Genomic DNA, 115343 nt, shown 5'->3' with positions numbered 1-115343 from the left:
GCGACTGAATCAACTAAAAAGAAAGCGACAGCATTTACTCTCAATATCGATGAGCAAGATATTGCTTGGTTAGCGATTGATGTACCAAACGAGAAAATGAACACGCTGCAAGCGGCTTTTGCTGAAGAAATGAAAGCCATCTTCGAGCAACTCAAAGAAAAGCAAAGCCGAGTTAAGGGCCTAATCGTTCATTCTCTTAAGCCAGATAACTTTATCGCTGGTGCTGATGTAAGAATGCTTGATGCGTGTAAAACGGCTGACGAAGCACAGTCTCTGGCTCGCCAAGGGCAGGAGATGTTCCAAACGCTTTCTGAACTACCGTACCCAGTAGTCGCAGCGATTCACGGCCCATGTTTAGGTGGTGGTTTAGAGCTTGCACTGGCGTGTGATTACCGTGTATGTACCGATTCAGATAAGACTCGCGTTGGTCTGCCAGAAGTACAGTTAGGTCTGTTACCAGGCTCTGGCGGTACACAGCGTCTACCTCGCCTTATTGGTTTGCTGCCATCTCTTGACCTAATCCTTACGGGTAAGCAACTGCGCGCTAAGAAAGCGAAATCGCTCGGTGTTGTCGATGCTTGTGTGCCTGAAACTATCCTGCTTGAAGTCGCTAAAAGCTTTGTTGAAAAGAATACGGGCAGTAAAAAAGGTAAGCGCCTTGCGTCGAAAAGCCAAGCGTCGACCAAAGAAAAGCTGATTTCACGTAACGGCCTTGGTCGTAAAGTGATTTTTGAACAAGCTTCTAAGAAGACCAATCAGAAAACACGCGGCAATTACCCAGCAGCGGATGCGATTTTAGACGTGATTCGTTATGGCCTTGAGAACGGCTTTGATAAAGGTCTTCAGTATGAAGCGAAGCGTTTCTCAGAACTGGTTATGACTTCAGAGTCTAAAGCCCTTCGTTCGATTTTCTTTGCAACCACGGAAATGAAAAAAGAACACGGCGCAGACGCAGAACCCAAAGCGGTTAAGCGTGTTGGTGTGCTAGGCGGTGGTCTTATGGGCGCAGGCATCAGCCATGTCAGTGTTGCTAAGGCGAAAGTGCCTGTACGCATTAAAGACGTATCAAATGAAGGTGTACTGAACGCGCTTAACTACAACTTCAAGTTGTTCGATAAGCAGCGTAAGCGTCGCATTCTGAGCCGAGCGGGCCTTGAAAGTAAGATGCTTCAACTGTCTGGTGGTATCGATTTTACGAGCTTGAATCACACCGATGTGGTGATTGAAGCGGTATTTGAAGACCTCGACCTTAAGCAGTCAATGGTTGCGGACATCGAAGCCAATGCCAAGCCAGAGACTATTTTCGCGACGAATACGTCTTCATTGCCGATCCATAAGATTGCGGAGAAGGCGCAGCGACCAGAAAACGTGGTCGGTCTTCACTACTTCAGCCCAGCCGAAAAAATGCCGCTAGTAGAAGTTATCCCTCATGAAACTACGTCAGAAGAGACGATTTCTACGGTTGTTGCATTAGCGAAGAAGCAAGGTAAAACGCCGATTGTTGTGAAAGACACGGCTGGTTTTTATGTGAACCGTATTCTTGCTCCGTACATGAACGAAGCAGCGCATTTACTGCTAGCGAACGAGCCGATTGAAAAGCTCGACAGCACGTTATTGGACTTCGGTTTCCCGGTTGGTCCTATCACTTTATTAGATGAGGTGGGTGTTGATATCGGTGCGAAGATCATTCCGATTTTAGTGAATGAGCTTGGCGATCGTTTCCAAGGTCCTGATGTGTTCGATATTCTTTTGAATGACAATCGTAAAGGCCGCAAGAGTGGTAAAGGTTTCTACACTTACAAAGGCAAGAAGAAGGAAGTGGATAAGTCAGTTTACAAGCTGCTTAAGCTGCAACCAGATCCTAAGTTGAGCGATAACGATATCGCGATGCGCTGTGTGTTACCTATGCTAAACGAAGCGGTTCGTTGTCTAGACGACGGCATTATCCGCAGCCCTCGTGATGGTGATATCGGTGCGATTTTCGGTATCGGTTTCCCGCCATTCCTAGGTGGTCCGTTCCGTTATATGGATCAAATCGGCATTAAGTCACTGGTTGAGATGATGAACGATTTCGCTAAGAAGTACGGTGATCGTTTCGCGCCATGTGATGGCCTACTGACACGTGCTGGATTGGGTGAGTCTTTCTACAAGTAACTCTCTAACTCATTGATTAAGAAGCCCGTATCAAGCAATTGATGCGGGCTTTTCTGTTTTATGAACGAGTGTGAAAGGAATGAGATTCCCGACTCAGTCGTTCCTCCTTCTCGGGAATGAGGATTGAGAGATAAAAAGTAAGTTATTGCGTTGATTAGAAAGGTGGTCAAACACACGTCAATCAAAACTACCGTCATCTCCTAAAGCGACGAAGGAGCGTAATAGGAGATCTGCTTTTGGGCTGCATCCAATAAAAAAGGTTGATGCTTTCACATCAACCTTATGATTTTCATTCCAGCTTTATCAGCCTAGCTCAGTATCTTTCGGGCGTAACTGAAACTCATCAATAGAGCCAATTTCAACACCTGCTGACAGCTTCTCTTCCTCATTATGAGCATTACCGTGAGCATGCATAATCAGGCGATTTGCCGTGCGTGGTTTTAGCTGACTGACCACAAAACGCATCATGTCAGAGCGAGTTAACCCTTTAAGGTCTTCTAATACGCGCTCTCTTTGGTTGAACTCAACATCCTTATTGCCTATCGCAACCCATAAGCGCTGAGCACGCCCTCGCAAAGTCGTATCTGGTGTCGAAATCTGATTCCATAGGCCGCGCTTACTGCTGTGCCATTGATAGTCGTTAAGCTCTAACAGCACCATGTAAAAGGCATTGAGGAACTCATCTATCGAGGCTAACAAGTCAGCAGGGGCTGCATTCGGTGATTGCACATACAACACAATACCAGGGTGTCGGTTGAGCGGCATATTGCCAGTACCGACCATGTAACCTAGCTGCTGCTTGGTTCGTATCTCATGGAAGAAAGTGGCCGACATCAAATGGTTTGCCAATGAATACAGCGCGATATTTTTAGGTGAAATATCAGGGCATTGGTAATAAACCACAATTGCTGAATCATCTTGGTTACACACCACTTCACGTTGGAAGCTGCCGTTTTCACCGAGCATGATGAGCGGACGCAGTGATTCTTCGTAAGCCTGATCTTGAACACGCAGTGCATCTTTTAGCGTTTCAGCCATCTTGTGTGCATCGGCTTTTTTCCAGTCGCCATACACAAACATCTCAACATGAAGTTCCGCCAAGATTGCTTGAACAAAAGAGGAGAGCTCATCGACCTCTATCGTTTCTAGGGCTTCAATTAACACGGAATAAGGCGGGTTATTTGGTTGAAGTATCCCAGTCATTGCATTAAACAACTGCGAAATAGGGCGATCTTGCGACGCGTTGTTCCAGTTTCTGAGCAATTGATGCTTGATGGTTTCGAAGCGTGTTGGACTAAAGTCACGTGCTTGGAAACGTTCAAGAATCATATTGAGCAGTTGTGGCTGTTTCTCGCTAAACCCGGACAGAGTGAGCGTTACACCGCCCTGATGGGTGTACATGTTGTAGCCCATTCCGGCGATTTCAGCCTGATACGTATCTTTTTCGAGTGAGTCTAAGAACATCTCTACGCACAAGCGTGTTTTAACGATATTTCTTGGGCTAGCGACTGAGTGCGGGCTATCGATAGCAACATACACCACACCTTTTGGCACCCGGAATTGATGGTCTTGCAGATGCCATAGCTTAAAGCCATCGAGCTCTTCTAACAGTTGTGGGAACTTAGCGTCACCTTCGAGTTCAGTCGGGTCTAGATCGTAGCAAATAAATGGGTTTTTGCTTGGGAGTTCAAACTGCCAACCGGGGTTAATGCACGTAAAGCATTGAACTTGTTCAGCGCTAAAAGGTGTGACCGAGTAGGGCGTAAAGTACCACTTCGCTTCCCTGTCATACTCGAATCCCTGAGCAACAATGGTTGCCCGCATGTTGTCGACGGTTAAGTAAGGCAGCAAAGCACGCTGTAATTCGTCATCGAAATGCGACATTTTGTAATCGCCATACACCACATCTTGCTCTTGGTAGTGCTGCATGTTGATAACAAGGTGGCTGACCACATCAAGCGGTCTTGCTGGCTCTTGAAAGCGGAAAGCAGACTCTAAAACGGCGCGTTTTTCTAGGTAGCGCCACTCTTCTATGCCTTGTTGTTCGACTAACTTGATGTACTGAAATATAGCTTGGATGATGTTATCGGTTTTGGTTAAACCTTCTATGGTCAATGAGCAACTGACTGTGAAATCACGGTAGTTACTGCCACTCGCGCCACCACCCGCAGAGAGGGATGTTATCCAACCTTTCTCTTTAAGTTGCATCATCAAACTGCCTTCACCTTCGTAACCTAAAAGGTGGGCAAAGAACGACAATGGTTTAACGCCATAGTGCTCGTCCATGCTTGGCATAGGGAAGGTTAAGATCAGTTTGCGAACTTCTTTAATTGGCTCAACGCGGACTTGAACGCCGGTGCTTAACTCGCCAACAATTGGTACTTCAACCTTCTTGCCTTGTAGGTTGTGATTGGTGATCGAGCTAAAGCGATCCTCAACCCAGTTTTGCATTTCATCTAAAGATTGATTGCTAGACAATGTCAGCGTCATTAAGTCAGCAGAGTATTGTTGCTGGTGGAAAGCTAAGATCTCTTGTCGAATCGTCTCGCCGTTTCTGTCGCCCAACGTATCGATATTACCGACAGAAAACTTCGAGAATGGGTGATTGTGATTCACCAGTTCTTTGGTAACTTGGTACAAGCGTCGCGAATCGTCGTTGAGTTTCATCTTGTATTCGGAATCAACGGCTTGGCGTTCTTTATCTAATGCTTCTTCGTTGAACAGCGGAGCGGTAAAAAATTGGCTGAAGCGATCGAGTGCGGTTTCAAAGGCATTCAATTCAACATCAAAAAAGAAGCAGGTATGTTCTGTTCCTGTCCAAGCATTGTTGCTGCCGCCATGTTGGCTGATAAAACTTTGGAACTCTCCGACCTTTGGATACTTTTCAGTTCCTAAAAATAGCATATGCTCTAAGTAGTGAGCTAAACCCTCTCGGTCTGTAGGGTCATCAAAATGCCCCACATTGACGGCTAATGCGGCTGCTGCTTTTTGAGCATTTTGATCTTGAACTAACAGTACACGTAACCCGTTATTTAAGGTTATGTAGCGGTATTGATGTTCATCATTTGGGCTTAAGTGCACAGGAGCATCTCCAGAGAAGGTGGTTTTTAAATTATGTACCCGATGATTCGGCGTGCAAACCTTGTGATCATATTTTGGGATATGAAGTGCTTTTTGGTGATTTCTAAATCACTTTTATCGATTTTTATCAGTAATTTATTTTCTTTTAACAAGATTGTTAAGAAAGTCGAACTCTTTAGCAAGTGACTTGATATAATTATTTATATTGACTGCGGTTTCTCTGGATTGAGAGCCAAACCTAAGTAGCGTTTCGCTGATATATGGGATATATCGACTTTCGACATGTTACGAAGACAGGATTGAACATGAAAATATTCATTATGCGCCACGGTGAAGCAGAACATTTTGCCAACTCGGATGCAGAAAGAGCGTTGACCAAGCGCGGGAAAATGGCTTCTCTTGCCGTGGCACAAGCTGCAAATGAGCAGGGGATTAGTCAATTCGATAAAGTGCTGGTGAGCCCATATTTAAGGGCACAAGAAACGTGGTTAGAGATCTCTCAGGCGTTTTCTGGAAAGAAAGTAGAAACCTGTGATGATATTACGCCTTATGGAATGTCCGACGATGTGTTTGATTTGACCTTAGCAATGGCTGAAGTAGAAAAACTAGAGACCATTTTATTTGTTTCTCATTTACCTCTAGTTGGCTACCTAACTGCAGAGTTTGCAACAGGCATGGCGCCGCCTATGTTTCCCACTTCGGGCCTAGCGTGTATCGACTTCAACCTTGAGACACAAAAAGGTGAGTTGCTTTGGAACATCAATCCATAAGCTCGTTGAGCTCTGTTTGATGACAAAGTTGCAGACAATTAGAAAGGGCATCTCAATATGATTGGGATGCCCTTTGTTGTTTTTTGGTGAGAGAGAGTTTGTTAACCAGAATTACTTCTCAGGAACCGAAAGCAAGACTAACAGCGCGCCATTGCCGCCAAACTCTAACGGTGCTTGGTGGAAAGCCATCACGTCTGGGTGCTGTGCTAACCACAAAGGCACCTTCTGTTTAAGGATGTGTTTACCGATACCGTGTTGAACACAGGCACACGCCACGCTCTCTTTCACGCAGTGCGCAATCATCGCGCCAAGCTCACGTTTGGCTTCTTGTTGAGTCATACCATGCATATCGAGATACACGTCAGGCACGTAGACACCACGACGGAGGCGCTTGACCTCATATTTAGAGACATCATCACGCGCATAACGCGTCGGACCGTCTTCGCTAAGATGCGGAATGAACTCATCCGAGAAATAAAACTCGCTATCACTGGCTTGTCTTGCCGTTCGAGTAATTTCTTTTTGCTTGGCATTTCTTTTTGGCTGCTGGACTATGGTATCCTGTTGCAACTTTTTAACGCCCTTTACTGCATCGTTGAACAGGGCGAAATCGTCATCGAAGTCGGTGTCTTTTTTGCTCATCAGGTTATGAATTCTAATTAGAAACGTAATTAGCAGTATTGTAGCGCTTTTCGGAGACAATTTTGGATAAGATTTTTGTAGAAGAAGCGGTATCAGAACTACACACGCTTCAAGATGTGATTCGTTGGACTGTTAGCCGCTTTAACGCAGCGGGCCTATTTTATGGTCACGGCACTGATAACGCGTGGGATGAGGCAGTACAACTTATCTTACCTACTCTTTATCTGCCGATTGATGTTCCTTCGCATGTGATGAACTCTCGTCTAACGAGCAGCGAACGTCTACGTATTGTTGAGCGCGTAATCAAGCGTATTAATGATCGTACACCAACGGCTTACCTAACCAACAAAGCTTGGTTCTGTGGTCTTGAGTTCTTCGTTGATGAGCGCGTTCTTGTGCCTCGTTCTCCAATTGGTGAGCTGATCGAAGCTCAATTCCAACCTTGGTTAACTGAAGAGCCAACTCGCATCATGGATATGTGTACGGGTAGTGGTTGTATCGCTATTGCTTGTGCTCACGCATTCCCAGACGCTGAAGTAGATGCGATTGATATCTCTACTGACGCATTGCAAGTTGCAGAGCAGAACGTTCAAGATCACGGCATGGAGCAGCAAGTGTTCCCAATCCGTTCAGATCTTTTCCGTGATTTGCCAAAAGAGAAATACAACCTGATCGTATCTAACCCACCTTACGTGGACGAAGAAGATATGAACAGCCTGCCAGATGAGTTTACTCACGAGCCAGAACTTGGCCTAGCAGCGGGTACAGACGGTCTGAAATTGGTTCGTCGCATCTTAGCTAATGCACCAGACTACCTAACTGACGACGGTATTCTTATCTGTGAAGTTGGTAACTCAATGGTTCATATGATGGATCAGTACCCAGAGATTCCATTCACTTGGATTGAATTCTCTAACGGTGGTCATGGCGTATTCATGATCACTCGTGAGCAGCTTGTTGCTTGCGCTGATGAGTTCTCTATCTACAAAGACTAGGTTTCAATTATTAGGTTAGTGCCCCTATCTTAGGGCTGTAAGCTTAGAACCTGACATCTAGTAAGACGTTCGATTTGAAACGTTTTTATTTAAACGCCATGCAGCAATGCATGGCGTTTTTTATTGCCTAGATTAAAGATGTTTGCATTTATATCGAAGACGTTAAGCGCAATATTTAGTTGATTAATATGAGGGCTTATTACATATTGGTGTTTAATATTTAGTCGTTTTAGTGAGTTAAGGAGGATTCACGATGAGCTTTGATACATGGATTTATTATTTATTAGCGGTGCTAATTTTAACGGCATCACCAGGCCCAAGTTCTTTATTGTGCATGACCAAAGGTGTGCAATCTGGCTTTAAATTATCGATATTTACTGCCTTGGGGAGCTTAACTGCGATTACTGGTATTTTAACTTTATCGTTTACCGGGCTAGGGGTAATTATTGCTTCGTCTGAAGTGGTATTTAATGTCATAAAATGGACTGGTGCAGCTTATCTGATCTTCCTCGGTTGGAAGTCTCTGCGCTCTAGCCAACAAGATTATGACAAGTTATCGGATCAACAAGGCGGTGCTCAATCTGTCAAAGAAAGCGCTGCGCAGCATTACTTAAGTGGCTTTATTGTTGGCGCGAGTAACCCCAAAGCTATCTTGTTTTTTACTGCACTTTTCCCACAGTTTATTGATCCCTCAATTGCGCTATTATCACAGTTTACCGTGTTTGCTTTTACCTTCGCAGTGATGGAATTGTCTTGGTTATTGGTGTATGCCTACTTGGGGGCGAAGTCGTCAAATTGGTTGTTTGCGAAAGGTCGAGCCAAGGTCTTTAATCGTGTCACTGGAGGTGTCTTTATTGGGGCTGGCGCACTGCTTTCGACGACCAGTCGAGCATAACTTTCTGTTTTATCAGAGAGGTGAATGGTTACAGAATATTCTTGATGCTGTCATAAAAGGTTAATATTAATGTGCTTGCTGCTTTTGGCGAAAAGCCGATATATTGTAGTTACACCATCACGTTCTCAAGGAGAGACATATGCAGCATCAAGAAATGATTCAACACAGTAACTTTGGCGTAATCAGTCGTACTTGGATTTTCTCTACCCTTTCTCTAGTAGGTATTCTTGCTCTAATGTAGTCAGCTTCATGGCTCTATAGTTTTAGTTTTTATTATGAAATCACTTGTTAAAAAGTCTTCAAAGTCAGAACTCTTTCTCTTATAAATGTGGCTTTTCTCATCAGGCTAGCCACTTAACTTTTTCTTAGTCATCTTCTTCTAGCAAGCATCCCCCAGTAATTTACTCCTAGTCACCACTTTCTTCTTGTGGAATGGTTTATCACCTTACCTCTATAAACAAGCGCCATCGCACTTCTGAAGTTGTTACGAAACTGTGATAATCTTAAGTTATCTTTTATCTACAGTGTATCTCTCATGTCTGTCTGGGATTCTATTTCATTTAACAATCGATTTACTGCATTACCTCGACTGTTCTATACCCCAATTCAACCTACACCGCTCAGCAATGTCCAATGGCTCGCATGGAATCATAAGCTTGCGGATGAACTCGGTTTTTTGTCATTTGATGATGCTTCCGAGGAATTGCTTGAAACGTTATCTGGCAATGTTGAACCTGAGCAGTTTTCGCCTGTAGCAATGAAATACGCAGGCCACCAGTTTGGTTCTTATAACCCGGATTTAGGTGATGGAAGAGGGCTGTTATTAGCTCAAATTGTCGCGAAAAGTGGCGAAACGTTCGATTTACACCTTAAAGGTGCCGGTAAAACGCCCTATTCACGTATGGGCGATGGACGCGCTGTTATTCGATCAACCGTTCGTGAGTACTTATGTAGCGAAGCGATGGCAGGGCTCAATATCCCAACCACTCGCGCGTTGGCTATTATGACCAGCGACACACCGGTATATCGAGAGAAGCAAGAGTGGGGCGCATTGTTGGTGCGTGCTGCCGAATCACACATCCGTTTCGGTCACTTTGAACATCTGTTTTATACCAATCAGTTGGCTGAGCATAAGTTGCTGGCCGATAAAGTCATTGAATGGCACTTCCCTGAGTGTCTCGATGAAGAGAAACCCTACGCTGCTATGTTTAATCAGATTGTTGACCGTACCGCGGAGATGATTGCGTTGTGGCAAGCGAATGGTTTTGCTCATGGCGTGATGAACACCGATAACATGTCGATCATCGGGCAAACTTTCGATTATGGTCCGTTCGCGTTCCTTGATGAATATGACCCAAGATTGATCTGTAATCACTCGGATTACCAAGGTCGTTATGCTTTCAATCAACAGCCTAGAATTGGATTGTGGAACCTATCGGCACTGGCTCACTCACTTTCGCCGCTGGTGGATAAAGCCGATCTTGAGGCTGCACTCGAACAATACGAACCACAAATGAATGGTTATTTCAGTCAGATGATGCGTCGTAAGTTGGGGCTGCTTTCGAAACAAGAAGGTGACAGTCGTTTGTTTGAATCGTTGTTCGAGCTTATGTCGCAAAACAAAGTCGACTACCCAAGATTCTTTAGAACGCTATCGAACTTGGATACCTTGCCGCCACAGGAAGTGATTGATTTGGTTATCGACCGCGATGCAGCAAAGCTATGGATGGATAACTACTTACAACGCTGCGAATTAGAAGAAAGTTCAGTGGCAGAGCGCTGCGAAAAGATGCGCCAAGTGAACCCGAAATACATCCTCAGAAACTACCTTGCTCAACTAGCGATAGATAAAGCCGAGCGTGGTGATAGCAGTGATATTGATGCGTTAATGGTGGTGTTGGCAGACCCTTATGCGGAACACCCTGACTACGAACACCTTGCCGCGCTGCCGCCTGAGTGGGGCAAAGCCATGGAGATCAGCTGCTCCTCATAACCAACCAATAGCGGATTAAGCCCTAAAGATTCAGATAGAGGTCATTAAGTTGTGATCTTTATCTGTTCGTTCTTCTAACTTTACAAACATGTCAATAATCAAATAATCGGCCAGCCTATACACTATGTGAATAAGTTGTAAATTTAATAGGTTTGGGCGATGCCAACAAATACTCGAATTCTCGTGGTGGATGATGATCAAGAAATCCGCGAGCTGCTGGAAGAGTACCTCACAAAATCGGGTTTCGATGTCTCTTCTGTTGGAGACGGTGTTGAATTAGAAACCCACCTGCAAAGCCAAGGTTATCCAGATCTGATTCTGCTCGATGTTATGCTCCCCGGTGACGATGGTTTTACCTTGTGTCAGCGAGTTCGAAAGCAATCCAATGTGCCAATCATCATGCTGACAGCGGTATCGGATGAAACCGATCAAATTATTGGTTTAGAAATTGGTGCCGATGATTACATTGCCAAGCCATTTAGTCCGCGCCAATTAATGGCTCGTATCAAAGCGTTATTACGACGTGTTCAAGTAGTGGATGACAAGCCAAGTGATGCACTGCCAAAGCAGATTGTTTTTGGTGATTGGACGCTCGATACACTCGCGCATAGAATTTCTCACAATGAAAACTCAGATGAAATGGATTTGTCGGGCAGTGACTTTTCTTTGTTAATGCTGTTCTTGACTCGTCCTAATGAAGTTCTCGACCGTGACACCATCTCTTTCGCTACTAGAGGCCGTGAAGCGCTGCCTTTTGAACGTGGTATTGATGTGCAGCTTAGTCGCCTGAGAAGTCGGCTGGGCGACAGTGGTAAATACCCTCACTACATCAAAACTATGCGCGGTAATGGCTACATTCTTGCTGTGCCGGTTCAGTATGAACACTAAGCATGACCTACTGTTAATGAAGTAATGCTAATAAAGTATTTCCAATGAAGTATTCCGGATGAAATATCTCGTATGAACTGGATGAGTTGGTTGAAACCAAATTCGTTAGTCGCAAGAACCTTATTGTTGACGCTGTTAGCCGTGGTGATAGCTCAAGGTATCGCAACGTCGATATGGTATAGCGAATCAAAACACAAAGAGCTGGAAGGGATTCGTTCTGCTTCGTCGAGCATGGCGAACATGTTTGCTTCAACGGTGACTTTTTTCCAATCTCTACCCGTCAAATATCGTCATATCGTGCTGGATCAAATCCGCAATATGGGGGGAACGCGTTTCTTCGTTTCTTTCAATAAAGAGGCTTTGATTGTCGAACCGATCCCCGATACCCGCTTAAAAACCGCCTCGATTGAAGCGATAGAAAGTGTTTTGAGTAGCAAACTCAATAAAGTGGCGTCAGTACGGGTTGATTTTTCTCGTCCTGAACACCTTCGCTTGCTCAAAAATGACATCTATTTGAGCGATCTCCCGCGATCTTGGGCACATCATACTTTAACGTTAGAACCGCTGAATCCACCTATTCTGGTTGTACAAATCGAATTGACCAGTCACGAATGGGTATACATTGCGGCATTGTTGCCTGCTCCATATGTGAAACTCGACGATACGATTCTTGGCAGAGAGCAGGTGATCTTCTTAGTTTCCTCAACACTTATTCTTTTGGTTTTGACTTACTTGATGATTCGTCGCCAAGTACGCCCTCTTAAAAAGTTAGCAAGAGCCGCTAATGAGATGAGCATGGACATTCAGCAACCCCAACTGAAAGAAGAAGGGGCGACTGAACTGGTCACCGCAACCCGAGCCTTTAATCGCATGCAGCAACGGATTCGTCGCTATGTTGCCGACCGAGAGCACCTTTTTTCTGCGATCTCCCATGACTTAAAGACACCAATAACACGTCTAAGATTGCGTGCAGAGTTGTTGGAGAGTGAAGTAAAGAAAGACAAATTCAATAAAGATCTCGATGAGCTCGAGATGATGGTCAAAGGTGCTTTGCAAGCGGTAAGAGACACCGATCTACACGAGAATAATGCCATTATTGACCTCAATGAAATGGTGCTCTCTGTGATTGAATCTCATAACCAGTATCAGACAAAAGTTGAGTTCGAACCGGTTGTCATTGAGCCATTGGTCGCGAAACCACTGGCGATTAAGCGTGTACTGACCAACTTAATCGACAACGCAGTTAAGTATGGTTCATCTGCCGTAGTGGAAGTTAGTGGTGATGAGCTTTGGGTGGTCGTGACTATTCAAGACCGTGGCAATGGTATCCCAGAAGACAAGCTAGAGATGGTCTTTGAACCCTACTTTAGGCTTGCAACCGACGACCAAGGACACGGACTTGGCCTCGGGATCTGCCGAAATATCCTGCACGGACACGGCGGAGATCTCATTATTCGCAACTCCTCTCAAGGCGGCTTAGAAGCCAAAGTCTATATCCCCACAGGCTTAGAAGTGTAATGTAACAATTGTGTTACATAGGGCTTACCTTTTGTTTCAATCTTATCAATCAGAATAAGTAGACTCTTTATTGAACCGGACGTCGAGTCCGCTAAAACATGGAAGATAATAATGAAAATCAATAAAACCCTACTTACTCTATCTCTTCTTGCTGCCTCAACATTTTCTCAAGCTGGTGAAGTGGAAGTGCTTCACTGGTGGACTGCCGGTGGCGAAGCGAAATCCGCAGCGGTACTGAAAGAGATGATTGAAGAACAAGGCCATACTTGGAAAGATTTTGCTGTTGCTGGTGGCGGCGGTGAAAGTGCGATGACTGTTTTGAAAACTCGAGCAGTATCGGGCAATCCTCCATCTGCCGCGCAGATTAAAGGTCATGATATTCAAGAGTGGGGTGGTTTAGGTTTTCTGACGTCTCTCGATGCGACTGCGAAACAAGAACAATGGGATGAGTTACTGCCAGAGGTGGTGACTAAGGTCATGAAGTGGGATGGCGAATATGTGGCAGTTCCTGTCAACGTTCACCGTGTTAACTGGCTTTGGGCTAACCCTGTTGTTTTAGAAAAATCAGGCGTTACGGTTCCAACTACGTTAGATGAGTTTTTTGTTGCTGCAGACAAGATTAAAGCAGCTGGCTTCATTCCATTGGCTCACGGTGGTCAACCTTGGCAAGACGCAACCGTATTCGAAGCGGTGGCTCTCGATGTACTAGGCAGTGAAGATTACAACAAAGCGTTCGTTGATCTTGATATGGACGTATTATCGGGCGACAAGATGGTGGAAGTGTTCACCAAGTTCAAGAAGATGCGTGACTACATCGACAGCAACTCTCCAGGTCGTGATTGGAACGTCGCAACTTCAATGGTTATCAATGGTGAAGCAGCGATGCAAATCATGGGTGATTGGGCGAAAGGTGAATTTACTGCGGCAGGCAAAGTGCCGGGTAAAGATTACATCTGTGCACCAGCTCCAGGTACTGACGGCCAATTTACCTTCAATATCGATAGCTTTGCGTTCTTTGAGTTAAGTGACAAAGAAAACCAAAAAGCGCAGCAAGATCTAGCGAAAACCATTCTTACTAAAGACTTCCAAGAAGTCTTCAACCTTAACAAAGGTTCTATCCCTGTACGTCTAGATATGGACATGTCTAAGTTTGACCAATGTGCGTTGGACTCAATGGCAACCTTCAAAGCGAGTGCTGAATCGGGCGATCTTGTTCCGAGTATGGCTCACGGCCTAGCGACAACAAGCTACGCTCAAGGCGCTATCTATGACGTAGTGACCAACTTCTTCAATGAGAAAGATGCCGATCCGAAACAAGCGGCAGCTAAGTTAGCAAAAGCAGTGAAAGCGGCTATCTAATCTAACTTGATAAGCGACACACAACGCACGTGAGTGACGGGTTGTGTTGCTTTATCGAACCCCCAGGGTGGGTAGGCTCGTAGGGAGCCTATCTGCTCTTCACTCCCAATTCTAATATGCGTGATGCTGATGTGGTGCCGAAAGGTAAGCCATTGGCTCGATTGTGCAACAAGGATAAGTTATGGAGCATGTTTTGACTGAGTCGACTCCAAAACCCACAAGGAGCCAGCCTGCGCCCAAGCCTAGCTTTGCTGACAGGTTGCAACATTGGTTACCCAAGATTGTACTGGCGCCGACCGCGTTAGTGACCGTGGTGTGTATCTACGGCTATATATTCTGGACGGCGGCGCTGTCGTTTACGAATTCTCGATTTTTACCGAGCTTCAACTTTGTTGGTTTAGCTCAATATGAAAAGCTGATGGACAACGATCGCTGGATCACCTCAATCACCAACCTCGGTGTGTTTGGTTTTCTGTTCATGGCGATTGCTATCTTGTTGGGTGTGGGTTTGGCGGTATTGCTTGACCAGAACATCCGTCAAGAAGGCGCGATTCGTACCATTTATTTATACCCAATGGCCTTGTCATTCATCGTGACGGGTACCGCTTGGAAATGGATTCTCAATCCGGGTCTTGGCATTGAAAAACTGATGCAAGATTGGGGCTTTACCGACTTCAAATTCGATTGGTTAGTCGACTCTGAAATGTCGGTCTATACCTTGGTTATCGCGGCACTTTGGCAGTCGTCAGGCTTCGTGATGGCGATGTTCTTAGCCGGCCTTCGTGGCATTGATTCTTCAATCATCAAAGCCGCTCAAATTGATGGGGCAAGCTTACCCACTATCTATCTCAAAATCATTCTACCTTGCTTGCGCCCTGTGGTTTTCAGCGCGGTGATCATCACCTCACACATTGCGATTAAGAGTTTCGACCTTGTGACCGCGATGACAGCGGGTGGCCCAGGTTATTCATCGGATCTTCCTGCGCTATTCATGTACGCACACTCATTTACGCGTGGACAAATCGGCCTTGGTGCTGCCAGTGCCATGATGATGCTTGCTGGTATCTTAGCGATTCTCGTGCCTTATCTTTACTCTGAACTTAGGGAGAAAAAGTCATGATGAATAACATCAATTTTGCTCGAATCTTTATTTATTCAGCACTGCTTTTCTTCTGCTTGGTGTATCTAATGCCATTGTTTGTCATGGCGCTGACCTCATTCAAAACTCTGCCAGACATCAAGGCAGGTAACTTGATGAGCTTACCGAAAGAGTGGGTGTTTGATGCTTGGTATAAAGCGTGGGACACCGCCTGTACGGGCGTGAAATGTGAAGGCATCAAAGGCTACTTCTGGAACTCGTTCCAAATGGTGATTCCTGCGGTTGCGATTTCAACATTGCTCGGTGCATTCAATGGTTATGTAGTGACGAAATGGCAATTCCGAGGCTCGAATCTGTTCTTCAGCTTACTGTTGTTTGGTTGCTTCATTCCGTTCCAAGTGGTGCTACTACCAATGGCAATCATGCTCGGCAAGATGGGGCTAGCGAACACAACCATCGGCTTGGTGATTGTGCACGTTATCTACGGCATGGCGTTTACAACTCTGTTTTTCCGTAACTTCTACATCTCGATTCCGGATGAATTGATCAAAGCAGCAAAACTGGATGGTGCAGGCTTCTTTACCATTTTCTTCAAGATCTTATTACCGATCTCTACGCCTATCATCATGGTGACGGTGATCTGGCAGTTCACCGCAATCTGGAACGATTTCTTGTTCGGGGTGGTGTATTCCGGCTCAGAGACTCAGCCAATCACCGTAGCATTAAATAACTTAGTCAACACCAGCACGGGCGTTAAAGAATACAACGTTGATATGGCTGCCGCGATCATCGCCGCGCTGCCAACGCTGTTGGTGTATGTCTTCGCAGGAAAATATTTTGTTCGTGGCCTAACGGCAGGATCAGTAAAAGGATAATTACCCATGGCAACATTAGATTTAAAACAGATCCGTAAAACCTATCGCAACGCGGACAACGAAACGTTAAAGGGCATCGACATCAGTATCGATTCGGGGGAGTTCTTGATACTTGTCGGCCCTTCGGGGTGTGGAAAATCCACCCTAATGAACACCATTGCTGGGCTAGAAAATATTAGCTCGGGTGAAATCGTGATTGATGGTGTTGACGTGGCGCAGGTTGAACCTAAAGATCGCGATATCGCGATGGTATTCCAGTCGTACGCGCTTTATCCAAACATGACGGTACGCGGCAATATCGCTTTCGGTTTGAAGATCCGCAAGATGCCGCAGCAAGATATTGATGCAGAGGTAAATCGAGTGGCTGAAATGCTGCAAATCGAACAGTTGCTTGATCGTAAACCATCGCAACTTTCTGGTGGTCAGCGTCAACGTGTCGCGATGGGACGCGCTCTAGCTCGTCGTCCTAAGCTGTATCTATTTGATGAGCCGCTTTCAAACTTGGATGCCAAGTTGCGTGTTGAGATGCGTCATCAGATAAAGCGTCTGCACCAGAAGCTGAATACCACGATTGTTTATGTAACCCATGATCAGATTGAAGCTATGACACTCGCTGATCGCATCGCAGTAATGAAAGACGGTGAACTGCAGCAGTTAAGCACACCGCAAGAGATTTATACCAAGCCAAACAATATGTTCGTGGCGGGTTTTATGGGCTCACCCTCCATGAACTTCATTAAGACCATGGTGGATTTGGATGAGGAACAGAATCCGATCATCAAAGTAACTGGCACGGCGGAGCAAGAACACCACATTCGTTTGCCACAAAGTATGCGTGACCAAGACGGCAAAGAGTTGGTGATTGGGCTGCGTCCTGAGCACATTACCGAGCAGCAGGGTGACGATGTTTCTGCCTCTACAAAGCTAGACTTACAGCTAGAGGTATTGGAACCGACAGGGCCAGATACTATTGCGATGGTTAAAGTGAACGACCAAGAAGTCGCGTGTCGTTTATCGCCAGAATTTGAAGTGTCCGTTGGGCAAATGGCACCGCTTCATTTTGACTTATCAAAGGCGGTATTTTTCGATGCTCAAACCGAAGCGAGAATCGATTTCTAACTTCTAACTTCTAACTTCTAGTTGCTGAGTTAGTTTAACAATCAAAGTTCATGTCTAAATCAAAGGTAGTATCACCAACTAGTCATAAGTAATGTGATGCTGCCTTTTTCGTTGTCTATACTTGCTTTTTATTCCTTATAAAAACAGAGGGATAAACGATATATATGCTTCTACTGCAATAATATCGTGATTTAGTATCCCTTAGCTCTATAAAGCTGACGTAGAAACGCGTAGGATCACACTACTTTAGATCAAATACTAGGTTGCACTTTGGTGCATAGACAGAATAAAACATGAAACTAACAGCAAAACCAGCGGCGAATAACGCTTTACTTATTTCTATTACGACACCGGATTTTAAAGGTGACGAAGCAAAAGAGTCTCTTGCCGAACTTGCTCGCTTAGTGACAACCCTAGGGTTTAAAGTAGTCGGTACGCAATCGCAACACCACAGTTCAACACAACGACAAAACGTGTTGGGCGCAGGTAAGCTTGCAGAAATTGCACACCTCACCGGTTACCAAGGTTCGATTGAAGAAGCAGAAGATGAAGATTTTATCGATGAATCTTTTGATTTTCGCGCTAGTATCGATGAATTAGATTTTGATGATCTTCCATCTGAAGATGTGGAGTTTGGTACTGCTGACGTAGTGGTATTCGACTGTGATTTGAGCCCATCTCAACTGCGTAATGTAGAAGCGCACTTGGGTGTCGAGGTATTTGACCGTACTGGCATCATCATCGAAATCTTCAGCCGTCACGCTCGTACTCGTACTGCTCGTCTGCAAGTTGATATCGCTCGTCTAAACTACTTAGTGCCACGACTTCGTGAAACGGCTGAGGGTGATAAAGAGCGTCAAATGGGTCAGGGCGCAGGTGAAACATCACTAGAGCTAGATCGTCGTAACGTACGTGACCAAATTGCTGCGCTTAAGCGTGAGCTAGTAAGCGTACAAGATGAAATGAAGACCCGACGCACAAGGCGCGCGGAGCTTTTCACTGTTGCTTTAGTTGGCTACACCAATGCCGGTAAGTCTTCGATGATGCGTGCAATGACCGCAACCGAAGTGAGCGGTGAAGATAAGCTATTCGCGACCTTAGATACCACGGTTCGTGCACTTCAGCCGATCACTCAGCCGCGTATCTTAGTGTCAGATACCGTGGGTTTCATCAAGAAACTGCCACACGATCTGGTTGCTTCATTCCACTCAACGCTAGCAGAAGCGCATGATGCTTCACTGCTTTTGTATGTGGTTGATGCTTCTGACGTTTCGTTCCGAGCTCAGCTTGATGTCGTACACGACGTATTAGCACAAGTGGGCGTTGAAGGTAGCGAAAAACTATTAGTGCTGAATAAGTGCGATAGATTGACTGAAGAACAGCAATTAGAGCTGATCGAAGAATTCCCAGATGCGATGCTAACGTCGACTCGTGATCCGCTAGATATTACGAAGCTGCACAAGTACATCGTTGGTGTTGCTGAACAAGGCATGATCGAAGAAGAGATCACGATCCCTTATTCTGGACAAGGCATCATCGGTGAGATTCGCTCAAATATGAGTGTGGTTAAAGAAGAGTACGACTACGAACACATCAAATTAACGGTTCGTTCAAGCGCCATTGATTTAGCGCGACTGAAAAAGCGTATGCAGAAGTCTTAATCTTTTAGCTAGCTTAAGAAAAATGACCAAAAGAAAAGCGACCCGTTAAGGTCGCTTTTTTTATTCGTTGAGCTTAATTAACGCTGTATTGAAATGCCTATGCCATTCTTTGCGTCGGCTTCCAACGTGCTAGTTCTGGGTCAAGCTTGATACCTTGCGAAGTCAGCAGGTTAACACGTGCTAAGTAAGCCGCACCGTGCATCAGGTGCTTAGCAAGGTCGACCGCATTACGCTGTTGGTAATCATCTAGGTAGCTGTCTTTTGCCCATGCGTTGAATGCGCCAAGTGCCGGGCCAGCCCATACTTGGTAATCCATTTCACGACCTTGTTCACCTGTGTTTGACCAGCGGCTAGAAAGCCCTAAGTACCAACGGAAGATCAACGCCATCTTGCGCTTTGGGTTGCCTTCAGCACGTTCGATCTGTTTAGGGTCGCGCTCGTTAAAGTGCGCCACAGTTCCCGCCCAAATGTCATCCAGTGTTGAACGGAATACTTGCTTCTCTAGCTTCAGGCGTTCTTCTACTGGAATTGCCTCAATCGAGTCGTAACGTGTGTATAGCTCATATAGTTTGTTGGCACGCATTGGGAATAAAGTGCCGCGCTTAACCACCTGCAGTTTCACGCCCATTTCGAACATGTCTGCCGCCGGAGCCATAGTCACGTCAGCCATTTCGGTTGTCGAAAGCAGCTTACGAGTGTGTTCGCTCGCGCCAGCCTCAACACACGCTTGGTTGATAGAGCCGGTAACAATGTATGCCGCACCCATGTTAAACGTCGCTAGAGCAGCGTCAGGTGTGCCTACGCCACCACCACAACCGACACGTAGCGGTGTTTTGAATTGATATTGAGCTTGGATTTGCTCTTTCAGCGCAAGAATCGTTGGCAGTAGGGTAACCAGTGGACGGTTATCGGTGTGACCACCAGAATCGGCTTCTGCGGTAATGTCATCAGCCATAGGAACCAGCTGTGCCAGTTCCATCTGTTCTGCTGTGATTCGACCGTCATCAACCAAAGCTTGCAGCATTTTCACAGGAGCAGGTTGCATGAATTTACTCGCGACTTCAGTACGGCTTACCTTGGCAATAACTTTGTTGCCAATCTGGATTTCGCCTTTTGCATCACGGCTTAGACCAGCAGCACGATAGTGAACAATTTGCGGTGTTAAACCTAAGAAGGCTGAAGCCTCAACCGTTTTCACTTTGTGCTTCAAAAACAGCTCTACACTGCCGCGCTCTAGTGCAGGTTCACTTGGGCTGTGAATCAGGTTAAACGCGTAAGGGCCGTTTGGTAGCGCTGCTTGAATACGGTTGAGCGCTTGCTCAACGCGAGACGGGATTAAGCCTGCCGCGCCAAATGAACAAAGAATGCCTGCCTGACCAAGCGCAATTACAAGCTCTTCAGATGAGATGCCGTTGGCCATTGCGCCTGCGTAGTACGCGTATTTTACGCCATGACAGCGACGAAACTCTTCGTCGCCCAAGCTTTGTGTACCGAGTGCAGGAGCAAATGCGCTAACAGGTTGGCTGTTCGCTGCACTTGCTGAATCACCCGATGTAATTTCAGCTTGTTGGCTGACGCCTAAGCCTTTTTCTGGGTGGCTCACTACGTAACAAGCAAGGCTTAAGTCTTTTAAGATGGTCGACATTGCCGCGCTATCAAAATGAGTTGTGTTCTCTTCAATCTGCCAAGGCCACGGAGATAGCTTTTCGTTATTGATAGTAGTTTGAGTTGTCATAATTATTTCTTTCCTAGTTCCGTGTCAGGCTTATGCTTCTTCGATACAAATCGCGATGTCTTTCACTTCGTAAATACGCAGACCATCTTTGCTCAGGTTTGCGTCACCAACGATGGTGCGTTTGCCGTCTTCGTCTTTAACCGCTGTGATATGTACATCGAGAGACATCTGTTTGTTCAGAGGGTTAATCTGACCACGGTATTTCCATTTCACTTCAGATTGGATTTGACCGAACTTTGGATTGCGGAAGTCAGCGCCAAGATCTTTGTTTAGCGCATAGGTTTGCATCAGCTCGATGATCGCTTCGACACCTAGAGAACCTGGCATTACAGGATCTTGATGGAAGTGGAATTGGAAGAACCAATCACTTGGGTCAATCGTACGCTCAGCGTATAGGTAACCAAGACCGTCTTTACCACCATCGCTAGTGATCTGCACGGTATCGATAAAGTTCAAACGACCGCCGGCCAATTTGTAGTGCTCTTGTACTTCACCAGTAGACGAGACAGGTGCATTGAAGTAACGCGTCGTTTTGTCTAGCAGGTTGATGTTTACATCCGGCGTGCGGTTGTTATCAACGTGCCAAGGATGAGTCACCTTACCGTTGTCCAAACCCAGTTGGTCTTTCAGTGCTGCGCCTTTGAAGTAACCAAATACCGCTGTACCTTCGTAGAATGGCACGCCGTCAGTGCTCAGTTCGAAGCTAAAGCTCTGTACGATGTTTGTACCCATCATTACGGTTGAAAGCAGGCGAGAATCGTTGGTGATCGTTTTGCCACGCAAGTCGACGTTACGCAGCATTTTGCCGCTGCCGTCTAGGTTACGGAAAAACAGTTCTTCACCTGGGAAGCCTAGTGTGGTGCCCATGTAGCCAGAGATGAAGCCGTTTGGCTGCAGTGAAATCTCCATCAACACCGAGTAAGGCATCAAGGTATGGTGGCTGTTTTCATCAAAGTACCATGCATTTTCTGGCACTTCGTATTCAGCGATACACGATGAAGGTTTCTTGAAGTCGCCACGCTTACCGTCGATCTCAACGACACGAGTGGTTAACTGCAAGTCGCCACACGGAGTACGTGGTGGAATCATCCCACGGTAGATAGAGAAATCAGGGCCGAAACATTTTTCGATGTCGCCAGTCGCGAATTCGAACATGTGGTATGGCGTGAATGGAACCGTATCGGGTGTGCGGTTCGGGTAATCAGGCGTTACCGGAGCTTCAACATGTTGAAGAGGAATCACGCCTTTATTTGGCGCTGTTTCTAGGTCTTCAATTTGCGCCATCAACGGCGCATTTGCTGAAGCCTGCTGATTAATGGCGGGTGTATGGCCCAAGTTTTCGATAACAGGGGTCGCGACAGCTGTTTCTAAAGAAGGCAGGTAACGAGTACATTCGTCATCTTCTTTGATCATCACACCCAAGTTTTGGAAATCAACAATCACTTTGCCATTCAGTAAAATATCGATGTTAGCTTTCGCGTATGGGCGAGGGCTTAGACCAATCTCGGTCACTTCCATGCGGTAAGTCAGTTCTGCCGATTGTGGTAGAACTTGACCACGACAGCGTACTTGTTGAGGGGCATTTTCAAGCGGTTGGAAACGACCATTTTGAACAAGCGTGTGCATGCCAAGGTGCATCATGAAGAATTGCAGCAGTTGACCACAACCTTCTGCCATCAAAGAGCCAGCCATTACTGAGTCATCTTTGAAGTGACAAGGGAAGTACCAGTGCTCAGGCTCTAGCTGTTTGTGACCTTCAATCAGACCAAGTCCCCATGTGCCACCTTGCGGTTCAACACGGCTAACCTTTTCGATCATCATGAACTTCTCTGCGCTGAAGCACAAAGAAGGCTGGTGGCGATCAGATTGGTGAGTCGGGCCAAAACACTCTGCAATGTTTGCAGTCAGTAGGTGGCGCAGTTCTTGGTGGTTAAACTGGGTTTTAGGGCAGTGCAACATAGGGTCGAAACGTTGCTTAGTGGCAAGTTTACGAGCCTTGATTTCATCTTCAGTGTGAATCACGCCCTTGCCATCGGCTAGCTCTTCATCAGTGAAGAAGCCCGCACAGCCGTTATCCATTTTCAGGATCATCTTGTCGCCAACGAAACATTCGTACGAGAAGAAGAACAGTAGCGTGTCGCCATTGCGAGCAAAGCTGTTGATTGAGATGTCGTAACGCAGCGTATCGCCACCACGAGGCAAGTCGCCAAGGAAGGTCAGTGTACAATCAAGCAGGCGATAAACACGCTCGCCTTTGTTTTCGAAATCAATGCCTAAGTAGCTGATCAGCATTAGGTCACACTGACCAGATTCTACCGCTACAGCCCAAGGGATTTGACCATCAACAAGATACGGCGCATCAACTGGGATGTCGTACTCTGTGGTCATGGTGCTTGGCTTGTATTCGTTCACTGTCGCGTTGAGCTTGGTTACACGAGATACCAATAGGTAGTCTGTGGTTGGTAGGCGAACGCGGCGCGAGTAGCTATCGATGATCGCGTAGTCAGGGCCAAATACATTGGCGATGTCGCCTTCAGCGTATTCAACCAGATCATCGTAATCCCAGATACATGGTTTACGGATAGGTTTTACTGGTGCTGGTGTCGCAAGTGCGTTTACTGGCGCTGACTGAACCTGAGCTGGTTGAGCTTGCACAGGCTGAGTTGATGTTTCGGCTGAGCTATCTAAACCAGACGTAATTGCGTTTAACTGTGCTTTTAATAGCGCATCAGCCATCTGCATGCCTTGGGCTCGAGTGTGCAGGAATGCTTTGTGTACCTGTTGAGCTGCTTGCTGATTTTGAGCAAAAGCTTGGTTGTGTGGTGTTACAGACGGCTGTGATGCTGCATCCGTATTAGCGTCGATATTTGATACGCCATTTTTAGCGGATAGGACATGAGTCATATTGCTGTGGTTACCTGTTAGCTGACTGTGGCGAGTTGGCGCCAGAGTAGGGGATACTGATGTAGGAGTTTCGATGACTGGCTCTATCGCGTTCTGCACTAGTGCTTTCTTCTCTAACTCTTTTTGCGCAAGGGCTGCTTGAATGCTTGCTGTCGTTGGAACCGACGCCACTCTTGCTGCTTGTTTACCAGAAGCTTTCTGCTGAATCGCAGCCAAGTTAGTCACTGGAGTCTGGGCAATATGTTGATAGATATCGCGACCACCTAGAGTCACTTGCTTAACTAATTGGCGCTTAGCATCACTCGCTAATTCATTACTTAAACGAACCGATAGTGATTGAGATTCAACACCCGATTGGCTTAGTAGCAGCTGTGAACATTGTCCTTCGCTGATGTTGGCAACAATCGCGCTCTTAGAACCGATATTTGGATTCAGAGGTGCAAGGTTCAGGTTGAGCAGACCGTGTTGCAGGCTTGCCATACCAGAAGCTGCAGAGCAATGACCAACACGTTGACTTGCTTGAGTCGTCCTTGTGTCCCCTAAACTGAGAGATGAAGACTGATATGATGAAAACTGATGAGATGAAGATTCTGGTGCATGGTTAAGCTCAAGCAGAGAAACATCGTTCGAGCTCATACCGATTTGAGTCAGTAACTCATCAGAAACGGCGTTGCTGCGCTCGCTTGAACCAAAGGCCAACGCGTTGATACTGCCGTAAGCCGTGTCTTGGTTGCTCGCTACTCGGTTTTCTTCCACAAGAACAATCGCACCTGCGCCTTCACCTACATTCCAACTGCCGTCTTGCGGTTGTCCGAATTTTGGAGCAAGCGACACTGGGCTGACGCTGTTCTTCAGAATCACATTCTCTGCACTGCCACTAAGGTCAACGGCTGCAATCACGACTGCGTCCATGGATTCTTGCGACATCAAGTTTTGTGCAACATCGATACAACGAGCAACCGACTGTTCAGCGGCTGAAATCGTAAAGGCAGGGCCGTTAAAGTCCCACAATGAAGAGATACGCGAAGCCATGATGTTACCAATGAAACTGGTGTATTGGTTCAGCTTTGCTGCGTCCATCACACTGTCCATCGCGATGGTTTCTAGCGCTTGGTATTCGTCTTGAGTTAGTTCGATACCCATGTTGGTAAAGCTGTCAGCCAATTGGCTATGCAGGTTTACGCGTCCACGGAATTGGTGCATCTCAAGCTCAGTTTCCATCGCGACTAAAACCGCAACCTTTTGGCCTGCAACAAGCTTGGCATCTTTGATGGCTTCGTCCGCAACTTTCATCAGTAGCAACTGCTGAGAGATCAAACGGTCATCTTCATTTGGCGGCACTTTGAAGCGAAGGAAATCGAGATCGAATTGATCGATGTACGCGCCATTTGGAATACCGTGTAAACCAAACTGATTCAGCAGTTCTGGATGTTGGTCTAAGCCTTTCCAGCGTTTCTTAGGCAAAGCAATGAAAGCATCGTTGTTGGTTTCAATCGCAGTGCTCAGCGCATTGATACTTTGCAGAGAACCGAAGTGAGATGCGAGACCAGTAATGCTTAAATTAGACGGCTGTAGGCTTGGAGAAACCGATTCTTGAGTCTGGTTTACATGACTGGTGTCTGAATACGCTTCAAGCAGTAAGTGAGCATTACAACCACCGAAACCAAATACAGAAACACCCGCACAGCGCTCTTGGTTGCCCGCTTTACTTGGCCAAGGTTGAACCTGCGTTGGCAGAGTCTGTGATCCAAATAAACCTTCAGGCGATGATAGTGGCTTGTCCAAATTAATACTTGGCGGAAGTACACCTTCTTTCATCGCAAAGATCATCTTCATGATCCCTGGCATACCTGCCGCAGTCAGTAAGTGACCGAGGTTTGACTTCGCAGAGCCAATCAATGGCGGGTTAGAACCATTCAATCTGTCAGCAAAGAAACGCTCCATTGAGGTTAACTCAACCTTGTCACCTAATGGCGTGCCGGTTGCGTGACACTCAATCACTTCGATGCTGTCTGGTGTTAGGTTTGATGCCTCGTAAGCGCGTTCAAAGGCTTGTATTTGTCCTTTGCTGTTTGGGCTTAATACGAACTGGCCACGGCCATCGTTCGACAAGCCAATACCGCTGACGACTGCGTAGATATTGTCGCCATCACGCTCTGCATCAGCTAAGCGTTTTAGGACTAAAACACCAGCACCTTCGCCAGCAAACAAACCTTTACTGTTGCTATCAAACGGAACCGACACACCGTGGTCAGGGTAAGCGTGGAAGATGGAAAAACCCATGTTGATAAAGAATGGGTCAGCACCGGATACCGCGCCTGCCAACATCATGTCGGCTTTGCCCGTGTTCAAGTAATCACACGCTAGCTTCAATGAATACACTGAGCTTGCGCATGCCGCATCTAGGCTAAGTTGCACGTTGCCAAGACCCAATGCATCAGCCACTAATTTAGAGGCGTTATGTGCCGCAGCACCATTGATCGGGTTGAGGTCTTGAGCCGTTTCATTGGTTGGTAGCAGTGAAAACTGATCATTAGCCAATTTATCTTTAAGTGCTTTCTCGACCACTGAGTGATACATCGGCAGAAATAGGTCGTTTGAGCGTGTGGTTGGGAACGAAAGGGCACCCATGATCACGCCTGTGCGCTCTAAAACATCGGCATTTAAATCAATGCCTGCGTCGACTAACGCCTTGCGACTGGTATCCAAAGCCCATAGGAAACTCTGGTCAACACCGTTGAACGATTCTGCTGTTAAGCGGTAGCCATTGCTATCGAAATTGAAGTTTTCGATGTAGCCGCCTTTGTCACAGTAAAAGCGGTCTGATTCACCTTGAACGCCCTGATAGCTTTCAGGTTTAGCACCTAACTTTTCAGCGCTTAATGTGGTGCGAGAATCTTTTTTATTCAGCAAGTTTTGCCAAAAGTCTTTTGGCGTATCCGCTTCTGGGTATTGGTTAGCAATACCGACAATCGCGATCTTATTGCACTTCACTTGCTGCTTATTCTTGGCTTGAGCCTGATATTGAGAACTCATACTAGCTCTCCTTGATGATTCACTGCGCTGCCTTGAGGCACACCACGTAATTGCTTAGCGGCGGTGATCTGTTGTTCTAGCCCTTGAATAAGTGGCTCGACAGACAGTGGAATTTGATGAGTAATGAGCTGGCCAATACACTTGATGAGCGTGACAATATCGTCACCACCCTTGGCATTGGAAGCGATTGTGCAGTACTGGTCGGCTACGTTGTCGCTACGATTGATCTTGTCGATCAATGTGCTGGTTTGACGATCGGCACCTACTTCGACAAACAGACGAGCACCTTGCTGACGCACACTCTGGATCAACGCGGTGAAATCCAGCGTCGAACAGAAAGTATCGGCAATTGAAAGGGCGATGCTGTCGCTGTCGATATTGATTGGTGCGCCCGTCGTTAGACCTGCTGCGCTGATAAAGCGGATATGCTTTGGCAATTCGTCGAACAGTGGTTGCGTGTAAAACTTACGCACTTGGCTATGTTGGCTCAATGCTGGTGTGGTGTGCATTGCGGTAACACGATTCGCGGCAATGCCACGTTTACCCAGTTTCTTGAGTAGTGCACGACAGGTGCTTTCACAACCTGCCAGTACGCAAGTGTCACCTTGGATGATAGCGAGATAAGCACGTGGAAACTCTGGTAGCATAGCTTCAATCGCTTGTGCATCACTGCGAACCACAAAGCTATTCCATTGGATGCTTTCGTCGCCGTTCAGCTGCCAATCTTGACGCACTGCTGTGAGTTCACCAGAAATAGCCGTGGTGAAGATAGGGCTAGTTTGAGTCATCTCAATCAGCGCATGTGGGTTCTTCCAAACATTTAAGCTGGCCCACATTGAAGCTTCACCCTTGGAGTAACCCAAAGCGAAATCTGGCTGCACTTTGAACTCATCACATAGCAGTTGTGTTAACAGATAACTACTGCCCACACCGGCAATTGCCAATTCACTGAGCGACATTTCTTGCGCGTCTTCAGCATAGGTTTTGTCAGCCTGCAGCATCTCTTTCAGGTTACCTTCACGTTCTAAACGAGCAAATAACTGTGGGAAATGGTGGTGAAATTCACGCAACATACCGGGATAAACCGTGCCAACACCAGGGTAAACAAATGCAACGCCACCTTTGCTTTGAGGCTTTGGTGAGAAACAACTGCCTGCTGGAGTCTTGTATTGGCTATTGTCAGCCATTATTTTTGGCAACGCATTTTCTAGCGCTGTGATCTCTTGCAGTGCAGCATCGATTGAAGCCGCCTGAATCACGATATTCGCACCACAGTCAGCATTGTGTTGAGCGCTTTGGAAATGACTTAGGTTTGAATACATCAAGCTGGCGATAGCAAGTTCTCTGTCTGCCGAATCACTAACGCATTTAAGCTCAGCTCTTAGTGAGGCCAACTGAGAAACCAATTCAGTTTGCTCGCAGCCAGAAACCACAAACATCAAACTCTTGCTGGATAGCAATGGCTTTGGCTCGTGCAAACCGGTCGCTTGAGTCAATATCAGGCTGGTGGCTTTTGGGCTATCGTCACTGAAAGTTAACGCAGCAACACGTGCTTTGTTTGGCTCAGTGAACCAGTAATGGTTAGGTAATGAATGGCTCGGTAATGAATGGCTCGGTAATGAACGGCTCGATATCGCATTAACTATATTCAACAATTCATCAAACTGCTGCGAAGCCGATAAGTCAGAGTGTTGCTGTTGATGACTTAAATCTGAAGCGGGGCGGCGTGCAATATCCAGAGCTAGCTGAATGCTATTTCCGGTAGCTGTATCTACAAAGCTCGCCAAATTCGCGTGTGGGTGAATCTTATTCTGAGCAGCATTCAGCGCACTTAACATCAACAATGATGGTGAGTGATGATCCAAACAGAGCTTAACGACATTACCTTGATTGACTGTCTCGATGGCGTGAGCAAGTGCTTGATTAAAATTGCCATCAACCACAACAGTTATCATCTCTGGGAACGAGGGAAATAAGTCGGCAGAAAGCTCAGCCGCGTTTGCTGGCTGAGCTAAAAGAGCGATGCGCAATGGCATCGCTTTATTAGTAGGAACAGTCACTATGACAATTGCTCCTTTTCTGGGTTCTTAGTCGCTTCTTTCTTCGGCACTGCTGAGCTAGATTTTGGCAAAAATGCGTCATTTAAGCTCTTGCTGATGGTGACTTTGGCACCTTTCATTACTGCGCTTAAACGACCATCTTGGTGGTAAAGCGAGATATCAGCTTGCAGTGAACGAGTCGTGCTTTTTATCACGCTCAGTTCTAGCCAACCTTGGTCACCATTGTGCATAGGTGCGTAACAAATAAACTCACCAATTGCAGATGGTAGGCTTGCCGCACCGTATTTCAATCGAGCCCATACCAACATGGCTTGCAACAGATAATCTTCAGCAAATGGCTGGCTATCACCAAAACCTTGCTTCGGAATAAATGATCCGCAGTCGCTGTTGTCAATCTGAGGCAACTGGCATTGAGCCAATAAGCCTAAGTCGTCAAAGCGTTCGACTGAGGTAATACCTTGCAGTCTTGGTCCATGAAACAGAGTGCCGTCACTGTATAGAGCTTGTGCCGTTGTTACAGGTGTTGAAGTGCTGGCTTCAAAACGCTTTTCTGACGCTTGTTGAACATCTTCAGACACTTGCACAGAGGCAACTTGCAACTGAGCTTGATACTGTGGTCGTCCTTGGCAGCTGATTACTGCTTTTAGCTGATCTTTTGATTTAGCATCAGAGGAAAGAACCAGTTTCAGCTCTTTCACTTCATCAGTATCAAAAATCACACCCTTAAGCAGTTTGTAGTTGTGAACGCTAACGTTCACCCCTAACAGTTGCTCTGCGACTTCACGCATCCATTGGATGGCACACACTGTCGGTAACACTGGGTTACCGGCAATGCAGTGATCTTGAATGAAAGGCAATGCCTTTGGATCAAGATGACGTGTCACAGTAATGCTTGTATTCAGCGGACTCTCTGCAAGGTGCACAGACTCCGCATTAAGCTTTTTTACAGCAGCTTCCTTGTTGTCAGAACCTTGCATGCTCGTACCAACCAGCAGTTGAATGCCAGTTTCGTTCAGTAGTTGAGAACTAAATAGCTCTGCACCCGCCTGAAGAGGAATTACGTACACACCGCGCTCTGTAAACATACGTTTCAGTGCTGCGTTGACCATGCCACCGTCCCACGGTCCCCAGTTGAAGCTCATCACTTTCGCTTGAGGGTTACGAGCAGACAGCTGTAGAGCCGCTTTGTTCAGGATCTCGTTGGACATTGAGTAATCGCTTTGGCCTGTGTTTCCGTAGAAACCCGCCGCCGAAGAGAACATCGCAATCAGTTTTAGCTTGCTGCTATCAAGACCACCAAGAACCGCTTCTAGTCCGCCCACTTTGGTGCCGTAAACCATGTTCAGTTCATCAAGCGTTTTGTCTTGAATATGCTTGTCAGCCAGTACACCTGCACCGTGGATAAGACCTGTGATGCCTTCGAAGTTTGCCAGTGTTTTTGCTACTGACTCATGGTTCGATACATCTAGGCTTAGGTATTCAGCGCTCGCGCCGATCTCATTGAAAGCGGCAAGTGCTGCGTTGATTTCAAGGCTGCTCAATACAGGTTTTAGCAAGGCATCTACTTTCTTCGGCGTTGGTTTGTCACCTGTTGCTTGTAGGTGAGCGATAGCCGCTGGTTTTAGCTCTTTCTCTTGCTTACCTTGTGCCCACTGAGGTAGCTCAACTGAAGTAATATGCTTACTACGACCTGCAAGAACGAAATGAGATTTACATTGCTTAGCAAGCGTCAGTGCACATTCAAACGTCACGCCTTTAGCGCCACCAGTTACGAGAACTTTGTCGCTCTTGGTGAGTTGAGCGCCTGTGTTTTTAGTTTGTGCAGCGCCTGGTGTTGTCGCAATCAGTGTTGCACGACCAGATTCACCGTTTTCCGTATGGCTAAGGCCGATTTCAACCGTGTTGGTATCGATATCGAACAGTTCACCTGTGATAGCTTCAGCTAGGTGACGAGCATCAATAGAAGCGTCAGCATCCAATGCACGGCAGAATACGTTTGACCATTCATGGCTCAGTGTCTTAGTTAGACCAGATAGAGCCGCTTGGTTAAGTTCTGCATTCGCTAATTGCTTAGTATCTAGGTAACCAAAGCCACCATCGATTCGGCTCAGTGTGAAGAACACGCTACGACCAGAAACGGCATTCAGCTGACCATTTAGGTGCTTGGCGAATAAGAACGCTGTTGTCAGTGAAGCTCTTGAGTCTGCATTCAAGTTAACCGCTTGCTCGTTGCTTTGTTTCGTATCAACGATAGCTTGTAAATGAATGAAGCCAGCAATCACTTTGTTCGACGTTTTAAGGTCTGCTTCGATGTCGTTAATAACCGCAGTCACACCAGCATCATCGACACTGTTGAGTGTGTAGCTTGCGATTTCACTGTTTAAAGGTGACGCGGCAGAAAGAGCACTACGCACTACAGCAACTTGAATGCCGTTAGCGGTCAACTTTTCTGCTAGAACACCGGCGTTGTGACCATCATCTGTGATCACAACACAAGCGTCTTTTGAGAAACAATCGACGAGTTTATCTGCCGCTGTTAGCTTTTTTAGCGCTACCTCATTGTGTGGAGGAAGTTCCGCTGTCGCTGTTTCTGCGATAGGCGTTACTGATTCAGCTTTTGGAGTCGCTACGGGAGCAGCGGATAGCTTGCTTTGCATGTAGGTAACGATTTCACCAAGCGTACGACACTCAGCTAGGTCTTCAGGGTTTAGTTCTGGCAGCGTTGGTAGCTGGTCTTGAACTGTACCTAGAATCTCAACACGTTTGATTGAGTCGATACCAAGGTCTGCTTCCATGTCCATCGCTAGGTCGAGCATTTCTGCTGGGTAGCCAGTTTTATCGGCAACCACTTCCATCATTGTTGATTGAACATGAGCAGGGTTTAGGTCGTTGCTCGTGTTTTCTACTGCGGCCGTAGCTGCTTCTGGATCTACTGTCGCAGCTTCTGAAATAGGAGCTAACTTGCTGTTCATGTAGTCAACGATTTCGCCAAGAGTACGACACTCAGCTAGATCTTCAGGGTTCAGCTCTGGCAGTGTTGGTAGCTGGTCTTGAACCGTACCAAGGATCTCAACACGTTTGATTGAGTCGATACCAAGGTCTGCTTCCATGTCCATTGCTAGGTCTAGCATTTCTGTTGGGTAGCCCGTTTTATCCGCTACTACGCTCAGCATTGTGCTTTGAACTTGTTCTGCGTTTAAACCGTTTGATACTGCTTGTACTGGTGCAGATACTTGAGCCACTACTGGAGCAGAAGCTGGAAGCTTACTGTTCATGTAGTCAACAATTTCACCCAGAGTACGACACTCAGCGAGGTCTTCAGGGTTTAGCTCTGGAAGAGTCGGTAGCTCGTCTTGAACTGTACCTAGGATTTCAACACGCTTGATTGAGTCGATACCAAGGTCAGCTTCCATGTCCATTGCTAGGTCTAGCATTTCAGTCGGGTAGCCCGTCTTCTCTGCAACTACTTCTAACATGGTTTTCTGAACGACAGCCGGATCTAGTCCGTTGTTAGATGTCACCGGAGCAACTATTGGTGCTTGTGAAGAGACTGGAGCAGAAGCTGGAAGCTTGCTGTTCATGCTTTTAGTATTCATGTAAGCAACAATTTCGCCAAGAGTACGACACTCAGCTAAGTCTTCAGGGTTTAGCTCTGGAAGAGTAGGCAGTTCATCTTGAACCGTACCAAGAATCTCAACACGCTTGATTGAATCGATACCAAGGTCTGCTTCCATATCCATTTCTAGATCAAGCATTTCCGTTGGGTAACCGGTCTTCTCAGCAACCACTTCTAGCATGGTTTGTTGAACGACTTTCGCATCAAGACCGTTAGCTGCTTGAACAGGAGCGGTTGCGCTTGGTTGTGCTGCCACAGGCGCTGATGCTGGCATCTTGCTGTTCATGTAAGTAACGATTTCGCCAAGAGTACGACACTCAGCTAAATCTTCAGGGTTCAGCTCAGGTAGGTTTGGCATTTCGTCTTGAACGGTACCAAGAATCTCTACGCGTTTGATTGAGTCGATACCAAGGTCTGCTTCCATGTCCATTTCTAGATCAAGCATTTCCGTTGGGTAACCCGTTTTCTCAGCGACCACTTCTAGCATCACTTTTTCAGCATCGGCTGATTGTACTGCTACTGGTGCAGCTACAGGAGCTGGTTGTGCTTTAACTGGTACAGGTTGGGCTGCAACAGGCGCTGCCGCTTGAGCCGCTACTTGCGGTGCAGGAGCTGCTTTATGTACTGGAGCTTTCTGAGCTACCGCATTTTGAACAGGTGCTGCTTGTACAGAAGTCGATTGTACTTGAGCTACAGGCTGTTGAACGATAGTTGTTGGAGTCGCTTGAATCGCAGGCTGAGCATTTACAGAAGCAACGAAGGTTGGTTGTGCCGTTTGTACTGAACCTTGCGTCAGCATATTAAGTGCTGAGTTGTTGCTGTGTGCTTGCATCTCTAGGTAATGAGCGTGAGCTTTTAGCGTTTCAGCTTGGTGCTGGTGGAACATTTCCATAGAACGTTGCAGGTTCTCTGGAATTGCTACGCCTGCTGTTGCCATTTTCGCTTGCTCAGACATTAGGGTGTTGAACGTGTCACCGTATTGCTGAGGAATCGCCAAGAATTGCTGATGTACTTCTGCTGCTTGTTGTTGAGCATTGAAGAACGATTGCAGTGAAGACTCATCAACTGTTACTTGAGCTGCTGGCTGAATAGTCGTTGGTGCAGGTTGCGCCATTTGAGGCTGCTGAGCTGCTGTTGCTACTTGCACACTTGGTGCTGGAGCAACTGACGGTTGTACATTTGAAGCTTGAGGAGCAGCCACAGGTACTTCAACGATTTCTGTTTTAATCACTTCTTTTTCCACGATTTTTTCGACTTCAACTTTCACTTCAACAATCTCAGTCTTTTCGGTGACGTTGCCCGAAGCCAATGATTGATCCATTTTCTTACGAGTAGCAGGGCTGATGTAGTTGGTTGCATTCAGCTTGATGTTCATTGGTGATGCCTTCGCAGGTTCAGCAATGTCAGCTTGGTAAGGGTCAATGTTGTCTAATGAAACACCTGCCACGCACAGTTGAACCGCAGCTAAACGAAGCTGTTGGTCACTGTCGCCTTTAGGGCTTGGGTTGATACTGATTGCGTAAAGCTCTTCGTTCTTATCAGCCAATGTCTTCTCAACCAGCTTTTGAAGGATGTTCTTCGGACCGAACTCAACGAATACACGCGCACCCGCTTCATACATCGCTTCAATTTGCTCACTGAAACGAACCGATTGCAGCATGTGCTGTTTGAATGCTTTCTTAATCGCTTTAGCGTCTTTGCTGTGCAGTTTGCCCGTTGCGTTTGAGTAAAGCGGCAGCGTTGGAGCGCTGAATGAAGCTTTATCAATTGCAGCAGCAAATGGTTTTTGAGCGTGAGCAACAAGTGGAGTGTGGAAAGCGCCAGAAACAGGCAGAGCAATCGCTTTGAAGCCTTGTTCTGTTAGCGCTTGTGCTGCTTGTTGAACGGTTGCTGTTGGACCTGCAATAACCAGTTGAGTCGGGGCGTTGTAGTTAGCAATGCTCACGCCTTCAAATTGGCTGATGCAGCTTTCAACGGCTGGAAGCTTGTCTGCGTCTAGGATGACCGCAAACATAGTACCGCTGTCGCCTTGTTCAGGTGTCGCCGCCATTGCATCGCCACGAGCGAAAGCTAGCTGGTAGTAATCGTCTTGCGAGATAACACCCGATGCACATAGTGCACTTAGTTCACCAAAGCTGTGGCCTGCGACCATATCTGCTTTGAATCCAGCTTGAGTCATGATGTCGAACTGACCCATAGACACAGTACCAATCGCACTTTGCGCGTTGGCCGTGTTGGTTAGCAACGCTTCTTGAGCTTTGGTTGCTTCTGGTGTGAAGGTTGGAATTGGGAACAGAATTTGCGACAGAGCCGTTTTCTTGTGCTGACCAAATACTTGATCCGCTTGAGCAAGCTGTTGACGCATCTCAGGGTAGTGACACGTAAGCTCGCGACCCATATTTAGGTATTGCGAACCTTGACCTGCAAATAATGCAGCCACTTTACCAGCACCGTTTTCAGCAATCAGTGCTGATTCACGGTAGCTAGTACCGTTTGGCATCTGCCAATGTGTTTTGGTTTGGCTCTCAAGCATAGAAACCGCTTGAGTCAGTTGCGCTTGAAGGTCTGCTTGGTCAGTGACAACTAAACCAATACGAGCATGCTTAGCATCAACTTCGCGTAGAGCGTGTTGTTCAGCAAGCGCTTCCAGTTTGAACGCAGCGTCTGCAGCTTGAGTTGAAACCTGCTTGAGCTCATTGATCAGTGCTTGACGAGATTCTGCGCTGAATAACAGCGTTTGCGGCACTTGGCGCTGACGGTATTTGTCACCGCGAGCGTGCTCTGGTGTGTACTCTTCCAATACCACGTGGAAGTTAGTGCCACCAAAACCGAATGAGCTGATACCTGCACGGCGTGGTGTGCCGTCGACACGTTTCATCCAAGGGCGCGTTTGTGTGTTTAGGTAGAACGGCGAGTTTCCGATATCCAGTTTAGGATTCGGAGCCGATACGTTAATCGTTGGCGGCAGTACTTTGTGGTGCAGTGCTAAGGCAGCTTTGATTAAACCTGCAGTACCCGCGGTTGATTTAGTGTGACCAATTTGAGATTTCACAGAGCCTAACGCAATGTGTTGCTTCTCTTCATTGTTCTCACTGAATACCGAGTTTAAGCCACCAAATTCAGCAACATCGCCTGCTGCAGTACCTGTGCCGTGCGCTTCTAGTAGGCCAAGCGTGTGCGGTGCGAAACCTGCATCATCATAAGCACGTTTGAGTGCTTTTGCTTGTCCTTCAGGGCGAGGCGCGTAAATACTCTTGAACTTACCATCCGAAGAAGAACCGACACCTTTAATCACTGAGTAGATTCTGTCGCCGTCACGTTCAGCATCTTCAAGGCGCTTAAGAGCAACCATGCCGATGCCTTCACCAATCATCATACCTTTTGAATCGATGTCGAAAGGTTGAATGGTTTCGTTTGTAGTGAATGCTGGGGTTTTAGAGAAGCTCATGTACATGGTTGGTGAGTTATCAGTACACACACCACCAGTGATCATCATTTCACTGCGGCCTTCAACCAGCTCGCTCAGTGCCATGCGCATTGCGGCTAGAGAACCTGCACACGCAGCATCTACTACACAGTTGATGCCACCAAGGTCAAAGCGGTTAGCAATACGACCTGAAATTACGTTACCTAATGAACCAGGGAATGAGTTCTCTTCCCAGTGGATGTATTGGTCTTGGAATTTTTTGATCAGCATTTCGCTGTCTTCGTCGTTGATGCCACTGCTCTTGAAGACTTTTTTCAAAACAGGGTATTGAAGACGAGCATTCAAGCTTTGAGCGATCTTCTGACCACCGCCTACACCGAGTGTAATACCGATCTTATCGCGATCGTAACCTTCAGGAAGTTTCGCATCTTCAAGTACTTCTTTTGCCACGATCAGAGATAGCAGCTGTGACGTATCAGTCAGTTCTAGGATATTTGGCGGAAGGCCGAATTCCATAGGGTTGAAGTCAACTTCTGGGATGAAGCCACCGCGCTTACAGTAAGATTTGTCTGGCGTAGTACGATCTGAATCGTAGTAATCTTCTGGGCGCCAGTGTGTATCAGGCACTTCGGTAATTGCATCGATCTTTTCGCTGATCAAATCCCAGAATTTGTTTAGGTAGCGAGAGTTCGCAAACATGCTTGCCATACCAACGATAGCAATAGGCATGTCTTTAAGACGTTTATTAAGTCGAGTGTCGTCGACTGATTCCGGTGTATTTTTTTCGGGTTGGCTCATTATGAGTCTCCACTTGAAATCACTGAGGGCGATGTCGTGTTTTGAGGCTGCGCTTTTAATTGAATCGAAAATAAATCTGAAACAGATTTGGGCAAACGCAGCTGAAGAGTAAGGCTGCCGAAAGTTGGCCACCTGACTGAAATAGGGGGTGCGAAGTTCATTGACTTGCAGACGTTGAGAACGTGTTTCATGCGTGAAGGGGGTATTCGAATGTGAGGTTAATGTCCATTTAAATCCTGTCCAAAGTACTGCTTTATGCAAAGCAGGTATCCGCAATAAAAACGTGTGAATTTGTTTAATGGTTGAGCAGGCTACCCGAGGTGAGTGGCCGATACAATGCTCCCAGAGGCCACTATGATCTGTTCAGACCAGATGATTTTACTGAACTTTTGTTTTTTGTATTTTTAATGCAATTAACTTATTGATAATTAATGGATATGAGTAGTTTTTTAGTGTTTATGCTCTATTTTTTGACTTGGTGAGATCTATGTCATGTTTTTGTAAGTAACATTTAATGGATGACTGTTCCGTAAGGCTAAGTGTGATCTGTGTTTTAATTTGTTATTATTTGAAAAATTAGTTTTAAGTCCGCATATGAAGGGTGTTTCCTGCCCAAATTCTCTATGTTTCTCTCAAAACATAGGTGAGTTAAATTTGTTCGTTTTGATGTTTTATTGATGGCTTTATGAATAGTGATTTTTAAGAAGTGAGTGCTCAAAAGATGGAAACACCAGTCGTTGATTTGTGGCTTTGTTCTCTAAGCAATTTGGATGAAGGTACTGATCATGTGTCGTGCCTTAAACAGAAACTGACCGACGATGAAGTCGCTAAGGTTGAGCGTTATCGAATGCCTTCATCTCAGATCCAAGCGCTCTATGTTCGTAACTACTTACGAGAGGTTCTGTCGATCTACTCTGATTTGACGGCTGAAGAGTGGCGATTTGAGTATGGTGAAAAAGGCAAACCAAGCTTGATTGCAGAGCAGCAACACAAAACCGGACTGAATTTCAATATTAGCCACAGTCAAGATCATTTACTGATTGCTGTCTGCCGAACGAAAGGGCAACCACTACAGCTTGGGGTGGATATAGAACATGCAAGAAGCTCGACCAACATCGCGGCGATCATGAAGCATTACTTTTCGGAATTTGAGATTAACGATTTACTCGAGCTGGATGAGGTATCTCAAAGAGAACGTTTTTTTGATTTGTGGGCACTGAAAGAGTCGTACATCAAAGCGACAGGTAAGGGGTTGGCCACATCATTGAAAAGTTTTTCGTTCGATTTTTCCAATCTAACTCAACAAACGCTGCCAGTTCATTCGTCGGGTTTACGACCAGAGTTACATGGAGGAATCATTGTCCATAACGGTGTAGGGTTGGATGCTGCTGAAAATGACAATACTTCAACAGATTGGCAATGCAGTTTAGGAAGGCTGGATAACCAGTTTCGATTTGCCGTGACGCTTGGTGGTGCAACGCTTCCTATGCAATTAGAGATTAAGTGCTTCCCCAAATCGAAGCTACTTGGCTGAGTTTACGTTCGTTACACTAGAACCTTTAGCTTCTAATCTTGAACACGGCTCGCTCTCAGCCATTCGTAATATTGGCTAACTCGTTTCGCCAAGCATCGCTTTTAATACTTCTGCGGGTACAGGCTGAAGTTGTTTGTCTTTATCTAAACAGACCATTTCGATATCACCAATCACAGCGGGTTTGGTTGCATCTTTACGCCACACTTCTTGTCGCCATAGCGTTTTGTATTTGCCATCGAGTTCAAAAGAGGTTCGGATGTCGCAGATCTCAGCGAATTCAACACCATCTTGAAAAGTCATGTTGGCTTTATAGACCGCAAAACCTAGTCCGTGCTCGTTCCACAATTCCGCCAGTTTATCGCTACCCAAGACATGTTCGCGCGCACGCTCAAAGTATTTTAGAAAGTTAGGGTGATAAACCACACCTGAGTGATCGGTATCTTCATAGTAAATTTGTACTGGGTGATGGTAGATCTGACTCATTAGTATCAACTCTTGGTAAGTAGTGGGGCTGTAAATCTGACTAAGTTGTGCAGCACTCTACAGGATAGGTCGAAATTACTTCAAGGTATCATCGGCAATGTGGCTTTTGGTCAGACCTCATTCATTACTATTACATTGGTCAGCTTCCACCCATTTACAAATATTCTATGTGTCATTTCCCACCCATTGATTTTTGCAGCGAGTTGGTGATTGCAGCAGGCAGATATCATGAAGCCTTATGGTTAAAGGGTTGTTAATGATTTGTGTCAATGTGGCGCGCTAATTGCCTTAGTGAAAGCACGCAGTTCCCATTGAAGGGCTGTTTTGTTTACTAAGGAGAATAATAATGTTTAAGCCTCTTACCCTGCTGTCTGTCTCTGCTCTGGCGCTCACAAGTTTTAATGCTGCTGCAAACTGTGATCCAGGTGAAATCGTGATTAAATTCAGTCATGTAACCAATACGGATAAGCACCCGAAAGGCATTGCCGCTTCTTTACTGGAAGAGCGAGTAAACACGGAAATGAATGGCAAAGCTTGTATGCAAGTTTTCCCTAACTCAACACTTTACGATGATAATAAGGTACTGGAAGCCCTGTTAAATGGTGATGTTCAAATGGCGGCGCCATCGTTGTCTAAATTTGAGAAGTTCACTAAGAAATACCGCATTTTTGACCTTCCTTTCCTATTTGAAGACGTAGAAGCCGTTGACCGTTTCCAAAACTCAGAATCTGGCGAAAAACTGAAGAATGCGATGAAGCGTCGTGGCCTTCAAGGTCTAGCGTTTTGGCACAATGGCATGAAACAGATGTCAGCAAACAAACCTCTTATCAATCCTGAAGACGCGGAAGGCTTGAAATTCCGTGTTCAAGCATCAGACGTATTGGTGGCTCAGTTTGAACAACTAGGCGCTAACCCACAGAAGATGTCTTTCAAAGAAGTTTATGGTGGCCTGCAAACTAAGGTTATCGATGGTCAAGAGAACACATGGTCAAACATCTACGGTAAGAAGTTCTTTGAAGTACAAGACGGCGTAACTGAAACCAATCACGGTATCTTGGATTACCTAGTGGTAACGTCAAACGACTTCTGGAAAGACCTACCTGAAGATGTACGTACACAGCTTGGCACTATCGTTCAAGAAGTCTCTGAAACACGTAATGCAGAATCTTCAAAAGTTAACCTAGCGAACAAAAATAACATCATCGAAGCCGGTGGTGAGGTTCGTACACTTACGCCTGAACAGCGTGAAGCATGGGTAGCTGCACTTCAACCAGTATGGAAGAAGTTTGAAAAAGACATCGGTTCAGACCTTATCGATGCAGCGTTAGCTTCAAACCAATAACACCGCTAAGGGAGTGGCGTGCATTTCGCCACTCCTTATTAAAATAACTATAAGCGGAGTCAATTATGGATAATCCTCAAATGGAACAACCAAATTCTAGCGAATCAGCACTGGAAACCTCTCTTTTTTCCAAAGTCGGAAGAGTTACGGATGTGATTGAAGAGTCATTAATCGCATTTTTCCTTGGCGCAATGACGCTACTTACTTTTGCTAATGTGGTATTCAGATACGCATTCAATGGCAATATCTTGTGGGCACTAGAACTGACTGTGTTCATGTTCGCTTGGATGGTGTTAGTGGGCGCATCTTATGGCGTTAAAAAACACTTCCACATTGGCGTTGATGTGATCATTAACCTTGCCCCAGAAAAGCTGCGTAAAGTGTATGCGTTAATCGCCGTGACAAGCTGCCTAGCATTCTCAATCTTACTTCTTATCGGTTCTTGGAATTACTGGTACCCGTTCGCGACTGAGCGCGCTTGGTACGAGACCGATGATATTCCAATGCCCGAGATGCTTCAGTTTCTTGCCGACTGGCTGAATGAAGGCGAGCGATACGAGAAACTGCCACGTTTTATTCCTTATATGGCGCTGCCGATTGGTATGGCAATGCTGACGTTCCGATTCATCCAAATCGCTTATCAAGTGGCGACGGGCAAGCTTGACCGCATGATTGCAGGCCATGAAGCCGAAGAAGAGCTGGATGCATTGAAAGCTGATGTGTTAGCGGGTTCTGATGAAGACGCGACAGCGGTATTGGATTCGACTAAGCAAAACAAGGCGAACGAGTCGGGTACAAAATCTAACGGTAAGGAAGACTAATCATGGCAATGTTATTTCTATTTTTAATGGTAATTGCTTTCATGTTGGTCGGTGTACCAATTGCGATTTCCCTTGGTTTATCAAGCGTCATATTCTTGTTGATGCACTCTGATGCGTCACTAGCTTCGGTTGCACAAACGCTGTTTAATGCATTTGCAGGCCACTACACACTCTTAGCGATCCCTTTCTTTATCTTGGCCTCTAGCTTCATGTCCACTGGCGGTGTGGCGAAACGTATTATCCGTTTTGCTATCGCAATGGTCGGCTGGTTCCGCGGCGGTTTAGCGATGGCGTCGGTTGTGGCATGTATGATGTTCGCAGCGTTATCTGGATCGTCTCCAGCAACGGTAGTAGCAATCGGTAGTATTGTTATCGCTGGTATGATCAAAAACGGTTACACAAAAGAATTCGCGGCAGGGGTTATCTGTAATGCGGGTACTTTGGGTATCTTGATTCCACCGTCAATTGTTATGGTTGTTTACGCTGCGGCGACCGATGTATCGGTAGGTCGTATGTTCCTCGGTGGCGTTATTCCTGGTCTGTTGGCGGGTGTGATGTTGATGATTGCTATCTACATTGCAGCACGTATTAAGAAGATTCCTGCACAGCCGTTTGTGGGCTGGGGTGAGATGTTCGCAGCAGCAAAAGACGCAAGTTGGGGTCTGCTACTGATTGTCATCATTTTGGGTGGTATCTACGGCGGTATCTTTACGCCGACGGAAGCGGCGGCTGTTGCAGCGGTATACGCGTTCTTTATTGCCAACTTTATCTATAAAGATATGGGGCCTTTCGCTGACAAGAAGAATACAAAGCCTGCTTTGGTTAAGGTGTTCCAAACGTTTTTCCATAAAGACACCAAAGACACACTTTACGATGCAGGCAAGCTGACGATCATGCTGCTGTTTATCATTGCCAATGCTCTGATTCTTAAGCATGTACTGACCGAAGAACGCATTCCTCAAATGATCACTGAGTCTATGCTATCTGCGGGCTTGGGTCCGATCACCTTTTTGATTGTAGTAAACGTTTTACTCTTGATTGGTGGGCAGTTCATGGAGCCATCAGGCTTGCTGATCATCGTTGCTCCTTTGGTATTCCCAATTGCAATTGCGCTCGGTATCGACCCAATTCACCTAGGTATCATGATGGTGGTGAACATGGAGATAGGGATGATAACGCCGCCTGTTGGGCTCAATTTGTTTGTGACCGCCGGGGTCGCGAAGATGTCGATGATGAACGTGGTAAAAGCCGCATTGCCGTGGGTTGGGGTGATGTTCTTATTCCTGATTATCGTCACTTACGTACCTTGGGTATCAACATGGTTACCAACCACCTTGATGGGACCAGAGATCATAACCAAGTAGCTATTTGAGTCATTCACTGACATGGAATTTAATCCATAAAAAATGAGGAGGTCGCTAGACCTCCTCATCTATATTTCTGCCACGATTTGAATGAGGCTTTATCTGCTCATACAAAGCGCGTTTTGCCTCTAATTCTGGCGTGTGTAGATCGACATGATTGTCAGCATAAAAAATACCATCTATCTCGAAAGTATCGGTAATCGATGGCACTTTTGTTTTCTCACCCATAGTTATTTCCTTATTACTTTGATTGCATAACATCCTGTTATCAAAATAAGTATAGGTGATCTTGCTCCCAAATCTAATTTAGTTTTCGTTTTGTCTGTATGACTCTTTCACTAGCTGGTGTTTTTGCATCTTATCGTAGAGTGTTTTTCGGGGAAGTTGTAGTCTATCCATCGTCTCTTTGATGCTGCCATTACACTCAATAAGCGCTTGCTTTAACGTGTTTTTCTCAAAATCACAAACCAGTTCTGCTAACGACAAATGTTGGGTCGACTCCGAAGTGCTGTCTGATAAGTGAGATAGCTTGCCTAAAAGTACGAAACGCTCCGCAGTGTTACGCAATTCTCGTACATTTCCCGGCCAATCGTGGGCTAAAAGCTCGTGCAGTTCTTTCTGTGGAATTGCCGGGGCTGTTTTGCCATAACGCGCCGCAGCGACCAGTAGGAAGTGGTGGAAGAGTGCTGGGATATCTTCTTGTCGGCTTCTTAACGGCGGTAAATCTAAGGTCACAACATTGAGTCGATAATAGAGGTCTTGGCGGAAAGTGCCTTCTTCAGCGGCTTTCTTTAGGTCGACTTTAGTTGCCGCAATCACTCGAATGTCTAGAGGGACTAAACCATTAGACCCAACTCTTTCGATGACGCGTTCTTGCAAGACGCGCAACAGGCGAATTTGTGCCTGCATTGGCATGGACTCAATTTCATCTAAGAATAGAGTTCCGCCCTGAGCAAATTCAAATTTACCGACACGTTTGCTTTCTGCGCCAGTGAATGCCCCTTTCTCATGGCCATACAGTTCACTCTCAATCAGATTTTCAGGTACTGCGCCGCAGTTGACTGCGACGAAGTTTTGTTCTCGCCTGCTGCTTTGTTCATGCAGAGAGCGTGCAACTAATTCTTTGCCAGTGCCTGTTTCGCCAAATAGCAATATGTCGGCATTGGTATCGGCAACGTGAGTGATGATAGACCGCAGCTCCGTCATGGATTGCGTGTCACCAATGATCCTTGGACCAAGTGCTTGGCTGGCTTTGAGTGAACGTTTTAACTCAAGGTTCTCTAGTGTGAGCTGACGTTTTTCTATCGCTCGCTTAGTGGTTTCGATTAGGCGTTCATTAGCGAAAGGTTTTTCAATGAAGTCATAGGCGCCGTATTGGATGGCTTGAACGGCCATTGAAATATCGCCGTGACCAGTAATCATGATCACGGGGATCTCTTTGTCTTTGTGCATCACGGTGTTGAGCAGATCATGCCCGGATAGACCTGGTAGACAGATATCAGTGATGATCACGTGAGGTAAGCCGTTTTCTTGAATCGCGAGCAGAGCAGACTCCGCATCGGGAAAGAATTCGGCATCAATGTCGGCGAGCTCGAAGCTCTGTTCAATCGCCATTCTTAGATCGGATTCATCATCAATGAAATAGACGTGACACATAGTGATTCCTTTACTTCTTTGTATTCTGGTTATTGCTGAGTTTTTGTTTGCTGTTCATGTCCAACAAGGGGCAACTCTATGCTGATTCGAGCACCGCCTTGAGGGCTACTACCGGTAACGAGCTTGCCATTTATTCCGTTGATTATTTGTTGAGAAATCGATAGCCCAAGTCCAAGTCCGTTTTTCTTGGTGGTATGGAAGGGTTCAAAAAAGTTTCCGCTAGAAGGGGAGGTGAAGCCGGGGCCGTTATCATCGACATGAATTAGCAAGGTATTGGCTTGCTGATGGTCGGACTCTCTAATCTCTAACAGAATAGCTAATTGTTTGTCATCTTGTTGTTCCACCGCCTGAATCGCGTTGGTCAGCAGGTTAATGATCACCTGTTCCAGTTGAATGGCGTTGGCGAGCACGCAAGCATCAAAGGTCTCAGGGAGTTCGTTGACCTTAACTCGCTCGCTCTTGAGTTGTGGCTTCATCAGCTCTTTCGATGAATGTAAAACTGGGAGTATTTGTAAGGTGTGTAGCTCTTCCGCAGTAGATTTTTTGGCGAACGAGCGAAGCTGGTGGCTGATTTTCGCCATACGATCAGTGAGTGCCGAGATTCGCGATAGATTGTCATCGACACGATCGGTTTTTTCTTTGGCAAGAAACAATCGGCCGTTGTCGGCATAACTGCGAATCGCGGCAAGCGGGTTATTCAGTTCGTGACTGATGCTCGCTGACATCTGCCCTAGCACTGCTAGTTTGGCGGCTTGGATGAGCTCGTCTTGGGTTTGCCTCAGAACATGCTCGGTTTCGATACGGTGTTTGATCTCAACATGTAACTCCGATGTACGTTCAAGCACTTGAAATTCGAGTTTTTGCTTGGCTTCGGATTGCAGCCTGTCTATCTGTGCTCGTCTTTGTTGTCTATGGTGGTTGAGCTGCATTGTTAGATAAATAATCGCAAAGATTAGGCTCAAAACCACAAGGTAAGCAACCAAGTCCCACCAAACTAAGTGGGTTGGAGAAAATACCCGTATGGTGAGTCTTGGTTCGGCTAGGAAACGCGAAGAACTAAAGAACTGCTCTTGGACGAGTTTGTGTGGCGACTCAATACGACTGGTGGCACTGTCTAAATCGCCGGAGAAGTGCAGGCTTTCTATTTTTGTATCGAGATACTGCCTGCTTTCTTGAATTCGAGTGTGTTGTACTTCGCTTAGCGGCTGAAGGCTTTTGAACAGCCACTCAGGGTTACTCGACATAAATACAATTTGATCTTTATCGTCAGCAACAAAAAAACTCTGTTTGCCTTTCCAACTTGCTTCAATCAGCGATAAATCCATCTTTACGACAATGACGCCAATAATCTCGGCGGCATAGGAGACGGGGTAAGAATAATAATAGCCTCGCTTTCCAGAGGTTGAACCTAGCGCAAAATATTGATTTTCATTGCCAATAATCGCTTCTTGAAAGTAGGGGCGGAAAGCAAAGTTACGACGAATAAAAGAACGCGGTTGATTCCAGTTACTGGCTGCAATGGTGGTGCCGATACTGTCTAGTAGGTAGGTGTCGGATGCTTGAATCACCGAGTTTACGTGCTCTAGATAACGATTAGTGAGTTCGATTTGCGCAGAGTTACTTGGAGAGTGCAGGGCATCGACCAGCTCTTTGTCTTTTGAAAGCAGCTCGGGAATGTGCGCGAACTTATCCAATTGGCTTGAAATATGAACAGAAAAGCGGTCCAGCTTAGATTGATGATCATTTAACAAACTTTCATGGCTCGTGCTCCACACCCAATGACCGCCAAACACCATCAGTAAACTGTATGTGACCATTAACAGTATTGGGATTTTAAAAGCTTGAAACATGAAGGCTCTCCGCTGATTTCTTTGGTAAACAATCAAGCCTGTCTTCTCTCGTTTATGGTAGCAAATAGCGGTAGTTTTTGCTGAAAGCAGAGAGTGAACAGATGGATGTAGGTTAAGGGTTTGTAACGGGGATTGTTGAAAAAGTTATCGACTCTGAGGGGTAAAACAAGAGCAAGATCTCTTTTTAAGGTTTTTAGCAAAAAAAGCCCTCGATTCCCTTGAAAAAGTCGCTATTGTCCCCATTTCTGTTGTGCTAAGTGATGATTTGATCGTTTTTGTATCACTTAGTTGGACGAATTTAGAGCATTCATCATCATGCAGAGGTGAACGGCTCGACAGAGATTAAACAGATCGCTAGAATGTCGCGTCTAAAATTTCTGTCCTGAGGCTAATCGGAGATACCTTTCTTGTTTCTGAAAACAAGCTTTATTGCGTTTTAATCGACGTGTGAAGAACGAAGATATCGCTGATTAGTCTGGTGTTTGGTTGAATAATCAATTCAGACATCAATGCTCGATTTTAAATTAGGTGTTCGGATAGAGCACTACACAAGGATGCAGCCAACAACGTCTGCTTTTGAATTAAAGCTAAGTTACGGCTCATATGCTCAGATTACTGAGCCAGTTTTGAGGTTTATATAATGCAAGTTACTGTTGAAACGCTAGAAGGCCTAGAGCGCCGTCTTAATATTACTGTTCCTGCTGCTAACATCGAAGATGCAGTTACAGCTGAACTACGCAACATCGCGAAAAACCGTCGTTTCGATGGTTTCCGTAAAGGCAAAGTGCCAATGAAGATGGTTGCTAAAATGTACGGCAAAGCAGTACGTCAAGACGTGATGGGCGAAGTAATGCAACGTCACTTCATCGAAGCGATCGTTAAAGAGAAAATCAACCCAGCTGGCGCACCTACTTTCGCACCAGTTGAAAACAACGAAGGCGCTGACCTAGTATTCAACGCAACTTTTGAAGTTTACCCAGAAGTTGAGCTGAAAGGTCTAGAAAACATCACTGTTGAGAAACCAGCAGTAGAAGTTAAAGAAGCTGACGTTGAAGAGATGATCGAAACTCTACGTAAGCAACAAGCAACTTGGACTGAAGTTGAAGCTGCTGCTGACGCTGGTTCTCGTGCAACTATCGACTTCGTTGGTTCTATCGACGGTGAAGAGTTTGAAGGCGGCAAAGCTGAGAACTTCCCACTAGAGATGGGCGCTGGTCGCATGATCCCTGGCTTCGAAGACGGTATCGTTGGTAAAACAGCAGGTATGGAATTCGAAATCGACGTAAACTTCCCAGAAGATTACCACGCTGAAAACCTAAAAGGTAAAGCAGCTAAGTTCTCTATCAAGCTGAACAAAGTTGAAGCTCGTGAACTTCCAGAACTAAACGAAGAATTCGTTGCTAAGTTCGGCGCAACTGACGGCGTTGAAGGTCTTAAAGCTGAAGTTCGTAAGAACATGGAGCGTGAGCTTAAGCAAGCTGTTAAGAACCGCATCAAAGAGCAAGCTATCGACGGTCTAGTTAACGAAAACAACATCGACGTACCTTCTGCTCTAATCGATCAAGAGATCGGTGTTCTACGTCAACAAGCTGCTCAACGTTTCGGTGGCAACACTGAAGCTGCTGACCAACTTCCACGTGAGCTGTTCGAAGAGCAAGCTAAACGTCGCGTAGTTGTAGGTCTTCTTCTTGGTGAAGTAATCAAGACTGAAGAGCTAAAAGCTGACGACGAGAAAGTTAAAGCTATCATCGAAGAGATGGCTACAGCATACGAAGATCCAACAGAAGTTATTGCTTACTACGAGCAAAACGAGCAAATGATGAACAACATGCGCAATGTTGCTCTAGAAGAGCAAGCTATTGATGCAATCATCGCTAAAGCTCAAGTTTCTGATAAAGAAGTTAGCTTCAACGAGCTAATGAATCAGCAACCTGCTTAATATAGTAATATCTGACGTAGAAGGTTGACGTACGGTCAACAATTCTGCTAACAATGGTCCGTATGATTTAATCATTCGGGCCATTTATTTTAGGGACATAAGAATATGAGCTACCAAGAAAAAAATACAATGCCATCGATTATGGACGCACTAGTTCCTATGGTGGTTGAACAGACTTCCCGTGGTGAACGTTCTTACGATATTTATTCTCGTCTATTAAAAGAACGTATCATTTTCTTAACAGGTCAAGTGGAAGACCACATGGCAAATCTTGTCGTGGCTCAACTGCTTTTCTTGGAATCAGAAAACCCAGACAAAGATATCTATCTTTACATCAACTCACCTGGCGGTAGCGTAACAGCAGGCATGTCTATCTACGACACAATGCAGTTCATCAAGCCAAACGTGAGCACAGTATGTATGGGTCAAGCTTGCTCTATGGGTGCATTCTTACTAGCGGGTGGTACTCCTGGTAAGCGTCACGTGCTTCCAAACTCACGTGTAATGATTCACCAGCCACTTGGCGGCTTCCAAGGCCAAGCGTCTGATATTCAAATTCACGCGCAAGAGATCCTAACGATCAAACAAAAGCTAAACAAACTATTGGCAGAGCACACTGGTCAGCCTCTAGAAGTTGTTGAGCGCGATACAGATCGTGATAACTTCATGTCTGCTGATCAAGCAGTAGAATACGGCTTGGTGGATTCAGTTCTTAATCACCGCGGTCAATAATTGCAGGGCAATTGTTTAACGCAAAGTGATTCAAATTGATATACACTCAAGCATAGAGAGTTAAGGCTAAGAGGTTAGCGAATGACAGATAAAAGCAAAGAGGGTGGTAGCGGTAAACTGCTTTACTGCTCTTTCTGTGGCAAAAGCCAACACGAAGTTCGCAAGTTAATCGCAGGTCCTTCTGTTTACATTTGTGATGAATGTGTCGATCTTTGTAACGACATTATTCGTGAAGAAATTAAAGATGTTCTTCCTAAGAAAGAATCGGAATCGCTGCCAACGCCGCGTGAGATTCGTGAGCATCTTGACGACTATGTAATCGGTCAAGAATACGCGAAGAAAGTGCTAGCAGTTGCAGTTTATAACCACTACAAGCGTTTACGTAATGGTGATACGACAGCTGAAGGCGTAGAGCTAGGTAAGAGTAACATTCTTCTTATCGGTCCTACTGGTAGTGGTAAAACACTACTGGCTGAAACATTGGCTCGTTTCCTAGACGTTCCTTTCACAATGGCAGACGCAACAACACTAACCGAAGCGGGTTACGTGGGCGAAGATGTTGAAAACATCATCCAGAAGTTGCTTCAGAAATGTGATTACGACGTAGCGAAAGCGGAACGCGGCATTGTTTACATCGATGAAATCGACAAGATTTCTCGTAAAGCTGAAAACCCATCAATCACGCGTGACGTGTCTGGTGAAGGTGTACAGCAAGCTCTACTAAAACTTGTTGAAGGTACAGTAGCTTCAGTTCCACCTCAAGGTGGTCGTAAGCATCCACAGCAAGAGTTCTTGCAAGTGGACACGTCTAAGATCTTATTTATCTGTGGTGGTGCGTTTGCAGGCCTAGATAAAGTGATTGAACAGCGTGTAGAAACAGGTTCAGGTATCGGCTTTGGCGCAGAAGTGCGTTCAAAAGATGAAACCAAAACTATCGGTGAATTGTTCACTCAAGTAGAACCTGAAGATCTAGTGAAATATGGTCTGATTCCAGAATTCATTGGTCGTCTACCTGTGACAACAACACTGACAGAGCTTGATGAAGAAGCGCTAATCCAAATCCTATGTGAGCCAAAGAATGCACTTACAAAACAGTACGCAGCATTATTTGAGCTTGAGGATACAGAGTTAGAATTCCGTGAAGATGCTTTACGTGCCATTGCTAAGAAAGCAATGAACCGTAAAACAGGTGCTCGTGGTCTACGTTCTATCTTGGAGGGTGTTCTACTAGAAACTATGTACGAACTGCCATCTTCAACTGATGTAAGCAAGGTTGTGATTGATGAGTCGGTAATTAATGGTGAGTCAGAACCACTATTAATTTACAGCAACTCAGATAACCAAGCAGCTGTTGCAGAGTAGGTCTTTTTTAGACAAGTCACTCAAATTGAAAAAGGAGGTAAGCAATTACCTCCTTTTTTTTATTCTTCCATTGAATCCAGTCGTTTAAGCCCCATATACTGCTTTATAAGTTAAAGCGGAAGAGAGAAATATATGAACTTGGAACGTTCCGAGCGTATCGAAATCCCCGTGCTACCTCTACGTGATGTAGTGGTTTACCCACACATGGTTATTCCATTGTTTGTTGGTCGTGAAAAATCGATTACTTGCCTTGAATCGGCAATGGAAGCTAACAAACAAGTACTACTTGTAGCGCAGAAAGAAGCGGACACTGATGAGCCTTCAATTGACGACCTATTTAAAGTAGGAACTGTCGCTACCATTCTTCAGTTACTAAAGCTCCCTGATGGTACTGTTAAAGTGCTTGTCGAAGGTCAGCAGCGTGCAAAAATTCACCAATTCAAAGAAAGTGAGTTTTTCTTAGCGGACGCAGAATACGTTGTAACCTCAGAACTTGACGAAAAAGAACAAGAAGTGGTTGTTCGCAGCGCGATCAATCAATTCGAAGGCTTTATTAAGCTGAACAAAAAGATTCCACCAGAAGTTCTAACATCTCTGAACGGTATTGATGAGGCAGCTCGCCTTGCTGATACGATTGCTGCACACATGCCACTTAAACTGGTAGACAAGCAGCACGTTCTAGAAAGCTTAGATGTGACTGAACGTCTGGAATTTTTGATGGGCCAAATGGAGTCAGAAATTGACATCTTGCAAGTTGAAAAACGCATTCGTGGCCGCGTTAAGAAGCAAATGGAAAAATCTCAGCGTGAGTACTACCTGAATGAGCAAATGAAAGCGATTCAGAAAGAACTTGGCGAGATGGACGACGCTCCTGATGAATTCGAGACTCTGAAGAAGAAGATCGAAGACTCTAAGATGCCTCAAGAAGCTCGTGAAAAAACCGAGCAAGAACTGCAAAAACTGAAAATGATGTCGCCAATGTCTGCTGAAGCAACAGTAGTACGTAGCTACATTGATTGGATGGTGGGCGTTCCTTGGGCTAAGCGTTCAAAAGTGAAAAAGAATCTAGCGAAAGCGGAAGAGATCTTAAACGAAGACCACTACGGCTTAGAGCGTGTTAAAGAACGTATTCTTGAATACTTGGCAGTACAAAACCGTATCAACAAGCTAAAAGGCCCAATCCTTTGTCTTGTTGGTCCTCCTGGTGTAGGTAAAACCTCGCTAGGTCGTTCGATTGCTGCGGCAACGGGTCGTAAGTACACGCGTATGGCACTTGGTGGCGTTCGTGATGAAGCTGAGATTCGTGGTCACCGTCGTACGTACATCGGTTCACTTCCGGGTAAACTGATCCAGAAGATGTCTAAAGTTGGTGTTAAGAACCCACTGTTCCTATTAGATGAGATCGATAAGATGTCTTCTGATATGCGTGGCGACCCATCTTCAGCACTTCTAGAAGTTCTAGATCCAGAACAAAACAACGCATTTAACGATCACTACCTAGAAGTAGATTACGATCTGTCAGATGTTATGTTCGTGGCAACATCGAACTCGATGGACATTCCTGGGCCTCTACTGGACCGCATGGAAGTGATTCGTCTATCTGGTTACACAGAAGATGAGAAGCTGAACATTGCTAAGAGCCATTTACTGGACAAGCAAGTTCAACGCAACGGTCTTAAGCCTCATGAAATTGAGATTGAAGACTCTGCAATCATCGGCATCATTCGTTACTACACGCGTGAAGCGGGTGTACGTAGCCTAGAGCGTGAAATCTCAAAGATCTGTCGTAAAGCAGTGAAGAACATCTTGCTAGACAGCGATCTTAAGTCTGTAACGGTTAACATTGATAACCTGAAAGAGTACTTAGGTGTTCAACGCCACGACTTCGGTAAAGCGGATGAAAGCAACCGTATCGGTCAAGTAACAGGCCTAGCGTGGACTCAAGTGGGTGGTGATCTACTGACTATCGAGACCGAAGCAATGCCGGGCAAAGGTAAGCTAACGCAAACTGGCTCACTTGGCGACGTGATGAAAGAGTCGATTCAAGCGGCAATGACAGTGGTTCGTTCTCGTGCTGAAAAACTGGGTATCAACTCAGATTTCTACGAAAAACGTGACATTCACGTTCACGTACCAGAAGGTGCTACACCGAAAGATGGCCCGAGTGCGGGTATCGCAATGTGTACTGCACTTGTCTCTAGCTTGACGGGTAACCCGGTTAAAGCAGAGGTCGGTATGACAGGTGAAATTACCCTTCGTGGTGAAGTTTTACCTATCGGTGGCTTGAAAGAAAAACTGCTTGCTGCACACCGTGGCGGCATCAAAACTGTACTGATCCCTAAAGACAATGAGCGTGATTTGGAAGAGATTCCAGACAACGTAATCGCTGACTTGAAGGTGATCCCGGTTCAGTGGATTGATGAAGTACTCAAAGTCGCGCTAGAACGAGATCCGTCAGGGGTCGAGTTTGACGTGAAAAAATAGTGATGCATAGCAAAAATAAGTAAAGAATTACGCTGATAGGCCCGAAAAGGCTTGTCAGCGTTTTTTTTGGACGCTAAGTTATTGATCAAAGCGGCAGCCCTTTTGCAATAAGGCTTTCGGCTAAATTAAAACCAAAATGGAACGTACAGTCATCAGAAGTAGTCACAGATGACACATAGGGGAAAAACAGTGAATAAAACACAACTAGTAGAATCAATCGCAGAAAACGCAGACATCTCTAAAGCTTCAGCTGGCCGCGCTCTAGACGCATTCATCGAAGCAGTTGGCACAACGCTACAATCTGGTGACCAAGTTGCACTTGTTGGCTTTGGTACTTTCAGTGTTCGTACTCGTGCTGCTCGTACAGGTCGTAACCCAAAAACTGGTGAAGAGATCCAAATCGCAGAAGCTAAAGTACCTGGCTTCAAAGCGGGTAAAGCACTTAAAGACGCATGTAACTAATTTTCACTGCTGAAACCTCCATTTAAGAGGGGAAGGCAGTAAAATGCGTTTACTGTTTGAAAAATGATGTTTCATTCTTAAACAGTATGTGTACAAAGCACATTGAACTTATTTAAATTATGCGCATCCTACTGATGCGCATTTCTTTTTCTGATAATATCGCGTGAATAGATTTTTATTTTGAAGCCAATGCTTCATATCCGGAGAGCACTTAAATTATGATGGATCGATTACGCGAAGGCGTGAATAGCATCGCGGTAAAAATTATCCTTGGGTTGATTATCCTGTCATTCGTATTCGCAGGTGTAGGCAGCTACATCACCGGTGGCGGTAACAACGCAGCAGCTAAAGTTGGCAACACAGAAATTGCTCGTGGTGAGTTCGAACAGGCTTACCAAAACGAACGTAATCGTATGCAGTCTCAACTTGGCGATTACTTCGCGCAAATGCTTGCAGACCCTGCTTACGTAGAGTCTTTCCGTAAATCAGTACTTGATCGCATGATCAATGACGTACTGCTTGAGCAGCAAGCTGAGTCTCTAGGCCTACGAATCAGTGATTCTCAAATCCGCACCATGATTCTAGAAATGCCTCAGTTCCAAACGGCGGGTCAATTCGACCAAGAAGTTTACCAATCGGCACTACGTCGTGCAGGTTTCAGCGCAGAGAGCTTCGCTGAATACATGCGTCGTGACCTAATGCGCAACCAGCTTGTGACTGCACTTCAAGGCAGCGAATTCGTTCTTCAGGGCGAAATCGATACTCAGAGCAAGCTTATCGCACAAACTCGTGACATTCGCACAGTGACACTGTCTGTTGCTGACCTTGCAAAAGACATCGAGTTAACTGACGAGCAAATCGAACAGTACTACCAAGAGAACCCAGCAGCTTACACTCGTCCAGAGCAAGCTAAGGTATCTTACATTGAGCTTTCTGCTGAAGCGCTTAAGTCTCAGCTTGAAGTAAGCGATGAAGAAGCACAGAAATACTACCAAGAGCACCTAGACAAGTACTCAACGGAAGAGCAACGTAAAGTTAGCCACATCCTAGTTCAAGGCGATGACGAAGCGAAAGCTCAGGCAATCCTAGACGAGCTAAATGCAGGCGCTGATTTTGCTACGCTAGCGGAAGAGAAATCTGACGACTTCGGTAGTGCAGACGTTGGCGGTGACCTAGGTTGGATTGAGCGCGATGTTATGGACCCTGCATTCGAAGACGCGGCTTTCGCTCTTGAGAATATTGGCGATACTACTGGCCTAGTTAAATCTGATTTCGGCTACCACATCATCAAGCTAGACGAACTAAAAGCGTCTCAAGCTCAGCCTTACACTGAAGTAGCGGCAGAGATTAAGACAGAGCTTCTAGACCAACACGCAGTTGATCAGTTCTACGAGCAACAAACTGAGCTAGAAAAAGTAGCGTTTGAATTCCCAGATTCTCTAGTTGATTCTGCAGAAGCTATCAACGCGAAGATCACAACGACAGATTTCATCTCTCAAGTTGACGCTCCAGAAGTTCTGATGACGCCTGCAGTTATGCAAGCTATCTTGAGCCCTGAAGTGAAAGAAGACGGTCTAAACTCGGAAGTTATCGAAGTTGCACCTGAGCACGTAATTGTTGTTCGTGTAGAAGAGACTCGTGATGAGACAGTTCTTCCTCTAGCTGAAGTGAAAGATCAAGTTGTCGCTGCACTGTCTGCTGTACAAGCAGAGCAGCAAGCGGTTGAGCTAGGTGTTTCTCTAGTGAACGAACTTGAGCAAGGCAATGAAGCAGTACTAGCGGACAACAACCTTGAGTTCACTGAACTTGAAACGATTGACCGTAACTCGCCATTAGCGGCATCTGTATTCGCTCTAGCGAAACCAGAAGCAGGTCAAGCTGTGTTCGGTCAATCTAAAGACCAAGACGGTAATATCGTTGTTGTTGAGCTTTCTAAAGTAACGGCTGAGATCAACCCAGCCTACAGCACTCAAATTGGTGCACAGTTGGAGCGAGTTGGTAACCAGCAAGACCTGACTAACGTATTAAACGTACTTCGTAAAAACGCAGACGTTGAATACTACGTAGTGGGTCAAGGTCAGTAAGCGTTTGATTACCTCAGTAGCAAGCTCAAGTTAGAGCTTACTACTGAAATCAACACGTGATTGTTAGGCTTTAATTCAGATTTGTGAGCCAACAAACAAGCTGATGAAAATAAGATGTATAACGAAGCGGGTCACTTAGGTGATCCGCTTTATTTTTATCTGGTGATTGTGTTATCTAGCGCGGCAAATGCATAAGTTACGTTTTTTGAACAAAGGAACTATTTATGCGCACGATATATTCAACACTAATTCTTTCATTTCTGATGCTCTTAAGCCCTGCCGTGTTTGCAGACAGCCCAACCAAGGCTGAGCTTTACGAAGGCATTGAGATTACGGTCAACATCAATACCGCGACGGCAGAAGAACTTTCAGCACTATTGGTTGGCGTGGGTGACAAGAAAGCCAAAGAAATCGTCGATTACAGAGATCAGAACGGGGCATTTACTACTGCTGATGATTTGGTGAGTGTCAAAGGGATAGGTGAAGCGACGGTTGAAAAGAACCGCGAAAGAATTCAACTTTGACCCGTTTTTCTACTTGTTAGAAATGAAGCGATAGATATGAAGCCTCCGGCCAATGCACCTGCTAGGTGGGCTTCAATCGCGATACGAGCATTAATCAGTTCACCAGTCGTGCTAGAAGGGCCAATAAGCTGCTCCCAAGCGATTTTAGCGACTAATCCGAATACTAACAGCCAACTAGACTTCCTGCCGTTTAAAGCCTCTCTGAGCGCGAATAAGCCAAACAACCCATGCAAAGTGCCCGATAGGCCAACGTAGATCTGAATACTTGAAAACAACAGAGCGACGCCAGTCACTAAACTGATCACAAGCAAAGCAACAACAAGCTGTTTTTTACTCGGTTGAAACAGGTAGCTGATGATCCACAAGCCTGCTAGATTCATCAGAAGATGCGAGTAGTTGGTATGTGAAAAGTTTCCTGTTAGGATTCGCCACCATTGCCTATCGGCAATCGCATTGCTATCCCAAACGACCCAAGCTTGTATTGGCTCAAATTGGAATAAGACGCATAAAAGTGAAATGAAAATTAAAACAGGGTACACATTAAATCCATGTCTCGTTATTGCCCCCAATGCAGCAAGGCTTTGAAAGCTTGTATTTGTCAGTGGGTTACACCACTCGAATCGAATGTTGAGCTTATCATTCTTCAGCACCCATCAGAAGAGCATCGTCCGATGGGAACAGCGCGTATTCTCTCGTTATCTCTTAATAACAGCGTGACGTTTGTTGGCGAAGACTTTTCAGACAACGAACAACTCAACGCATTGTTGTGCGATGAACAGTATCAACATGTGATTTTATACCCAAGCGAAAACTCCGTTTCAGTTGAGTCGGCGACATCTCCCAATAAGAAGCTGCGTGTGATTTTATTGGATGGCACGTGGAAGAAAGCATTCAAGATGTGGCAAGTATCGAGTAACTTGCATGCGTTGAACACGGTTCATTTACCGAAAGATCTCAAGGGTAATTACCGAATTCGCAAAGCACCCAGTGAAAATAGCCTTTCAACCGTTGAAGCTGGCTATCATTTACTTAGCTTGTTAGAGCGTGATGGCGACTTTAGCCCTTTGCTAACGGCATTTGACCAAATGATTCAGTTTCAAATCAATCAAATGCCGCCGGGCGTGTTTGAGAAAAACTACTTAGATTAAGCCGTTTTAGTAAAGTGAGTCAGGAATTAAAACTCGGTATGAGCTGAGAACAGTTGCTGATGCATTTTCTGCGCAAGATCATCAGTCATCGATGAAATGTAATCGGCTATCACGCGCATTTTTCGAGACTCATCTTGATGTTGTAGCCATTGCTTCTTGATGGGCAGTGGCAGCAAGCGTTCAGGATCTGCGCTGAATGCTTCAAACATATCCATGATGATCTGTTGACCTTTGTATTCGATGACCTGAACCTGTGGCACTTGAATAACGAACTCGCTGACAAAGTGTTTCAGCTTATCGAGTGTGCCGTCCATGCTCGGCTCGAGCACCGCATTGTAAGCCAACAGTACATTCTCAAAGTTAGCCTCCACTCGCTTAATCGAGATACTGGTCAACAGTGCGTTGACTATCCCACCAATCGCATCCTTTCGACGATACTGTTCACCAGAGAAAAGCATCTCTGTAATTGAATCTAGGTGTTCACAAATCCATGGGTCGGCCATCTCTTTCAGTTGAGGGTAAGCCGATTCGACCCACTGAGCTTTGGTCACAGAGCCAAGCACAATCGCATCTTCTAAATCGTGCACGCCATACGCGATGTCGTCAGCAAGTTCCATGATCGAACAATCCAGTGACTTATATTTGGTCTTGTTGTGCTCAAGTGGCTCGGTATGCGTTTTTCTTTTCTGTTTTAGGAGCTGTTGGTCGCTGCTTGAAAGCGGTTCAAGCACCCAGTTAAACAACTCTTCATCATGATCGTAGATGCCTTTTGCTGGCATCCAATCTTTAGCTCGGAGTTGTCGTTGATGCTTAACGGGTTCAGACTGCAATTTAGCTTGAACCTCACTCAGCAGAGAAGGGTACTTAATTAGACCTAACAAAGTGCGTCGAGATAGGTTCATCCCGTGATGTTCAGTGTAAGGTTCTAGCTGTGTGACTATGCGAAACGTTTGAGCGTTGCCCTCAAAGCCGCCGTGGTCGCGCATCATGTAGTTGAGTGCGACTTCGCCGCCATGTCCATAGGGTGGATGACCGATGTCGTGAGCCAAACACAGTGAATCAATCAAACTGTCTGAGGGTAATAGGTCTCGAAATTCGGGCTGCTTTTTCTTCAGTTGAGCGACGATACCGGTGCCAAGCTGAGCGGCCTCAAGAGAGTGGGTAAGGCGCGTTCGGTGAAAGTCGTTGACCGTGGTGCCATGGATCTGGGTTTTCGCTTGTAAGCGACGGAAAGCAGCAGAGTGAAGCACGCGCGCACGGTCACGCTGATACGGGCTGCGGTGGTCATCCCGTCTTATTTTATGTTCATCGTCATTTCGATGCTGCCATTCTTGTTCGAGTACAAAGGGTGGTTCGAGTTGAGAATTCAAAATAGCACCTATCAAATTGATTTTATTTAGCTAATTAAAAACAACTTATACCCAGCTAGCTTATCTCGTCTAGTGATAATTCAAAGCTCGGTGCGAATGTGGTGAGAAAGTAGTCCATTTCTGGGCTTTTGCGTTGTTCGAGTGTCTCTTCCAATCGGCGCTTGGCTTGCTCGTATTCATGATTGCCCGCACTGAGCTCTTCCAAGCATTTCAGGTACGCACAGATAGTATCTGCCTGCTTGACGATGCTTTGCTCTTCTTTACTCGCAGTACCAGATATTAAGAAGGGGGCGAAGTCGTCTCTGAACTCTTCTGGCAACATCGAAAGCAGTCTTTGTTCTGCCGCGGCTTCTATTTTCTTATACTCTTGTGCAATATCCGGGTTGTAGTATTTAACTGGCGTTGGCAAATCACCCGTCAGTACCTCACTGGTGTCGTGGTACATGCCAAGCAGAGCAATGTGCTCGGGGTTAAGCTGACCATCAAACTTCTTGTTTTTGATCAGTGCCAAGGCGTGTGCCACGAAAGCAACCTGTAGGCTATGTTCTGAAATGTTCTCGCTTGATACCGAACGCATCAGGGGCCAGCGTTGAATTAGCTTCATGCGTGCGAGATGGGCAAAGAAATGGCTCTGTTTCATAAATGTCCTTTTTAAACAATGCTCCACTCGTATCTTATGTTAACTCAAACCGTACGAGACAGCGGATACAAAAAAGGCTCCTAAACAGGAGCCTTTTAAGCATAGAAGTGAATGAATACAAGTTAAAGTCTTTTAAAACAGCAAATTGTAGCCATCTTTCTTTGTGCTCATTAACCTTCGATGAGGTCGTCTTGGCTGTAAGTCTGTAAGAAGCGCTCTAAACGACCAATTGCGATTTCTAGATCTTCGATGTGCGGCAGAGTCACGATACGGAAGTGATCCGGTTTCGGCCAATTGAAGCCCGTACCTTGAACCAATAGCACCTTCTCTTGCTTAAGGAAGTCGAGTACAAACTTCTGATCGTCTTTGATGTTGTACATGTTGGTGTCGATTTTAGGGAACAGGTACATTGCACCTTTCGGTTTCACACAAGAAACGCCAGGGATCTTGTTGATCAGTTCCCATGCACGGTCACGCTGTTCAAGCAGTCGACCGCCTGGAAGAATCAGCTCATTGATACTCTGATAGCCACCGAGTGCGGTTTGGATAGCGTGTTGCATCGGAACGTTGGCACACAAACGCATTGAGGCCAGCATTTCTAGCCCTTCTACATAGCCTTTCGCTAGGTGTTTAGGGCCTGTTAAGAACATCCAACCACCACGGAAACCACATACACGGTAAGCTTTAGATAGGCCGTTGAACGTGACCATTAATACGTCTTCAGCAAGCGTTGCCACTGAAGTGTGTACCGCACCGTCGTAAAGTACTTTGTCGTAGATTTCATCGGCGAAGATGATCAAACCGTGCTCACGAGCAATCTCAACCACTTGTAATAGGAAATCACGGCTGTATACCGCGCCTGTTGGGTTGTTCGGGTTGATAAGAACGATGCCGCGCGTCTTTGGTGAGATCTTCGCGCGCATGTCGTCTAAATCTGGATACCAATCAGCCTCTTCATCACACATGTAGTGAACCGGTGTACCACCAGAAAGCGCAACAGACGCTGTCCATAGTGGGTAATCCGGAGCGGGAACTAAGATTTCATCACCATTATCCAGTAGCGCTTGCATAGACATAACGATAAGCTCTGATGCGCCGTTACCAATGTAAACGTCTTCTACATCAAGGTTACGTAGGCCTTTTTTCTGGTAGTGCTGAACAACCGCTTTGCGGGCTGAATAGATGCCTTTTGAGTCGCAGTAACCTTGAGATGTCGGTAGGTTACGGATTACGTCAACAAGGATTTCATCAGGGGCGTCAAAACCAAATGGGGCGGGGTTACCAATATTAAGCTTCAGTATTTTATGCCCTTCTTCTTCCATGCGCTTAGCATGTTTGAGTACAGGCCCCCTGATTTCGTAGCATACGCTGTTGAGTTTTGACGACATCCCGATATTTTGCATTGCCGATTTCCTGAAATTAATTTAAATACTTTATTAAAGTACCGCAAAATGACGTTTGATAGAATAAAAATCTGATGAATGTCGCATTTCAGTATCACGTTTAGCCTTTTTGTTGTCACTCTTTTCTAAATTTTAATTAATCGCTTTCTTGGTTATTGGCTAAGATGAATAAAGGGGCGGGATCGCTTAAAATCACAGGAATGTTGAAAAGATATAGTACATTCTTGATCTAAGTGGGTACTGCCCATAAAGTATCAAACTAATATAATAATAATTTAGATGTGAACGAGGTCGATTTGTCACATTTCCAGCAAACTATCTCCGCTTTGATTGAGCGAGTACAAAATGCCCAAGCAAGCGAAGTTCGTTGTGTTGAAGTTCTAACGCAAAAACCATCGTTTGCATTTATAGAATGGCTTCATGCTCAACCGCTCTTTCCTAAGTTCTACTGGCAGTCACGCGACACTCGTGAAGAGGTTGTTGCGCTCGGACAGTTACATACGTTTTCAGATCCTGCACCCGCGTACGCTATTCTTGGTGAAGACCAACGAATCTGGGGTGGACGCTCGTTTGATGGGCACACCGCAAAGAACCGTCGCTGCATGGAGTCGTTTTTCTTCCTTCCTCAGGTTGAATTGATCCGCTTTGACAATACTTGGTCGCTGGCGGTTAATTTGTCCCCTGATCGCGTTTCTTCTATTAATGCTTTGAATAAGCTTTCTGTAGAAGCCGCGATATTGGCGCCTTTGTCTGCCCATATTGAACAGATCAATCACGTTCCAGAAAGAGAGCAGTGGGGCAACCTTGTCGATAAAGTGCTGCAAGGCATTAGCGATGAAGAGTACAAAAAAGTCGTTTTAGCACGTAAAACCACACTGCAACTCGATGCGCCTATCTGCGCAGCTCAATTACTTAAAGCCAGCTATCTGCAAAATCACCACAGTTTCCACTTTATGTTGGTGCTGGATTCTAAACACAGTTTCATTGGCTCGACACCAGAGCGCTTATATAGCCGACATGGTATGGAGCTTGATACCGAGGCGCTTGCTGGAACCATTGGTCGCGGAGAGAACGCTACTGAGGATATGGAACTGGCCAACTGGCTTTCTCAAGACAGCAAAAACCTCAATGAGAACCAGTATGTGGTCGACGACATCATTGAGCGTCTCACTCCTCATTCTCAAACGGTCCATGTTGAAAAGGATGCGCGTCTAGTGCGCTTGCGTAAGGTGCAGCATTTGAAGCGCAATATCCATGCTCAGCTCAACAATGGCGTTAATGGTGTGCAGTTGCTTGCTGCCTTACAGCCAACTGCTGCGGTGGCGGGTTTACCTCGTAAAGAGGCGATGGATTTCATTCTTGAACACGAACCGTTTGCACGAGGTTGGTATGCAGGCTCTGTAGGCTATATCAGTCATCAGCGAGCGGAATTCTGCGTGGCGATTCGAAGCGCCTTGATTGTAAACGATCAAGTACAACTGTTTGCTGGCGCGGGGATCGTGCCGGGATCGGTTGCCGAACATGAATGGCAAGAGCTGAACAAGAAGATGTCTACTCTGCTTAGCTTAATTTCAGATCACCCTCCATTGGGTGTCGCGTCATGAATCACGACCAAGCCGTATTAAATAGAGTTTGGTGTCACACGTTACTTGAAGAGCTTGCACGCAATGGCGTTGAACATGTTTGTGTTGCTCCGGGCTCTCGCTCAACGCCGCTAACTCTCGAAGCTGAAGCCAACTCCAAGTTAACCTTACATACGCACTTTGATGAGCGTGGTCTTGGGTTTTTAGCTTTAGGCTTAGCAAAGGCTAGCAACAAACCGGTTGCGGTGATTGTGACATCAGGAACCGCTGTGGCGAATTTGCTTCCTGCGACGGCTGAATCTGGGCTGGCCCGAGAGAAGCTGATCTTGCTAACCTCTGATAGGCCCATCGACTTGGTCGACTGTGGTGCCAATCAAGCGATTCAGCAGCAGGGTATCTTTTCGTCTCACGTTGAAACGGCACTAAACCTTCCAAGTCCAACGACACAAGTTTCTTTGAATTGGCTTTTGACGTCGGTTGATAACGCACTGGCGAAACAGCGCAGCGTCGGTGGGGCTATTCATATCAACTGTCCGTTCCCAGAACCGCTTTATTCCGCTAATAGCGCCGAGATGTATGCGGATTATACAAAGAGCGTGGCAGCTTGGAGAGCTTCAACCTGCCTTTACTCGAACACTTATTTGCCCAGTCATTTAATCGCTCAGCCTGTCTCAGCAAGTGATTATGTCGCTCGTAAAGGCGCAGTGATTATTGGTTCTATCGAGAATGAAGCCGCAATTAAAGCCAAGCAGTTTGCGACAGCTTTGGGCTGGCCAGTATTCTGTGACCCTCAATCGGGTGTCAGTAGTGACTGGAAACACTATGATTTATGGATGCAAAGTGACGCAGCCAAAGCACAGCTTAGTCAGTGTGATTTTATTATCCAGTTTGGTGAGCGCATCGTATCTAAGCGTCTTAACCAATGGGTAAAAGAACAAGCTGCCACATTTTGTTCATCGCAGTACATCGTTGTTTCACCAGATGCACATCGTATTAATCAAGATCATCTGCCTCAAACTCATATTGTCGCTGATATCGAACATTGGTTATCAGAGCAACATCTACCAACGCTGTTGGGAGAACATGCTGGCTGGGCGGCATCTTTGGCGGAAGTCGCGAATACGGTTCAGCAGTTAGCGTTGGCGCAAATCTCTAATAACGACCAACTGACAGAGTTGAGTGTTGCAGTTGACTTGTCGTCTAGACTTAAAGACAGAGAGTTGTTTGTGGGAAACAGCTTGATGGTAAGGCTGGTGGATATGCTGTCTTCAATATCTGCGAATCGGGTTTACAGCAATCGTGGTGCATCGGGCATTGATGGCTTGGTGGCGACGGCTGCGGGTGTAGTGAAAGCCAACCAGAACCCCTTATTGATGTTGATTGGCGATACTTCTTTGCTTTACGATCTCAACTCACTGGCTCTGCTGACTCATAATTTAACGCCGATGGTTATTGTTGTGACCAATAACGATGGTGGTGCGATCTTTGATTTATTGCCGGTGCCAGAGCAGCAGAAACAGTCACTTTATCAAATGCCTCATGGTTTCAGTTTTGAACACGCTGCTGCGCAATTCCAGTTGGGATACGCTGCGCCAGAAACCTTGAATTGCTATCAAACCATTATCGAACAACATTTCGAACAGGGTCAGGGTACCTTGCTAGTGGAAGTTAAGACGCCTCCCGAACAAGCGTCTACTTTGCTGAAACAATTCAGTTCAATGCTCACCGAGGCATTAGCCTAAGGACTTTACATGCTTTACTCCGATTATTACCCAGCTGTACAAGATTCTTCTGACAAACCTTTGCTTGTTTTCTTACATGGTTTACTCGGAAGCGGGGATGATTGGAGTGCATGTCATCCATTCCTCGAGGATTTTCCTCTCCTTTGCATAGATTTACCCGGACACGGACAAAGTCGCTTTATCGATCCGGTAGGGTTTGATCATTGCTGTAAGAAAATTGTCCAGTGCATCACATCCCAACTGGCTCTCAACGATCTTCCTGCCGATTATCCTATCGTGGTGATTGGGTATTCTATGGGCGGAAGGCTCGCTATGTATGGGGTGACAAGCCCTTGCTTTGAGGCACTCAACCTAGAGAAAGTCATCATTGAAGGTGGCAACTTTGGCTTGGAATGTGATGAAGAAAGAGCACAAAGGTTAGTACATGATACGCAATGGGCTGTTCGCTTTGCACAGCAGTCGATTGAAGATGTTTTAGACGATTGGTATCAACAAAGCGTCTTTTCTTCACTAAATCATGAGCAAAGACAAACTTTGGTCATAAAGCGTAGTGGTAACCTTGGAGTATCCGTAGCAAATATGTTGTTATCTACTTCGTTAGCTAAGCAACCGGATTTACGTGCCACATTGAAATCTCATGAGTATTTATTGCATTATGTATGTGGAGAAAAAGATCGTAAATTCATGGAGCTAGCTGAGAATAGTGGCTTTGAATATAGTCAGGTTGATTACGCGGGTCATAATGTTCATTTTGAGCAACCCGAGCTGTTTTCCAACCTGATAATCCAATGTATCGCCAGTCGTCGTTAATCTGACTGAGCGATTCTCTCGTATCAAGCACTATCAAAAGCAGAGCAACACCGTCACGACTATTCGTTAGTCGTGGTCTCTAATAGAACAATGGGAATCACCATGGCTAAAACAGTAGGCATCACAGAAGAAGAACTTTACGCGGCAGTTAACTGGAGCGATGAAAGCAGTCAATACGAAGATATTCAGTACCACAAATCTGACGATGGTATTGCGAAAATCACGATTGCTCGCCCTCAAGTGCACAATGCGTTCCGTCCACAAACCGTAAAAGAGATGATCAACGCACTGGCTGACGCTCGTTACGACGAGAAAGTAGGCGTGATCATATTGACGGGTCTTGGTGAGAAGGCGTTCTGTTCTGGTGGTGACCAAAGTATTCGTGGTGACTACGGCGGCTACCAAGATGATTCAGGTACACACCACCTGAACGTACTTGATTTCCAACGTCAAATTCGTACTTGTCCAAAACCAGTTATCGCAGCGGTATCGGGTTGGGCAGTCGGTGGCGGTCATGTACTTCACATGATGGCAGACCTTACTATTGCAGCTGAAAACGCGCAGTTCGGTCAGACGGGTCCTAAAGTGGGTTCTTTCGATGGCGGTTGGGGTGCTTCTTACATGGCTCGTATCGTTGGTCAAAAGAAAGCACGTGAAATCTGGTTCTTGTGCCGCTTCTACGATGCACAAGAAGCACTGGACATGGGCCTTGTAAACACCGTTGTTCCTGTTGCTGACCTAGAAAAAGAGACAGTTCGTTGGTGTCGTGAAGTGCTTCAACACAGCCCAATGGCACTGCGTTGCTTGAAAGCGGCACTGAACGCTGACTGTGATGGTCAAGCAGGCTTACAAGAGTTGGCTGGTAACGCAACCATGATGTTCTACATGACAGAGGAAGGCCAAGAAGGCCGCAACGCATTCAACGAGAAACGTCGACCGGACTTCGACAAGTTCCCGCGTAATCCATAGTCTTTCTCCTCTTCAAAATGAGTCGCTAATAGCGGCTCGTTTTGTTTTGATGTTCCCCGTTTTTTAGGAAACTTTATGAACTCAGTGAATTCTCAGCGTCACGCTAAACTTTACCGTTATCAATTACCTATGGATAGTGGTGTGGTTCTTCGTGACAATAAGTTGAACGAACGTGTTGGCTATATCATCCAACTTGAGTGTGATGGTAAAACTGGTTTTGGCGAAGTTGCGCCTTTGCCCGGTTTTAGCCAAGAAGATGCCGAACAAGCTGGCATTCAGCTTCAACACGAATTAGAGCTTTGGAGCCACAATAAGCCTCAAACGCCTTTCGACGAGCTGTATCCTTCTGTCGCGTTTGGCTTTTCAATGGCGATGATGGAATTGCGAGGCGATCTTAACGCTCAAGGTAACTACCAAGCGGCGCCTTTGTGTACAGGCGATCCAGATGAACTGATTCCTGTATTGAATGAGATGGTAGGCGAGAAGGTCGCGAAAGTGAAAGTCGGCCTCTACGAAGCGATTCGCGATGGCATGTTGGTTAGCTTATTTCTTGAGTCGATCCCTGATTTGATTCTAAGACTTGATGCCAACCGTGCGTGGAAGCCAGAGAAAGCGAAGCAATTCATTAAATACATTTCGCCGTCAATGCGCCAGCGTATAAGCTTTATCGAAGAGCCTTGCCAAAAGCCAGAAGACAGTTTGGCCTTTGCCATTGACCATGGTGTGGCGATTGCGTGGGACGAGACACTGCAAGAAGCGGTGCGCAGCCCGGAATTTGATCTTAGCGACCTTACTGGTGTTAAAGCAGTCGTGATCAAGCCAACTCTTATTGGTTCTGTCGAGCGTTGCGTGGCAATCATTGAGCGAGCACAGAAGCTTGGAATGAAACCTGTATTGAGCTCAAGCATTGAGTCGAGCCTAGGTCTGACTCAGATTGCTCGTCTGGCGCAGCAATATTTGCCAAATGAAGTGCCGGGGTTGGATACGATTGGCTTGTTCAAGCAGCAGCTAGAGGTTTCTTGGCCGGGCTGTCAGTTGCCTGTCTCTACGCTTGAAAAGCAACAATTGATTTGGTCTTCTTAGACCGAGCTATTTGAATGGCTATTTAGTTAGCTTAACAAGTTCTTAATCTATTTTTGGTTATCATATGATGCGCCCACAATCTAATCATCCCCCGCTCTGGGTAAAGTGGGCGCAGCAAAACCCACTTCAACCAGCGTTAGTGACCACTCACCGCACTTATACTTGGCAGCAAGTGTTTGTGTTGGTTAGTGAGTACCAACAACAGCTATCTCATCAAGGCCTATCTGAAGGTGATGTACTGACGATTGTTGGTAAGAATCAAGCTGAAGTGATCCCTGTTTATCTTGCCGCACTCAATTTGGGTGTGGTTTGTGCGTTTACGATGCCTCAGCCTAGTTTACGCCTGAAGCAAAAGCTCGATTCCTTATATCAAGCAGATCAACAGAGCTACCTTTGGCTCTTGGGCAATAGCGGAATAGAGCAATCAGAGACTGCCGATTTGAATACTCAGTTGGTGACCTTGCCTTGCCTAAGTGAACTGAAGTTTGATGGTGATGATGAGCAGATAACGACACCTCAAGAATCCAATTTCAATCCGCAAAATCTAGCGAGCATCGTATTCACTTCAGGTTCTACCGGAAACCCAAAAGCGGTCGCTCATACACTTGACCAGCACCTATGCTCTGCGTCAGGGCTGCTTGAGGTGTTTCGTTATCAACAAGGTGACACGTGGTTACTGAGTTTACCTATGTACCATGTGTCGGGGCTGGCGATAGTTCATCGTTGGTTGGCGGCTGGTGGTTGCATCAAAATAGGCACAGGTCAGCTTGAAACCGATATAGAAGAATGCAGTCATGCTTCATTGGTCGCTACTCAACTACATCGATTGTTAAAGAGTAAGCAAGCACTTACTTTAACGCATGTACTTTTGGGTGGTAGTCATATACCAGAAGCACTTGGGCTCGAAGCTCAACAAATGGGCATCGAAACATGGCTTGGATACGGCATGACTGAAGCGGCTTCAACCGTGACCGCGAAGCCCGTTGATGCCGGCAGCACCGCCGGTTTTGTCCTTAACCATCGCCAGCTAAAAATTGAAGAACAACGTATCTTTATTGGTGGCGAGACGCTCGCGTCCGGGTATTACTATCAAGGTAACTTAACGCCATTAGTTGATAAGAGCGGTTGGTTTGATAGCAAAGATCTTGGTGAGTGGCTTGGCGAACAAGTGTCGATTATTGGCCGTGCCGACAACCAGTTTATTTCTGGTGGTGAGAACATTCATTGCGAAGAAATTGAGCGAGTACTCAATCAATTGTCTGAGGTTAATCAGGCTTTTATTGTTCCCATTGAAGATGATGAGTTCGGATTTCGACCTGCAGCGATTGTCGATTGTGCTGAGTTGCCAACCAAAGAGTGGTTTATCGAGCAGTTAACTGGTCGTCTTGAACGGTTCAAATTTCCTATTAAGTATTATCGAATGCCTCAGCAGGAACAACATGGTATTAAGGTTTCGCGCGCTGGATTGGCGCAGTGGTTACAGCAGACCCGTTCTAAATAGAGCGAAGAGCAATAAAATGAAGCGCAATACACGGTGACTAGTCGTAATTGCGCTTCAGGGGGTTGTGACGGTGGTGAAGCCGTCACAAATTCTAATTATTTATCGTGTCATTCAAGATTTGGCGTTAAGCAAGTGCCTTCTTCATTTGTTCAGCGACTTTATCTACCTTACCTAGACCAATGATAACTTGTAGACCACCTTTCCCAACCGGTACCACACCTGCCGCACCGAGTTTCTTCAGTTTCTCGCTGTCTGCTGCACCTGAGTCTTTCACAGTTAAGCGTAGACGAGTAATACAGTTATCGACTTCTAGAATGTTGTCTGCACCGCCAACCGCTTCAATGTAGCTGTTGGTTAGGTTAGCCAATGCTTCTGGCGTTTCAGTTTCTTTTTCTGCTTCCATCTCTTCACCACGACCTGGAGTACGTAGGTTGAACTTGATGATAGCGAAGCGGAAAATACCGTAGTAAAGCGCGAAGAACACCACACCTTGAACCAGTAGCATGTACCAGTTAACCGCGAGTGGGTTTTGGCTTGATAGTACTAGGTCAACGAAACCAGCAGAGAAGCCGAAGCCTGCCATCCATTCCATGCTTGCTGCAATGTAAAGCGATAGGCCTGTTAATACTGCGTGCAGTAGGAACAACACGGGTGCTAGGAACATGAAGCTGAATTCTAGTGGCTCTGTGATACCCGTGAAGAATGAAGCCATAGCTGCCGCAAGCATGATTGCGAATACTTGGTTTTTGTTTTTCGCATCAGAACAGTGATACATCGCCAATGCTGCTGCTGGTAGGCCAAACATCATGATAGGGAAGAAGCCCGCTTGGTACATGCCAGTTTTACCTGGAATACCCGTACCGTTAGCGATAGATTGCGCGCCGCCTAAGAAGTTTGGAATGTCGTTAATACCAACAACGTCGAACCAGAACACAGGGTAAAGAGCGTGGTGCATACCTACTGATAGGAACAAACGGTTGAAGAAACCAAACAGACCAGCACCCACCGCACCCATGCTTTCTAGTTTAATACCCAGAACGATCAGAGCGTCGTAAACAGCTGGCCAGATGTAAAGTAGAGCAAAAGAGAGAGCCATACCTGCGATTGAGGTCAGGATAGGAACCAAACGCTTACCGCTGAAGAACGCTAGAGCTTGAGGAAGTTCAACCGTTGAGTAGCGGTTGTAGATCTCAGCAGAGATGATACCCACAATGATACCTACGAATTGGTTGCTGATTTTGCCAAATGCCGCAGGCACTTCACTGAGTTCAACATCCATTAACTGAGCAACAGAGCCCGGAGCAAGTAGCGTGGTGACGACGAGGAACATCACAAAGCCAGACAGTGCCGCAGAACCATTCTTATCACGGCTCAAACCAAATGCGACACCCACCGCGAATAGAACCGCCATGTTGTCGATGATCGCGCCACCAGATTTGATCAAGAATGCGGCTAAGATACTTTCAGAACCCCAACCAACAGGATCCAACCAATAGCCGATCCCCATAAGGATTGCTGCAGCTGGCAGTGTGGCTACGGGAACCATCAATGCCTTACCTACTTTTTGCATATACCCGAGTATATTCATATGTGCCCCTAAGTTTGTAATTAATTTTTTTAATGTTTCTGCTCGTCAACGTATGGAGTCAAATATTGATCGAGGCAGGATTTTAAGTAACTGCGGTTATTAAAAACTTATTTCTTAATGCAAACAAACGAAACGGGTAGTAGTATGAATTAAAATTTTTAATGCATGAGTTCGTATGGCTAACCATCAATCTTTACTTAGAAATCTTCATACTTTTAATGTTGCTGCAGAGAAAATGAGCTTTACGCTAGCGGCTAGAAAGTTGCATTTGACTCAGGGAGCCGTTAGCCATCGAATCAAAGTGTTAGAAGGTGAACTCGGATTTAACTTGTTTGTGCGAGGGACTCGTAAACTGGAACTAACGGAAGAAGGTCAGCGCTTTCAACGAACGTTATCCAAGTCGTTAAGCTCTATTTTTGGTGAGATCGAAGACATTACCAACACAGACTTGTATGGACAGATCAATATCGGTACCAGTCCTGCATTTGCCAACAGTTGGTTACTGCCGAGGTTGGCTGATTTTAAACAGCGATACCCAAAGTTTAATCTCAATATTTTCTCGCAAGAAGAGCAGGATTTTCATCAAAATCATCTCGATGTCGCTATTTACTATGGTGCTGAAAATCTCAAAGACATGCATCGACAGCGCCTGTTTGGTGAAAAGTATATTCCGGTATGTACACCGAGTTACGCGGCTGAACACGACATCTTTGATGATGGCTTAGAATCGCTGCACCGGATTAATTTCATTCATGCACTAGGGTCAGATGTATGGCAGCGTTGGATTAAACACCACGGCTTAGATGTGAACTTGTTTGAGCAATTTTACTGTGTGAGCCACCGGGATATGGGCGTAAGAAGTGCCCTCAGCAATATCGGTGTCGCGATGGGGCGCTATCATTTTGTTAAGCAGTATGTTCAGACTGGTGAGCTGATAACACCTTATCCGAGCATGGATACAGACCAAGGGTATGACTTAATCTGCCCGCTAGGCACGGAAAAACGCCCTAAGGTAAGAACCTTTATTAAGTGGTTAGAAGGGCAGTTGCGCTAGGTTAGTTAATTTAGCAATTAGATAGTTCAAAACAGAATTTATTATCTTTATAACCATCCATCATAATAAGCCATATAAATAACGGATTATAGAATAAGGTCTTATTATGAAAATTGCCCTCACCATTGCGGTTTTACTGCAGATAGGCCAAGCAATCATCTCGTCAGGGTTGACTCGTTCGTTGGCTGAGCTCACCGCATTTGTGTTGGTTGTGGTACTTGTTTTAATGAAAAGAGAGAGCAAGAAGAGTGATAAGCCCCTGTTTGATTCGTGATTGTTACAACAAAGAATACCCTTACCACAAACGATAAAGGCAAAGCCCATTGGAGCTTTGCCTTTTTGTTTTGTTGCTCGCTAACTTGAGTGTCTAGTTCACCGAACAAACATCTAAAGCGTTTCTATGCGGGCTAAGCGAGAGTTAACCACGCCAATGAACCCGTTGAGATCATGACCCACATTGTAATACCAAACATCAGTGGTTTCGGCCCTGCCGCTTTTAACTTCTCAACTGAAATACCACAGCCAATTAAGAACAAACACACGACCAGTGCTCGCTTAGACACATCAAAGATTCCTTGATAGACCATCTCAAATTGTGGCAGTAAGTCACTCACCGCGATAGCGGCGCAATAGAAGAAAATGAAGTAGGGAACCGTAATCTTCTTTTGATCGTTCTTGAAGATCATCGCACTAATTAAAGCGATTGGGATGATCCAAAGTGCGCGAGCGAGCTTCAATGTTGTCGCTGTCGTCAGTGCTTCTTCGCCATACGCTGAAGCTGCACCTACTACAGAAGACGTATCGTGAATCGCTATCGCTGCCCAAGTACCAAATGTTTGTTGGCTGAGCTCAAGCGCGTGACCAATCATCGGGAATAAGAATAGAGCAACCGAGTTCAACACGAATACGGTGGCTAATGCCAAGCCAATCTGTTCATCGTCTGCTTTGATCGCGGGTGCCACTGCTGCTATCGCGCTACCACCACAAATCGCGGTACCAGAAGATATAAGATAGCCCGTAGTGCGGTCTAGCCCCATTTGTTTCGCCAAGAACCAACCAATGACTAATGTACCGATAATCGTCGTTACAATGAGCCCAATACCATCGCCTGTTACTGCTAATGCTTTTTCAAACTGAATACCAAAACCCAAGCCAACAATAGAGTAGGCCAGTAGCTTTTTGGTAAGTTTGCCGACTTCCAAGTGTTCAGGGACTAATCCTAAACTAGCAAGCAGGAAACCGATAACCAGGGCTGTCGGTGAGCTAACCCAAGGCGTTAAGCAAAACAGTGCAGCAAGATAAAATGGAACGGACTTTTTTAGGTTCATTGTATTTAGAGTCTTGTTTTGTTGTGGCGTTATTGTGATGAGACCACTATACGTTCAATAAAATGATAAGTAAGTCTAAATGAATTGAACAAACGTTAAGGAAAACTTAACGCTTGTTCAACTGATATGAATAAAGGGCTGGTTAACTAGCGTAATGATCCGCGAAGGTCAGAGACTGACTGTCGAAGCGTTTCACAAGAGGCTTGTTTAGGTGAAATCGGCTCGCCAGCTTCTATCTCTAGCTTAGTCCAGAAGCGAGTGGGTAACCCTTTGCAGGCACGGCCTTTGTAACGACTAAAGTAGCTACCCCATAATCCTTTAAGAGCCATAGGAATCACTGGGACAGGGGAACGTTTGATGATCAGCTCCATACCACGCATGAACTCAGCCATTTCGCCATCAGAGGTGAGCTTTCCTTCTGGGAAAATACACACGATGTGACCTTCATGCAGGGCACGCTCTACTTCTTTGAAAGCGTTTCGAATCGAGTTGCGGTTGGTCGCGGAGATTGGAATCACCCCAGCTCTTTTCAAGAAGCGTCGAATTGGCGGCAACTTGGTGTAATCCTCTTCCATCACAAAACGGATCAAGCGAGGGCAAACCGCACTCAGCAGCAGTGCATCCATATAACTCACATGGTTGCAGACAATCAACGCACCGCCCTTTTCTGGCAGGTGATGTAAGTTCTTATGTTTAACTCTGTACATGGTGTGAGTGACCACCCACGTAAAGAAGCGGAAAGCGTAGATAGGCACCTGATAAAACAGGTACAGCATCACCAAAGTGTTGCCCACTGCGAGCAAGATAAACAGCTGCGGAATTGAAAGATCTAGAACACTAAGGCAAACAATACCTAATACCGCACTTCCCACCATGAACAGTGAGTTGTAGATATTGAGCCCGGCAATCACTTGGGCACGCTCGTCGGGCTTGGCACGTAACTGCATCAGTGAATACAGAGGAACAATAAAGACACCGCCAGAGATACCCAGAAGCAGAAGGTAAGCAAACAGTGGCCACAGCTCTGAGTAGGTTACGAATTGATGGAAAGAACTAAAGTCAGGCAAAGACTCCGGGATGGATATCGCCATCAGAAGACCGAAGATCGAGATACCTAAGCTGCCCATTGGCACGATGCCGATTTCAATTCGGTGATTAGATAACTTATCGCAAGCTAAAGAGCCGATTGCAATGCCTACCGAGAATAGTGCCAGTAAAAAGGCGACGGAGCTTTCAGTGCCGTTTAGATGCAGTTTAGTGAAGTTGGGGAACTGAGTTAGGTAAGCCGCACCAAGGAACCAGAACCAGCTGATAGACATCAGAGCTTGAAAGGTCGGGCGATCTTTTTTGGCAATCGCAAGTGTCGCGCGGGTCAGTTTTACAGGTTGCCACTTTACTTTAAGATCTGGTGCATTACTTGGCGCATGTGGGATAAAGCAGCTTGATGCATAGCCAAGCACGGCGAACGAAACAATACACACCGCAGCAATGAGCTTCGCGCCTTCTTCAGATGCAATGATGCCTGCGCCTAGAGTACCAATCAGGATCGCTAAGAATGTACCTGTCTCGACGAGAGCGTTACCAGATACCAGTTCTTTTGTTTCTAACTGCTGTGGAAGCAGGGCGTATTTCACCGGACCAAAGAAAGCACTCTGCGTTCCCATAAGGAACAGGAGCAGAAGTAATATCCCGTAGCTTTCATAGATAAATCCGATCGCACCCAGTGACATGATCACCACTTCAAGGAGCTTAACTTTACGGATAAACCACGATTTTTCGTATTTATCAGCCAGTACACCGGCTAAAGCTGAGAATAGGAAGAAGGGCAGAATAAACAGGCCAGCGGCCAAATTAATGAATAGATTGCTGGAAATAGGCAGCGTGTCTACGCTTGCGAAAGCAACAAACAGTAACAGGACATTTTTGAATATGTTGTCGTTAAAGGCTCCTAGAAATTGGGTAATAAAGTAGGGTAGGAACCTTTTTTGCGTTAACAGCGAAGATTGGCTGCTGTTGTTCATTGTCTTTCCTTGGATGATTACCAGTTGGTTAAGTAGTTTGAGACTAGGTTATTGATCAACTCTTTACCATCGATTGGCTCAGCGGCGAAAAATTTATCATCAACGCTGAGTAGAGTAATTCCATGTACTCCAGACCATAATACACGGCTAGCTTTAACGACTTCGCTTTTAGTATGTTCAGGGGCAATAGCTATTAATAGTTGCTCTAGCATACCTGTCATTCTATCGATGCGGTTTGATTGCCATTCAGGAAGGTTTTCACCGTTCATGTTGTGCTCAAAGATAAGCTGCCAACGGTGAGGGTGTTTTTGTGCAAAATCGTGGTAACAGTATGCAAGGTTGAATAGAGCTTGTTGAGGGTTGCTCGATTGTTCAACCGCTGCAGCAGATTCTGACGCCAGTTCATCTAATGTTTGAGCGACCACATGTAATAGCAATAGGTTGTAGTTACCAAATACATTCACCAAGGTACTTGGAACGTAACCAATCATATTGGCGATTTTACGTAGACTTAACTCGTGATAAGAGTGCTCTTCTAAGAAGTCGGTCACCGTTTTTAAGGTTAATTGCACTAATTGTTCGCGAGTATGATCGTTTCGTCTTGCCATGGGTACTTTCTATTAAATGAACATCGTTCAATATTTTAATGCTGCCCCAGAGTGCCGTCAATCCCTTCGCTAGTTCAGTAATCAATTAATGGCCGCAATATTATGATACATGTGTAAACACGGTGAATATTTCATTGTTCTTTGTTAACGAGTATGATTAAGGTGTCGAAAGATAAAGAACCCTATAAAGGATAATAATGAAACGATTTTTCTCACTAGTCGCGATCCTGTTGGTAACAGTCGCGGTGACGCCAATCGCGGAAGCGAAAAAGTTTGGTGGTGGTAAGTCATTTGGCAAAAGCTTTAAAACGGCTCCAGCACCAAAACAACAAAACACGAATTCGATCCGTCAAGATCAAACAGGTAAGAACACAGCAGCTAACTCTAGCAAGAAAGGCCTTATGGGCGGTCTGCTAGGTGGTTTACTTGCTGGTGGTCTTTTAGCTGCATTCTTTGGTGGCGCATTTGAAGGTATCCAGTTCATGGATATTCTGATTATGGGTCTGATTGCTTTCCTAGCGTTTAAATTCCTACGCGGAATGTTGGGCGCGAAGCAGGGCTCAATGAATCAGCAGAATGCACGTGGCCAACAGCCAGCATTCGGCGGCATGGGTCAGAACAAGTTTGAACAACCTAAGCAACAACCAAATGTTCATAACTTCGAGCAAACACAACCTCAATCACAAGGCGCTGCTGGTGGTTTCGGTTTTGGTGCACAAAGCGATGTTCCACATAACTACCCACCGGGCTTTGATCAAGCGGCATTCATCAATGGTTCTCGTGAGCACTACCGTACACTGCAAGGTGCATGGAATCACAACGAGCTAAACACGATTGAAGAATACGTATCTCCAAGCCTATTTGAAGACCTAAAAGCTGAGCGTAATAAGCTAGACGGTGATCAGCACACAGACGTAATGTACGTTGATGCTGAAATCGTTCGCGCAGACCACGATGGTAGCAAAGCACAGCTAAGCCTTCAGTTTAGCGGTCGTTACCGTGACACAGCGGATGGCGTTGAAGAAGATATCACTGATATCTGGCACCTAGAGCGTGACCTAACAACTAACAATGCACCTTGGTTAATTGTTGGTATTCAAGGTTAATTCCAGGATTTAACTCAACATCAATAGGATGTAGTTATTCGGAATGACACCAAATAATAGAAAGCCCCTGCTGAGAAATCAGCAGGGGCTTTTTTGCGTCTAATGATATGTATCTTAGTTAAAGATTGGATTAACCTGAGACTAACTAACTAACTGATTTTATTTGGATGTAATGAGTAATGACAAAGTTCTTTGAACCCGTATTGGAGCCTGAGGTTACTTTGCAGCAGAAACAGATAATTGCGAACGAATGCGAAGAACATGTATCGACCCATTGTTTAGGCTACGCTGCTTATCTGGTTTGTGAGCGTCATGCTGAAGTATGGGATCACTGATGTTTGAATGATTTAGCTCGATTAGTTATTTGTAGTAGCGGGTTAGTGTTTAGGAAGTTGAGGGTTGTTTTAGAAGACACGTTTAGTAAGAGATAAAGCTCAGAAACGAAAAAAGCCAACTCAATGAGTTGGCTTTTCGATTTTCCAATTAAGGAGAATATGGTGGAGGGAGACGGATTCGAACCATCGAAGGCAGTGCCGGCAGATTTACAGTCTGCTCCCTTTGGCCACTCGGGAACCCCTCCAGGGTGTGTCTTACTTTTCACAAAGTAAGCCTAAATTGATGTTTTCCCATAAGCCCATCAATCAGGTTGTTCTCTTAACTCTTAAAAGAGGTAAGAAGAATATGGTGGAGGGAGACGGATTCGAACCATCGAAGGCAGTGCCGGCAGATTTACAGTCTGCTCCCTTTGGCCACTCGGGAACCCCTCCAGGGTGTTTTTCCTAACTCATAATGGATAGGCTAAAGAGATGTTTTTCCCAACGCATCTCTCAAGTGCGGAGCGCATCATAGCAAACACGTTAAACCTGTAAAGAGTTTTTCTTATGGTTTTGTGTTGAATGCTGCCTTTTTGGGCAAAGATGGCGAAAAGTACGCATATTGCTCGGGAAGTGAACATCTATACTAAGGTTTACGTAGTGATAGGTAACACCTTGAGGTAACTCGCTTTCTACATTGTGTTTGGTTTGTGCAATTCGCCAAGAAACGTAAATGGAATTTAATCTAGATTTACACTTCTTGACGTTACAGCATTCATCAGTTGATAGAATACGGTTAATTTCATTTATAGATATTAATACCAATCGTAGTAAATAACATGTCATCCTAGCCTGTTAAAATGCTCGAGAACAGCGTCAGAAATTTTGATTGTAGAATAACTACTTATCGAAACTATCTGTTGAAAAGAGCTACCTTGTTCTCAAGCCTTTTCCCTACGCTATTTCTGACCACTTACTCACTGTGATTGGTATAAACCTTACTTGCAGACCATTATTATGAAGCATAAATCTGTTTTAACCCTGCTTAGCTTGTCTATTCTTATGGCGTCTCCAGCCGCACTAGCTAAACGCATGGGCCCTAGCACTGTCACTGTTGTTACTGAGCAAGTTGATATTCACCAAGTTAGCCAATCTCTTTCTTTGGTAGGTAAGTTAGAAGCAGAACAATCTGTGATCATTACCTCTGAAGTAGCGGGCAGAGTTGACTCTATCAACATCAAAGCCAATCAAGATGTCACCAAAGGGCAGATGTTGGTTCAATTAGATGACGACAAAGCAAAAGCAGCAGTTGCAGAAGCGCAAGCGTATTTAAAAGACGAGAAACGTAAGCTAGCGGAATTCCAACGACTAGTGAAACGTAATGCGATTACGCAAACTGAAATTGACGCTCAGAAAACGAACGTAGAGATCGCCAATGCTCGCCTAGCTGCCGCCAATGCCAATCTTAAAGACTTACACATCAGCGCGCCTTTCTCTGGCACGGTCGGTTTTATCGACTTTAGCCGCGGAAAAATGGTGACAGCAGGTACTGAGCTTGTGACTTTAGATGATTTGTCTGTGATGCAGTTAGATCTTCAAATTCCTGAGCGTTACCTTTCTAAGCTGTCTAAAGGCATGACAGTGACGGCTCGCACCAGTGCGTGGGGCGAGACTCAGTTCACTGGCACAGTGGTAGGCATTGATTCTCGTATTAATGCTGAAACCTTGAACCTTCGAGTTCGAATCCACTTTGACAACAATAATGATTACCTAAAGCCGGGCATGCTAGTGGCAGCTGATATGGATTTCCCTCCTGTAGAAGCGCCGATTATCCCAGTTCAAGCGCTTGAGTATTCTGGTACTAAGCGTTTCGTCTATGTTATTGGCGAAGATAACAAAGCGACTCGTACCGAAGTGTTCTTGGGTGCGCGTATCGATAACGAAGTTGTGATCGACAAGGGCATCGAGATTGGCCAGAAGATCGTGGTGCAAGGTATCGTAAACATGCGTGACGGAGTCTTGGTTCAAGAGCTTGCCGTTAATCGCCCAGCTAAACTTGATGAAAATACAGCAGCACAAGAAGGCGCTAACTAATGTTGTTATCTGATGTTTCTGTAAAGAGACCAGTAGCGGCCGTCGTATTGAGCCTACTATTGGTTGTGTTTGGTATTGTCTCTTTCAATAAGCTCGCAGTTCGTGAGATGCCAGATATTGAAAGCCCGGTGGTATCGATCAGTACTCGCTATGAAGGTGCGTCTGCCACCATCATTGAAAGCCAAATAACCTCCAATCTTGAAGACCAGTTATCCGGAATCAGTGGTATCGATGAGATCGAATCCACAACGCGTAACGGTATGTCGCGTATCACGATTACTTTTGAGCTTGGTTACGACCTCAACACCGGTGTGAGTGATGTTCGTGACGCCGTAGCTCGTGCGCAGCGTTCATTGCCCGATGAAGCCGACGACCCAATTGTTTACAAGAACAATGGTAGTGGTGAAGCCTCGGTCTACATCAACTTAAGTTCGACAGAGATGGACCGAACGCAGTTAACCGACTACACCGAACGTGTGTTGATTGACCGCTTTAGTTTGATTTCTGGCGTGAGCTCGGTGGATATCTCAGGTGGCTTGTACAAAGTAATGTACGTCAAGCTGAAACCTGCGCAGATGGCGGGTCGTGGTGTTACTACCTCCGACATCACATCTGCGTTGAACAGTGAGAACATTGAAAGCCCGGGTGGTGAAGTACGTAACGATGCGATTGTGATGTCGGTTCGTACTGCTCGTTCTTACACTGAAGCTGAAGATTTCGAATACCTAGTCGTTAAACGTGCCTCTGATAACACACCTATCTACTTGAAAGACGTAGCGGATGTTTACATTGGCGCAGAAAACGAGAACTCGACCTTTAAGAGTGACGGCGTTGTTAACGTAAGTATGGGTATCGTGCCTCAGTCAGATGCGAACCCACTTGAGGTGGCTGACTTAGTCCATAAAGAAGTCGAAGCAATTCAAAAGTTCTTGCCAGACGGTACTCGTTTAGCTGTCGATTATGACTCAACAGTCTTTATTGACCGTTCAATCTCAGAGGTATACAGCACACTCTTTATCACGGGTGGCTTGGTTATCCTTGTGCTTTACATCTTTATTGGTCAAGCACGTGCAACACTTATTCCAGCGGTAACCGTACCTGTATCTCTGATCTCGTCGTTTATTGCCGCGTACTACTTCGGTTTCTCCATCAACCTGATTACCCTGATGGCACTTATCCTGTCGATTGGTTTGGTGGTCGATGATGCGATCGTGGTGGTTGAGAACATTTTCCACCATATCGAACGTGGTGAGTCACCGCTGCTTGCTGCCTATAAAGGTACTCGTGAAGTAGGCTTCGCGGTAATCGCAACAACGCTTGTATTGGTAATGGTATTCCTACCAATCTCGTTCATGGACGGCATGGTTGGCCTATTGTTTACCGAGTTTTCTGTATTGCTTGCGATGTCGGTGATCTTCTCGTCGCTAGTCGCATTAACGCTAACGCCAGTGCTAGGCAGTAAGATCCTTAAAGCGAACGTTAAACCAAACCGTTTCAATTTGTTTGTCGAGCGCGTATTTGGCAAGCTTGAGTCTGGATACCGCGCGGTATTGCGCCGTGCTCTTAACTGGCGTTGGGCCGCTCCAATCATCATTATCGCGTGTATGGGCGGTAGTTATGGCTTGATGCAACAAGTGCCGTCGCAACTGACGCCACAAGAAGACCGTGGTGTTATATTTGCGTTTGTTCGTGGTGCCGATGCAACCAGTTACAACCGTATGTCTGCCAACATGGACATCGTTGAAGAACGCTTAATGCCATTGCTTGGTCAGGGCTTCTTGAAGTCATTCAGTATTCAATCACCAGCGTTTGGTGGTAATGCGGGTGACCAAACGGGCTTCGTAATCATGATCCTAGAAGACTGGGATGAGCGTGACGTTACCGCACAAGAAGCGTTGAACGAAGTTCGTAAATCGTTGAACGGCATTCCAGATGTGCGTGTATTCCCGTTCATGCCGGGCTTCAAAGGTGGTTCAAGTGAGCCTGTTCAATTCGTACTTGGCGGTTCTGATTACTCTGAACTTCAGAAGTGGGCAGAGCTCTTAAAGCAAGCGGCTGAAGATTCTCCAATGATGGAAGGCGCGGACATCGATTACTCTGAGAAAACACCAGAGCTATTGGTAACCGTAGATAAGCAGCGTGCAGCAGAGCTAGGTGTTAGCGTTTCAGACATTTCAGATACGTTAGAAATCATGCTTGGCGGCCGCAGTGAAACGACCTTCGTTGACCGTGGTGAAGAGTACGACGTGTATCTGCGTGGTGATGAAAACAGCTTCAACAACGCGAACGATCTAAGCCAAATCTACATGCGAACTCAGTCTGGTGAGCTGGTTACACTTGATACGCTGACGCACATTGAAGAAGTGGCTTCATCGATTCGTTTGTCGCACTACAACAAGCAGAAATCGGTGACCATTAAAGCGAACCTAATGGAAGGTTACACGCTGGGTGACGCGCTCGATTTCCTTGATGAACAAGCGATTGAACAGCTACCGGGTGATATTTCAGTGAGCTACTCTGGCGAGTCAAAAGACTTTAAAGAGAACCAATCAAGTATCCTAGTGGTGTTTGCGCTAGCGATGCTGGTCGCATACTTAGTACTGGCCGCGCAGTTTGAAAGCTTCATTAACCCGCTGGTGGTGATGTTCACCGTACCTATGGGTATCTTCGGTGGCTTCTTAGGCTTGGTGCTGATGAGTCAAGGGCTCAACGTCTACAGCCAGATTGGTATGATCATGTTGATCGGTATGGTAACCAAAAACGGTATCTTGATCGTAGAGTTTGCTAACCAACTTCGTGACCGTGGTATTGAGTTTGAAAAGGCGATCATTGATGCTTCTGCTCGACGCTTACGTCCAATCATGATGACGGCATTCACGACGCTGGCTGGTGCAATTCCATTGATTACTTCAACGGGCGCAGGCTATGAAAGCCGAGTGGCTGTGGGTACGGTTATCTTCTTCGGTATGGGCTTCGCGACATTGGTTACTCTGTTCGTAATTCCTGCGATGTACCGACTGATTTCAGGATCAACACGCTCTCCGGGTCACGTGGAAGCGGAACTTAATAAAGAGCTTAGCCATGACAACGTGGGAAGAACCAGTCACGGTTAATGAACACGCACGATTAATGAACACGGAATAGTGTAACAATATTGAAAAGCCTGCGTTTGCTCCTAGCGAATTGCAGGCTTTTTTTGTATAACAAACAGAGCTCAACGAATTAATACAATAAATCGAATAAAGGAAAGTAAAGTGGCTGAATTTAAATACAAAGATCTTTCTCAAGAAGAACAAGATAAGCTGGATGCAGCAACCTTTCGTCGCCTGCTAGCACACCTAGATAACAATAAAGATGTGCAGAACATCGATCTGATGATCTTGGCTGGCTTCTGCCGAAACTGTTTCAGTAAATGGTACAAAGCGGAAGCAGAGCAACAAGGCTTAGACTTGGATATCGATGACGCTCGTGAGCGTGTATACGGCATGACTTACGATGAGTGGAAACAAAACCATCAACCAAAAGCGACGCCTGAACAACTCGCGGCATTTGAAGCGAAGCAGAAGCCAGAGTAATTTGTTCTCGTTAGTGGCTGACTAATAGAATGAATAAACAAAAAGAGCCCATCAAGGGCTCTTTTCTATTTCGAACTATCGGTTTTGAACTTAAGCCAACTCACCCGTTTGCGAGAAAGCTTCTAACTTCGCTGCATAAGGTTGTAGGTCTCCGATATTCAGATTTACCCACTCGTCATTGAAGTAAGTGTCTAGGTAACGCTCACCACTGTCACACAGTAAAGTCACGATAGAACCTTTTTCTCCACGTGCTTTCATTTCACTGGCTAATTGAAGCACACCGTACATGTTAGTCCCGGTTGATGCGCCGACCTTGCGACCAAGAATGTCAGATAACCAATGTGTCGTTGCGATACTTGCTGCGTCTGGGATTTTACGCATTTCGTCAACCACACCAGGAATGAAGCTTGGTTCTGCTCGTGGGCGACCAATGCCTTCAATCTTGCTGAATGTACTACCTTTCACGTTCGCATTGCCTGTTTGGAAGTATTCGTGGAATACAGAGTTTTCAGGGTCCACAACACAAAGCTTAGTTTCATGTTGTTGGTAGCGAATGAAACGGCCAATCGTCGCTGAAGTACCGCCAGTACCTGGGCTCATTACTACCCAAGCCGGAACTGGGTGATCTTCCATCTGCATTTGATTGAAAATCGAGTTCGCGATGTTGTTGTTACCACGCCAGTCGGTTGCGCGCTCAGCGTAAGTAAATTGATCCATGTAGTGACCATTCAATTCTTCTGCTAAACGGCGAGACTCATCGTAAATTTCATCTGAGCGGTCCACAAGATGCGCTTGGCCGCCGTAGAATTCAATTTGCTCGATCTTTTTCTTCGCTGTGCATTTTGGCATTACCGCGATAAATGGAAGGCCAAGTAGGCGAGCGAAGTAAGCTTCAGACACCGCAGTACTGCCCGATGAAGATTCAATGATTGTTGTTTCTGGGCCAACCCAACCGTTACAGATAGCGTATAAGAACAGAGAACGCGCTAAACGGTGCTTTAAAGAGCCTGTAGGGTGTGTGCTTTCATCTTTAAGGTAAACATCAATGCCTTCGATACTTGGTAGATCGAGCTTGATAAGGTGCGTATCCGCTGAGCGTTGGTAGTCCGCTTCAATTTTACGAATCGCGTTGTTAATCCATTGATGGTCAGTGCACATAAGCGTTCTCCTGATCGAGTGTAGGAATTCTTTGTAATTGGTATGGTTCTAATTTATCTATAATCGGAGAGAAAAACTTTGCCATATTTGCTTTGTTTTGCTTAAATTGTGGAAAATTATTCTCTTTAAATGGGATTTGGTGAAAGTGTGATAGATGCCGTAGATAAAAAAATATTAGGGTTACTGCAAGAAGACAGCACCCTGTCATTGAACGATATTTCTGAAGCGGTCAATCTCACTACAACGCCTTGTTGGAAAAGGCTTAAGCGCCTCGAAGAGAACGGCATTATTGAGAAAAGAGTTGCACTGCTGAACCCGGAAAAACTGGATCTTTCCTTTACTGCGTTCGTATTGGTGAAAACCAGTGATCATTCTCATGAGTGGTATGGTCGTTTTGTGAATACTGTGTCGGAATTTCCAGAAGTGATGGAGTTCTATCGCATGGCTGGCGAATATGATTATATGATGAAGGTTCAGGTTAAAGACATGAAGTGCTTTGATGATTTCTATAAGCGCTTGGTGAATAGCATTGATGGTATCTCTAATGTGACCTCGACGTTTGCGATGGAACCATTGAAGTACACGACAGCATTGCCGCTTTAAGCTGCGCCTAGTAATAGAATAACTATCGCTTTAGTTTAACTATCTTCTCAGTTTAGATCTCGTCTCTGCGATAAAGAAAAGGATTATTCATGTTTGCAAAAGTATCTACCGCTATCCAGCTGGTACTGGCGGTCGCCATTTTTTACTTGGGTTACACCATCTACTCATTGACTAATAAAGTCGGTGAAATCGTTGATACTTACCCGCAAGTTATCGAAGACATATCGGGCCTCACCAAAGGGCTCAAAGTAGAAGAGCTATTAGCGCTTGCAGAACATGTCAGCGATCTTGCTCCTCAGGTGTTAAACACTGTCGAAGAAGTTAGAAAGACGATCGATGATGTGAATCAAACCGTAGCCTCGGTCGACAACAAAATCCCTGCGATATTAGATGAAGTGAAAAATGTTCGAACGGAAGTCGAGCAGGTAAGAACCGATGTTATTCCACCAACATTAACTGAATTAAAGAGATACCGCGTAGACGTAATGCCACCAATGCTCGCTGAAAGTAAGTCTTACCGCGAACAGACTATTCCTGTCATCGTCACGGAATCTGAAATGCTACGAGCGGAAGTCCCAGGTATTTTGGCACAAGCTAATTTGTTAGCTGATAAGAGTAAGGAACTCGCTCAGGGAGCCGCTGAGGGCGCGGTGAAAGGCGTAGTGTTATCGCCATTTAACCTTCTACGAGACGCAGGTGATGGCATTAAAACGCGAGTTCAAGGCGAGTTTGAGCCAACGTTAGAAGTTGAGTAGGTTTTATTGATTTTTGCGTGACGAGTTTTCTTAAGCGTGATTAAAGAAAGAGGCTAGGTATTAAACTTAGCCTCTTTTTGTTTGTGCGTATTTGGGGCTTGTAAGAAGCGTTTATCCGCTATTTATTTGAGTGCTATTTAGTAAAACGCATCACACCTTCTTGTACTGCTGTCGCTACCAGCTCACCTTTCTGGTTGAAGATCTCGCCGCGCACTAGGCCGCGAGTGTTCGCTGCCGTTGGGCTTTCAATCGCATAAAGCAGCCATTCGTCCATTTTGAATGGGCGGTGGAACCAGATTGAGTGGTCAATCGTCGCCACTTGAAAATTTGGCGTCATGATAGAGACTTCATGTGGGTGAAGCGCCGTCACTAAGAATCCCCAATCCGATGCGTAGGCAAGCAGGTATTGGTGGATCAAGTGGTTGTCTGGCATCGCGCCATTCGCTCTTACCCAAAGGTATTGTTTCGCTTCCGTCTTCTTAGGTTTCAGTGGGTTTACCACCGTCACCGGACGCATCTCAATCGGCTTTTCGCCACAGAAGGTTTTGCGCAGTTTCTCTGGTAAGAATTCCGCAATGTGGCTCGCTAATTCAGTTTCTGAGGCAAAGTTCTCTGGTCCCGGAATATCAGGCATTGAAATCTGGTGCTCAAACCCTGGCGCATCGCCATGATAAGAAGCAGTGAGATAGAAAATAGGGCGGCCATTTTGAATCGCTTTTACACGGCGTGTGCTAAAGCTGCGTCCATCTCGTAGGTTCTCAACATCGTAAATGATTGGCTTTTCAGGATCGCCGGGAAACAGAAAATAACTGTGGAACGAGTGAACACTACGGTCGTCTTGAACGGTATAACGAGCAGCAGAAAGCGCTTGTCCCAATACCTGACCGCCGTATACCTGTGGTAGGCCTAGGTTCTCACTTTGCCCACGGAATAAACCTTCTTCCAGTTTTTCTAGCTGAAGTAAACTTAGTAATTCTTGTAAAGGTTGACTCATCGCCAGCATTCCTCTTCGTAAAATGGGTGTCAGATTATGGTGTTAATCATTTAGCTTAGTCAGATATCTGTCAATAAATCATAGGGTTTCAAGACAGAATATGAAAGCTCTCTTATAATTGGTGAGTAGATTTGCCGAGTCCGGCAAACATGTTGAGAGAAATTGAATATGAAAAAGGCTCTAATTCTTATTACGTCTTTAGTATCGTTTGGCCTACTTGTTGGTTGCCAAGCAACATCAGAAACGAGCGCTTCTCAAGAAGTGGTTGCAGAGAACACTCAAGTGATTTCAGGAACAGTAAGCTACCGTGAAAGAATTGCATTGCCAGAGAATGCAGTGGTTACCGTTACGCTAGAAGATATCTCACTGGCTGATGCACCATCGACGGTTATCGCAACTCAAGAGTTCACCACAGACGGTAAGCAAGTACCGTTCGCATTCGAGCTGAGCTACGACAACGACAAAATTAAAGCTAACCACCGTTACAACATGCGCGCATCGATTCATGTTGACGGTAAACTGCGTTTCATAACGGACACGATTAAGTCAGTAATTACTGATGTAGAAAATACACAGCAAGCAGACCTACGTTTGGTTGGTGTTCGTTAATCAGAAATCGATGCCACTGTTAAGGCATCTTGATTGGCTTAACTTAGCCAGTTGAATCAGCGATTAGTGGCAGCTCTAGGGCTGCCATTTGTATATTCCGAGTTTGATCTTTCCTGCATCACTCACCTCAATCCCTTCTTTAACCAAATGCTGCTTTTGTCGGTCGAACGAATCACCCTTTAAAGAGATTTCACCCTTGCTGTTTATCACTCGATACCAAGGCAGTTTGCTACCTTCTGGCAGGTTACCCAGCGCTTTACCAACATGGCGCGCATAGCCCGGAAATCCTGAAAAACGTGCTATGTCTCCATAAGTTGTTACTTTCCCATATGGAATTTGGTGAATCACAGCAAAGATTTGGCTCAAAAATTGGTCCATACTAAATGTTCCTAGTTCATAAATACCAATCACAGTAAGTAAGTGTTCAAAAATAGCGCAGGGAAAAAGCTTGAGAGCAAGGCCGCTCTTTTTGATAAGAAGTTTTGATAAGTAGTCATTCTCCAATCAAAAAATCTAACGAGGTTATCGAGTTTTTTAACAAGCTAGGGTGACCAGTTAATTACTACGATTGGTATGGTACCACGGATCGGTAGAAGGAGAGGGCTATGGTATTTACAACGTTTCAGTTCTTGATCACCACATTATTAGCGGTTGTTTGCGCGAGAGCAATCAGTTTAAGTGAGGGAGATATCCCGGTGCTTGCAATGGTCATTCCTGCCTTATGGATTTTACCGCAGGGAGGCATAGCAGGATTAGCTTTGCTTGCTGCCATGACCACTTATGGTCTAACCCTTCCTTTGCAGCCTATCACGCTGTCTGTCAGTGCGTGGGTACTGTTCCCGCTATTGATGGTGGTCTTTTCAAGACGCAGTAGTTTGTCGGTCGTGATTATTTCCGGCTTGATTGTGACTACTTTGCAGGTCGGGATCATGGTGACACAATCAGCAGGCAAGCTTGAAGGCGTCCCGTGGGTTACCACACTTCAAACCTTATCAATCATCGTGATTTGGTGGGCGGCAAATCATCTTAAGCCTGCTAGCCGACACAGCTGGTGGTCATTAGGCTTAATACTTCCATTATGGATAGCCGATTTACCTTATGCCGCTTTGGTTGCCTTGTGTGTAACGGGCATCATGGCATCGATGGAAACGCTGACGCGCTTGAAAACCTTCCGCTGGAATAAACTACTGTGTTGGACACTGCCAACGGTTGGTTTTGCGGCTTTGGTGATTACTCCAAGCATCGAAGTACCGAGCCCAGTCTTTGTGGTGTGGTTGTGTCTATTAGGTACCGCGTGGATGACAGACTACATCATTCGCACAGAAGATAACGAAGACATCGATATCTAGTACTCCAGCAATCCAAACCTTCCAAATGCAGGTAAATGGTGAATTTACCTGCGATTTTCTAATGGTTTGAATAAAGGATAAGCACTTAGACCGCAATTGTTCAAAAATAGGGTGGAAGGGCTTGCAATGGTTGCTGTGATGCTTAATAATCCAATCACTCTTTGAGGCAAGCCTCTTAGAAAACGAATCTATGGGGGCCTGGTCCTCCCGCAACAATAGCTCGTGAACTCGGTCAGGCCTGGAAGGGAGCAGCCGCAGCGAGTGACTTGTGTGCCGGGATGTGGCTGGGTTCCCACCCATTTAAAAAGCCGTTACTGATGTGACGGCTTTTTGCTATCTAAATCCTTTCAAATCATCTGCTTACCACAACTGAAAGTAAGCTAAAAAGTGAAAATACGCTTGGTACTAAAAGATGGTACTAAACTATGCGTTATCTCCAATTAAAACCGAATGGAAAGTGGCAATTTCGCTTTCAAATTCCCCCTCAGTTTCGTCAACACTTCAACCATCGTCGAGAAGTAAAAAAGACTTTACATGCTAGTTCGAAACAGGAAGCATACATACTAGGAATACAACACGAACTGGCAATTAAAGAATATATGTCTGAGATTACGATCGGTGGAACTGTTACTAGCTTCGATGAAGTTCATGTGCGAGAGATGGTCGCGAGAATGGCGACCAAAGGAATCTCTTTAATTCATGAGGCGGTATCGAGAATTCAGAATGACGGTACTTTCAAAGCGGCATTAATGCAAGCGAGGGATACTCAGGACGCGTGTGGCGGTGCAGAGCAAGTCGAGGGCTTCTTCTCGTTAGACTTAAGATGTAGTGGTGCACTTGGTTCATTGAGAAGTATTTATCCTGACTCTGTATCACCACGAAAAAGGGCTGAGCAGTTAGTTAGATCTGAGAGTCTTCTAGATGAATCTGCGAAAGGAAGTGCAGCCTTTGACTTATTCTTCAATAAGTTGATCATGGTTTTCAAACATCTGATTGATGCGAGAATTTCGATTGAGAACATGGAGCTTGCTCAGGCGAGTGCTATTGCTGTTCAATTAAAAGATCTTTCAGTTACGGATAGCCAATCAGCTACGGTGAGAGAAGCTCATGCTCTGGTATCGTCATCTATCGCTGAAATGTTTGAACGAGGTAATGCAGTTAGACGGAAACATGATCGCGGGTCATCAGTGGCTGCTAAAGCCGTCACTCCTCCAGAATCTTCTTTGGCAAATACAACACCAATATTGACAGTTGATGAGTTAGAAAAAAGTTACTTGGCAGAAAAAGCAAACCAGAAAAAGAGCGAAAAGCTGCAGGCAGGCAAAGGTGGCGAAGAGATTAATCTAGCTGACACAAAGAAGGCGATTAACCGATTCAAAAAGGTTATTGCACTTACAGGTATCTCTGATCTAAGTAAAATTTCCCGTGATGATGCAATAGAAGTAGTTGATATATTGAGAATGCTACCTGCAAATCCATTCAATAAAAAAGGTAAAAGGCATCTTTTTGATGCGAATGATGTTAGTAGCTGGGTTGATGTAAATAAAGAAGCTAAATTGCCAACAATTCAGGAGACTACCGTTGGTGCGTATATGGAAGCCGCGTCAACCATTTTTAATTGGGCAGTCAAGCATCAAAAGCTAAGCTATAACCCATTTCGTGGAATTGTTAACAAAAGAAAAGGCTTAAATAAGGACATTCAAAAGTCTTTCTCAGAGGACGACTTAGAAAAGATATTTAGTCATGACGTGTTTACTAAACTAGATCTTGGAACCGCGAGGAATACGAATCTACCTTATCAGTCACGATACTGGGTGCCACTACTAACGATATTGCATGGAATGCGTCCCAATGAGGCAGCTCAGTTACAAGGTCAGGATGTACTTCAAATAAAAGGTATTTGGTGTTTGCGGATTACGGATGAAGGCAAGCACCAAAGTGTCAAAAATAAAAATTCACGCAGAATAATACCTATTCATAAAGTTATAATTGAAAAGGGTTTTTTGACTTACATTAAAGGGATTGGTAAAGATGGGCAACTATTCCCAGAATTGGTGCACCATAATTCTGAACATTTTATGAAAAGGTTAGGAGACTGGTTTAGGACTTATATATCTGAACCAAATGGCTTCACTATGCGAAGTTTGGGCTTTTATAACTTTAGGCATACTTTCATTAACCACTTTAAACAAAATGGCGTTTCCGATGTCGTACCCGCTGAGATTGTTGGGCATCTTCATCAAAACTTCACATATAACAATTACGGTGATGCGGTTGATGTAGTTAAGATGAAAGAGCACATAGATGGCTATCAAGTGCCCGCTTTAAATCAGGTTCAGCCTATGTTTCAGCAATAGAGTGTCATTGAACAACTTGTACTCTTAATTCTGAACTGCATTTGAATGATTGTAAGGGGCTAGTACATAGCCCCTTGCCATGCTAGACGTGATCTGGGTGAATGAGTAAACCTAAGACAGGTTTGATCGATTGTTTCGTTGTGATCATGCCTTCTCTCAAGTAACCATGTGCGATTAGCGTGTTGATGGCTTCTTCGCGTTGCTTAGCTGTTGTCAATGACTTCCAACCCTTCTGAGATAGGCTATGTCTCGTGAACTGACCTTGGAATTTCGATAGGCGTGAGAGAAGTATTTGCGCTGGGCTATCAACAGCGACTTTCTCCTGTGCCGAGGCAACAATTCGATAAGCGTGAGAACGAAGGTAGCGCATCCACACCATAGCTTGGGTAATACTCTTTACTTCTACAACATTATTTGGTTGAAAGGGTTTACCCTTAGTTGTATTCGATGCTTCCTCTATCAGGTGAAAGATCATCGCAAGTTTTGCGCAATGCTCTAATCGCTTGACGTGATAAGACTCCATCATTGATGAACTATTCGACACATCTAACAACGCTTCTTCTGACCACTTTGTCCATTTTTCCTGCGCCTTATGAGAAAATTTGAGTACGATGGGGTCAAGAGGTGTATCTAACTCAGCCAACTTAGCAAATACATGATGCACAGATGCAGTCGCTTTGTCGGATACTCGATGATCTGTAGGTTTACTCTCAGTTCTAGTCGGTAGGACTGACATTTGCAGGCAGCGTTCAAGAAAACCATCATTCTGTTTCCCCTCGGTCGCAGACCTGATGAGAGGCTTCAACATATCGGGCTGAATTCCGCCGAGTAACCCGACAAAAAGTTGCGGAAGAACAACATCTTCACGGCTGACACGACGGATGACATAAGAGTTACGTTGACCACTGTAACCCTCCAAATAAACAGAACGTTCATGACTTCGACTTTGTTGATTAAATACACTCAGTAGTCCTGAGATCTCATCTCGAACAATTGTTAATCCTGATAAAGATGTCTCCGCGCACTGAGTTAGAGCCTCAACTGTGCAGTCATTAATAAAAATTTCTCTCTGGTCGAGAACTGGTGGTTCTTCTAGTTGAGCAATTTTATCTGCTATAGCTATTTGAAGTATCTCATCTTCCATGTCGAAAGCATCTTCTAATTCTTGTTCTAACTCTTGACGCTTTACATTTAAACGCTTCCTCTTTAGGGCATTTATAGTGGTGTTGCGTTTAGTTACAGGAGCAATGACCTCCTTCTTTACCTTATTAACAAAAGACATCGTTGCAGACATTGCTGGTGTTTTTTTCTCCGAGGCTTTACCTACCAACAGTGACCACAGGATACAAACAACCCGCCATTTATCATGTCGTTTCGGCTCTATTTCGACATTGCTACCAATCAGAGCAGCTATCATAGTAATAAGTGAAACAGCGAGGTAGTCGGGCGACATGTTATCAATCGAGTATGCTTTTTCTCGCACAAATGCGCGAATTGATTTCGGTAGCATCTCATCACGCAGTTTCAATGCTGGGGGAAGGTCATCCTCAATGAGAGGTCGAGGTAGTTCCCATTTTGGAAATGTATCCCCTCTACCTGCAACACCTGCGTCACCTGCCGAGTAGTTAGAGTCATCACCTGTTGGCTCAAGGTTTGGTAGCTCAAGTTGTCTATCACTTAACTCACAAACGGTGTGTTCTACTTCTTGAATTTGGTCGATGACCTTAACTCTAACGTTTGTTCCTTTTGGTTGTTTTTGCTCGATATTGGGCAGTTCAAGCTGTACCGCGTTCTTTATGTTAGACATAGATAGTTTCTTTCGATGAAACATCATTTATTTGTGAGAGAGACGCAAGTGCTCAACGAAAGAAAATTAAATGAATCAGCATATCTGATTGAAATTGCTCTAAAGATTTTTTAGGGGAGTTAAGAGGGCGCCCCCTCTTACAAGTGAGGAAACAGTTAGCGACGAAGTCTCGGTTTTTCCTATCTTGACTACATGAAACTCAATGCAAGATTTTGTTTTAGCAGGAAAAATTTATATAGTTTAGAAAAATCATGTTGAAAAACTGGACAGTTGTTACACAAGCGGCTTTAGATGTGATGGCTAGAGAGCACTATCTGCTCAACAAGTCTCACCGTAATCACAAACGCACCGAAAAGATCATTAACATCTTTGGTTCTCAAGCAGAGTCTTTGAATATTTTGCGCAATACAGAGAGATACAAGCTCAGGCAGGCAGCTAAGCGAAGAGGTGGTCGTCCACCCACGGCTGCAGTGGAGTTTTCTCTCAATTTGCCTAAGGGTATTAGACCTTCGACTCGAGAGTGGCGTCAGATGTTGAACAAACTAATGAGAGAGTTGGCTGCTCACCTTGATGTATCAACGAGCCAGCTTGGAACTATCGTACGTGCTGTCGTTCATCAACAAGATCAAGATCCAAGCGTTCGAGGTACTGGTGACCACATGCATCTTTTGGTCGGCAAATTCACTGATGAGTTAGAATACCTACATGATTTGCAGCGTAAATCCACAACAAGGCTGGTTAAAATTGCTTTTAATAACGCTGTGAATGACGTTATGGGGATAAGTCATCAATCCTATCAGATACAAAAAAACTACTCTGGTTTAGCGAAGAAGCGAGCACCATCTTGGAGAGTGAAAGCGGCACGTAAGCAAGAGATTATTAAAGCGCAAGAACGTCACCTCAAGAAAATGATCAATCAAGCTAATAAGTGGCTCGAAGCTTATGAAGTTGGAGACTATAGGCAGATGAATAGGCAATACAACCGCCTAATCAAGGGGATCGAAACTGTTGGTAGTTCAAATGACGAAACGGCATCATTGTATGAATTTATGCAACGGTTGGTTCGCAAGGTGGAGACGAAAGCCCAGAAGGGCAGACTGCTAACAAGTAGAATGTCTAAGCCTGCCGTTTAATTTTGGCGTCGTCTATCTCTCCTCTGGACAGAACTAAGTCAGAAACGTGCTAAATTGGTAAGACATGAACAACTGAAAACATGGCAAATTAAGGATTGCAGGAGAGTAGGTAAAGTAAGAGTATGGAGCTGTATGCACCTTATCAAACTATACTAGGGACTCACTCTGGAAGACGTCAGTTTGTGAAATAAGAACCAAAGAACAACCCCGAAAGTTACAGTAGGTGACTAGTAGTCCCATTCCCTTCCAAACAAGATTGAATATATTGATTGAGTTGGTCACTTACATCAAATTTCTTATTTGTGACCCTCTCTTCAAAGGCTATCTTATGCCTTAGCATAGCCTCAGCACTCCAATACTCAGCAAACTTTAGCATGACTCCGACTTGCTGGCTTGCTCGAAAATCTCTATCAAATTTCCCTTGGTTATTTAAATTTATAACTATAAATTCTAAACCTCTAATGACTGGCCTGAAGAGTGTATAGAACTGGGCATCCTCCATTCGATTTATACCGCACCTCTCAATCAATTGCGCTTCATGCTGGGCTAAGTTATGCCAGATGCTTTTGTCTATGCCATAGCTATCGTACAAACAATTTAACCGAGCACAAGCTACTCTGTGAGTGTCTTCCTGAATGACACTACTTTTGCCATAACAATCTGAAATAAATTTTAGTTCAACGACAACAATCGAATGTAACGACTCGTTGAATGTTGTCGAGAGCTTTAAATTTCCTGCATGTGATTCTGGATACATGATTTCATAGACGATATTTGCATGCGTTAATACTGTTGTATTAGAAGACTCAGCGTGCTCACGAAACATCTCCAAATGTTTGCAATAGTTACTAAAAATATTTTGACTGGTTGCTAAAGCTATCTGTATTTGAGTCTGCTCTGAGCGATGATATAGAGCTATAAATCCCACTATTGGTATGATAGCTGCTAGAATTTTAAGCGGCACCGAATATACCTGTACAGCAAAATTAAAACCATGATAGCTGGGATCCCAAGTGAGATTTGAGTTGCAAGCAATGAGAATACTAATAAATGCCGCAGCCAATACGAGCACTATGACGACTCCTCTTACCAATGGCAGTTGTAAGAGAGTCAACTCTGGTTTAATCATATGAGGTAGTCCAATTAACACATACTTAAAATTCAAAAAAACCACTTTAAACTATATAAAATCAACAGTTTAGGCAAGGGTTTCTTCAGCCTAAAAATTGAAGCGAGGTGACTCTGTGCATTAAGATGAAAAGCTAGCTAGATGACCCAAATTGTTGATGATTATGTTAGGTCGGGTCTTGTCTTTACCAGTCAAATTATTTCTTGAAGTCTAAAGTTACTAATTATCTGAGTTTGTATTTCGAATGCTTAACGCACTTTGAGGGGAAACTGTTTCACCGACAGCACAAATAATTTGGTGTCATCCTCAAATTGTGTATGTTTAAGAAAAAGCATGCGACAAACTCCTGTGACTCCCTTGGGAAGGGCGCTACTCGGCGATAAAGAGATCAAACGAGCACTATTACTCAAACAAGTCGAAGACATCTGCCTTGAAGTGGGATTGCTTACACCGCTAGATGTCGTCACTAGATCTAAACAATGGCATTGGGTGGATGAGATAGTTGATGACCATATTATGGGATCTGGGTTGCTTCGACGGTTAATGTTCAAGCACGCCAAACCCGATGATGGTTGTGAGTTATTCAACTCGATAGTGCATGACATCGTTGAAAGGATTATGAGTCAAAAGAGTTCTTTTCCACACAGGCGTTAAGTCAATAGTGTAAGGTGCCAATATGGCACCTTTTTTATATCTTTTCGCAGGTGATGCAGGCTTTGCAGGTACTCTCTCCTCACTTGCGGGCACCATTGAGAATTCCCTAAGCACAGTAATTGGTTTTTGAGCTTATCGATTATAAGATAGCTAAAGGTGGTACTGAAAGACGGTACTAACATAAAATCGAGAGAATCAAGATCTTTTCATAATTAATTGATTTTAAAGGCTTTTTTGTTTTTCGGGATGGGGAGGCTGGGTTCCCACCCATTTTGATGTTTGCAAATTAACTTATATCTATAGCATTGATATATGTACTAATTGCAGTATTCCGCCTTTAAAAGCCAGAGCTAGGAAATTCCTAACTCTGGCTTTTGTCGTTAGATCAATAGCAAAAAATATACTATACCTACTAATACCAACTTAGTTTGATATGGTGTTGAATGACTGCGATCGTTAAAGTTCAAGCTCAAATCAAGATTGATCACTCAGGGTTAATGCTCAATATTCCTGTTCTTATTACTGAACAGGGCGTATTTGAACCTTTGCTTGATTACGTTATTAGCCAATCTCATATAAAAAGCCTTCCTTGGATGAACCGAGTTGTGTTTGCATGCCAGTTATTACTGGAATACATGGAGGTCAATCGTGGGTTATTCTCAGAACCGAACCTTCTATTTCAATCTTTTGTACAACGGCTATCATCGGGGACCATCGACAAAGTAGGGTTTGATTCATCAGGTTTGTTTTGGTTACCTCGATCCGTCTCCAACGTTAATCAGCTTTTATCTGCATTGAATGGATTAACGGATTGGCTCTCTATCCATAAAAATACAAGCAGTCTTAACGACTTTGAAGAAGCAACCACCCACCAAGAGCGACTCAATTACGCCGCGTGGCACAAGAGAAATCAGTACAATTTTCTTGGCCATATAAAAAAAAATGCACTTCCCGAATTATTGAAAAAGGTCAGGAAAGTTCGTGGGAAGAAAGACGTAATTAAAGTGGACGGAGACGCGATTTCATTTCCAGAACAGCTATTTAAATCTTTTTTTATCGACGGTGTCGGCAGTGCGAGAGACTCCAGAATTGCCATTCGCGATCAGCTGATTTTGCTGTTGATGCACGGGGCTGGGGTTAGAGAGAGTGATGCTCTGCATTTGTGGGTTGATGATGTGTTTCTTGATCCAATGAACTCTGATAGTGTTACCGTTCGTTTATATCATCCTGAAGATGGCAAGGCACCGAATCATTGGGTCGGTAGAAAACGACAAAGTACGCGTTCGGCTTACCTTGCTGAAAAGTATCACCTAACACCACGCAATAAACTCACGGGTACCGCCAGAGTTGGTTGGAAAACCAAAGTGGTCGACCACGATGATAACTATATTCAACTTCATTGGTTTCCCTCTTATTACGGGGAAGTGTTTGCTTATTTATGGCAGCAATATTTATTTGCTTTGCTCCCTATTCAGCGCAATCACCCTTACGCTTTTGTTTCTTTTTCTAGACGGCAACTAGGTAACGCATTAACGCTAAATGCTTTCAATCAAAGCTATGCGGCGGGTATGGGCAGAATAGGTCAACTTGCATCGAAGCCAGAAGGTCGTTCACCTCATGGACATCGCCATGCCTATGGAAGACGCATGTCTAATGCAGGGGTAGATGTGCGATTCATTAAGAAAGCACTGCATCACTCTTCTCTATTATCTCAGTCGATCTACACCCAACCAGGCGTCCGTGATGTCACACTTGCTTGCGAGCGTGCCACGCAGAAGCTTGATGGTCAGCAGTATGCGAACTTCAAGCAAGATGTTGAACTGAGTTGGGAAACCATTATGGAATCTGGGTTCGAAGATATTGATCCCGACGGTTTGTTTTCAGGTAAAGCGCCAAAATTTGGGAAACGAACTAAATGAAATCAATAGACTATGAATTTAATTGGTTCACCGAAAAGAATGGTTCGGGTTGGGATACGTGGCGAGAGGTTGCGGCGACGTGGTTGCATCAAAAGAAGTATGGCATTGATCATAAGAAGAATGCATTGGACCGGTTTTTGGATGAATACTTAGTTCCGAAATTTATTATTGATCCCGTCGAGTTTTTCGAAATGGGTCCGCAAGATTATGATCAGTTTCTCGGTCAATTCGAATTGTCGGAAGGCTACAGGGTTCGACAAAACAATGAGGTGTGCTCGTTTATCGATTGGGTGATAACCACATATTACTCGCAACCGGATGATGACGGTGAGTTGGTTGCTATGTTCAAAAACCCTTTTCAAAAGGGGTCTAATCCAGTTAAAAATCAAGAAACGGTCTACAACGCTTTACCTTATACCTACATTAAACGGTTGCGAAAAACTCTTTGTCCGATTGAAAGGGGAAACTTTTCAGACTGGAAATGGGCGATTGAGCAAAGTGACGCATTTATATTGAATGGCCGGCATCAAAGAGACTGGTTTATTGTTGACGGCTCTGTCATTGATAAAGATGACCCTGATTTTGTATGGCGGAAAATCAAAGTAGATAAGCCTCGCAGTATTAGAATTGATGGAGTGCTAAAACCGTTTAAGAAAGGTGAGCATTTTTATGTGATTTGGTCCCCCGTTCGCGCAATGGCACTGTACCTAAAATTGCAACTTCCATTACGTACTTTTCAGGTTCGTATGCTTGATTCTGGTGAAGCCGATACGTGGCGCTACGAAAGTGGAAGTTGGGTTGCTAACGAAATGAATGATTTTGTTGAAGGCAGTGAAAAGCACCCTTGGCAAAAAGGTGTATTTCACCGAATCATCACACCAGACATTGGCGATGTGATGACAGGTCTTTACATTAATACTAATAAGACCGCTGATAAGAATAAGGATGAAATCACGCGAGGCTATGTGATCCCTTGGCAGCATGAAGAGGTCTTATATTGGCTAGAAAAACTGCGCAACTGGCAACAGAAATACAACCCTATTACGGAAGCAACCTCTATTCATCAGCTTGATTACAAACATTTTGGAAGCACAAAAACTGATATTCAGCGCAATGAAATTGGCAACATTTGTTTTTTGTTCCGCAATGCCGCCGCCACCATAAATAGTGAAAAGAAATTGCCGATAACCCAAGGGTATTTGAATACACTTTGGGTTAATTTAATGGCGCAACTCGAACAGGATGTTCATGAAGATGACCATAAATTAACGGACGGTAGTAAAGTTAATTTTATTGACCCTACCAATCATCGTAAGACGTTTTTCCCACTGCATTCATTACGTGTCTCGCTTATCACTTGCTACACCATCGAAGGGGAAATCCCCGCGCCGGTATTATCCAAATTACTGGTGGGTCACAGTAGGCTCATCATGACGATGCATTACACTAAGATCTCGCCTGTGATGATGGCGAAAAAAATGCAGGTGGCAGAAAGCAAAATTGAAGAACAAAACGACGCAAGCTTGCATTCATTTTTGGTCAATAAATCGATAGAGCAGATCGGCTTAAAATCCGCTTATACAGATATTGAGTCGCTGCGCACGGTACTAAGGGTGAGGAACCCCGCAGGATGGCAGGAAAAAGCGATAGGTATTTGTTTAGCAGGAGGGAATACCACGCCCCTTGTGGAAAACACTTCAATTGCAGGTTGCTGGAATGGTGGTGAAAAACTAAAAAAAGCGAATCGTAATCAAGCGGACTTGTATGGCCCTGTTCCTCATGGAATTGAAAATTGCGTCCGTTGTCGCTGGTTTATCACCGACATCAAATACATCCATTCATTAACCGCTCACTTTAACAACCTTAGCTATCACGCCTCTGAATCAGCCAAAATCGCAGCAGAATTAGAAGCTGAGCAAGCTGAGTTGTTGGATGAAGAGTACTTTTGTGAGGTGAATAATGAGCCTTTCAAAAAATACGAGTATTTGCATCAAATAGATCGACGCATTGAAAAGCAAAAAATTGGTGCGGATGAATACTGTAAAGACTTAGTCGCGTGTTTTCAGATCATTCGTAAGCTCATTAATATCGAAGAGCAGCGCCTGCCAGAAGATACAGCGGATAAAGTCGTCGCAATGGGCTCACATGCCGAGATCTCTCCCTTCTTTAGCTTTCTAGATACAGACTCTGAATTTAGGCAATTGATACAACTGTGTGATGACGCAGAAGTTTACGCCGATCTGCGGGATGATTTAAGAAAAACACCCGCGATCACTCATCGTTCAAACAAGTTGAATTCAATGCTAATGCAATCGGGTTACATGCCATTTTTGATGCAACTTGATGATGAAACGCAACTGTTAGCGGGCAATGCAATGATTAATGCCATGCTCAAAGCGACAGGAGAACTTGATAAAACCAAAGCGATGGGTCTCATCGCATCGTATCTTGATACGGAAACGTATTTACAAGACGCGGGTTTGTTGGAGATTGGGGTTAAAGCTATTGAATCTCAAACCGGAATTAATATTTTACGTCTTGCCGATTTATCGAAAAACAAAGTTGGAGTGACTAAAAATGGCTAGCCCCGTTGATCCACATATCGTATTAGAAGAGCTTTGCTCAAGAGCAACAGCCCGCACAACGACAGCGCTAAGAACATTGCACCAAATTCTAGAACAACAAAGCCAGATGAAGTCATTGGACTTCTCTATTGTCACGATTGGAAAGTTATCTCAAGAACAAGGTGGACCTTCGACACAAACCATTCGTAATCGAACAGGAAAGCATTTTCAGCAATTGATTGATGCGTGGGCAGCCTATTCGGGAACGACTCGTAAGAAGCCACTCTCGGTGCGTCAAAAGCAGCTTCTCAACAATAATGACCAACGCATACTGGAGTCTATCGATGATCCAGTCATTCGAGCGGTTGTCGGTTCGTTAATTGCGGAGAGGAACAAATACAGAGACCAGCTTAACGTATTAAAAGCGAATGCCGATATTGTCATAGACCGGACTACTAAATCTCAGCCTCAGGTGGCGGCTACTTCAAATCAGCTGACACCAATAGAAGTGGAGGCTCTGCGGTTTGCCATTTCTGACGAGTTTATGGATGAAAAAAGATGGGTTGTGATGCCGACGGGGCAAGTTAAAGATGAAAATGGCATAGAGGTTTACCAGCGAGGTTATGTGAATGGGGTGCTTAAATTAATCTAAGTGTGGGGGAAGTAGGGCTGTGGACGACGCTTTGCCCGGAAGTGAGTTGAGTTAACGGTTACCGGATCACCTAACAAGGTTTTGCCCCATTGTGTGTTTCGATCCCACTAAGCGCTACCGACTAACATGACTTTTTCAAAAATAAAACTAATACAAAAAGTCAATTGCTATATACCAGATTGGCTCAACTCATTAGTTGAAATTCACTAAACTTAGCAAAATTAGGTGTGTTTGAACTACCACTAAAGGTATAAAGCATAAGTCCTTTTGCTTGGCCGTTTAATGTCTTCGCAGAGCCAATGACTTGCCAAGAGCGTTTTTGATTACATTCCAAGAACGCAGTGATAGTACCATCATTTTTTTCTATCTTAACTGAGGCTGTCGTGCCTTCAAATGTGCTAAGTTGTTTGATCTCTGGTTGACCATTTTGCTCTACAACAAACACAATGGAAGGCTCGCCCATGAACATTTCTTTACTAATTTTGATGTAGTTATCGTTGTCCCAGTAAATGCCTAGGCCAGCTTGTTCAAATGGCAAGGTTGGCTCTAAGGTGATGGTTACTTCTGCGCTATAATTGGGTTGAGATACTGGGTAGATGAAAATGTTATCCACGTCACTTGAACCCGCGCCAAAAATATTGCCTTCTTGCACTTGCATCGACAACAGCCCGTTATCAAATGACCAATGGCTTGGGTTCTCATTTTGAATGTACCAGTCGTTTAAATTCTTCATTTCGGACTCCTTGGGTTTAGATCATGCGTTGGCGAAGGCTATAAAAAATATCTTCAAGGTCGCCAAGTTTTTGCTGCTCTATGCGCTTTAGCTGTTGCTGCACCGTGTCATACATGAGCTTATTGTTCATGTCATTCAGTGTCGCATAGTGGTGGGTACGACGACCTAAAATAAAATTATTTTGATCGTTTTCGTTCATCAACATGAAGTGATCAATGGTACGTAAAAACGCCTCTTTATCATGCGGAAATTGTCCATTGAGTTCCGTCAGCAAATTTATCCCATGATAATTACCGTAATTGCTTTTGATGCCATCTAATTGGCTGATCAATTGAAATTGTTCTTCCAACATCTCACGCTCTGAAAGTGGCGTAAACTGGCCGTTTTGAACCATATCATCCAACTCAGTACCAGGTTTTACCGCTAGCGATAATATTCGGATCTCCTCAGGATCAATCTGGTTTAATAGCTGGGCAGTCTGTGCGATATGGTGCTCGGACAACGCCTTCCCACCTAAGCCAAGAATGATGAATGTCATCATTTTCATACCCGCCTGCTTCGCGTACTCGGCTGATTTCAAAATTGACTTAGGGGTGATCCCTTTTTTCATCAACTTGAGTACCTCAAGCGAGCCCGACTCCATACCGCAATACAGCATGTTTAACCCTGCATCGCAGATAGCCCTCATCTCGGCTGGAGACTTTTTAGTCATGGTTTGAGCTCTGCCATATGAGCTAATTTGTGTGAGCTCCGGGAACGCCTCTTTTAGTGTATTGAGCACATCCAGTAAATCGTCCGTTTCCATTGCAAAGGAATCACCATCTTGCAAAAAACAGCTCTCAAACTGTCGGTTTTTATAGAAGGCTCGTGCCGCCCAGATATCACGTTTGATCTCTTCGACAGGACGAATAGAGAACTCCATCCCTTCAAACAGAGTACAGAACTTACATTTATTCCACGGGCAGCCTTGTGTTGTCCGTATCAGCAAACTGTCTGCTTCAGAGGGTGGGCGTATTGGACCTTGTTGAAATTGTATCTGTGTCATGGCTTATCTATCCATCAATGAAATCAATAAGCGCATGCTACGTAATTTAAAGCACAGTAAAAACTGGGGCTAGTTTGATTTATTATCAAATTAAAATAGACAATCCATTATCAATCTATTTTTGATAATAAATCAAATGGGAGGTTGTTTATGGATGTGAATGCGTGTCGTACTATACATCCAACCCAACAAGGCAGCGAAGGCATCGTTTGATAAGCTGCATAACGTTATGATGAGGAATACCCTATGAGCAAGTTAACTATCGTTGCAAACATCGTTGCTAATGAAGACAAAATTGAACTAGTAAAAGCAGAACTGCTAAAACTAATCGACATCACACGCGCTGAAGAAGGCTGCATTAACTACGACCTTCACCAAGATAACGAGAACCCAGCACACTTCATGTTCTACGAGAACTGGACTTCACGTGAACTTTGGCAGACACACATGGCAAACACGCACCTAGCCGAGTACATGGCAGCAACAGAAGGCTCAGTGGCAAGCTTCACGCTAAACGAAATGACGCAAATCGCATAAATAGTTTTTGATTCTGTAGTGTTTGGAAGGAAGGTCATCATGACCTTCTTTTTTTGCCTGTCGATGTAGTGAAAATAATGATTATTGATATCTGGTTCTATCTAGCTGCGATACCTGCTGTGTTCTTTTATGGGATGGGAAAAGGCGGTGTTGGAGGGATTTTGGGTATGCTCTCGGTGCCATTAATGGCAATGAGTGTTTCGCCTGTCCAAGCCGCTGCTATTCTATTGCCACTTTTATGTGGAATGGATCTAATGGCGCTGTTTTATCATCGTAAAAATTGCAATTATGCCGAACTCAAAGTCATGATGCCTTTTGCTGTGTTAGGGGTTATGGCCGCTTCTTACTTCATGGGCAGCCTTCCGACACACATTGTTGAACTAATGATTGGTGGATTGGCGCTGACTTTTTTGGGGCAAAAATTATTGTTGAAGCAATCAGGTTCACCTAACCGAATCAAAGGCTACGCATTAAACCTATTATCAGGTTTTTCGAGTACGATAGCTCATGCAGGGGGACCGCCAGCAAGCATGTATTTGCTACCCAAGAAACTGCCTAAAGAGCAACTTATCGGCACCAGCGTTGTGTTTTTCGCTGGGCTTAATTTTGTTAAGTTAGTCCCATACAGTTATATGGGACAACTCGATACACAAAACTTGATGACATCACTCGTGCTTGTACCTATTGCATTTATAGGGGTGAGAACCGGTGTTTGGTTGGTTAACATCATCTCTCAAGAGCTGATTTACAAAATCAGCTACAGCGTATTATTCATTACGGCTATAAAAATGTTGTACTCCGGAGTCGCTACGTTATAAGCCATCGTCAGTATCTTATAGCGCTCTTTTTTCTGCTAATTGCTCAAGTATCACGTTCGTTCTCTCTCTAAATAAATCTCTTAACAGCCGAACCGTTGGTGTGATGGACTGACGGCTCGGACAAACCAACCAGAGTTCAGTCGGCGTTGGTTTGTACTCCTTCATAATACTAACCACTCGACCTGCTAAAAGGTCATCAGACATATCAAGGCACGATTTGATTGCCACACCTTTACCTGCAACACACCAACGCCTCACCAGATCCCCATCATTCGAAGCTCGATTGCCTTTCAGTTTTACCTTATGAGTCGTACCCTCATGACTGAATAACCACTCATTTTGTAACACATCGTGCAATTGATAAAACAACGCATTGTGCTCAAGCAGATCGTTCGGCTGTGTGGGGGCTGGATTTTCCGCTAAATAGCTAGGGCTTGCACACAGCACTCTCTGTACATCACAGATTTTAAAGCCATACATATTGGCATCGGTTGGTGAGCCATAGCGCAGAGCCATGTCGACAGAATCACGGTAGAAATCAATATTGCTATCGCTAATACTTGAACGCAGTGAGACATTCGGGTATTGCAATAAAAACTCATCTAACCAAGGAGTAATAAGGTTACGCCCCAAATCAGACGATAGCGCGATACGAATTTCACCATCAATAATGCCCAAGTCTTCATGCATATTCATTTTGGCCTGCTCAAGCATCTTTAGCGCCTCTTGACACTGAGGTAAATAACGCTCCCCAGCAGAGGACAATCGCAAGTGACGGGTTGTACGGACAAAAAGCTCCGCGCCCAATGATGCCTCAACGCGCTTTACCGCTGCACTCGCTGTGGCGGTACGCATATCTAAACTGGTTGCCGCTGCGGTGATGCTGCGAAACTCCGCGACTTTTAAAATAACCTGTAAATCTTCTAAGAGCATGATGAGACCTTTACCAGAAAAAGGGACAGCAGTATTTGCTGCGTTTCTACTATTTATAAAGCAGTCTTGACGACAGAACAATCTGCATTCAAATTATTTTTGATAATAATTCAAATTAAAACCTGTTTTTCATTGTTAATAACTCGCCTATCATAGCTTCATTCAAACAAACCCGACTAAACACAAGACCTAGCGCATACGTTTATGATTATCAATTTATTTTAGATAATGTTTAAAAAATAATTAGATAATCCATGACGATTCATTGACTACACTGATTGGTGTTGCCAGTGCTTACGGCAAGCTACAGAAATAAGGTGTTGTTTTTTTTAGGGTTATTATTGTTGTTAACAAGTAGAGAGATAAAGGAATTAAACATGACTAAATTGACTATTGTTGCAAATATTGTTGCGAACGAAGATAAAGTTGAACTGGTTAAAGCAGAGCTATTGAAGCTGATTGATATCACGCGTGCTGAAGAAGGCTGCATTAACTACGACCTTCATCAAGACAACGAAAACCCAGCACATTTTATGTTTTACGAGAACTGGGTATCTCGTGAGCTATGGCAAGCACACATGGGTAATACTCACCTTGCAGAATACATGGCAGCGACGGAAGGGTGTGTTGCAAGTTTCACGCTAAATGAAATGACGCAAATCGCTTAACTTTACATTAGATGGGTATCAGCCATTTATTACGAACCAAAATCAAGTGAATCCCACTAAGGTACATGAAATGAAAAACGTAAAATCACTTTTAGCCATTGCGGTAGCAACCCTCTTTAATACCGCTCAAGCAGCAGAGATCGAAGTCGTCGCTGAGCTTGACGGCACCCGCCCTGGGAACATCACTGTGACTGAACAAGGCCGCACATTCCTTTCAATGCAGCCTCTTGATGGTCCAAAATATCGCGTTGTTGAACTGATGAAAGATGGTTCAACTCAGCCTTTCCCAAGCGAAGATTGGGCGGATGGTCCAGAGACTGGTAAGGTTGGTCTATCGTCAGTCATTGGTATTGATAGTACCGAAGATGGTGTGGTTTGGATTCTCGACATGGGCAGTGCTGACGCTTCAGCGCAGATTGTGGCTTGGGATACAGTAAACAACAAGCTATTTAAACGCATCGAGATAAGCAAAGATGTTACTGTCGGCAACTCTTTCCTACAGGATTTCGCTTTAGATACCAAACGTAACCAGATGTACATTGCAGATACCAGCCTTGGTAACTTGTTCGGTGACCCAGCACCTGCGTTTGTTGTTGTGGATTTAGAGACGGGGGAATCTCGCCGCGTTCTTGAATCTTACAAGGCGCTACTATCACCAGAGCATGATGTGGTGATTGATGGTTCACTGATGGGGGCAAAGCGTGAAGATGGTAGCTCTGATGCGCTTTACCTTGGACTGAACCCAGTAACGATTGATGCTGCAAACGAGTGGGTATATTTCGGCACGGTGAATGGCAGTGCGATTTACCGACTACCAGCGGGTGCGCTTGCAAACGAGAAGCTGACAGATAAAGAGCTTGCTCAATCTATCGAGTTCTACAATGAAAAACGCCCAAGTGACGGCATGATCATTGCCGATAACGGTAATATCTATGTCGGCGATGTTGAGAAAAACGCTGTGAGCATTGTAACGAGTGAGAGCTTCAAGACGTTTGCACAAGATGACAAATTGCTGTCATGGGCAGATGGCTTCTCAATTCAGGGTGGTTACCTCTACGTGACGCAAAATTCTCTGCATCTAAATCCAGCCCTTAATGAAGGCGAAGAAGGTGCGAGCAAACCGTTCCATGTGTTACGCATCAAACTAGATTAAGACGACAATAGATAGACTCGTCAATATAAAGCGTATGTATTTTATCAATGCATGCGCTTTTTTATTAAGTGTAAATCGGTGTCTATCAATTTATTTTTGATAATAAATCAAACATTAGGCTGTTTTTGATTGCTCTAGTGCCTTGTATTATCAATCTATCAGCAACGATAAGAGCGGAAGAACAATGAATAAAAAAATCACAATGGGTGTAACAGATTTATCATTTCATCGCACGACAGCTTCATTGGTTAGCAATGTATTGAAAAGTATGGGCTTCGAAGTTGAGCGAATCTTTTCCCCTCATCAGGAAAATTTTGAAAAACTGAAAACGGGTGAAATCGATATGCTTTCTTCTGCTTGGTTGCCATCGAGCCATGGTATCTATAAGTCGGATGTTGAAAAAGTTGAGCCATTAATCGAGCTTGGACTTCATTATGAACCTTACGCATTGTGGGGGGTACCGGATTACGTACCCGAAGAGATAGTCGCTGAAGTGGCGGATTTATTGAAGCCTGAAGTCGTCGAGCAAATGAGACCTAAAATTCAAGGTATTAATCCAGGAGCTGGGATCACTCGCTTCTCTATCCAGATGATGGAAGAGTACGGTTTAAGTAAAGCTGGCTATGAGTTTTTTACCGGCAGTGAAGACGACTGTTTTAGTGCTTTTGAAGATGCCGTCGCAAATAAAGAGTGGGTCATTGTGCCGTTATGGAAACCGCAATTTCTTCACTATCGTTATGATATTCGCGAGCTGAAAGAGCCGAAAGGGCTGCTTGGAATTGTAGACCGAGCTGTACTGTTACTGAGAGAGGATAAGAGAAATCTATTTACTGATGAGCAGCTCAAAACCTTAGATTCATTACGTTTCTCTAACGATATTATTGCCGAGCTTGATTATAAAGTGTGCCGTGAGGGTAAACCGCAAGATGAAGTGACGTATGAATGGTTAGTTGCACAAGGTGTTATTTAGCTAGGTTAACAGATAAGAATTTCAGCACTACCCGGTCGAGCAGTGTTATTGTCAAAAATAAATTGAATGTAATTAAAAGATTGGGCGGTTTATCTAGGGTAAAAAATCTCTATGATGAAGGTGTCCAATCAAAGGAGAAACAACATGTCAGCACCAACAACAATGAAAGCAATTGGTTTTACTCAATCACTAGCCATTACAGAGCAAGACAGCTTGTTCGAGTTTGAAACAAGCCTGCCAGAGTTAAAAGATAATGACCTGCTTGTAAAAGTAAGTGCGACCTCGATTAACCCAGCAGATGCAAAAATCCGTATCCGCAACGCACAAGATAAAACCCTAGAGCAACCAAAAGTATTGGGCTATGACGCGGTGGGTGAAGTGGTTGCTAAAGGCGACAATGTTTCAGGCTTCGAGATTGGTGACCGTGTTTATTACGCAGGTGATGTGACTCGTATGGGCGCAAATGCTGAGTACCAAGCGGTTGATTACCGAATTACAGCTCACGCACCAAAAAGCCTTTCTGACGAATCAGCAGCCGTTATGCCTCTCGCTACATTGACAGGTTGGGAAGCCTTGTTTGATCGCCTACGCGTTCGTCCAGAAGAGAAGAAATCTATTCTGATCATTGGTGGCGCAGGTGGTGTTGGTTCGATTACGGTTCAACTGGCGAAACAGCTTACTAACCTAACAGTGATTGCGACTGCTTCAAGACCAGAGACCGAGCAGTGGGTAAGAGATATGGGCGCTGACCATGTTGTGAATCACCGCAATCTAGTGGAGTCGGTACGTGAGCAGGGCATTCAGCATGTTGACTACATCTTCAACGTTGCAGATACCAAAGGTCACTGGGATGCAATGGTTGAGCTGATTGCTCCGCAAGGCATGATCAGCTCAATTGTAGAATTTGATGGTGGTGTTGACCTATCAAAACTACAAGGCAAATCAGCTGGCTTTATCTGGGAGCTGATGTTTACTCGCTCGCTGTTTAACACTGACGATATCCAGAAGCAGCAAGATATCCTGTTCCAAGCGGCAAACTTGATTGATGCTGGCCGCATTAAATCAACACTCACTACAACATTAAATGGCTTTGGTGTTGAGACGTTAAAAGACGCACACCAACGTATCGAAAGCAGCGCGTCAATTGGCAAAACTGCAATTAAATACTAACTCAGACTTATAAAAACGGGATTTTTGATGAAACTGTATATCTACGAGCATTGTCCATTTTGTGCCCGTGTTGTTTATGTTGCTAATGCACTGAAGCTTAACGTTGAATACCAAGTTGTAGATTATGCTGATGCGCAAACTCTGATTGATTTAATCGGTCAAAAAATGGTGCCAGTTTTGGAGAAAACGGATGGCAGCGTGATGGCGGAAAGCATGGATATCATTGCTTACTTTATCGAGCAAGCTGGTATTGATGCGGTAGCCGCACCATCAGAAGAGACGTTGGCATTTCAGCGTGAGGCATTCCCTTTGATTCAAAGAATTGGCTACCCTCGCTGGACGAAACTGAATCTAAAAGAGTTCGCGACTGAAGCAAGTGTTACTGCATGGCAAGCGAAGAAAGAGACAGAAGAGCTGAACTTTGTTCGCCTGTTAGAAAGCACAGAGCAAATTGTTGCAGATGTAAACGCACAGTTGCTTAACGCTGAAGCGTTGATCCAACCGAATGCGGGTAAATCACCACTGCCTCTGGTTGATCAGGCTATCTACTTCTCGCTACTGCGCGGCTTCTTTGTTGAGCCCACCGTTACTTGGCCGCAAGAGCTTAAGTTATGGCTGGAAACAAACAGTAATGAGCTAGGTGCTAGTATACTAACTGTCTAGACTGGTTGGACGAAAGCGTATTAATTAGGCCCGAGTTATCAAGATGGTAGCTCGTTTTTTTTATTAATATAACCAGTCAAACTTAAAAACAGTAAAACCTGTGATTTCTTTTTACTCATTACTATTCCTCTTCCCCTAGAAGTAACCTCAAGGCAGGTTGGAAATCTTTACGACGTGATTTTCCATACCTGTAGTTATTCATTTATTTCTAATTTAGCAAAATCCCAAACACGAAAATGTCCAGAAGTTTTATTGATACACGCGCCGACTAATCAGGCACGCGTATTTATGGAGTTCAGCAAACAATGAGCAAGCTAAGATTAAAGTGTCGTTAGTTTGGGTGTCTAGTTGGTAATATCGACGTCTATGCTTCCCAGATAGGTACCGGTGAGCTGCACCTTATCTCCAGCTTGCAAGTAACTTTTGTTATCAAAGCTTTCTTCGATGTATTGCTCCAAAATATAGTCTACCGGACCAGAATCTAAGAATGAAAAGGTTACGATCCACTTGATGGATTTCGATATTCTATAACCCCACCCAGGGGTGTTGTAAACGACACCCGCCGGCGTACCTGTCACTAGATTTTGGTTTGGATTAATCCCTTGTTGGTCGAATAACGTGACGCCTTGACCTTGATATCGCCAGATAGGCTGTTCTCCCTTTTCTAGAATCATCTCAATAAGAGATTTGGGGTCACGAATCATTTCGGAAGCAGCGGTTTGTTGGCGCTGCTCACCATTGACATAGGTGGTTAGCAACACGCTTTTTAAGAAGGAGTTCCAATCTTTGGGAACCACAATGTAAGGTCCGGTTGGGAAGCGTGATTGTCCACTTTTCGCATCACTAAATCCATGACCTGATGTAACGTTGTCGACATCAATCTTCCGCAACAGCTCCGCTCTGTCAGTAAAGTCACCACATACAAATAGCCCCGCATAACCATCGCTTTGTTCAGGGCTATTTATAGGTTTAATCCACCTCATACACAGCTCTACCTCGTAATCCAGAAGCACATCCTTTTGGTAGCGGATCTTGGTGTGGTTTGGTGTTGGCTTGGAAAACTTAGGAAATAGGAAGACTTCGTCAATATCTGCTTCTTCACCATGCTCTAAGTAGTTAGTGCCTGCTGCGATATGCTCAGATCCTTGCCCACCTGCTGCGAGTAGTTGTTTGTAGTCTAGGGATGTGACTGGGAGGTCGTAATGTACGTCAGACAAAGTGCTATAGCCGTATCGGTCGATAAAGCTTAGTGCTTCGCTCGGGTAATAGTCAAAATGGTCACTTAGATTGATCGCTTTTACACTTTTTCCCGTAGATTCAGTGACTAAATACGTATGGGTTTGACCTGATGGGTTGAGTACTTGTGCGAGTGTAAGGGCAACGTCAGAGGGCGCGATTTCCGTCGAATGAGCATAATTGATTGACGACAAAGCGAATAGTGCTGTGAAACTGATTAGTTTTGGTGATACTTTCATTTTAACTCTCCGTTTGGTTGATGTGATCACAGTACGCTTGCCAATGTCACAATTACGTCACCAATCTTCGCGCTAATACAGTAGTCATTGAAAAGGAAATTACATGAGAATACTTGTCGCAGAAGACAACCACGCAACCGCAGCTAATTTAGGTGATTATTTAGAGCTCTTTGGTCACGATATTGACTTTGCTTATAATGGGCAGGCCGCCATTCAATTGTTGGATGAGTCGCGCTTTGATCTAATAATATTGGATATTATGATGCCAGTAATGAACGGTTTAACGGCTTGCAGTGCTATTCGTGCGGGTCGTCACGCTGATATACCAATTATCTTTTTGACCGCGAGGGATACGCTTGAGGATAAATTAGCAGGCTTCAAAGCCGGCGCGGATGACTATTTGGTGAAGCCGTTTGAGCTACAAGAGCTTTACGCTAGAGTTGAAGCACTCGAGGCGAGAAATCAACGCCGCTTAAGCCCAGAGTTTCGATATGGTGGTTTGGTTTATGATGTCGGTACCGATACTGTCACGGCTAATGATGAAAAAATTGCTTTAGACCCAACTCAAAAACGTATCGTTTGTTTACTCATAAAAAAAGCCCCAAAACTCGTCGGTAATCAAGACATTGCGTATGAAATCTGGAAAGGCGATGAGCCCGAAGAAACGAGCGCATTACGCACTCAAATATACCGTCTGAGAAAGGCATTGCCAGAAGGGGTGCTGGTTACAGAACGTGGCCAAGGATATCGACTTAATGCTGTTTAATGTGAAAAACTCATTTATACAATGGTACTTTGGTCACTTTAGGCATCAAGTCTTTACCGTGATGTCGGCTTTGATGTTACTCGTGGTCATTGCGATCGGAGTGATTGCGTGGGCGGCTACCGAAATTGCCGCCGACAGTTTTATTAACCAACGCGTAAAGTTGCTACAACAGCAATGGATACAAACATCGTTAGTGACCGGAGACTGGACTAGCCCGGAAGATAATTTCCTTGCTGTATACCAATTTGAAGACGATAACAAACCGAGTTTTCTTGAAGGTATAACAAACATAGGGATAGAAGAATTTGAGCTCAGCGATGCTCATACGGTGACTTTTATGTCACCGTTCCAACAAAAGTGGCTTCACTTTGTCTATTTCCCTGAACTGGATCCCCACATGGTCGATTATGGCGAAGGAGTGATGGCTTATGTTGGGTACATGATGGTCGTTGTGTTTGTTTTGGGACTGGTTGCTGCCCACTTACTGTCAGGTTATTTTAGCGGTCCAATTGACCTTTTGGTCCATCAAATTCAACACCCGTCTGACAACGTTAATGATAGTGCCATTTCGTCGCGTAAAGATGAAATTGGGGCACTGTATCGGACTTATCACCAATCCTATTCTAGGATTCAATCCTTTTTGAAGCGAGAGCAACAGTTTACTCGCTTTGCCAGCCATGAATTACGAACGCCGGTTAATGTGATTCTAGGGGCGACCGATCTGCTACAAATCGCAGAAGTTAATGATAAAAAACGGCAAATAATCAGCCGTGTTCAAGTCGCAAATAAAGAGATGGATAACTTGATCAATACCTTTTTGTTACTCGGTCGGGAAGAAAAGGGGATTCAGCCTAAAAAGTCATTACAGGCAGTCATTAATGAAACGATCGAGCAGCATCACTTTTTGCTTTCTGGTCGAAGTATCCAACTAGACCAAGTTTTGCTGTCGGATGTTGAAATAGAAAGTTATTTTGCAAAGGTCATTATCGCGAATCTTATCCGTAATGCGATGAGTTACACCGATAGCTATATATTCATCCAGTTAAAAGGACGACGACTTGTGATTGGAAATGATGTTAGGGAACACGATGGGCAAGGCTTTGGTCATGGAGATGAAATCATTTCAGCTGTCTGTAAGAGTGCCAACTGGCGCTATCATTTGTCGGTGACATCTCACAAAGCGAAGGCTGTGATTTATTTCTAAATAAGTTAATCAGTGAGTTGTGACTTTGTTGTGACACAAGCCTAAGTAGAGTCTGGCTATCTAAGCACATAAGGATAGTACGATGATTCACTCAAACTTGTTAGTTCACCCAGTTTTATTTACGCCTTCGTTGAGTTCTAAACAGAGAAACAAGGCGACCAAGTTATTCTCACTAAAAGGTTACCTTAAGCTGTTGGCGGTTGGATGCGTGTTGGCTAGTTCTGCAGTGTATGCAGAGGAACAAAACACAACTGGCTTTCATGGTAGTGTCAGTCTTTTTACGGGGGTCGATGGTACTAACTCGGTGATGGATACCGATTCTGAAGCTAAAATCACTGATTATTCGAGTTCTCAAGACCGGCAGAGTGAAGCTATTGTTATTCCTTTTTGGGATCTTAACTATCGTTTTGATGATTCAAATGAAGTGTATTTTAAAACTGATATTGTTGGAATGGCGAGCGACTTTTACACACAAGCTGGATATCGTCATTATTTGACTGACGGCTCAAATATAGCGATTGGTGTGGTCCCGGGATTGTTGGAGAAAGAAGTCTGGAAAAACCCTTATCAATTGAAATCAGATAGAACGACAACAAACGCTGCTGTGAAAGGTCTTGTTTTAAATTATGACCGAGTTTTGGGTTCAGATTGGTCTCTTGAACTTGCTCGCGGGAAGTATTTGCTAGACCAAGAAGACAGTTTAGCAGCGCTCTCTAGAAATTCGAACCTTAGCTATGTTGAACTAAATTACATGACTGACTTAAATGAGTCGTGGGGAATCGAGTGGTTGATCAATTACCTAGATGTTGATGCTTCAGGTTCGGCATTAAAGAGCCAGCGTATTAGTACAGAAGCTGAGTTTCAACTAAGAAACGGGCGACATATTACAATGCTAGCGGGCAGCGTTGGACTTCAAAAATTTGACGACATAAACCCTCTCTGGAAGCGAACTCGGGAAGATACGAAGCTCGGTGTGTCAGCGACATACATATATGCGATGCCATTTGATTGGAAGAATACACTTTTCATTGCGAGAGGTGGGTGGGACATCACTGACGCTAACATTGATTTTTATGACCATGATGAATACTTGGTTACTTTAGGAATGCAATATCAATTCTGAAAAGCCACGTATTGAAAGTGGGTAAATGGCACTGATGCTTCTTCAGTTTCATTTACCTCTTTTTATGATTTTGATAGAGAAGATTACTCGCCGTGTTTTGACACTTCCATAGCGAATCTAGAGTGATTCTAACTTATTGGCTATCCCGATCTCAGGACGATCTTTGAAAATTTTGTCTGTACCTATAGATGAGCAACCTATTGTATTTGATGGGTGAGTTTGGCCACTAGGTTGGAGGTTTTGTTGTAATAGAAGTAATCCGTTAAATGCTAATGTAGCAAAATCACTGACACGCTTCTGTCCAGAGGCTTCATAGGTTTGAAGTTTTACTCGTGGCACTTTTCTCAAATAGTGCCACCTAGCTCAGAACTGCCCCATTTTAAGTTACGTGAAGCGTCTGCTTGACCTACTTTTTGTTATGAGCGAAAGTGGCGGAAGATGCCTGTTATTTTTTTCTAACTTGTTGTTGATATGAAAACTAGTTTAAGTATTCGCACTTACACAAAGCACTTTAGTAGCCATGTTCACGATAGCTATCATCAACTGGTACTGCCTATTCAAGGCAATATTCATATTGATATGAATGGTTTCTTGGGTAAGGTGAGTGTCGGTGAGTGCGTGGTGATCCCAAAAGGAATAGCACATGGATTTACTGCTGATGAAGCCGCACGATTCATTGTAGCTGATTATGATCAACTTCCTTCACATTTGATCAGTGAGGAGTTAGCCGTTTTTTCAACCTCTCCCCCTTTGTTGAGCTTTCTTCATTTTGTTGAAAAGCAACTTGAATATCAGGTGGATAATCAAATTGAAGCCTCTATAGTCAATATTTTTACTTTATTGCTGGGACAGCAAGAGTTGTCTCGAACGAGCGATCCACGAATTCGTGCAGTGCAGAACATGATCAGCAAACGGCTAGCCGAGCCTCTAACTATTCAATCGCTTGCTAAGGCTATATATCTTAGTCCAACCCAGTTCAAGAAGCTTTTTAAAGAAAACATAGGAATGAGTGTGTTCAAATACATCACTGAGCAACGTATGGAAAAGGCTAAGGCACTGCTGACCCATACTGACTTACCTGTGCAGTTAATAGCTGAACGAGTAGGATACAGTGACCTTTCAGCTTTTAGTCGACGTTTTTCCACCTACTATGGAATGTCACCAAGAGCGTTCGCTCGTTCTTGAGTTGGTCTATTTAAGCAACTATTGCGTCCTTTTAGCAAATACATGATGTGATTAATCGCCTAAGATTTCTGCCTTGTTATCAGTTCCTCGGTAGATATATTTATGTTGTACAATCGCTATACTTCCTATCAGCTCGGCATTTTCTCGATACTGTTTGCTTCAATCTTATGGGGCACTACTGGCACAGTCGCTAGTTTAGCTCCAGATATCAGTTCTCTGGCAATAGGTGCTTTTTCAATGGGGGTTGGTGGGCTTTTTCAAGTCGCACTGTCTCGCAAGCAACTTCGACATGATTTCAAAAAGATTCTGAATCATAAGAGGAAATTGGCGATTAGTGCAATTGCTTTAGCTGCTTATCCATTAGCATTTTATTCCTCCATGAGGCTGGCTGGTGTCGCAATTGGTACCGTGATTTCTATTGCTACAGCACCGTTTTTTGCGGTTTTACTTGAGTGTCTATTTAGCAAAGGTAAAAACATCACGAAAAAATGGTTGCTAAGCTTCTCTGTCGGAATTGCAGGCATCATGTTGTTAGTTTTCTCAGAGTCATATGCAACCGATACAGTCAGTAACTTAAGACTGATTGGCATCTTGTTGGGTCTTATGGCGGGTTTATTTTATGCCGTCTATTCATGGGTTGCTAAAACACTCATTGAACAGGGTGTCGAATCCCAATCGGCTTTAGGCTGTATTTTTGGTTTTGGTTCATTAATTTTGCTCCCAACACTTTTGGTCACTGGCGAAAACCTTTTTGCATCAACAACCAATATTCTGGTAGTTGGCTATATGGCTTTGATTCCAATGGGTTTAGGTTATATTGCTTATGGATTTGGCCTAAGGTTTGTGACCGCAAGCAGTGCAAGTTTGATTACGCTTTTTGAGCCTGTTGTAGCAGCAGCTTTAGCTGTGGTGGTGGTTGGCGAGTCGATACCGCTGCTTGGTTGGAGTGGTATCGGTTTAATCCTCATTTGTTTGTTGATTCAAGTAAAAGACAGGTAGCCACCCACGAACAAACACTCATGGATACTATCATGCTTAATTGTTTACTATGTTAAGCACTAGACTGACTACTAAAGTGGTTGATGGCTCGATATCGAGCCGCACCACGAAATTAGACACCTTACCAAGCGATTTTCCAATACCTAGAATTATTCGCATGTTATTAAATTAGCAAAGTCGCTAACTCAGAAATGTCCATTTCCTTCCAACTACAATCGTGATGACCAAATTAAAAAGGAGGTCATCATGGTAGTTTTCAACAAAACGAAACGAAGTGGCGTCAAAAAGCCTTTTCGGCTTGAGGAAGTTTGGCGGATCAGAACCAGATTAGAAATTGAAAATAATTTGATGCAGCTTGCGTTGCTCAACTTAGCTATTGATAGCAAACTTAGAGCAAGTGACTTGCTCGTTCTCAGAGTTTGCGATGTATCTTCGCAAGATAGGATATTTAAACGCGTTAAGCATATCCAGCGCAAAACAGATATTGAAGTTCAATTTGAGATAACGACAAGAACTCAACAGAGTCTAATGAAATGGATTTTGATGGCTTCGCTACATGACAGCAATTTTATTTTCCCAAGCCAAAGGCGAAAGCAACAACCGATTAGCTATTCGTACTATCGATACTTAGTGAGGAGATGGGCTTCTAATCTGGGGTTGGATCCTAACTTGTATGGCACTCACTCGATGAGGCGAACAAAAGCGACGTTAGTCTACGCAAAAACGAAAAATATCCGAGCGGTGCAGCTACTACTTGGTCATACCAAGGTAGATAATACAATCCGCTATCTTGGGGTTGAATTAGAAGATGCATTGTTGCTTTCAGAAGGTACTGAGTGTTAATCGAAAAGGAACCTAAATACTTAGGTGTTTCAATTGCTATTACGCTGAAAGTTGTTACCCATTCACCGCTACACTTGATTATTTTCAATACGTTAAGTGCAAATACTACTAATCTGTCCAAGGTTTAGAGGACCTTGAACAGATTAGGTATACACGAGCTTAAATTAAACGTTGGA

The 115343-nt window shown here is 44.8% G+C and carries 86 protein-coding genes, 2 tRNA genes, 1 other RNA gene and 1 pseudogene (1 of these 90 running past the window's edge); 61 read left to right on the top strand and 29 right to left on the bottom strand.

Annotated elements, in window-relative coordinates; translation table 11 throughout:
• Positions 1-2154, top strand: partial view of a fatty acid oxidation complex subunit alpha FadJ gene (gene fadJ / locus AB4161_RS00845; RefSeq protein WP_372082563.1) — the 3' portion only. 63 nt of this gene lie to the left of the window's left edge; 2154 of the gene's 2217 nt are visible here — the last part of the coding sequence; its start codon lies beyond the left edge, outside the window; the stop codon is at positions 2152-2154.
• A gap of 303 nt (positions 2155-2457) precedes the next feature.
• On the opposite strand, the gene AB4161_RS00840 is transcribed toward fadJ, so the two are convergent.
• On the bottom strand, positions 2458-5235 hold the full coding sequence (locus tag AB4161_RS00840; RefSeq protein ID WP_372082562.1) for an insulinase family protein: 2778 nt from the start codon (positions 5233-5235) through the stop codon (positions 2458-2460).
• 305 nt (positions 5236-5540) lie between these two features.
• Here AB4161_RS00840 and sixA point away from each other — a divergent pair, with 305 nt between their 5' ends.
• Positions 5541-6005: a phosphohistidine phosphatase SixA gene (gene sixA, locus AB4161_RS00835; RefSeq protein ID WP_017064097.1), complete on the top strand. Its 465-nt coding sequence runs from the start codon at positions 5541-5543 to the stop codon at positions 6003-6005.
• Between the two features lie 111 nt (positions 6006-6116).
• Here the strand turns inward: sixA and smrB are convergent, their stop codons facing one another.
• The gene (gene smrB, locus AB4161_RS00830) at positions 6117-6647 is read right to left on the bottom strand and encodes an endonuclease SmrB (RefSeq protein WP_017064096.1); all 531 of its coding nucleotides are present in this window, start codon (positions 6645-6647) and stop codon (positions 6117-6119) included.
• Positions 6648-6709: 62 nt separating this feature from the next.
• On the opposite strand from smrB, the gene prmB reads away from it, so the two are divergent.
• From prmB to hflX, 10 genes are all read left to right on the top strand, one after another.
• Positions 6710-7642: a 50S ribosomal protein L3 N(5)-glutamine methyltransferase gene (gene prmB / locus AB4161_RS00825; RefSeq protein ID WP_017060640.1), complete on the top strand. Its 933-nt coding sequence runs from the start codon at positions 6710-6712 to the stop codon at positions 7640-7642.
• Positions 7643-7895: 253 nt separating this feature from the next.
• The gene (locus AB4161_RS00820; RefSeq protein ID WP_372082561.1) at positions 7896-8537 is read left to right on the top strand and encodes a LysE family translocator; all 642 of its coding nucleotides are present in this window, start codon (positions 7896-7898) and stop codon (positions 8535-8537) included.
• A 535-nt stretch (positions 8538-9072) separates the two neighbouring features.
• Positions 9073-10530 carry a protein adenylyltransferase SelO gene (locus AB4161_RS00815; RefSeq protein WP_372082559.1) on the top strand — a complete coding sequence of 486 codons (1458 nt, stop codon included), beginning with the start codon at positions 9073-9075 and terminating at the stop codon, positions 10528-10530.
• Between the two features lie 159 nt (positions 10531-10689).
• On the top strand, positions 10690-11418 hold the full coding sequence (locus AB4161_RS00810; protein WP_102491838.1) for a response regulator: 729 nt from the start codon (positions 10690-10692) through the stop codon (positions 11416-11418).
• A gap of 72 nt (positions 11419-11490) precedes the next feature.
• On the top strand, positions 11491-12936 hold the full coding sequence (locus AB4161_RS00805) for an ATP-binding protein (RefSeq protein WP_017076787.1): 1446 nt from the start codon (positions 11491-11493) through the stop codon (positions 12934-12936).
• A 111-nt stretch (positions 12937-13047) separates the two neighbouring features.
• The gene (locus AB4161_RS00800) at positions 13048-14295 is read left to right on the top strand and encodes an ABC transporter substrate-binding protein (RefSeq protein ID WP_004736057.1); all 1248 of its coding nucleotides are present in this window, start codon (positions 13048-13050) and stop codon (positions 14293-14295) included.
• A 181-nt stretch (positions 14296-14476) separates the two neighbouring features.
• Positions 14477-15415, top strand: a complete 939-nt coding sequence (locus tag AB4161_RS00795; RefSeq protein WP_017060634.1) for a carbohydrate ABC transporter permease — start codon at positions 14477-14479, stop codon at positions 15413-15415.
• The gene (locus AB4161_RS00790; RefSeq protein ID WP_372082557.1) at positions 15412-16269 is read left to right on the top strand and encodes a carbohydrate ABC transporter permease; all 858 of its coding nucleotides are present in this window, start codon (positions 15412-15414) and stop codon (positions 16267-16269) included. The genes AB4161_RS00795 and AB4161_RS00790 overlap by 4 nt, the downstream gene beginning before the upstream one ends.
• 6 nt (positions 16270-16275) lie before the next feature.
• Complete coding sequence (locus AB4161_RS00785) at positions 16276-17388, top strand: ABC transporter ATP-binding protein (RefSeq protein ID WP_372082555.1); 1113 nt, start codon at positions 16276-16278, stop codon at positions 17386-17388.
• A 293-nt stretch (positions 17389-17681) separates the two neighbouring features.
• Positions 17682-19049 (top strand): GTPase HflX, encoded by a 1368-nt coding sequence (gene hflX / locus AB4161_RS00780; protein WP_372082553.1) that lies wholly within the window; start codon positions 17682-17684, stop codon positions 19047-19049.
• 97 nt (positions 19050-19146) lie between these two features.
• Here the strand turns inward: hflX and pfaD are convergent, their stop codons facing one another.
• From pfaD to AB4161_RS00760, 4 genes are read right to left on the bottom strand one after another with little or no spacing between them, the layout of a single operon-like run.
• Positions 19147-20784, bottom strand: a complete 1638-nt coding sequence (gene pfaD, locus AB4161_RS00775) for an eicosapentaenoate synthase subunit PfaD (RefSeq protein ID WP_372082551.1) — start codon at positions 20782-20784, stop codon at positions 19147-19149.
• A 30-nt stretch (positions 20785-20814) separates the two neighbouring features.
• Positions 20815-26724 carry a beta-ketoacyl synthase N-terminal-like domain-containing protein gene (locus AB4161_RS00770; protein ID WP_372082549.1) on the bottom strand — a complete coding sequence of 1970 codons (5910 nt, stop codon included), beginning with the start codon at positions 26722-26724 and terminating at the stop codon, positions 20815-20817.
• Positions 26721-28784 (bottom strand): PfaB family protein, encoded by a 2064-nt coding sequence (locus AB4161_RS00765; RefSeq protein ID WP_372082547.1) that lies wholly within the window; start codon positions 28782-28784, stop codon positions 26721-26723. The genes AB4161_RS00770 and AB4161_RS00765 overlap by 4 nt, the downstream gene beginning before the upstream one ends.
• Positions 28784-36625, bottom strand: coding sequence for a phosphopantetheine-binding protein (locus AB4161_RS00760; protein WP_372082545.1), 7842 nt, complete (start codon positions 36623-36625; stop codon positions 28784-28786). The genes AB4161_RS00765 and AB4161_RS00760 overlap by 1 nt, the downstream gene beginning before the upstream one ends.
• Positions 36626-37346: 721 nt before the next feature.
• On the opposite strand from AB4161_RS00760, the gene AB4161_RS00755 reads away from it, so the two are divergent.
• Positions 37347-38159, top strand: a complete 813-nt coding sequence (locus AB4161_RS00755) for a 4'-phosphopantetheinyl transferase superfamily protein (RefSeq protein ID WP_017060627.1) — start codon at positions 37347-37349, stop codon at positions 38157-38159.
• Positions 38160-38234: 75 nt separating this feature from the next.
• On the opposite strand, the gene AB4161_RS00750 is transcribed toward AB4161_RS00755, so the two are convergent.
• A complete protein-coding gene (locus AB4161_RS00750) occupies positions 38235-38642 on the bottom strand; it encodes a thioesterase family protein (RefSeq protein WP_004736070.1) in 408 nt (135 codons plus the stop codon).
• Between the two features lie 346 nt (positions 38643-38988).
• Here AB4161_RS00750 and AB4161_RS00745 point away from each other — a divergent pair, with 346 nt between their 5' ends.
• The 3 genes from AB4161_RS00745 to AB4161_RS00735 all read left to right on the top strand — a co-directional run bounded on the left by AB4161_RS00745 (position 38989) and on the right by AB4161_RS00735 (position 42169).
• Complete coding sequence (locus AB4161_RS00745; protein WP_004736072.1) at positions 38989-39984, top strand: TRAP transporter substrate-binding protein; 996 nt, start codon at positions 38989-38991, stop codon at positions 39982-39984.
• A gap of 65 nt (positions 39985-40049) precedes the next feature.
• Positions 40050-40805, top strand: a complete 756-nt coding sequence (locus AB4161_RS00740; protein WP_054548189.1) for a TRAP transporter small permease — start codon at positions 40050-40052, stop codon at positions 40803-40805.
• A gap of 2 nt (positions 40806-40807) precedes the next feature.
• Positions 40808-42169, top strand: a complete 1362-nt coding sequence (locus AB4161_RS00735) for a TRAP transporter large permease (RefSeq protein ID WP_004736074.1) — start codon at positions 40808-40810, stop codon at positions 42167-42169.
• Between the two features lie 54 nt (positions 42170-42223).
• Here the strand turns inward: AB4161_RS00735 and AB4161_RS00730 are convergent, their stop codons facing one another.
• The 3 genes from AB4161_RS00730 to AB4161_RS00720 all read right to left on the bottom strand — a co-directional run bounded on the left by AB4161_RS00730 (position 42224) and on the right by AB4161_RS00720 (position 45675).
• On the bottom strand, positions 42224-42397 hold the full coding sequence (locus AB4161_RS00730; RefSeq protein WP_017060624.1) for a hypothetical protein: 174 nt from the start codon (positions 42395-42397) through the stop codon (positions 42224-42226).
• Positions 42398-42475: 78 nt separating this feature from the next.
• The gene (locus AB4161_RS00725) at positions 42476-43825 is read right to left on the bottom strand and encodes a sigma-54 dependent transcriptional regulator (protein WP_102320185.1); all 1350 of its coding nucleotides are present in this window, start codon (positions 43823-43825) and stop codon (positions 42476-42478) included.
• A 29-nt stretch (positions 43826-43854) separates the two neighbouring features.
• Positions 43855-45675: an ATP-binding protein gene (locus AB4161_RS00720; RefSeq protein WP_017060622.1), complete on the bottom strand. Its 1821-nt coding sequence runs from the start codon at positions 45673-45675 to the stop codon at positions 43855-43857.
• A 163-nt stretch (positions 45676-45838) separates the two neighbouring features.
• Between AB4161_RS00720 and AB4161_RS00715 the strand changes: the two are divergent.
• The 8 genes and pseudogenes from AB4161_RS00715 to AB4161_RS00680 form a co-directional block, all read left to right on the top strand.
• Positions 45839-46021, top strand: a pseudogene (locus AB4161_RS00715) (hypothetical protein); the annotation flags it as partial.
• A gap of 294 nt (positions 46022-46315) precedes the next feature.
• On the top strand, positions 46316-47614 hold the full coding sequence (tig, locus tag AB4161_RS00710; protein ID WP_017065881.1) for a trigger factor: 1299 nt from the start codon (positions 46316-46318) through the stop codon (positions 47612-47614).
• Between the two features lie 105 nt (positions 47615-47719).
• Positions 47720-48346, top strand: coding sequence for an ATP-dependent Clp endopeptidase proteolytic subunit ClpP (clpP, locus tag AB4161_RS00705; protein WP_004736080.1), 627 nt, complete (start codon positions 47720-47722; stop codon positions 48344-48346).
• Positions 48347-48427: 81 nt separating this feature from the next.
• On the top strand, positions 48428-49708 hold the full coding sequence (clpX, locus tag AB4161_RS00700) for an ATP-dependent protease ATP-binding subunit ClpX (protein ID WP_009847283.1): 1281 nt from the start codon (positions 48428-48430) through the stop codon (positions 49706-49708).
• Positions 49709-49840: 132 nt separating this feature from the next.
• Positions 49841-52192, top strand: coding sequence for an endopeptidase La (lon, locus tag AB4161_RS00695; protein ID WP_372082543.1), 2352 nt, complete (start codon positions 49841-49843; stop codon positions 52190-52192).
• A gap of 168 nt (positions 52193-52360) precedes the next feature.
• On the top strand, positions 52361-52654 hold the full coding sequence (locus tag AB4161_RS00690; protein ID WP_012604504.1) for an HU family DNA-binding protein: 294 nt from the start codon (positions 52361-52363) through the stop codon (positions 52652-52654).
• A gap of 218 nt (positions 52655-52872) precedes the next feature.
• The gene (gene ppiD, locus AB4161_RS00685; RefSeq protein WP_102429106.1) at positions 52873-54738 is read left to right on the top strand and encodes a peptidylprolyl isomerase; all 1866 of its coding nucleotides are present in this window, start codon (positions 52873-52875) and stop codon (positions 54736-54738) included.
• A 224-nt stretch (positions 54739-54962) separates the two neighbouring features.
• Positions 54963-55262, top strand: coding sequence for a helix-hairpin-helix domain-containing protein (locus AB4161_RS00680; protein ID WP_017060617.1), 300 nt, complete (start codon positions 54963-54965; stop codon positions 55260-55262).
• Here the strand turns inward: AB4161_RS00680 and rrtA are convergent.
• On the bottom strand, positions 55253-55801 hold the full coding sequence (gene rrtA / locus AB4161_RS00675; RefSeq protein ID WP_372082542.1) for a rhombosortase: 549 nt from the start codon (positions 55799-55801) through the stop codon (positions 55253-55255). The genes AB4161_RS00680 and rrtA overlap by 10 nt on opposite strands.
• Before the next feature lie 9 nt (positions 55802-55810).
• Here rrtA and AB4161_RS00670 point away from each other — a divergent pair, with 9 nt between their 5' ends.
• Positions 55811-56410 carry a tRNA-uridine aminocarboxypropyltransferase gene (locus AB4161_RS00670; protein ID WP_017060615.1) on the top strand — a complete coding sequence of 200 codons (600 nt, stop codon included), beginning with the start codon at positions 55811-55813 and terminating at the stop codon, positions 56408-56410.
• Between the two features lie 26 nt (positions 56411-56436).
• On the opposite strand, the gene AB4161_RS00665 is transcribed toward AB4161_RS00670, so the two are convergent.
• The 3 genes from AB4161_RS00665 to AB4161_RS00655 all read right to left on the bottom strand — a co-directional run bounded on the left by AB4161_RS00665 (position 56437) and on the right by AB4161_RS00655 (position 59823).
• On the bottom strand, positions 56437-57780 hold the full coding sequence (locus tag AB4161_RS00665) for an anti-phage deoxyguanosine triphosphatase (protein ID WP_017060614.1): 1344 nt from the start codon (positions 57778-57780) through the stop codon (positions 56437-56439).
• A 55-nt stretch (positions 57781-57835) separates the two neighbouring features.
• The gene (gene yfbR / locus AB4161_RS00660; RefSeq protein ID WP_017060613.1) at positions 57836-58420 is read right to left on the bottom strand and encodes a 5'-deoxynucleotidase; all 585 of its coding nucleotides are present in this window, start codon (positions 58418-58420) and stop codon (positions 57836-57838) included.
• A gap of 170 nt (positions 58421-58590) precedes the next feature.
• Entirely contained in the window at positions 58591-59823 is a 1233-nt protein-coding gene (locus AB4161_RS00655; RefSeq protein ID WP_372082540.1) for a pyridoxal phosphate-dependent aminotransferase, read from the bottom strand.
• Between the two features lie 296 nt (positions 59824-60119).
• On the opposite strand from AB4161_RS00655, the gene AB4161_RS00650 reads away from it, so the two are divergent.
• The 6 genes from AB4161_RS00650 to menE all read left to right on the top strand — a co-directional run bounded on the left by AB4161_RS00650 (position 60120) and on the right by menE (position 67511).
• Positions 60120-61427: an isochorismate synthase MenF gene (locus tag AB4161_RS00650; RefSeq protein ID WP_017060167.1), complete on the top strand. Its 1308-nt coding sequence runs from the start codon at positions 60120-60122 to the stop codon at positions 61425-61427.
• A complete protein-coding gene (gene menD / locus AB4161_RS00645; protein ID WP_372082538.1) occupies positions 61424-63148 on the top strand; it encodes a 2-succinyl-5-enolpyruvyl-6-hydroxy-3-cyclohexene-1-carboxylic-acid synthase in 1725 nt (574 codons plus the stop codon). The genes AB4161_RS00650 and menD overlap by 4 nt, the downstream gene beginning before the upstream one ends.
• Positions 63149-63157: 9 nt before the next feature.
• On the top strand, positions 63158-63958 hold the full coding sequence (gene menH / locus AB4161_RS00640) for a 2-succinyl-6-hydroxy-2,4-cyclohexadiene-1-carboxylate synthase (RefSeq protein WP_371721889.1): 801 nt from the start codon (positions 63158-63160) through the stop codon (positions 63956-63958).
• Between the two features lie 102 nt (positions 63959-64060).
• The gene (menB, locus tag AB4161_RS00635) at positions 64061-64927 is read left to right on the top strand and encodes a 1,4-dihydroxy-2-naphthoyl-CoA synthase (RefSeq protein ID WP_017060170.1); all 867 of its coding nucleotides are present in this window, start codon (positions 64061-64063) and stop codon (positions 64925-64927) included.
• A 75-nt stretch (positions 64928-65002) separates the two neighbouring features.
• Positions 65003-66010, top strand: a complete 1008-nt coding sequence (gene menC, locus AB4161_RS00630; RefSeq protein WP_065583687.1) for an o-succinylbenzoate synthase — start codon at positions 65003-65005, stop codon at positions 66008-66010.
• 64 nt (positions 66011-66074) lie between these two features.
• Positions 66075-67511 carry an o-succinylbenzoate--CoA ligase gene (gene menE, locus AB4161_RS00625; protein ID WP_372082536.1) on the top strand — a complete coding sequence of 479 codons (1437 nt, stop codon included), beginning with the start codon at positions 66075-66077 and terminating at the stop codon, positions 67509-67511.
• 124 nt (positions 67512-67635) lie between these two features.
• On the opposite strand, the gene nagE is transcribed toward menE, so the two are convergent.
• Complete coding sequence (gene nagE / locus AB4161_RS00620) at positions 67636-69081, bottom strand: N-acetylglucosamine-specific PTS transporter subunit IIBC (protein ID WP_017064077.1); 1446 nt, start codon at positions 69079-69081, stop codon at positions 67636-67638.
• Between the two features lie 193 nt (positions 69082-69274).
• On the opposite strand from nagE, the gene AB4161_RS00615 reads away from it, so the two are divergent.
• Both AB4161_RS00615 and AB4161_RS00610 read left to right on the top strand, forming a co-directional pair.
• Positions 69275-70153, top strand: a complete 879-nt coding sequence (locus AB4161_RS00615) for a LysR substrate-binding domain-containing protein (RefSeq protein ID WP_017064076.1) — start codon at positions 69275-69277, stop codon at positions 70151-70153.
• Positions 70154-70259: 106 nt separating this feature from the next.
• Positions 70260-70427, top strand: a complete 168-nt coding sequence (locus tag AB4161_RS00610; RefSeq protein ID WP_017060175.1) for a hypothetical protein — start codon at positions 70260-70262, stop codon at positions 70425-70427.
• Positions 70428-70560: 133 nt separating this feature from the next.
• On the opposite strand, the gene AB4161_RS00605 is transcribed toward AB4161_RS00610, so the two are convergent.
• The 3 genes from AB4161_RS00605 to AB4161_RS00595 all read right to left on the bottom strand — a co-directional run bounded on the left by AB4161_RS00605 (position 70561) and on the right by AB4161_RS00595 (position 74110).
• Complete coding sequence (locus tag AB4161_RS00605; RefSeq protein WP_017060176.1) at positions 70561-71481, bottom strand: YeiH family protein; 921 nt, start codon at positions 71479-71481, stop codon at positions 70561-70563.
• A 146-nt stretch (positions 71482-71627) separates the two neighbouring features.
• Positions 71628-73502, bottom strand: coding sequence for an MFS transporter (locus AB4161_RS00600; protein WP_372082534.1), 1875 nt, complete (start codon positions 73500-73502; stop codon positions 71628-71630).
• A gap of 17 nt (positions 73503-73519) precedes the next feature.
• Complete coding sequence (locus AB4161_RS00595) at positions 73520-74110, bottom strand: TetR/AcrR family transcriptional regulator (RefSeq protein WP_017071712.1); 591 nt, start codon at positions 74108-74110, stop codon at positions 73520-73522.
• A 197-nt stretch (positions 74111-74307) separates the two neighbouring features.
• On the opposite strand from AB4161_RS00595, the gene AB4161_RS00590 reads away from it, so the two are divergent.
• Both AB4161_RS00590 and AB4161_RS00585 read left to right on the top strand, forming a co-directional pair.
• The gene (locus AB4161_RS00590; protein WP_017068945.1) at positions 74308-75216 is read left to right on the top strand and encodes a Tim44 domain-containing protein; all 909 of its coding nucleotides are present in this window, start codon (positions 74308-74310) and stop codon (positions 75214-75216) included.
• A gap of 179 nt (positions 75217-75395) precedes the next feature.
• The gene (locus tag AB4161_RS00585; RefSeq protein WP_372082533.1) at positions 75396-75551 is read left to right on the top strand and encodes a hypothetical protein; all 156 of its coding nucleotides are present in this window, start codon (positions 75396-75398) and stop codon (positions 75549-75551) included.
• A gap of 160 nt (positions 75552-75711) precedes the next feature.
• Here the strand turns inward: AB4161_RS00585 and AB4161_RS00580 are convergent.
• Positions 75712-75796 (bottom strand) — tRNA-Tyr (locus tag AB4161_RS00580).
• A gap of 102 nt (positions 75797-75898) precedes the next feature.
• Positions 75899-75983 (bottom strand) — tRNA-Tyr (locus tag AB4161_RS00575).
• Between the two features lie 564 nt (positions 75984-76547).
• On the opposite strand from AB4161_RS00575, the gene AB4161_RS00570 reads away from it, so the two are divergent.
• From AB4161_RS00570 to AB4161_RS00560, 3 genes are all read left to right on the top strand, one after another.
• Entirely contained in the window at positions 76548-77624 is a 1077-nt protein-coding gene (locus AB4161_RS00570; protein WP_029406216.1) for an efflux RND transporter periplasmic adaptor subunit, read from the top strand.
• A complete protein-coding gene (vexH, locus tag AB4161_RS00565; RefSeq protein WP_017062023.1) occupies positions 77624-80737 on the top strand; it encodes a vibriobactin export RND transporter permease subunit VexH in 3114 nt (1037 codons plus the stop codon). The genes AB4161_RS00570 and vexH overlap by 1 nt, the downstream gene beginning before the upstream one ends.
• A gap of 141 nt (positions 80738-80878) precedes the next feature.
• Positions 80879-81199, top strand: a complete 321-nt coding sequence (locus AB4161_RS00560) for a DUF1244 domain-containing protein (RefSeq protein ID WP_004736423.1) — start codon at positions 80879-80881, stop codon at positions 81197-81199.
• A gap of 90 nt (positions 81200-81289) precedes the next feature.
• On the opposite strand, the gene AB4161_RS00555 is transcribed toward AB4161_RS00560, so the two are convergent.
• Positions 81290-82357, bottom strand: a complete 1068-nt coding sequence (locus AB4161_RS00555) for a PLP-dependent cysteine synthase family protein (RefSeq protein WP_017064069.1) — start codon at positions 82355-82357, stop codon at positions 81290-81292.
• 129 nt (positions 82358-82486) lie between these two features.
• On the opposite strand from AB4161_RS00555, the gene AB4161_RS00550 reads away from it, so the two are divergent.
• The gene (locus AB4161_RS00550; protein ID WP_017067310.1) at positions 82487-82960 is read left to right on the top strand and encodes an Lrp/AsnC family transcriptional regulator; all 474 of its coding nucleotides are present in this window, start codon (positions 82487-82489) and stop codon (positions 82958-82960) included.
• Positions 82961-83049: 89 nt separating this feature from the next.
• Entirely contained in the window at positions 83050-83715 is a 666-nt protein-coding gene (locus tag AB4161_RS00545) for a hypothetical protein (protein WP_017070264.1), read from the top strand.
• A 133-nt stretch (positions 83716-83848) separates the two neighbouring features.
• Here the strand turns inward: AB4161_RS00545 and tesB are convergent, their stop codons facing one another.
• Positions 83849-84709: an acyl-CoA thioesterase II gene (tesB, locus tag AB4161_RS00540; RefSeq protein ID WP_029235187.1), complete on the bottom strand. Its 861-nt coding sequence runs from the start codon at positions 84707-84709 to the stop codon at positions 83849-83851.
• Positions 84710-84877: 168 nt separating this feature from the next.
• Between tesB and AB4161_RS00535 the strand changes: the two genes are divergently transcribed.
• A complete protein-coding gene (locus AB4161_RS00535; protein ID WP_017058951.1) occupies positions 84878-85318 on the top strand; it encodes a YbaY family lipoprotein in 441 nt (146 codons plus the stop codon).
• 75 nt (positions 85319-85393) lie between these two features.
• Here AB4161_RS00535 and AB4161_RS00530 read toward each other — a convergent pair whose 3' ends face one another.
• Positions 85394-85696, bottom strand: coding sequence for an MGMT family protein (locus tag AB4161_RS00530; protein WP_372082532.1), 303 nt, complete (start codon positions 85694-85696; stop codon positions 85394-85396).
• A gap of 227 nt (positions 85697-85923) precedes the next feature.
• Here AB4161_RS00530 and AB4161_RS00525 point away from each other — a divergent pair, with 227 nt between their 5' ends.
• The 3 genes from AB4161_RS00525 (at position 85924) to AB4161_RS00515 (ending at position 89024) form a co-directional block, all read left to right on the top strand.
• Positions 85924-86667: a hypothetical protein gene (locus AB4161_RS00525; protein ID WP_017070265.1), complete on the top strand. Its 744-nt coding sequence runs from the start codon at positions 85924-85926 to the stop codon at positions 86665-86667.
• A gap of 196 nt (positions 86668-86863) precedes the next feature.
• Positions 86864-86960, top strand: an RNA gene (ffs, locus tag AB4161_RS00520) — signal recognition particle sRNA small type.
• Positions 86961-87092: 132 nt separating this feature from the next.
• Positions 87093-89024: a site-specific integrase gene (locus AB4161_RS00515; protein WP_372082531.1), complete on the top strand. Its 1932-nt coding sequence runs from the start codon at positions 87093-87095 to the stop codon at positions 89022-89024.
• 82 nt (positions 89025-89106) lie between these two features.
• Here AB4161_RS00515 and AB4161_RS00510 read toward each other — a convergent pair whose 3' ends face one another.
• Positions 89107-90831 (bottom strand): DUF3987 domain-containing protein, encoded by a 1725-nt coding sequence (locus tag AB4161_RS00510; RefSeq protein ID WP_372082529.1) that lies wholly within the window; start codon positions 90829-90831, stop codon positions 89107-89109.
• A gap of 251 nt (positions 90832-91082) precedes the next feature.
• On the opposite strand from AB4161_RS00510, the gene AB4161_RS00505 reads away from it, so the two are divergent.
• Complete coding sequence (locus AB4161_RS00505; protein ID WP_372082528.1) at positions 91083-91964, top strand: hypothetical protein; 882 nt, start codon at positions 91083-91085, stop codon at positions 91962-91964.
• Positions 91965-92178: 214 nt separating this feature from the next.
• Here AB4161_RS00505 and AB4161_RS00500 read toward each other — a convergent pair whose 3' ends face one another.
• The gene (locus AB4161_RS00500) at positions 92179-93093 is read right to left on the bottom strand and encodes a hypothetical protein (RefSeq protein ID WP_372082526.1); all 915 of its coding nucleotides are present in this window, start codon (positions 93091-93093) and stop codon (positions 92179-92181) included.
• Between the two features lie 1097 nt (positions 93094-94190).
• On the opposite strand from AB4161_RS00500, the gene gmtY reads away from it, so the two are divergent.
• Genes gmtY through gmtX form a run of 3 tightly spaced genes read left to right on the top strand, consistent with a single transcriptional unit; the run spans position 94191 to position 98882 of the window.
• Positions 94191-95666: a gamma-mobile-trio recombinase GmtY gene (gene gmtY / locus AB4161_RS00495; protein WP_102319974.1), complete on the top strand. Its 1476-nt coding sequence runs from the start codon at positions 94191-94193 to the stop codon at positions 95664-95666.
• Complete coding sequence (locus AB4161_RS00490) at positions 95663-98251, top strand: integrase family protein (protein ID WP_102319973.1); 2589 nt, start codon at positions 95663-95665, stop codon at positions 98249-98251. The genes gmtY and AB4161_RS00490 overlap by 4 nt, the downstream gene beginning before the upstream one ends.
• Positions 98244-98882: a gamma-mobile-trio protein GmtX gene (gmtX, locus tag AB4161_RS00485; protein ID WP_102319972.1), complete on the top strand. Its 639-nt coding sequence runs from the start codon at positions 98244-98246 to the stop codon at positions 98880-98882. The genes AB4161_RS00490 and gmtX overlap by 8 nt, the downstream gene beginning before the upstream one ends.
• 184 nt (positions 98883-99066) lie before the next feature.
• Here the strand turns inward: gmtX and AB4161_RS00480 are convergent, their stop codons facing one another.
• Together AB4161_RS00480 and AB4161_RS00475 are read right to left on the bottom strand one after the other, a co-directional pair.
• Positions 99067-99615, bottom strand: a complete 549-nt coding sequence (locus AB4161_RS00480; RefSeq protein ID WP_102281779.1) for a DUF1349 domain-containing protein — start codon at positions 99613-99615, stop codon at positions 99067-99069.
• A 16-nt stretch (positions 99616-99631) separates the two neighbouring features.
• Positions 99632-100660, bottom strand: coding sequence for a radical SAM protein (locus tag AB4161_RS00475; protein ID WP_102281777.1), 1029 nt, complete (start codon positions 100658-100660; stop codon positions 99632-99634).
• Between the two features lie 246 nt (positions 100661-100906).
• Between AB4161_RS00475 and AB4161_RS00470 the strand changes: the two genes are divergently transcribed.
• On the top strand, positions 100907-101197 hold the full coding sequence (locus AB4161_RS00470; RefSeq protein WP_102281775.1) for a putative quinol monooxygenase: 291 nt from the start codon (positions 100907-100909) through the stop codon (positions 101195-101197).
• Between the two features lie 77 nt (positions 101198-101274).
• Positions 101275-102015: a sulfite exporter TauE/SafE family protein gene (locus tag AB4161_RS00465; RefSeq protein ID WP_102281773.1), complete on the top strand. Its 741-nt coding sequence runs from the start codon at positions 101275-101277 to the stop codon at positions 102013-102015.
• Positions 102016-102030: 15 nt separating this feature from the next.
• On the opposite strand, the gene AB4161_RS00460 is transcribed toward AB4161_RS00465, so the two are convergent.
• Positions 102031-102948: a LysR family transcriptional regulator gene (locus AB4161_RS00460; RefSeq protein WP_102319970.1), complete on the bottom strand. Its 918-nt coding sequence runs from the start codon at positions 102946-102948 to the stop codon at positions 102031-102033.
• 377 nt (positions 102949-103325) lie between these two features.
• On the opposite strand from AB4161_RS00460, the gene AB4161_RS00455 reads away from it, so the two are divergent.
• The 5 genes from AB4161_RS00455 (at position 103326) to grxB (ending at position 107572) form a co-directional block, all read left to right on the top strand.
• Positions 103326-103616, top strand: coding sequence for a putative quinol monooxygenase (locus AB4161_RS00455; protein ID WP_102281769.1), 291 nt, complete (start codon positions 103326-103328; stop codon positions 103614-103616).
• A gap of 70 nt (positions 103617-103686) precedes the next feature.
• Positions 103687-104769 carry an L-dopachrome tautomerase-related protein gene (locus tag AB4161_RS00450; protein ID WP_102393957.1) on the top strand — a complete coding sequence of 361 codons (1083 nt, stop codon included), beginning with the start codon at positions 103687-103689 and terminating at the stop codon, positions 104767-104769.
• Positions 104770-104971: 202 nt separating this feature from the next.
• On the top strand, positions 104972-105739 hold the full coding sequence (locus tag AB4161_RS00445; RefSeq protein WP_102394014.1) for a glycine betaine ABC transporter substrate-binding protein: 768 nt from the start codon (positions 104972-104974) through the stop codon (positions 105737-105739).
• 144 nt (positions 105740-105883) lie between these two features.
• Positions 105884-106909 (top strand): zinc-binding alcohol dehydrogenase family protein, encoded by a 1026-nt coding sequence (locus AB4161_RS00440; protein ID WP_102393956.1) that lies wholly within the window; start codon positions 105884-105886, stop codon positions 106907-106909.
• Between the two features lie 27 nt (positions 106910-106936).
• A complete protein-coding gene (gene grxB / locus AB4161_RS00435; protein WP_102393955.1) occupies positions 106937-107572 on the top strand; it encodes a glutaredoxin 2 in 636 nt (211 codons plus the stop codon).
• A gap of 344 nt (positions 107573-107916) precedes the next feature.
• Here the strand turns inward: grxB and AB4161_RS00430 are convergent, their stop codons facing one another.
• Positions 107917-109047 (bottom strand): fumarylacetoacetate hydrolase family protein, encoded by a 1131-nt coding sequence (locus AB4161_RS00430; RefSeq protein ID WP_102319968.1) that lies wholly within the window; start codon positions 109045-109047, stop codon positions 107917-107919.
• Positions 109048-109150: 103 nt separating this feature from the next.
• Between AB4161_RS00430 and AB4161_RS00425 the strand changes: the two genes are divergently transcribed.
• The 6 genes from AB4161_RS00425 (at position 109151) to AB4161_RS00400 (ending at position 115167) form a co-directional block, all read left to right on the top strand.
• Complete coding sequence (locus AB4161_RS00425; protein WP_102319967.1) at positions 109151-109813, top strand: response regulator transcription factor; 663 nt, start codon at positions 109151-109153, stop codon at positions 109811-109813.
• Positions 109782-111017, top strand: a complete 1236-nt coding sequence (locus AB4161_RS00420) for a HAMP domain-containing sensor histidine kinase (protein ID WP_240800853.1) — start codon at positions 109782-109784, stop codon at positions 111015-111017. Before AB4161_RS00425 ends, AB4161_RS00420 begins: the two co-directional genes overlap by 32 nt.
• Positions 111018-111099: 82 nt before the next feature.
• Complete coding sequence (locus AB4161_RS00415; protein WP_102319965.1) at positions 111100-112140, top strand: DUF2860 family protein; 1041 nt, start codon at positions 111100-111102, stop codon at positions 112138-112140.
• Between the two features lie 471 nt (positions 112141-112611).
• Positions 112612-113325: an AraC family transcriptional regulator gene (locus AB4161_RS00410; RefSeq protein ID WP_102319964.1), complete on the top strand. Its 714-nt coding sequence runs from the start codon at positions 112612-112614 to the stop codon at positions 113323-113325.
• Between the two features lie 96 nt (positions 113326-113421).
• A complete protein-coding gene (locus AB4161_RS00405; RefSeq protein ID WP_372010926.1) occupies positions 113422-114324 on the top strand; it encodes a DMT family transporter in 903 nt (300 codons plus the stop codon).
• Between the two features lie 246 nt (positions 114325-114570).
• Positions 114571-115167 (top strand): tyrosine-type recombinase/integrase, encoded by a 597-nt coding sequence (locus AB4161_RS00400; protein WP_016790227.1) that lies wholly within the window; start codon positions 114571-114573, stop codon positions 115165-115167.
• Positions 115168-115343: the final 176 nt, after the last annotated feature.

It is taken from the genome of Vibrio sp. 10N.286.51.E5 (assembly GCF_041469125.1).
In the GTDB taxonomy this organism is placed as follows: domain Bacteria; phylum Pseudomonadota; class Gammaproteobacteria; order Enterobacterales; family Vibrionaceae; genus Vibrio; species Vibrio crassostreae_C.
The sequence above is the reverse complement of the archived record's forward strand: the minus strand, read 5'-3'. Positions and strand labels throughout refer to the sequence as shown.

What these genes read in the sequence shown, in the direction of transcription:
- sixA (WP_017064097.1), top strand. Translation starts at nt 5,541, where the DNA reads ATGAAAATATTCATTATGCGCCACGGTGAAGCAGAACATTTTGCCAAC.
- smrB (WP_017064096.1), bottom strand. Translation starts at nt 6,647, where the DNA reads ATGAGCAAAAAAGACACCGACTTCGATGACGATTTCGCCCTGTTCAAC.
- AB4161_RS00820 (WP_372082561.1), top strand. Translation starts at nt 7,896, where the DNA reads ATGAGCTTTGATACATGGATTTATTATTTATTAGCGGTGCTAATTTTA.
- AB4161_RS00815 (WP_372082559.1), top strand. Translation starts at nt 9,073, where the DNA reads ATGTCTGTCTGGGATTCTATTTCATTTAACAATCGATTTACTGCATTA.
- AB4161_RS00810 (WP_102491838.1), top strand. Translation starts at nt 10,690, where the DNA reads ATGCCAACAAATACTCGAATTCTCGTGGTGGATGATGATCAAGAAATC.
- AB4161_RS00805 (WP_017076787.1), top strand. Translation starts at nt 11,491, where the DNA reads ATGAACTGGATGAGTTGGTTGAAACCAAATTCGTTAGTCGCAAGAACC.
- AB4161_RS00800 (WP_004736057.1), top strand. Translation starts at nt 13,048, where the DNA reads ATGAAAATCAATAAAACCCTACTTACTCTATCTCTTCTTGCTGCCTCA.
- AB4161_RS00795 (WP_017060634.1), top strand. Translation starts at nt 14,477, where the DNA reads ATGGAGCATGTTTTGACTGAGTCGACTCCAAAACCCACAAGGAGCCAG.
- AB4161_RS00790 (WP_372082557.1), top strand. Translation starts at nt 15,412, where the DNA reads ATGATGAATAACATCAATTTTGCTCGAATCTTTATTTATTCAGCACTG.
- AB4161_RS00785 (WP_372082555.1), top strand. Translation starts at nt 16,276, where the DNA reads ATGGCAACATTAGATTTAAAACAGATCCGTAAAACCTATCGCAACGCG.
- hflX (WP_372082553.1), top strand. Translation starts at nt 17,682, where the DNA reads ATGAAACTAACAGCAAAACCAGCGGCGAATAACGCTTTACTTATTTCT.
- pfaD (WP_372082551.1), bottom strand. Translation starts at nt 20,784, where the DNA reads ATGACAACTCAAACTACTATCAATAACGAAAAGCTATCTCCGTGGCCT.
- AB4161_RS00770 (WP_372082549.1), bottom strand. Translation starts at nt 26,724, where the DNA reads ATGAGTTCTCAATATCAGGCTCAAGCCAAGAATAAGCAGCAAGTGAAG.
- AB4161_RS00760 (WP_372082545.1), bottom strand. Translation starts at nt 36,625, where the DNA reads ATGAGCCAACCCGAAAAAAATACACCGGAATCAGTCGACGACACTCGA.
- AB4161_RS00755 (WP_017060627.1), top strand. Translation starts at nt 37,347, where the DNA reads ATGGAAACACCAGTCGTTGATTTGTGGCTTTGTTCTCTAAGCAATTTG.
- AB4161_RS00750 (WP_004736070.1), bottom strand. Translation starts at nt 38,642, where the DNA reads ATGAGTCAGATCTACCATCACCCAGTACAAATTTACTATGAAGATACC.
- AB4161_RS00745 (WP_004736072.1), top strand. Translation starts at nt 38,989, where the DNA reads ATGTTTAAGCCTCTTACCCTGCTGTCTGTCTCTGCTCTGGCGCTCACA.
- AB4161_RS00740 (WP_054548189.1), top strand. Translation starts at nt 40,050, where the DNA reads ATGGATAATCCTCAAATGGAACAACCAAATTCTAGCGAATCAGCACTG.
- AB4161_RS00735 (WP_004736074.1), top strand. Translation starts at nt 40,808, where the DNA reads ATGGCAATGTTATTTCTATTTTTAATGGTAATTGCTTTCATGTTGGTC.
- AB4161_RS00730 (WP_017060624.1), bottom strand. Translation starts at nt 42,397, where the DNA reads ATGGGTGAGAAAACAAAAGTGCCATCGATTACCGATACTTTCGAGATA.
- AB4161_RS00725 (WP_102320185.1), bottom strand. Translation starts at nt 43,825, where the DNA reads ATGTGTCACGTCTATTTCATTGATGATGAATCCGATCTAAGAATGGCG.
- AB4161_RS00720 (WP_017060622.1), bottom strand. Translation starts at nt 45,675, where the DNA reads ATGTTTCAAGCTTTTAAAATCCCAATACTGTTAATGGTCACATACAGT.
- tig (WP_017065881.1), top strand. Translation starts at nt 46,316, where the DNA reads ATGCAAGTTACTGTTGAAACGCTAGAAGGCCTAGAGCGCCGTCTTAAT.
- clpP (WP_004736080.1), top strand. Translation starts at nt 47,720, where the DNA reads ATGAGCTACCAAGAAAAAAATACAATGCCATCGATTATGGACGCACTA.
- clpX (WP_009847283.1), top strand. Translation starts at nt 48,428, where the DNA reads ATGACAGATAAAAGCAAAGAGGGTGGTAGCGGTAAACTGCTTTACTGC.
- lon (WP_372082543.1), top strand. Translation starts at nt 49,841, where the DNA reads ATGAACTTGGAACGTTCCGAGCGTATCGAAATCCCCGTGCTACCTCTA.
- AB4161_RS00690 (WP_012604504.1), top strand. Translation starts at nt 52,361, where the DNA reads ATGACACATAGGGGAAAAACAGTGAATAAAACACAACTAGTAGAATCA.
- ppiD (WP_102429106.1), top strand. Translation starts at nt 52,873, where the DNA reads ATGATGGATCGATTACGCGAAGGCGTGAATAGCATCGCGGTAAAAATT.
- AB4161_RS00680 (WP_017060617.1), top strand. Translation starts at nt 54,963, where the DNA reads ATGCGCACGATATATTCAACACTAATTCTTTCATTTCTGATGCTCTTA.
- AB4161_RS00670 (WP_017060615.1), top strand. Translation starts at nt 55,811, where the DNA reads ATGTCTCGTTATTGCCCCCAATGCAGCAAGGCTTTGAAAGCTTGTATT.
- yfbR (WP_017060613.1), bottom strand. Translation starts at nt 58,420, where the DNA reads ATGAAACAGAGCCATTTCTTTGCCCATCTCGCACGCATGAAGCTAATT.
- AB4161_RS00655 (WP_372082540.1), bottom strand. Translation starts at nt 59,823, where the DNA reads ATGCAAAATATCGGGATGTCGTCAAAACTCAACAGCGTATGCTACGAA.
- menD (WP_372082538.1), top strand. Translation starts at nt 61,424, where the DNA reads ATGAATCACGACCAAGCCGTATTAAATAGAGTTTGGTGTCACACGTTA.
- menH (WP_371721889.1), top strand. Translation starts at nt 63,158, where the DNA reads ATGCTTTACTCCGATTATTACCCAGCTGTACAAGATTCTTCTGACAAA.
- menB (WP_017060170.1), top strand. Translation starts at nt 64,061, where the DNA reads ATGGCTAAAACAGTAGGCATCACAGAAGAAGAACTTTACGCGGCAGTT.
- menC (WP_065583687.1), top strand. Translation starts at nt 65,003, where the DNA reads ATGAACTCAGTGAATTCTCAGCGTCACGCTAAACTTTACCGTTATCAA.
- menE (WP_372082536.1), top strand. Translation starts at nt 66,075, where the DNA reads ATGATGCGCCCACAATCTAATCATCCCCCGCTCTGGGTAAAGTGGGCG.
- nagE (WP_017064077.1), bottom strand. Translation starts at nt 69,081, where the DNA reads ATGCAAAAAGTAGGTAAGGCATTGATGGTTCCCGTAGCCACACTGCCA.
- AB4161_RS00615 (WP_017064076.1), top strand. Translation starts at nt 69,275, where the DNA reads ATGGCTAACCATCAATCTTTACTTAGAAATCTTCATACTTTTAATGTT.
- AB4161_RS00610 (WP_017060175.1), top strand. Translation starts at nt 70,260, where the DNA reads ATGAAAATTGCCCTCACCATTGCGGTTTTACTGCAGATAGGCCAAGCA.
- AB4161_RS00605 (WP_017060176.1), bottom strand. Translation starts at nt 71,481, where the DNA reads ATGAACCTAAAAAAGTCCGTTCCATTTTATCTTGCTGCACTGTTTTGC.
- AB4161_RS00600 (WP_372082534.1), bottom strand. Translation starts at nt 73,502, where the DNA reads ATGAACAACAGCAGCCAATCTTCGCTGTTAACGCAAAAAAGGTTCCTA.
- AB4161_RS00595 (WP_017071712.1), bottom strand. Translation starts at nt 74,110, where the DNA reads ATGGCAAGACGAAACGATCATACTCGCGAACAATTAGTGCAATTAACC.
- AB4161_RS00590 (WP_017068945.1), top strand. Translation starts at nt 74,308, where the DNA reads ATGAAACGATTTTTCTCACTAGTCGCGATCCTGTTGGTAACAGTCGCG.
- AB4161_RS00585 (WP_372082533.1), top strand. Translation starts at nt 75,396, where the DNA reads ATGACAAAGTTCTTTGAACCCGTATTGGAGCCTGAGGTTACTTTGCAG.
- AB4161_RS00570 (WP_029406216.1), top strand. Translation starts at nt 76,548, where the DNA reads ATGAAGCATAAATCTGTTTTAACCCTGCTTAGCTTGTCTATTCTTATG.
- vexH (WP_017062023.1), top strand. Translation starts at nt 77,624, where the DNA reads ATGTTGTTATCTGATGTTTCTGTAAAGAGACCAGTAGCGGCCGTCGTA.
- AB4161_RS00555 (WP_017064069.1), bottom strand. Translation starts at nt 82,357, where the DNA reads ATGTGCACTGACCATCAATGGATTAACAACGCGATTCGTAAAATTGAA.
- AB4161_RS00550 (WP_017067310.1), top strand. Translation starts at nt 82,487, where the DNA reads ATGGGATTTGGTGAAAGTGTGATAGATGCCGTAGATAAAAAAATATTA.
- AB4161_RS00545 (WP_017070264.1), top strand. Translation starts at nt 83,050, where the DNA reads ATGTTTGCAAAAGTATCTACCGCTATCCAGCTGGTACTGGCGGTCGCC.
- tesB (WP_029235187.1), bottom strand. Translation starts at nt 84,709, where the DNA reads ATGAGTCAACCTTTACAAGAATTACTAAGTTTACTTCAGCTAGAAAAA.
- AB4161_RS00535 (WP_017058951.1), top strand. Translation starts at nt 84,878, where the DNA reads ATGAAAAAGGCTCTAATTCTTATTACGTCTTTAGTATCGTTTGGCCTA.
- AB4161_RS00530 (WP_372082532.1), bottom strand. Translation starts at nt 85,696, where the DNA reads ATGGACCAATTTTTGAGCCAAATCTTTGCTGTGATTCACCAAATTCCA.
- AB4161_RS00525 (WP_017070265.1), top strand. Translation starts at nt 85,924, where the DNA reads ATGGTATTTACAACGTTTCAGTTCTTGATCACCACATTATTAGCGGTT.
- AB4161_RS00515 (WP_372082531.1), top strand. Translation starts at nt 87,093, where the DNA reads ATGCGTTATCTCCAATTAAAACCGAATGGAAAGTGGCAATTTCGCTTT.
- AB4161_RS00510 (WP_372082529.1), bottom strand. Translation starts at nt 90,831, where the DNA reads ATGTCTAACATAAAGAACGCGGTACAGCTTGAACTGCCCAATATCGAG.
- AB4161_RS00505 (WP_372082528.1), top strand. Translation starts at nt 91,083, where the DNA reads ATGTTGAAAAACTGGACAGTTGTTACACAAGCGGCTTTAGATGTGATG.
- AB4161_RS00500 (WP_372082526.1), bottom strand. Translation starts at nt 93,093, where the DNA reads ATGATTAAACCAGAGTTGACTCTCTTACAACTGCCATTGGTAAGAGGA.
- gmtY (WP_102319974.1), top strand. Translation starts at nt 94,191, where the DNA reads ATGACTGCGATCGTTAAAGTTCAAGCTCAAATCAAGATTGATCACTCA.
- AB4161_RS00490 (WP_102319973.1), top strand. Translation starts at nt 95,663, where the DNA reads ATGAAATCAATAGACTATGAATTTAATTGGTTCACCGAAAAGAATGGT.
- gmtX (WP_102319972.1), top strand. Translation starts at nt 98,244, where the DNA reads ATGGCTAGCCCCGTTGATCCACATATCGTATTAGAAGAGCTTTGCTCA.
- AB4161_RS00480 (WP_102281779.1), bottom strand. Translation starts at nt 99,615, where the DNA reads ATGAAGAATTTAAACGACTGGTACATTCAAAATGAGAACCCAAGCCAT.
- AB4161_RS00475 (WP_102281777.1), bottom strand. Translation starts at nt 100,660, where the DNA reads ATGACACAGATACAATTTCAACAAGGTCCAATACGCCCACCCTCTGAA.
- AB4161_RS00470 (WP_102281775.1), top strand. Translation starts at nt 100,907, where the DNA reads ATGAGCAAGTTAACTATCGTTGCAAACATCGTTGCTAATGAAGACAAA.
- AB4161_RS00465 (WP_102281773.1), top strand. Translation starts at nt 101,275, where the DNA reads ATGATTATTGATATCTGGTTCTATCTAGCTGCGATACCTGCTGTGTTC.
- AB4161_RS00460 (WP_102319970.1), bottom strand. Translation starts at nt 102,948, where the DNA reads ATGCTCTTAGAAGATTTACAGGTTATTTTAAAAGTCGCGGAGTTTCGC.
- AB4161_RS00455 (WP_102281769.1), top strand. Translation starts at nt 103,326, where the DNA reads ATGACTAAATTGACTATTGTTGCAAATATTGTTGCGAACGAAGATAAA.
- AB4161_RS00450 (WP_102393957.1), top strand. Translation starts at nt 103,687, where the DNA reads ATGAAAAACGTAAAATCACTTTTAGCCATTGCGGTAGCAACCCTCTTT.
- AB4161_RS00445 (WP_102394014.1), top strand. Translation starts at nt 104,972, where the DNA reads ATGGGTGTAACAGATTTATCATTTCATCGCACGACAGCTTCATTGGTT.
- AB4161_RS00440 (WP_102393956.1), top strand. Translation starts at nt 105,884, where the DNA reads ATGTCAGCACCAACAACAATGAAAGCAATTGGTTTTACTCAATCACTA.
- grxB (WP_102393955.1), top strand. Translation starts at nt 106,937, where the DNA reads ATGAAACTGTATATCTACGAGCATTGTCCATTTTGTGCCCGTGTTGTT.
- AB4161_RS00430 (WP_102319968.1), bottom strand. Translation starts at nt 109,047, where the DNA reads ATGAAAGTATCACCAAAACTAATCAGTTTCACAGCACTATTCGCTTTG.
- AB4161_RS00425 (WP_102319967.1), top strand. Translation starts at nt 109,151, where the DNA reads ATGAGAATACTTGTCGCAGAAGACAACCACGCAACCGCAGCTAATTTA.
- AB4161_RS00415 (WP_102319965.1), top strand. Translation starts at nt 111,100, where the DNA reads ATGATTCACTCAAACTTGTTAGTTCACCCAGTTTTATTTACGCCTTCG.
- AB4161_RS00410 (WP_102319964.1), top strand. Translation starts at nt 112,612, where the DNA reads ATGAAAACTAGTTTAAGTATTCGCACTTACACAAAGCACTTTAGTAGC.
- AB4161_RS00400 (WP_016790227.1), top strand. Translation starts at nt 114,571, where the DNA reads ATGGTAGTTTTCAACAAAACGAAACGAAGTGGCGTCAAAAAGCCTTTT.